This is a genomic window from Ruegeria sp. CH6 (assembly GCF_056537005.1).
This window is the reverse complement of the sequence record NZ_JBQFQS010000003.1, coordinates 1-110,855: the sequence shown is the minus strand read 5'-3', so window position 1 is coordinate 110,855 and position 110,855 is coordinate 1. Positions and strand designations below refer to the sequence as shown.

The window sequence follows — 110,855 nt, the reverse complement described above, 5'->3', positions numbered from 1 at the left end:
CAAAAACCCTCAAATAAACCAGTTTGAGAGGAAACAGCGATGAAACCAGTAGTTCTGTTGATTGGCAAATTGCCCAACGTAATTGGCGATGTAGCACGGCGTTTGGATCATCTGCCGATCCAATGGCTGGGTGCTCATGATCAGGAAGAGGTCCGGCGGCAACTGGAGGCGGAACCGCGGATTGTCTGTGCCATCATGGGCGCAGGTCTTGATGACAAGATTCGCGGCGAAATGGTGGGCATCATTGCAGCACGCAGGCCTGACATTTGCATCCACCTCAAGGATCGCGCGTCAGGTCCCGAAGGCTTGGTGCCCTTCGTCGAACGCGTTGTGCAGCACGAGATTCTGGAAACTCTGGAAAACAGCTGACGCAACGCCACCTTTGACAGCCTTTCAACTCCTTTGCAGGTTGTCTGCAGGAGGATGGAATGCCACTCGAAATACTATTGGTTCTGGTGGTCGGCGGGATCGCCGGGATCACACTGTTGCTGCACGTCACAGGCAGATCGCGGTTGCGCGTCCTGACCAAGGCCAGCGCGCAAAAGGAATGGTTGCGTCACTTTCCCGATGATGACGTGATCGATGTCACCATATCGCATGACTGCCATTCAGCGCTGATCAGAACCAATGTCGGCGCCGGTCTGCTCTGGTCATTTGGCGCAGACACTGTTGCGCGGCATCTGATGGATTTCGACTGGCTTGAGCACCCAAAGGGACTGGAGGTTCAGTTCCACGAGTTTGGCGTGCCGCGCGTGGTTATCCATCTCGATGAAAGCGAACGCCGCCACTGGCGACACCTGATGGAGCCCGCATGACTGATCAAGTGACATTTCCGGACGCCGTGCAATGGGCCGTTCCCTTCTTCATTGCTGCAATCCTTGCAGAATTTCTGTGGATCTCGGTCAAGGGTCGAGGCGGGCGATATGAAACCCGTGATGCGGTGACGTCGCTGATCATGGGGGCTGGCAATATTGCGTCGGGCTTTCTGCTAGGCTTCATCGCCTACGCGTTCTTCATGTGGCTGTGGCAGATCACGCCCTTAAATCTGGGCACATCGATCCCTGTCATTATTCTGTGCTTTGTTCTGGATGACCTGCGTTACTACTGGGTCCACCGTTTGGGACATCGAGTGCGCTGGGTTTGGGCCAGCCATGTCAATCACCACAGCTCACAGCACTACAATCTCACAACCGCGCTGCGTCAGACATGGACCTATACGTTCACCTTCATGATGGTTGTTCGGGCGCCGCTGATCCTGCTTGGCTTCCACCCTGCGATGGTTTTGTTCGTCGGCGGTATCAACCTGATCTATCAGTTCTGGATACATACCGAAGCGATCGGAAAGATGCCCCGTTGGTTCGAGGCCATCATGAATACCCCCAGCCATCACCGCGCGCATCACGGCCGCAATGCGCGGTATCTGGATTGCAACTATGCCGGTGTCTTCATCATCTGGGACAAACTCTTTGGTACCTTTGTGCCCGAGCAGGACGATGACCGCGTCGATTACGGGCTGGTGCACAATATCGGTACGTTCAATCCCTTGCGTGTCGCTTTCCACGAGTGGGTGGGTATCTGGCAGGATGTAAAACAGCCTGGCCTGAGCCTGCGTCAACGGCTGGCTTATTGCTTTGCACCCCCCGGTTACAGCCACGACGGAAGCCGCGACAACTCTGAACAGATCAAAGCCAAACACCTTGCCCGCCACCCAGAAGATCGTGGAACGCCCGGATTTGAGCAATTTGACGCGAAACCGCCTAATGCTCAGGCAGAACGGGCTTGATCTTGCCCGACTGACGGCCACGGCGACTTGAAATTCGGCCCAGCTACTCCATATCGACCAGATGTGCCGCGTATGAGTAGCTTGGAGGCCAGCATGTCCCGTCTGACAACTGTTTCGACTGTTATTGGCCTTTTGGGTCTGGTGATGGCGATGGTATCTGCGCTGATAAGCAATGTACCCTCTGGCATTCTGGCGCTTAGCTTCGTCATGTTGGTCATGGGCATTCTGGGGGCTGTCATCGGCGCCGCCACTTCGCTGGGTCGTGCTTGGCAATCAGCCCGCTGACGGACCGCAAAGCATTAACCAATCTATTAATACATCTTACTTCTTAACCGCAGATTCACCTGTTTGCCCTGAGAATGAGGCCGAACCCCATTCGGCAACCCTCAGGGAACGGTATCCATGCGGGACAAGAAACTTGCAGACCTGCCAGAAGGCGCGGACAGCCCTTTGAATTCAGCGGTTACGGCCCGGGATCGCTCGGTCGTGCAGATGGCAGCTGACGCAGTCAGGCACAAGCAATGCAAGCTGGCCTATCAGCCAGTCATGCAGGCCCATCCTCCGCAGGGTGTCGCCTTTTACGAAGGGTTCATCCGCGTCCTTGACGAAACCGGCCGCGTAATCCCCGCGCGCGAATTCATGCCGCAGGTCGAGAATACGCCGATTGGACGGGAACTGGATTGCATCGCACTGGAAATGGGGCTGCGAACCCTCGTCAGAAACCCCGGAATCCGCCTGTCGATCAACATGTCGGCCCGCTCCATCGGATTTGCGCGCTGGTCCCGCGTACTGGACCGGTTCCTAAAAAAGGACGCCAGCATCGGGGAAAGGTTGATTCTGGAAATCTCGGAAAGCTCGGCGATGCAGGTACCGGAGCTGGTTGTGGATTTCATGGATCGCCTGCAGGAACGCGGTGTCGCCTTCGCGTTGGACGACTTCGGGGCCAGTAATTTCAGCTTTCGCTATTTTCGCGAGTTCCTGTTTGATGCCGCCAAAATCGATGGCCAGTTCATACGCGGGATAAGTAAAAACTCAGACAATCAGGCGCTGGTTCGCGCGCTGATCGCTGTCGCCCGTGAGTTCGAGATTTTGGTAACCGCCGAATCGGTCGAGACCAGACAAGATGCCGAGTTTCTGGTGGCTAATGGGGTCGACTGCCTGCAGGGCTTCCTCTTCGGCGCTCCTTCGATCACGCCGCCCTGGAAGACGAAAAGTGAAGCGAAGACAGGAAGTTAACAAGCACCGCACTGTCGCAACTAATTGCCGATCATAACGCTGAGACAAGCTGTCCGTTGCTGCAACTGCAGCATTACGCTATGGCAAGAGGTGCTTGAGCGGGGGATCACGAGGCGCTCTTGTATCCGGAGAGTGCCTCTCCACGACCTGCGCCGTCAGATTTCCCACAGGACCATGACGGTAAAGGATTGACTGTATGACCAACGTAGTAATCGCATCCGCCGCACGTACAGGCGTCGGTAGCTTTGGCGGTTCGTTTGCGAACACCCCTGCACATGATCTGGGCGCTGCCGTCCTTGAAGCAGTCGTGGAACGCGCTGGAATCGACAAGGGCGAAGTAAGCGAAACCATCATGGGTCAGGTCCTGACCGCTGCACAGGGCCAGAACCCGGCCCGCCAGGCGCATATCAATGCTGGCCTGCCGCAGGAAAGTGCCGCGTGGGGCATCAACCAGGTTTGCGGCTCGGGCTTGCGCGCCGTGGCACTGGGTGCTCAGCACATTCAGCTGGGTGACGCCGATATCGTTGCCGCAGGCGGACAAGAGAACATGACTCTGTCACCCCATGCCGCCGCTCTGCGCGCCGGTCACAAGATGGGTGACATGAAATACATCGACACGATGATCCGCGATGGTCTGTGGGACGCCTTCAACGGCTATCACATGGGTCAGACCGCTGAAAACGTCGCTGAGAAATGGCAGATCAGCCGCGACATGCAGGACGAGTTTGCAGTTGCGTCGCAGAACAAGGCTGAAGCCGCGCAAAAGGCCGGTAAGTTCGCTGACGAAATCACTCCTTTCACCATCAAGACCCGCAAGGGCGATATCGTGATGGACAGCGACGAATACATCCGTCACGGCGCAACCATCGAAGCCATGGGCAAACTGCGCCCGGCTTTCGCCAAAGACGGTTCGGTCACCGCGGCAAACGCTTCGGGCCTGAACGACGGCGCGGCCGCCACCTTGTTGATGTCGGCCGAGAATGCAGAAAAGCGCGGCATTGAGCCTCTGGCCCGTATCGCATCCTACGCAACCGCTGGCCTGGATCCGTCGATCATGGGCGTCGGTCCGATCTACGCCTCTCGCAAGGCGCTGGAGAAGGCAGGCTGGTCCGTAGATGATCTGGATCTGGTCGAAGCCAACGAAGCCTTTGCCGCTCAGGCCTGCGCCGTAAACAAGGACATGGGTTGGGACCCGTCGATCGTAAACGTCAACGGCGGCGCGATCGCCATCGGTCACCCGATCGGCGCATCCGGCTGCCGCGTACTAAACACCCTGCTCTTCGAAATGAAGCGCCGCGATGCCAAGAAAGGTCTCGCGACCCTCTGCATCGGTGGCGGCATGGGCGTCGCCCTCTGTGTGGAGCGCGACTAAGTGCTTTGACAACCAAATAAAAAAGGGCGCCGACCGGCGCCCTTTTTTGTTACAATCAACCACTACCTATTGGATGCGACGATATTGACACCTCGAAAGCGAAAATTCACAGCGAAACAATATTGCGCATCTGCATCTCTCAGAGTAACAGCATTACCAAGGCGACTAAATTTGGAGGATTCCTAAATGGCACGTACAGCACTCGTTACCGGCGGCTCCCGCGGCATCGGCGCAGCAATTTCCAAGGCGCTCAAGGCCGAAGGGTACAACGTTGCAGCCACCTATGCGGGGAATGACGAAGCCGCTGCGAAATTCACCGAAGAAACCGGCATCGCCACCTACAAATGGAACGTCGCCGACTACGATGAATCGAAAGCGGGCATCGAAAAGGTTGAGGCCGAAGTTGGTCCGATCGACATCGTTGTCGCCAATGCGGGCATCACCCGCGATGCGCCATTCCACAAGATGACCCCGGAACAGTGGCATCAGGTGATCGACACCAACCTGACCGGCGTATTCAACACCGTCCACCCCGTCTGGAACGGCATGCGCGAGCGCAAGTTCGGCCGCGTTATCGTCATCAGCTCGATCAATGGTCAAAAGGGTCAGTTTGCGCAGGTGAACTATGCTGCCACCAAGGCCGGTGACCTGGGCATCGTCAAATCGCTGGCGCAAGAAGGCGCACGTGCAGGCATCACTGCAAACGCGATCTGCCCTGGCTATATCGCAACCGAGATGGTGATGGCGGTTCCGGAAAAAGTACGCGAATCGATCATCGGCCAGATCCCGGCCGGTCGTCTGGGTGAGCCTGAAGAAATCGCACGTTGTGTGGCGTTCCTGGCGTCTGACGATTCTCAGTTCATCAACGGCTCGACAATTTCGGCCAACGGTGCTCAGTTCTTCGTCTGATCCGATTGGACAGCATTAGACGCCCGCCAGTTTGGCGGGCGTTCTCTTTTTGCGGTGGAGACTCGCCCACACTGCAACCCAAGCCAGAAAAACGTCGCGATTTGTGCTATCATGCTCCCATTCTTTTAAAGGAGCATTTGATATGAAATTCGTGATGTCTAATCGACGAGCCGGTAAGTTTCGCGAACAGGAAAAAATGGCTTCGCGCGATGCATTGAGCGCAGCTCTGGCCTTACCATCAAGCACAACACATATGCTGTCTGATCTGGCTCCGCCTGATGATCTGGCGCGCCGCAGCGTCGTCATGGAGGGCACAGAGGGCGAAATGCAGTCCCTCGCAGCCACCAGCACAGACGATGTCATTGTCGAGCCTCTGATCATGCACGAACGCGTCGGAGGCGCTCGCAGCCTGTTTGCAGGCACCAATGTGCCAGTCATCGACCTGTCCCATACCGCCGGATCCGGGCTTTTGTTCGAAATCGAGGTACGCGGTGGTGGCAGGGGCCTGCCTTTTGCCGGTGTCACACTTTTCCTGCGGGCCCTTGGTGGTGATGTCGCGCGCGTTGAAGGCATGACTGACGCAAGCGGTATCGCAGTTTTTGACGTCGTCCCTTCGATGCAACCGCTCGCATATATCGTCAGCCCATATGATGGTTTCTGGTCACGACAGGTCATGGTTGCAGGTCCAAAGACGACGGTGGTTTGCGACAAGCTGCCGGGCAATCGCAGAATCGACTGGTGGCATCGGGCTCTAGGGGTAAACTCATTTGAGGCCGATGCAGGGGATGGAATCGCCGTTGGCGTCATCGATACCGGGTTCGGCCCTCACCCCCATCTTACAGGTACCGATCACGGGGCTTTCATTAACAATCAGCACGATCCGGTCGCCGGGGCAGATGTCGACATTCATGGCTCGCATGTTGCCGGCAGCATTGGAGGGCGGCCCGGGGGCCAGATGGTACAGGCCGGTGTTGCGCCGGGTGTTGATCTGCACTCCGCGCGCGTATTCCCGCCCAATTCTGGGGCTTCGAACGTCGATATCGCCAACGCGATTGACCATCTGAGCAAGGCTGGAGCAGACCTGATCAACATGAGCCTCGGTTCTCCGGTAAAATCCGAACTGGTAGAGGATGCGGTTCAGGACGCAGCGGAACGAGGAACGCTGTGCCTGTGTGCAGCCGCCAATGACGGTGGACCACCGGTCAAATTCCCGGCCGCCTTGTCGGAAACCGTCGCAATCTCAGCCGCAGGGAAAATCGGGACAGCTCCGGATACCTCGACCTCGGGAAATCAACTGCCACAGGAGCCATGGAAATTCGGGCTGGATGGGTTCTTTCTGGCACGATTCTCGAATTTCGGCCCCGAGATTGATGCAATTGCTCCCGGCGTCGGCATCATCGCTACGGTTCCCGAGCGCCACGGCTTTGTCGCCCCGTATTCCGCGCTGGATGGTACTTCGATGGCGACACCTGTTGCTTGCGCGACGCTTGCCCGGGTTCTGGCAAAGGATGCCGCATATCTGTCGTTGCCCCGGAGCATTCACCGCTCGAACATGGCGCGACATATCCTGACACAAATCTGTGTTACTATCGGCCTCGCACCTGAATTTCAGGGGCACGGAATGCCGCGCGATTGATCGGATTTATATGCAGGAGCGGGAATGACGGACTATGTGATGGCCATACGCCGCGAGCGGCGCGGCTCAGAACCTGCAGACCTGACACAGCAGATCACCAATGTACCTGGGGTCGTGAATGTGACGCCGGGACCATCTGGCCGGATTGTGATTTCGGCAAGCCCCGCAGGCATTGCCGAAGTGAAGAACCGGTTTGGTGAACTCTGCCGGATCGAACCGATCATCCTGCACGACCTGTCGAAAAAAGGTCGATAGATACGAAAAAGACCGATCCCAAAAGGATCGGCCTCTCTTTTTATCCCGTAAGAACGCGCGCGCTGCGTTCAGCGGGAACCAAAGAACCAGTTCCAGATCTGCCTGATGGCTTTGCCGCGCTCGGCATGCGCGCGCAGAATTGCGCGGTGCGCAGCTGGATTTGTGGTCATCTCGATCATTGCACTTCCCCTTTTGTAAAGGTGAACTTGACTTGTCTCTAAGATGACTGTTGTTTTTAAAAGGTACAAACGAGAGTTTTCGAGAGTTCAGTTTAGAAATTCTTATCCGATATGACCGATCGCCTTCCCCCTTTGACTGCCCTGCGCGCGTTCGATGCCGCTGCCCGGCACATGTCCTTTGCCAAAGCAGCGGACGAGTTGAGCGTGACGCCCGCGGCCCTGTCCTTTCAGATCAAATCGCTTGAAGAGCATCTGGGCCAACCGCTGTTTCGCCGCCTGAACCGTGCCGTTGAACTGACAGAAGCAGGACGCTCGCTTGCTCCGGGCGCCGCTGAAGGGTTTGCAACGTTGCAATCAGCATGGGCCGCGACACGCAGATTGCAGGACAACACCACGCTGACCATCACTGCGGGACCCGCGTTGACCGCAAAATGGCTGGCGCCTCGCCTGTATGAATTTGCCCGTGCACATCCGGAAATTGACCTTCGGTTCTCTGCCACGCTGCGCAGCATGGATCTGGAGCGGGATGACGTGGATGTCGCGATCCGATTTGGGTACGGACAGGATGACGGTTTGTATTCTGTACCCGTGCGCAAGGAATGGCTGACGCCTGTAATGACGCCCGAATTGGCAGAGCAATTCACGACACCTCAGAGTTTGAAAGACGCGCCCCTGATACACGACGATTCCATCGGGTTCTTAAAACCTGCGGTCGATTGGCCCGCTTGGTTCAGGGCGGTTGGCGTGAATTTTGTGCCCGAACATGGCGCCCATTTCTCTAACGCTGATCATGCAATTGACGCGGCTGTGGCCGGGCTGGGTGTTGCCCTTGGCCGCCGACCGATGATTATCAAGGATGTGCTGGAGGGGCGCTTGGTCGCGCCATTCAAAACCGCCATCGAAACCAATGCCCGTTTTCGGTTTTTGTGCCTGCCCGGCGCTGAAGATCGCCCCCAGATCAAGGCGTTTCGTGATTGGTTTCTGGCAGAAATTGAAAAAACCGCGCATATCTCGGATGGATTCGAAATCATTCCGGTCGAGGATATCCCGCAACATGACTAAGACCCGTGCGACAGCAATTGGATTTGTGGCCGTTTTGCTGTGGTCACTGCTTGCGCTTTTTACAGTTGGCTCCGCTCCGACCCCGCCGCTGCTGCTGAATGCGATTTGCTTCAGTATTGGCGGTACACTGGGAATGATCTGGACATACGCATCGGGCGGGCTGAGCCAGTTGCGCGATATCAACTGGAAAATCTATCTCTTCGGCGCTGTAGGGCTGTTCGGATATCACGCATTATATTTTTCGGCCTTGCGCATGGCCCCTGCGGCCGAGGCGGGGCTGATTGCCTATCTCTGGCCTCTGCTGATCGTCTTGCTGTCGGGTCTGCTGCCAGGAGAGAGCTTGCGCATTGGACATCTGATCGGTGCCTGTCTTGGCTTCTCCGGCGCAGCGCTGATTATAACCGGAGGCGGAAGCGCCGGGTTCCAGCTTGATCACCTGCCAGGATACGCTCTGGCCCTGCTTTGCGCTCTGACATGGTCTGGGTATTCGGTTCTGTCGCGCCGTTTGGGCGAGACACCGACCAGTTCGGTCGCTGTGTTCTGTGTCCTGACAGCAGTCGCTTCTTGGATGCTGCATTTCGCGCTGGAAGAGACCATTTGGCCGGAAACGACCATTGCATGGGCATCGACACTGGCACTAGGGCTCGGACCCGTAGGTCTCGCCTTTTATGTCTGGGATATCGGGGTCAAGCGTGGCGACATCCAGATGCTTGGAACCAGCTCATACGCGGCACCGCTTCTGTCTACGCTTGTTCTGGTTTTGGCCGGGATCGCCATGCCGTCTTGGTCATTGGCGATCGCGGCGCTGCTTATCACTGGCGGTGCCATCATTGCGGCACGCGCCAGCTTCCATTCTTAAGTAGAAAGGCGTTCGATCTCTTCTTTTAGCCTGAGCTTCTGTTTTTTCAGCTGAGCTATGTGGAGATCGTCAATGCCGGGCGAGCGCTGGGCTTGTTCTACTTCGAGACTGAGGTGTTCGTGCTTCTTCTTCAGTTCGGTCAGATGTGCGCTCACGCTCATGGCGATCCTCCTTCTCTCGTATAAGTGTCACGTAAGAAGTTGATCACATCGTTTCCACCCTGTCACGCTGCAGACGCACAGAATCTGTTACAAATCCGACAATTTCGGCTGGTCATTGCCTATCGTGCGGCCGGCCAGGGCAATTCAGCCCCTTCGCGCAGGATTTTCATCACTTCGGGTGTGTAACTTTCACCATCGCGAATATGTCTTTCACCGACGTGCAAAACCAATGGTGCGTGAAGTTTGAAATCAGCCCGACCACCCTTGCGCGCGCGCAGTATCAACAGCTCGGCCGCCCTGCCAATCCGTGGGGCAAGAGGCAGGATTTCGACCGATCCCAGTCGCCCCGAACAAGCCGACAACATGTCCGGCAGCCGTTCGACACGCTGGATCATGTGCAGATAACCGCGCGAGGCAAGACGTCGGGCGGCTATTTCGATCCAATGGGCCAATGGTGTTTGTTCACCCAGTGCGATTTGGCGACCGCTATCGGTGGCAGGGCTGTGCGCTCCGGGGCGATAATACGGTGGATTGGCAATAACGTGATCGAACTGCCGCTGCCTGAGTTCAGACGGCAAAGCGGACAGATCTGCCTGAACAACTTCAAAATTTGCGCCGTTTTTTACAGCGTTTTTGCGCGCCAGCTCAGCGTATTCAGCCTGCAATTCAACTCCTGACAGGTGAAGTCCCGGAACGCGCACAGCAAGGCATAGCGCCGCAGCCCCTGCCCCGCAGCCCAGCTCGAGCACAGACTGGCCGGATGTTGCCGGAACAGATGCCGCCAGAAAAACCGGATCTACACCAGCCCGGTACCCGTCAACGGGCTGCCAAAGCCGAACACGGCCGCCCAGAAAATCGTTACAGGTCAGTTCGTTGTCAGCAAACCCGCTCATCTGCCCAGTGGGATCTCATTGTCACGCATCACCCGCTCGGCCCGATCAAGATCATCCGCCCGAACCATCAGCCGTCGCGGAAAAATTCCAATGCCACCTTCGAGGATGCTCATATTTACGTCCATCTGAAAGCAGTCTATATCCTCGCCCTCAAGGAGAGCGGATGCAAAGGCCAGAATGGTGGGATCGGTGCTGCGCAGAAGTTCTTTCATGGGGATGGATGTAAGGGCAAGGCGGGACGGAAGTCGAGCCTTGTATCAGGAGTGTGATGAATATCAGCACGATCTCGAAACCGCATGAGCGACTGGCGGACATTCTGGCACCGGAAATGGAGGCCGTGAATGAACTGATCCGGACGCGCATGGCGTCGGAACATGCACCACGCATCCCCGAAGTGACGGCCCATCTGGTCGAAGCCGGCGGCAAACGCCTGCGCCCGATGCTGACGCTCGCTGCAGCCCGGCTGTTTGGCTATCCGGGGGATCACCACGTGCGTCTGGCAGCCACGGTCGAATTCATTCATACAGCTACGTTGCTGCATGACGACGTTGTGGATGAAAGCGCCCAGCGTCGCGGACGCCCCACAGCGAACCTGCTTTGGGACAATAAATCCAGTGTTCTGGTAGGTGACTACCTGTTTTCCCGCAGTTTCCAACTGATGGTTGAAACAGGTTCACTGCGCGTGCTGGACATCCTTGCGAATGCATCCGCGACGATCGCAGAAGGTGAAGTCCTGCAAATGACCGCCGCCACCGATCTGCGCACGGATGAAAGCGTGTACCTGCAGGTGGTTCGCGGCAAAACCGCCGCACTGTTTTCCGCAGCCACCGAAGTTGGCGGCGTGATCGCGGGCGCAACCGAAGAACAGGTCAAAGCCCTGTTCGATTACGGCGACGCCTTGGGTATTGCATTCCAGATTGCAGACGATCTGCTGGATTATCAAGGTGATAGCAAGGCGACCGGCAAGAATGTCGGCGACGATTTCCGCGAGCGCAAGCTGACTCTGCCGGTGATCAAGGCAGTCGCTCAGGCAACGCCGGAAGAGCGCGCCTTTTGGGAGCGCACGATCGAGAAAGGCCGTCAGGAAGACACCGATCTGGATCACGCCCTGAGCCTGATGAACAAATACGGCACGCTGGATGAAACGCGCTCTGACGCATATGGCTGGGCCGCCAAGGCAAAGACCGCGCTGGATGTGCTGCCCGATCATGAAATACGCAATCTGTTGCGTGATCTGGCCGACTACGTGGTCTCGCGCCTCAACTAAGCTGCGTGGCGCGGCACCACCAGTTGGGAAAGGCCGCGCCAATTTCATAAGCTGCGAAATGGGCCGCTTTCATCGACGGATAGAGCGCAAAGCAGGTCGACCCTGATCCAGACATCCGCGCGAGCAGGACGTTGCGGGTTGCGCGCAATTCATCAAGCGTCCGTTCGATTTCAGGCGCCAACGCCTTGGCAGGCGCTTCCAGATCATTGCGTTGTTCACCCAGCCACTCCGCCCACTCTTCGGAAGTTTCAAGCGCAGGAATATATTCTGGCATTGGCGGGTTGTGCCGTAATGCGAGCGCTTTGAATATCGGTCCCGTCGGCACCTCCACACCCGGATTAACCAGCAGCGCTGCCAGTGGTGGCAGAACAATCGGGGTTATCTCTTCACCAATGCCCCGCATTCGGGAAGCCTGGCCTGCCACACAAACGGGAACGTCTGCCCCCAGGGACAACGCCACATCGGGTGAGGCATCAAACCCCTGCTCGGACAGCACCTTCAGCGTAGCCGCAGCATCCGATGAACCGCCGCCTATCCCAGCACCATGCGGAAGAACCTTGTTGAGGCTGATATGTCCTGACCATCCTGCAGCCTCGGCCGCTTGCCATACGAGATTGCGGCTATCCGTCGGAACACCCTCGGCAAACTCGCCCGCCACCTCCATCGACAGGTTGGGCGCGGTCGCAAATATCAGATCATCACCGACATCCGCAAAGGCAACCAGCGAATCCAACAAGTGATAGCCATCCGTGCGCTGGCCGGTCACATGCAGGGTCAGGTTGATCTTGGCAGGCGCGAAGGCCTTAATTGCCATTGGCGACCTTCAATGGTTCAGCACCTTCCTCGGAAAGTACCAGATCCAGGCCCACATCCAGCTTGCGACGGATACGTTCCGGATCTGCTTCGCCATCGGTATCCTCGGGATCGATGAACGACAGCGCTCGCTTCCACTGGAACTCAGCCTCACGTTCCCGGCCTACAGCCCAGTACACATCGCCCAAGTGATCATTCACGACCGGATCAACCGGCATCAACTCGACAGCGCGTTCCATATGATCAACCGCCTCATCGTAGCGGCCAAGGCGGAAAAGAACCCAGCCAAGGCTGTCAACGATATAGCCGCTGTCCGGGCGCGCTGCGACGGCGCGTTCGATCATGTCCAGCGCCTCATCCAGTTTCTCGCGGCGTTCTACCAATGAGTATCCAAGGTAGTTGAGGACCTGAGGTTGATCCGGGTTCAACTCCAGCGCCCGCCGGAAATCAGCCTCGGCATTTTCCCAGTTTTTCAGGCGCTCGTGCGAGATACCGCGGGCATAATGCAGGAACCAATTCCCACCCGAGTCGGTTTCGGTCAGCTCGATGGCTGTGTTGTAGGATTTGACCGCCGCCTCGTAATTCTCCTGCTGGCGTTCAAGGTCCGCCAGCGCGACATGGACGCTGGGCAGACCCGGTTGGCGGGCAGCCAGATTCTGCAGCACTTCGACGGCAGCATCATTTTTGCCTGAACGGCCCAGAACTTCGGCACGGCCCAGTTCAGCAGCGTGGTAATCCGTACTATCCGCCGGAACCGACCGATAAGCAGCCACGGCCAAATCATACTGTTTCAGCGCATCCAGCAACTCCGCGCTCAGCAATATTGCATCTATGTGATCGGGCCGCAGGAACGCAGCAATACGCGCATAAAGCAGGACATAATCGGGGGCAGCTTCGGTATTCAGCGCTGCACCAACCGAGAAAAAGACCTCGGCCATGCCATCCTGCGCAGAACCCACATGGGTGAACGGCAGCGTTTCCCCCGCTTTCAAACGGTTCACATAGCCATCAATGGACGGGTCGTTTCCGGCTGCGAATACTTCGTCCAGAAACTGCAACGCTTCTTCGTTGCGGTCGAGTTGGGACAACACTTCAACCCGTGCCAGCACAGCGCGACGCGAGAAACGGGATACGGCACCACCATTTGCCTGGAAAACCTCTTCGGCCCCTTCGAAGTCACCAACCGAAGCCAGTGCCATCGCCTTGTGATACAAAGCAAAGTCCCGCAACCCTTCCTGAGTTGCGACTTCGTCAAACTGCTCCATCGCCTTGGTCATTTCGCCCTGACCGATATAGGTCCAGGCAATCATCAGCCCGTCAACTAATGGCCCTACGCCCTGTGTTTCGGGGTCCCGGGCGAGAAACTCATCCAATTTTCCTTCGGACACCAGGCTGGCTGAAATGACCATTTTCGCGGCCTGGCTGGCCAGATCGCTTTCTTCCATCCTTTGCGCGATGGGCAATGCGCCCTCGACTTCGCCCAACGCAAGACGGGCAACGAGAACGCTCTCAAGCAACTGTTCATTTTGCGGATCGAATTTCAGCGCCTGCGCATAGTATTTCTCAGCGGCAGTATAATCGCTTTCGTAAACGGCCTGGCGCCCAGCCAGATAAGACCCCGAACCGGTATCTGAAAGAGCCGGCAACGCGAATGTCGAGGTAATAAGCACGGTCAGAGCCGCGCGACGAACCAGGGAAACCACCAAAATCCTGCCTTATTGTCATTGACTGACCGTAAAGCTAGGGCTTTGGCCTGAAAGAGGCAATGGCAGAGCCTTCACGACCCTGCCAGTGCCCGTGTTTTTGCCTACATGTTCGGATAGTTCGGTCCGTCACCACCCTGCGGCGTCGTCCAGGTGATGTTCTGGCTCGGATCCTTGATGTCGCAGGTTTTGCAGTGGACGCAGTTCTGGAAGTTGATGACGAATCGCGGACCGTCTTCATCTTCGACCATTTCATATACGCCAGCCGGGCAATAGCGCTGCGCCGGTTCATCGAACTTGGGCAGGTTGACCTTTACCGGAATTTCCGGGTCGGTCAGCTTCAGGTGGCAGGGCTGGCTTTCCTCGTGGTTGGTCATCGCGAAGGACACGTTGGTCAGACGGTCAAAGGACAGCGTACCATCGGGCTTCGGATAATCGATTGGTTTATGCTTGCTGGCCTCTTCGGTCGCCTCGGCATCGTTCTTGCCGTGACCCAGCGTACCCAGTAGCGAGAAGCCCAGCGTGTTGGTCCACATGTCCATGCCACCCAGCACCAGCGAAGCGGTCAGGCCGTATTTCGACCACAGCGGCTTGACGTTGCGCACCTTCTTCAGGTCGTCGCCAATGGCACCATCGCGAACATCAGCTTCATAGGCGGTCAGTTCATCGCCCGAACGCTCGGCCTTGATGGCGTCATAGGCAGCCTCGGCAGCGGCCTTGCCCGACAGCATCGCGTTGTGGTTGCCCTTGATGCGCGGCACGTTGACCATGCCTGCGGAACAGCCTAGCAGCGCCACGCCCGGAGCTACCAGTTTCGGCATCGACTGATATCCACCTTCGGTGATCGCGCGGGCGCCGTAGGCGACGCGCTTGCCGCCTTTCAGCAGCTCGGCCACCATCGGGTGGTGCTTGAAGCGCTGGAATTCCATGTAGGGGTACAGGTGCGGGTTCTTGTAGTTCAGGTGAACCACGAAACCGACATAGACCTGATTGTTTTCAAGGTGATAGATGAACGATCCGCCACCTGCGTTGCTGCCCAGGGGCCAGCCCATGGTGTGCGTGACCGAACCTTCCTTGTGCTTGGCCGGGTCGATCTCCCAGATCTCTTTCATACCGACGCCGTATTTCTGCGGTTCTTTGCCAGCAGACAGGTCGTATTTGGCGATGACTTCTTTCGAAAGCGAACCGCGGACACCTTCCGACAGGAAGACATATTTGCCGTGCAGCTCCATGCCCGGCTCGGTGTTTGGGCCGTAGGACCCATCGGGTTCCAGGCCAAAAACGCCAGCAACAACGCCTTTGACTTCGCCATTGTCGCCGTAAACCAGCTCGGAACAGGCCATGCCTGGGAAGATTTCAACACCCAGCTCTTCGGCCTGTTCAGCCATCCAGCGGCAGACATTGCCCATCGACACGATGTAGTTGCCGTGGTTGTTCATCAGCGGCGGCATTGGGAAGTTGGGGATGCGGATCTTGCCCGCCTCACCCAGCATGTAGAAATTGTCTTCGTGCACAGGCACGTTCAGCGGTGCACCTTTCTCTTTCCAATCCGGAATCAGTGCGTCCAGACCGCAAGGATCAAGAACCGCACCGGACAGGATATGCGCGCCTACTTCGGAACCCTTTTCAAGCACCACGACGTTCAGGTCAGCGTCCAGCTGTTTCAGACGGATGGCGGCCGACAGACCCGCAGGGCCTGCACCCACGATCACCACGTCATATTCCATCGCTTCGCGTTCAATTTCGGCCATCGCGGGCTCCTTAGCTAACTTTTCCGAATTGGCGCTCTCATTGCATGGTTCGCGCAATTTTGTTTCACGGCTGATTACCCGTTGTGAAAGACCTTGGTCAATCAAAACACGGCGTAACATCGCTGCAATGCGGCAGTTCACCCCTCTGGAGCGTCACCCATGAGGTATCTGGGACCGCTACCATGCGATTTTGCCCGGTCATCGGGGTTGTAGAGGGCACATTTCGGCAAACTCAGGCACCCACACCCGATACACCCGTCCAGATTATCCCGCAGTCGGATCAGGGTATCGATTCGCTGGTCCAGATGAGAACGCAGGCCCTTGCTGATTTCCTTCCAATCCTTGGGGGTCGGCGTACGGTTCCCCGGCAGACCGGACAATACCTCTCGGATTTCAGGCAGGGTCAGTCCGAATTGCTGGGCGATCATGACAAAACTCAGCCGCCGGATATCTGCCCTCTGATAACGTCGTTGTCCGCCCGGGTTTCGCCAGGGCGAGATCAAACCCTGTGCTTCGTAGTACCGGATCGCAGAAACTGCCAATCCGGTTCTGCGTGCTAATGCGCCTATCGACAACCCATCTGATACGGCCATCTGAATCTCCAAATAATACCTTGACCTAAAGTTAGGTTTAGAAATTACGGTGAGTCGGGACAAGCCAAATCTGAAAAGGAGATCCCATGATGGCGACTTTGGAACATACCAACTTCACTGTTCGCGACCCCAAAGCCTCGGCTGAATGGATGCACAAGGTGTTTGACTGGAAAACCCGCTGGGAAGGCCCCGCAATCGCTGGTGGGTACACCGTGCATGTGGGCAGCGCCCATACTTACCTTGCGCTCTACGCACCCGGTAATCCAAAGCCGTCGGACGAAAGCAGCTATGACATCGTCGGCGGGCTGAACCATGTCGGTGTTCTGGTCGAAGATATAGACGCCACCGAGGCAAAGGTACGCGAGGCGGGCTTTGAGCCCCACAATCACGCCGACTACGAGCCAGGGAAAAGGTTCTACTTCGAAGATGATAACGGCATCGAATTTGAAGTTATCAGCTACGACTAGGCCGTATTCCGCGCGTTGGTGAGCATAGCCCTCTTGCAATCCCCGCCCTGATTGGTTCAGGTAATGGCTAACCCCATCTGTCGCCCCGACGCTTTAGTGCGGCGGGGCGACTCAATTTCTGCGTGGACGACAAGAGAATGGAAAAAATTCCAATGACGCCTGCGGGCAACGCCGCGCTCGAGGCGGAACTGAAAAACCTCAAATCCGTCGAGCGCCCGGCGATCATCGAAGCCATCGCTTCGGCGCGTGAGCTTGGCGATCTGAAAGAAAATGCCGAGTATCACTCGGCCCGGGAAAAGCAGGGCTTTATCGAAGGCCGCATCAAAGAGCTGGAAGGCATTTTGTCTCTGGCCGATGTCATCGACCCCAAAAAACTGGCAGGCGCCATCAAATTCGGTGCCAAGGTCACTCTGGTGGACGAAGACACCGATGAAGAAAAAACCTGGCAGATCGTTGGTGAGTACGAAGCCAACATCGAAAACGGTCTGCTGAATATCAAATCCCCCATCGCCCGTGCCCTGATCGGCAAGGACGAAGGTGACAGTGTAGAGGTTCGCACTCCCGGTGGTGTGCGGTCCTATGAGATTCTGAGTATCCAGTACTCCTGACCGGAGCGTGTAACATGTCGGGGTCAACACCTGACCAGGAAACCGAGCGTCCGACGTCGCTGGGCATCTATGATCGCCCGGGGCGTCCTTCGGTGACAATTATCGAGATCGTAGCCATCGCGCTGAGCGTGGTATGGCTGATCGTGGCGGTGGTCTTTCTGGTCATGCCCGGTCCGAATCAAACCGGTGGGTTTGTGGTGACCCTACTGGCAGTGTTCATGCCTGTCGCGATGATCTGGGTTGCGGCCACCGCGATGCGCGCCAGTCGGATCATGCGCGAAGAAAGTGCCCGGCTACAAACCGCGATCGATGCCATTCGCAACGCCTATGTCATACAGCAGCAACGAGCAGCCAGCACCTATGAGCCAACCGTCAGCAAGAAGCTGGATGAAATAGCTGAGACCGCCAAAAACACCGAAACCGCACTGGCAACCTTTTCGTCCCAGCGTACCGAGCCGGCAAAGATTACTCCGCCGACAAACGGAACTGGTGATCAGGCCTCGCTGGAGCTCGGGACTTCGGCCGAAGACATTGCGCCGCCCCTGACCACGGATATCTTCATTCGCGCGCTGAACTTCCCGGAAACTGCGGAAGACACCGTTGGGTTCGATGCATTGCGACTGGCCCTGAAGGACCGAAAGACCGCGCAACTGGTACAGGCGTCGCAGGATGTTCTGACATTGCTGAGCCAAGAAGGCATCTACATGGATGACCTGCGGCCCGACATGGCCCGCCCCGAGGTTTGGCGTCAGTTTGCCCAAGGCGCGCGCGGGCGCGCCGTTGCAGCGCTCGGCGGCATCCGGGATCGCTCCTCGCTGGCGTTGACGTCGGCCCGGATGAAGCAGGATCCGATATTCCGGGATGCCGCCCATCATTTTCTGCGTCGCTTCGACAATATGATCGTGGAGTTCGAACCCGCAGCCAGCGATGCCGACCTGACCGCGCTGGGAGAGACCCGAACCGCGCGGGCGTTCATGCTGCTGGGCCGCGTCGCCGGAACCTTCGACTAGTCTTTCGGGACGGGCCAGCTCATCCGTGTTGAAATGCTAAAGCCGAACAGGTGACGAAAAGGTCCGGTTTCTTCTTCACCGACGACTCTGAAACCCTCGCGCGCATACAGTTCGCGTGCACGAGGGTTGGTGTCTATAACGTCCAGCTGGACTGCGGTCATTCCGGTTCGCAGCGCCTCCGCCTTGATGGCAGATAGCAGCTTCGTCCCGACCCCTTGCCCGCGTGCTTCGGCAGCCACAAAAATTCCATCCATCTGAAATACACCGGGCTGCGTTTTGCGTTCGAGCACACTCAGGATCAGACCGCGCCACGTGCCGCCAAGCCAACCATAGACCTGGGCTAGATCTGTAATCGAGCCTTCAGTCAGCCCGCCGGATGATGTTTTGAACCCGGCCAGTCCCAGCATCTGCCCATCCTTATCCCGCGCAACCAGTGCATAGTCGGGGTTCAGGACGCGCTCGAAGAACGCGATCCCGCGTTCTTCGGGACCCATGACCTTGTTGAGCTTGCCCGAAAACGCCTGCCAGAACAGGTGCGCTGCCAGACCACGCTCAGCTTCACTGAAACCGCGCGAGACCGAAACTGTCACAACCCAAAGCTTCCATAGGGAATGAACCGCACCGGATCACCCGGTTTGATATGGCGCTCACCATCTTCGATCTCGACCAGCCCTTCGGCCCAGCTGAGGCCGCTGATACGCCCTGAACCTTCTGAATGGAACACTTCGACGCGACCGTCCCTAACCCGGGCTCTCTGGTATTCGCGGCGACCCGGTTTCTTTCGTTTCTCGAAACCTGCAGGCAGATCAAACCCCTGAGGTTCAGACCAGCCTGCCCCCGCCATGAGGCAAAGCGCAGGGCGTGCAAAAATCAGGCTACATACCAATGCTGCCACGGGGTTGCCCGGCAATCCGAATACGGGCGTTTCATTCCACATGCCCAATGCCAGCGGGCGTCCAGGTTTCAGTGCTATGCGCCATTCCTGCATTGCACCGGCCTCGCGCAGCAGGGCTGAAACGTGATCTTCATCGCCCGCCGAGGCGCCACCGCTGCTCAGGATCACATCCACCTTATGCGCTGCCTCATCCAGACAGGTACGCAGGGCCTCGCGGCTATCAGAGACACGCCCCAGATCGACCGGCACAAATCCCATCCGTTCGATCAGCGACAACAGCATGGGTCGGTTGGCATCATAAATCTGCCCCGGACCTGCGGCAGCGCCCGGCTCAACCAATTCATCCCCGGTCGACAAGACGGCCACACGCAATTGCTGACGAACAGGCACTTCAGACACTCCGACCGCCGACAGAAGCGCCAGATCCGCTGGAGTCAAGCTGCGGCCTGCAGGCAGGGCCAGCTCTCCTGCCGCCACATCCTCGCCCGCACGACGCGTATTGGCACCCTGCTTCAAGGGGCCACGAAATGCGATATGGCCGTCCTGAACCGTGACATCTTCCTCAAGTATGACCGTATCGACACCATCGGGTAACGCAGCGCCTGTAAGAACCCTGAGCGCGGAACCTTCGGGAACCTGACCATCAAATGGGATACCTGCGGCCGCTCGTCCTTCCGTCAAAGGCAGAACATAGGTTCCGTCCGAAACTTCCAAAGCAAATCCATAGCCATCAACAGCGGTGTTGCGCTGCGGCGGGTTGGATCGTTGTGCGATCATGTCTTCCGCAAGAATACGGCCAGACACCTGCATCAGCGGCAGAGTCTCTACACCCGTCAAAGGCCTCAGCCTGTCGCGCAGCAACGCCAGCGCATCATCAACCGGCGTCCAATTCACCCCTGCGGGCAGAGCGAAGCAATCGTTCTGCAAAGGCGGCGGCGCAATGTCGGGTTTGTTTTGCGAACTGGTCAATTTAAACGTTCCTTTTGTTCGCCGACACTCAGGTCTCTGATCCGCTGGACATGTCTAGGATACTTTGATCCTTTGACTTTGATATTTGGGGGATTGGCCTCACAATCCAACCTCCTGCAGCACAAAGTCAGCGATCGCTTGCGTATCGTTCAGATCAAAAACCGGACGATCCAGAGTAAGTTCCGTGTCACTGGCGACTGCGCGAATGGTCTCGTCATTGGCCGCGATCAGGGGATTTCGGGGTTCTTTTCGAAAAGCCTCGATCTTGGGGTGTCGCTCGCGTTTATAGCCCTCGATCAAAATCAGATCGACAGGCAACAGGCGGCCAAGCAATTCCTCCAGCGATGGTTCCGGAGCACCGCGAAGTTCCTGCATCAGCGCCACGCGCTTGCCTGAGGCTAACAGCACCTCATTAGCGCCAGCCTTCCGGTGGCGATAGCTGTCGCGCCCCGGCTGATCGATATCAAAGGCGTGATGGGCGTGCTTTATGGTAGAAACGGAGAAGCCACGCCCGGTGATTTCTGCCACCAGCCGCTCCATCAATCCGGTTTTGCCCGCGTCTTTCCAACCGGTGACTCCGTATATCCTCATGCGCGCTCCAGCATGTCTTGCGCCAGTTGCAAATCATCGGGCGTGTTAACGTTAAAAAACGGATCGAATGGGTCAGCTGAAAACAGCGCCTCACGCCCGTCATGCTTGTCGGTCCATAGAACCACCTTGCGCAAACCGTTATTCAAAGCCGCCCGCAGGTCGTCGCGCAGGTCCACCGGCCAAAGCCCAAAGGTGGGGTGCCGATTGACCCGCTTGCCGCCGCCGGATTTCAGCGCCTCCTCTCCGGTGCGTGGTGTCGTTGCCATGACCAGAGGATGTTTCTGATCCTCAGCTGAATTCATCAGCCGCATAACCAGATCGTGCGGGAAAAACGGCGTGTCGGCGGCAGCGGTCACGATGCTGTCCGCGCCCTGTTCCGCAGCCCAATCCAGTCCGGCGAGAACACCGGCCAGTGGTCCGGCAAACCCCTCGATCGTGTCTGCAATCACCGGTAAATCAAAATCGGCAAAGCGCGCTGGATCACCATTGGCATTCAGCGCAAGCCTGTCCACCTGCGGAGCGAGACGCTTGATCACATGGCTCAATAGGCTCCGCCCGCCAAGTTGCAGCAAACCCTTGTCTCCGCCTCCCATTCGGGTGGCGAGACCACCAGCGAGGATAACCCCCAAAGGTCGCTTCATTCTCTAACCTCGTTTTACGCCCAATGCCGCTGCCACCCTACAGTTCCTTCAGCCTAGCTGAAATGCCGATGGATAAAGTTGATGCAGGACAAACAGCCACATGATCAGCGTTCCGACCGCCAGAAACGAAGTTGCCGAGACTATATGTGCCGCTAGCTGAGGTTCCTGATCATAGTGTTTTGCCAACAGAAAGATATTCTTTGCGGTCGGCACCGCCGCCGAGACCGTCGCCGCAATGGTCCAAAGCGGATCAAGCCCCACAAGATGCGCGGCAATCAGTACAAGACCGGGGGCGACAATCAGTTTCGTCAGTGTCAGAAACAGGATCAGAGGGCCGGTCTGCAGGATCGTACGGACGCTGGTCGTATACCCGATTGCAAACAGTGCAACTGCGGCCAGTGCCTGACTCAGTAGTGCGAGGTAATCTGAAACAGCGTCTGCGAAACCGATCCCGGTGAAGGAATAGATGACACCGGCCAGCGTCGCGGCGATGATCGGGTTTTTCAGGATATTCAGGATAATCGTCGGCACAGGCGTTTTTGTCGCCGCCGATTGCCTCGAGCTGCTTTCCAGAATGGTGGTCAGCAACAACAGCAGCATCGCCACCACCAGATTTGCCAGCACGGCAGGCAACGCCCCGCTTGCGCCAAAGATCGCATGCAGCACAGGCAGAGCGACAAGCGCGGTGTTGGAGGCAACGGCCGCGAATGCCGCAACTGTGGCGGAACCGACTTGCTTACCCAGTACCAGCCGGAAGCCGATGAACAGCACCACAAAAAGCGCCAGAAGAGTTCCCCCATAGGCAAGGTAGAAGCCGTAGTTGAGGAGGTTTTCAAATTTTTCCTGTCCGATCAGATAGAACATGATCGCTGGGATCAGAACATAGACCGCAAACTGCACCAGCGACTCAGAGGTGTCCTTGGCCAACAGGTTGGTCCAGGAAAAGACGTACCCGGTAAGGATGACCGCAAAAACCGGTGCGATGAGATTAATGAGTTCCATGCAAACCCCAATCTAAAATATGGCCGGCGCTTTGGCCCGGGAAACGGGCCGCACATTGCGACACCCTAGGATATATCTTCAGGATTTTGCAGTGTTTTTTGGATCAAGACGATCCGAGTATACTCAGTCGGGGGCCGGTAAGTCTGTAGCGCTCTTCCGGCGATGCTTCTTGTCTTCTACCGCCACGGTTGCCGGGTCGGCGTCTCGGACCAGTCGGTCTTCGCCAGACAGGCAGACAAACCGCTGACCACGCATGCGACCGATCAGGGTCAGGCCAACTTCGCGCGCGATTTCGACGCCCCATGCGGTAAAGCCGGATCGTGAGGCCAGAACGGGGATGCCCATCATCGCCGTCTTGATCACCATCTCCGAGGTCAGCCGTCCCGTCGTATAGAGTATCTTGTCTTCGGCCGCTTCCCCTTCGGACAGCATCCAGCCCGCAATCTTGTCCACGGCATTGTGGCGTCCGACATCTTCCATATAGACCAGTGGACGATCCTCGCGACACAGGACAGTGCCATGGATCGCCCCCGCTTCTAGATAGAGAGAAGGGGTGCGATTGATCTTGGCCGCCAGATCATAAAGCCATGACGTCCGGACCTGGACCTGTGGCAGGCGCACATCCTCGAGCCCTTCCATCATGTCACCGAATACCGTGCCCACGGCGCATCCACTGGTGCGGGTCTTTTTCTTCAGCTTGTCCTCGTACGAGGTTTCACGCGCGGTACGCACAATGACAGTTTCCAGATCGTCGTCATAATCGACGCGCGTGATCTCGTCATCGGCCAGCAGCATCCCTTGATTGCGCAGAAAGCCCAGCGCCAGGTACTCAGGGTAGTCTCCGATCGTCATTGCCGTCACGATTTCCTGTGAATTCAAGAAGATCGTCAGCGGGCGCTCCTCGACCACGGAAATGTTGCTGACATCACCATTCTGATCCACGCCTTCAACTGCGCGTGTCAGGCGCGCGGCACTTGGGTCTGGCGCGATGATGTATTCCGACAGATCTGTTTCGACGGCCAATTGCAACCCTTTCACAAGCCAGCTACTGCTTTGTCCAACACCATAGGATTTAGCCATGGCATTCACCACATCCAAGTCATACTTCTGGAAGGGTTTTCGGGATGGAACCCCGTTCATTTTCGTAGCGATCCCATTTGGCACCCTGTTTGGCGTCTTCGCGACCGAAGCAGGACTGAATATCGTGCAGACGATGGCCTTTACCGCGACGGTGTTTGCCGGGGCGGCGCAGTTTGCAGCGCTGCAATTGCTGCAGGAAAACACGCCAACGGCGATCATCCTGGTTTCGGCTTTGGCGGTCAATCTGCGGATGGCGATGTATTCAGCCTCGCTGACCCCCTATCTGGGGGCCGCTCCGATGTGGCAGCGCGCTATCGCGGCCTATCTGACGGTCGATCAATCCTATGCCTGCTCGATCGTGCAGTTCGAGAAAGAACCCGATCTGACGATCCCGCAGCGCATGGCCTATTTCTTTGGTTCAGTGGCACCGATCACGCCGCTCTGGATACTGGCCACTTACATGGGTGCCGTGCTTGGCACGCGTATACCCGAAAGCTGGGCGCTGGATTTTGCGCTGCCAATTACGTTTCTGGCGATGATTGGCCCAATGATGCGAACGCTGCCCCATGTGGTCGCCGCAATGGTCGCAATACTAGTTTCGCTGCTGACGGTGGCCATCCCTTACAATCTTGGCCTGCTGATCGCGGGGTGTGCCGGAATGATGGCTGGTGCGCAGGCTGAACTGATGATGGAACGCAGAAAGGCCAACGCATGAACCAGGTCGATCCAGTAACCATGTGGACCATCATCGTAGGGCTGGCTGTCGGCAGCTATACCCTGCGCTTTGTCTTCATCGGATTTGTCGGGGATCGCCCGATGCCACCATGGCTGCTGCGCCATCTGCGCTACACGGCGGTTGCGATCCTGCCTGCATTGATTGCGCCACTGGTTGTCTGGCCATCCGCAACTGCGGGGCAGCCTGATGCACCACGCATGGCTGCAGCGGCAGTTGCCCTGACCGTTGGTCTTGTCACCAAGAATGTGCTGGCGGCCATCTTTACCGGGGCCGCCACACTTTATGGTCTGCTGTATTTACTGGGATAAACCCGCTGCCTGCTGATTGAGGCGCGCATTGTTTGCTGCAAGACCTTTCTGAAGGTCCGCATCGTCATATTCCCGGTATTCCGTGGTCACGACGCCCGGGATTTGCCCGAATTGCTCGGCCAATTTGACCGGGAAAAAGGTCACATCGATCTGCTCGAACCCGGGAACCTGCTGTAGAATCCGAGAGGTGGAATTGGCGCAATAGGCCCCCGCCACCGGTCCGGATTGCTTGGCAAGCTGATAGGCAACCTCGGCCTGCTGTGGGCTGACCTCGATCGTCTGAACGAGGGCATAGTGCGTCTCGCGTGCATGCGAGCTGCGATAGGCCCGTTCAACAGCCGGGGTAATTCCGTACAGGACGTCATCCTTGACCGGCACAATATCTGCCCGGAAAGAACCCGCCGGATCAAAAATCACCCGTTCGCTGGCGCCGATCATCAAGGATGTATGCGCGCCAGACCCTGTACGGGTGTTGATCATGGTATAGAGCGTGAGTGTGGATGGACCCGGATCTTGATAGGATCGCGCAACAATCTCAGCCTTATCGGCTTGCGGACGCTTGGATACGGCGCAGCCAGCCACGGTCACTGCCAGAAGGCAGGCAATCAAAATCCTGATCACGAATGCACTCGCCCAGATTTACGCAGCGAACACTGCCAGGAACAGGCACAGAAGGACGATCGCCACAACGCACCATGTGGTGAATTTGATGAAACCGTCAAAGGTTTTGGATTGAACGGTGATGTCCATCTCGCCGTGCTTGTATTCAGCCATGTCTCTAGAATCCCAATTCGCGTGTTTACCGGTTGAATAATAGAAAACTCAGGGCCTGTCACCACGTCATTCCCGCGCAGGGGTGGGCAAAGCAAAGACTGAGCAGTTTGGGTAACCAAACCCCCAGCGCCATGGCAGGCCAGTGCAGGGACCCCCGCCAAATCGGACCGCCATGTACATGCCTTCTGCAGTAATGGAATGTGCCGAACGGACCTGATCCGGTGTCATGTCATAACGGATCGCGTATTCTTCGGCATGGGCATTCCCGTGCTCTTTGACACAGGACCGCAGTGTCTGATCTGCGGATAGTCTGGCATCAAAGCTATCTTCTGCGCGCAACGCACCGCCAGCGTTGTGATAGGCCCGATCGTGAATGACGCAACAGTCTTCCCAAGGGGGGCGCTCTTCGTAAAGTCTTGCGAATTCCGGAAAGGTGTCCGCGACCAGTCGCCAGCTTGCCGACATACCGCCCGAGCATCCGTCGGTTTCGAACTCTGTCAGTTCAGCATCGCCGCGTTGTTCGATCAATGCGCGGTGGCCCGGCATTTCCACACCGCGCATCAGTTCCTGCGCCTGAACGGGAACTGCCAGACAAGCCAGAACAAGCGACAGCTCAGGGGCTTTCATCGCGCATCGCCTCAGTATCCACCGAAAGACCAAAGGTTGTTGCAAGCCACAGCAGCAACCGCTCACCCGGCCCCATTTCGGCGCGAACCCGCAGCACCTCGTTGGCCATTGCAGGCCGGTCGGTGATCAGACCATCCACACCCATCGAAGCCATTGCAGACATCTGCAACGGGTCATTCACGGTCCAGACGTAGATATCCTTGCCGGCATCATGAACCGACCGGATAAGGCCCGGAGTGACCATCGCAGCGTTGACGGCGACAAAATCCCCTTCCAGGCCGGACAGGTCTCCGATGGCTGTCGCGGCCAAAACACCGGAACGCCAATCGGGGCGCAGAGATTTCATCTTTTGGACAGCTGGGTATTTCAGCGACATTGTCGCAATGTCATCCTGCATTCCCAGTTCTTCAACGATCTGAATCACACGGTTTTCCAGATCGACATCATGGCCGTAATACTTCAGCTCGATTATGACCTTGGACTTTCCCTTCGCCGCGCTCAGAACATCCCGCAGAGTCGGGGTGCGTTCTGCGGCATACTCCGGACCAAACCAACTGCCGATATCGATTTCAGCCACATCCTCCATCGTGGCATCCCAGACCTTCAGATTCACGCCGGCAAGCTTCATGAAGTCACTGTCATGGGCGACGATGACCACGTCGTCTGCGGTCTCCTGAACGTCAATCTCGACCCAATCCGCGCCATCCTCGATGGCCTTCAGGACCGAGGCCATGGTGTTTTCCGGGCGCAGCGCAGCAGCACCGCGATGACCGATCACTTCTGCATGATCAGGGGCCTGAACCCGCTCGAGCAGACCCTGCCCCATCCATAATCCAAACAGCAACGCCGCAATTGCAGCGCCAACCGTTACAAACACGGGTGTGCGTATGTTTGTGGGTTCGGGATGCGGGGTTTCACCGGTTTTGGTTTCAAAGAACCCGTCCAACAACACCGCCAACGCGCCCAGTGCACTCGCTGCCAAAACCAGCCCGGCCAGAGACCACAGGCCAGCCACCAGCAAACTCAGAGTCAAAGCAAATCTCAGATTTACCCCATCCTGCAGCGGCACCAACGCGAATAATATGCCAGCCACAGCCGCAATCAGTGCCGCGATGACGAGACGCAGAGCCAGCCACAGCACAAGCTCAATCTTCAGGCGGCCACGCTTGCCTTCCATCCGTTCAGCGCTCTGATCGAACGCGGCAGAGGGTGCACAATCTTCAAAAAGAACCAGATGCAAGGACAAAGCCCAGGCCGAGAGCTTGCGGATCAGGACCCATGCCAGTGCCAGCACGACAATCCCGATCAGAACAACGGCAACCCTAAAGGCAGGCGGGTGAAAGGTCAGATAATAGTTGATGTCATACTCGGTCAGCGTCCACCACGCGATTATTCCGGCGACCGCCACGAATGGCACGGCCAGCAACAGAACCCGCAATATGAAGCGCACTGCAAAGCCAAACAGCGCAGGTAGACGTGACAGGATCAAACGGATGGCGGCACTGCCCGCGCGCCATGGATCGCGTTCGCCCATGCGCAGTGAGCCTGCCATGACAGAAAACACGAAGACCTCTGCCAGCAGGAACAGGCTCAAAACCACGATCGCAGCGATAAATCCTGCGGGTGAAAGCATGAACATCGCGATGTCCTGATCCGTCAGCGCTGTTTGATTGGACAGCGAAACGGCCAGATTTACAGCGATGGCAACACCCGGCGCGATCAGGGCCACCAAGAGCAACCGCACGGCAATATAGATCGGCACAAAGACCCGCCGCCGGGCCCAGGCACCGGCATAGGCATTTGTAACGGCAGAGAAATATGTCACACGGCGCCCTCCTGAGTATCGCACTCATTCAAGGCTGCGAAAGCGTGAATTGCAAGTCAGGTTGTCAGGATTCTTCCAGATCTGCCGCCAGTCGGAAACCGATACGGTTGGCAGGCTTATCTTCAACGGACTTGGGCAAGGCACGCAGCATCACGTTCAGCTGGCTGACATGTTGCACCAGTTGCGTACGTGCGCCGGCGCCATCTGAGCCATAGAAGGTGATGATATCGGGATCGAAATACCCCATCCCTTCGATCCGCATCACGCCCGCATCGCCTCCGGTAAAGCCCATGGCAACTTCGTGATCGCCATCCAGCGTCTTTTCAAAGTTCTGAATGTACAGGATCAGTCGCTCATATGCCCATTGGGCGGGGCTTTTGGTTGCAACGGGCTTTTGCAGGGGCTCGGGCAGAGCTTTGGTGCCGGATTCGGCATTCGGGTTGGCATGCACTTCATAGCAGCGTGGCAACGCTGCTGCCTCGGCAGCCTCGGCCGATGTTTCGATCTTGTCCTGCATACGCATCTACCCTTTGCGCTGGTATTCCCATGCCCCGTCCGCGCGACGCGACCGGCTCACAGACCCAATGTGGTAGAGATGGTTAAGGTGTGCAACCGCTTCGACCAGTGCGAGGCCATATTCACCTTCGCGAATTGGTCGCTTGAACAAGGGAGCAAAGCAATCGGCGGCGGCCTTTGGCGTATCCAGATCGTCAATCAAACGCGCCAGCGCGCCATGGTGGTTTTCGATCAGTTGCCGCATCCGTACAGGCAATCCGGTAAACGGCAGCTTGTGACCGCCCAACACCAGTTGATCCGGATGCGCCAGCGATTGCAGACGCTCACAAGCCTCAAGCCAGTCCGAGACCGGATCAGCCATGGGTTCTGTCGCATAGACGCCCAGATTGGGGCTGATCGAACTGATGATCTGATCACCTGTCAGCACCAGATTGTCGTCCCGACTCCAGAACGTGGCGTGTTCGGGGGCATGGCCATTGCCCATATGCACATCCCAGTCGCGCCCGCCCATATGGATCACGTCGCCCTGCTTGATCCGGGTAAAGCCCAGCGGCATCGGATAAACAGTGTCCGAGAAATTGAACGGCCGCTCGGCCATACGCTTTTCAAGAACCTCCGCAGCCATACCTGCGCTGCGATAGAAATCTAGCGTTTCCTGAGGCCAGTTCTCCTGAACGTCCAGTGTCAGCATCCGGGCGAACAGCCAGGCTGTACGGCTGGTTATCAGTTCGGCACCGTGTTCTGACTGAAACCAACCCGCATTCCCGACATGGTCGGGGTGGTGATGTGTTACCACGATGCGTTTGACCGGTTTCCCAGACAGGGGGCCGGACATCAGTTGCTCCCAGATGCCACGCGTCTTTTTTGATGACATGCCGGTGTCGATGACAGTCCAGCTGTCACCGTCATCCAGCGCATAGACGTTGACGTGATCCAGTGCCATCGGCAACGGAAGACGCATCCAAAGAACGCCATCAGCGACTTCAATGGCCTCACCCGGTGCCGGTGGTTCGGACCAGGGGTATCGGATCGCCGGAGGCTGCACGCCGTCCATCACGCGGCCAACTCATCGGCGCTGAGTGCAAAGAGGTCTTCGGCACCGTTCTGCGCCTGCGCCAGCAAACCTGCATGTTCAGGAAGCAGAGCGTTGATGTAATAGCGCGCCAGCTTCGCCCGCGGACCGTCCGGATCAGCCAGCGCTGCGGACAGGTGGTAGTGCCCGCCCAGCACCCGCGCGAAAGCATTGAGATAGGCAACCGCCCCGGCGAAGCGGTTATTGAGGTCATCCTGCGACACCAGCCATTCGGTGGCTTCGCGCAGGGATTCGGTTGCTTCCCAGACCGGACCAGCCAGTTCGGGCACGGTCGCTCGGGCTTTTTCAGCCTGATCCTCGATCTCGTCCAGAAGGCGCGAGGCTGCCTCACCACCATCCATCATCTTGCGGGCAACAAGATCCATTGCCTGAATGCCATTGGTACCTTCGTAGATCGCAGTCACGCGGACATCGCGGTAGTACTGCGCGGCTCCGGTTTCTTCGATAAAGCCCATGCCACCATGCACCTGCACACCTGTTTCGGCGACCCGCATCCCGGTCTGGGTACCAAAGGCCTTGCCGATCGGCGTCAGCAGCGCGGCGCGTGCCGCCCATTCTGCATCACCGGTCGCCTGCGCCATATCGATGGCTTGGGCATTGGCCAGCATGATCGCCCGCGCTGCAAAGACATCAGCGCGCATTTCGGTCAACATACGACGCACATCCGCATGATCGATGATTGTGCCGGAAGGTGTCTTGCCCTGTTTCCGCTCCAACGCATAGGCCAGTGCATGCTGGTACGCGCCTTCGGCGGAACCGACGCCTTGCCCGCCAACACCCAGACGCGCATTGTTCATCATGGTAAACATGGCCGCCATACCGCCATGTTCCTTGCCGACCAACCAACCGGTCGCTCCGTCATATTGCATCACGCAGGTCGGAGAGCCGTGCAAACCCATTTTGTGCTCGAGCGAGACAACCTTGAGATCGTTCGCGACGCCGGGCTTGCCGTTTTCATCCGGAATGTACTTAGGCACCAGGAACAGGGAAATGCCCTTGGTGCCCGGAACGCCATCGGGCAGCCGTGCCAGCACCAGATGACAGATGTTTTCGCAGAAGTCGTTGTCACCCCACGAGATATAGATCTTCTGCCCGGACACAGCGTAAGTACCGTCACCATTTGGCACAGCCTTTGAGGACAACGCCCCGACATCCGATCCGGCCTGCGGTTCAGTCAGGTTCATCGTTCCCGACCATTCACCTGACATCAGCTTGGGCAGATACAGCTTTTTCAGCTCATCGCTCGCGTGATGTTCCAGCGCCTCGATCTGTCCCTGGCTCATTAACGGAGCCAGCTGCAGCGACAGGCAAGCCGCGCTCATCATTTCGTTCACGGCGGTGGTCACGGTCATCGGCAGCCCCATGCCGCCATATTCGGGATCGCCACTCATCCCGATCCATCCGCCTTCGGCGATCGCTTTCCAGCCATCAGCGTAACCAGTTGACGTACGCAAAACACCGTTTTCCAGCCGGGCTGGTTCCAGATCGCCGGGACGCTGAAGCGGAGCCATGACCTCTTCGCACATCTTGCCCGCCTCGGACAGGATCGCGCTGACCACGTCCACGCTGGCCTCGGAAAACTTGTCGGTGGCGGCGACCTGGTCAAACCCCACTACATTGCTGAGCAGGAACTCGTAATCGGAGATTGGAGCGCGATATGGCATGGCTTCCCTCGGAGTTTGTCTGGCGCCTTGTACACATGGGCTTGGATTCCACAAGCCACGCCGTTAATCATCTGGGCTGGGACGATTACCTACGCTTCCCTATGTTGCAAGCAACCAAAACGCGGCGTCACCATACATGATCCCTAACGGCACTGAATACTTATCCGCCGATCCATCCGGTATCGCTCAGGCTGCTGACCTGCTGCGTCAGGGCTTGCTGGTCGCCTTCCCGACCGAAACCGTCTACGGCCTAGGTGGTGACGCCCGAAACGGCGAGGCGGTCGCCTCTATCTACGCAGCTAAAGGACGGCCAAGCTTCAATCCGCTGATCGCGCATGTCGCCTCGGCCGAAGCTGCCAAGCGTTTCGTGCAGTGGTCCGATCAGGCGGAAAAACTGGCGGGTGCTTTCTGGCCCGGCCCCCTGTCACTGGTTCTGCCCTTGCGTGATGGTCATGGAGTGTCTTCGCTGGTAACGGCGGGTCTGGACACTTTGGCTGTCCGCGTTCCCGCACATCCGACGGCACGCGCGCTTCTCGAGGCGGTTGACGGTCCTGTCGCGGCACCCTCGGCCAACCCGTCCGGCCGGATCAGCCCCACCACCGCGGAGCATGTTCGCGAAGGTCTGGATGGACGTATTGCGGCCATTCTGGATGACGGTCCTTGTGGTGTCGGCCTTGAGTCCACCATCGTCGGCCTTGCGGGCGAGCCTGCTCTGCTGCGGCCCGGAGGTGTGGCGCTTGAAGACATCGAAGCCGTTCTTGGCACCGAATTGCACCACCACAAGTCCGGAGATTTGCTTACGGCACCCGGGCAGCTGCAATCCCACTATGCGCCGGATGCATCCGTGCGCCTGAATGCGCAGTCGCGTCAGGGGGACGAGGTTTTGTTAGGTTTCGGGACAGTAGAGTGCGACGAAAACTTGTCCGCTGAAGGAAATCTGATTGAGGCGGCAGCCAATCTGTTTGCGGCATTACATAAGCTCGACGGCTCAGGTCGCCCGATAGCTGTCACCCCGATTCCCGAAAATGGGCTGGGTGCTGCAATCAATGACCGTCTGCGGCGTGCAGCGGCCCCGCGCGACAGCTGATCAGGCGCGGCCAGCGCTGGCTGAAAGAGTCAGAGGATCGACACCAAGCGAGGCAAGCGCCGCCGACCATTTCTCGTCGTCAGGGACATCAAAGACCAGCTTTGGCGTGGCTTCAGTCGTGAGCCAGCCATTCATGGCAATCTCATCTTCGAGCTGATCCGGCCCCCAGCCAGAATAGCCAAGCATCAGCATCGAATTCAGCGGGCCACGCCCTGCGGCCACATCTTCCAGAACATCCAGTGTGGCCGTCATGCTGAAGTCATCCGTAATCTGCATCGAATGCAGGTTGGCTTCGTAGTCCGAGCTGTGCAGTACAAAACCACGGGACATTTCGACCGGCCCGCCAAAATGCACCAGACGCTCACCAACAACCGGAATCTGACATGGAATATTGAGCTGTCCAAGCAGGGTCTTGACCCGCAGATCAGAGGGTTTGTTGATGATCAGACCCATCGCCCCATCATCGCCATGACTACACATATAGACCACCGAATGATCAAAGCGCGGATCGCCCATGCCGGGCATCGCAATCAACAGTTTTCCGGTAAGTTCCATACGTAGAAATCTCTTGGCACTGACTGGTTCAACAATGGCCCCGTGCAATGGGCATTGGCAAGGGACCAACGGCGAATTCCCCCGATTTCATCGTGGTGACCGGAACGTGACTTGGCAATCCGGGCCGTAACACGCATGTATGTAGCATGAAGTCATTTCGCAAACCCATCGCGGCCGCTTTGTCCGCAAGTCTCTGTTTTGCCGCTCCCGCCATGGCGCAGGGCGTCGACAACCTTGTTCAGCTCGAGATTCTGGATGGCGGGAAGACCTCCAAGGGCACCTATCTGGGCGCGCTTCGGCTGGACCTGAAAGATGGCTGGAAAACCTATTGGCGCGCACCCGGTGATGCGGGGATTCCACCGCAGTTTGACTGGAGCGGATCGGCCAATATCGAGGATATCTCGATCACCTGGCCCGCACCTCATGTCTTTGACCAGAATGGGTTGCGCTCGATCGGCTACGAAGACCAGCTGGTTCTGCCGATTGAGATCACGCCGAGGAATGCAAAGAAACCCGTGCGACTGCGCGGCGAGATGGATTTGGGCGTCTGCAAGGATGTCTGTGTGCCCGGGCGTCTGGATTTCGACCACACCGTAGATGCGAATGCCGGGCGTAATCCAGCGATTGCCGCTGCACTGGCACAACGCCCATATTCGGCCCGCGAAGCAGGTGTCGCCAAAGCCGCGTGCCATCTCACGCCAACAGCAGACGGTATGCAGATCGAAGCGCATATCACCATGCCCTCAAGCGGCGGTGAGGAAATCGCTGTCATTGAACCGGGCAATCCAACGCTTTGGGCGTCACCGCCCGAAACATCACGGAACGGAAATACTCTGGTTGCAAGATCCGAGGTGATCAGCGCGTCGGGCGGTCCGTTTGCATTGGACCGGTCCGAAGTTCGTATTACTGTGCTGGGTGCAAAACACTCGGTCGATATTCAGGGATGCAGCGCGGGCTGATTGAATGACACCATCGCCAAAAATCGGCGCTCTTGCCGTTGTCCTGCATCAGGAACAGGTGTTGCTTGTCCAGCGCAGTAAGCAACCTGACGCTGGATTGTGGGGATTTCCCGGCGGGCACGTGGAATGGGGCGAAACCGTTCTGCAAGCCGCCGAGCGTGAACTGCTTGAGGAAACGGGGATCACGGCAGAACCCCTGCACTATCTCGACAACCTCGACCTTTTGAAACGGGATGATGAGGGGCAGGTCAGCGTGCACTACCTGCTTGTCGGGGTCGCCTGCCAATATATCTCGGGCGAACCCGAGGCGGGTGACGATGCAAATGCCGCAAGTTGGTTTCCAATTGATCAGATCCGTCAGGGCAAACTACCGATGAGCGATCGCGTTCCCGACCTGCTCGAGCAGGCATTGAAGGCTGATCAGGCCTTTGCCCGCCCCGACAGCCGCGCATAAAGCAACCCGGATGCGATTGCGCTGATGGTTAGGATCAGAACAGCGCCGGTCAGGAAAACGCCCAACCCCATGCGCAGGACGGCAACCCCATCTTCGGCGGGATAGAAGCCTGAAAGCATGTTGAGGGGCGCGCCAGTAACGGCAGGCCAGATCATCGATACGCCAAACCACGCCAGCAAAATCGCACCGGTCATCGCAACTGCACCGCGCACAACATGGTCCGGCGCCCGAACGGCACGTCGCATCGCGGTCATTGGTCGGGACATATCCTGCAGGATCGCCAGCAACGCAGGCACCAAAAGCAGCACCAGCAACATTCCGAAACCCAGGCCGTAAACCAGCGTGATGACTGTTGGCTTCAGGAACTGAGCCTGCTGAGATCCCTCATACAGCAATGGCGTGAGGCCCAGAACCGTGGTCAGGGTTGTCAGCATTACGGGTCGCAATCGGTCGGCGGTGCCCTCGACAATCGAAGGCACAAGGCCACGGTCTTTTTGATAGCCGTCAATTGTGGTCACCAGAACGATAGAATCGTTGATGATGATCCCGGTCATCCCAAGCAAGCCCACGACCGTGAACATGCTCAGCGGTACATCCCAGATGTAATGTCCCCAAATCGCGCCGACCAAACCAAACGGAATGATCGCCATCACCACTAACGGTCGTGTCCAGCTGGCAAAAACCCAGGCCAAGACAAGATAGATGCCGGTCAGGCAAAGGATCAGCCCCGAGCGTGCCTCGGACAGGAATTCATCCTCCTGCTCACTCAGACCGGCCATACGCCATTCAACCTGACGCTCAGCAGCAATGTTGGGCAGGATCTCTTCGCGCATGGCACGGCCAATTTCGGCAGCCTGAGTCGGGTCATCCTCGGAAATGTCGCCATTCACCGAAATCACTCTCAGACCGTTTTCGCGTCGCACGGTCGAGAATCCGGATTTGCGTTCAACCGAAACGATGTCCGCCAGAGGTACATAAACGCCATCCGGGGTGCGCATCAGGGTTCGCTCAAGAAAATCAGCGGTCAGCTCACCCTCGGGCAGTTCCACCCGGATTTCGGCACTGCGCGGACCATCCGGGAATGTTGCTGCCTCGATCCCGTTCAGGCGGTCACGCAGGACGCGACCCAGCGTTTCAATCCGGAAGCCCAGCGCCTCGCCCTGAGCCGTCAGATCAAGGATGTACTCTTCTTTGTCATAGGCAAGGTTGTCCTCAAGCGCCGACACCTCAGGGTATTTGGAGAGCTCGGTCTGCAAATCCTCAGAGGCTGATTTAAGCGTGTTCACATCAGCGCCGTAGAACTGAACGTCAATGGCATCGCCACCGGGCCCCGATCGCCAGCCTCGGAAGCTGAGCAATTCAACCTTGGGATGGCGCGGAACAAAATCCTGCAGCTCACCTACAAACTCAAAGCTGGAATAGGGCCTCAGATCGGCATCGATCAATTCAATTGAAATGCCGCCCAACAGGTCTTCGTCTTTGCCTTCGGCAGCAGACAAGCCAAATCCGGCGCTGCCGCCAACCTCGGCGAGAACATAGTCAATCGGATTTCGTCCGTGACGCTCTTCGTAAATCTGCCCAAGCTCGTCGGTGGCTTGCTGCAGCATCCGCATCATTTCCAGCGTATCAGCACGTGTCGCACCTTCCGCCATGATGAAGTTGCCGGTCACCGAACCGCGTTCGGGTGCATTGAAGAAGCGCCAGTTCACATCGCCTCGGATGAACAGCGCAATCTGACTGGCGAGTATCGCGATCATCAGTGCGACAACCACATATCGCGCCCAGACCACCCAGGCTACCAAGGGACGGAACAGGTGATCCCGCACCCAGCGGAAGCCCCTGTTCACGATCCGGTTTGGCCAGTCATACCAATGTTCCTTGGCCGAATGCGCGATGGCGTGTGCCATGTGGTTGGGTAGAATCAGGAAACACTCGATCAGCGAGGCAATAAGAACCGCGATCACCGTGAAGGGTATGTCCCGGATCAACTCTCCAAACCGCCCTCCCACCAGAGTCAGGCCAAAAAAGGCGATTACTGTGGTCACGGTTGCCGCAAAGACCGGCATCGCCATGCGGCGAGCGGCACGTTCGGCTGCGACCATCGGGGCCTCACCCAATCGGCGGGCACGGAAATCAGCGTGTTCTCCCACCACGATGGCATCATCAACCACGATACCCAGCGTGATGATCAGACCAAAGAGCGAGACCATATTGATCGACAACCCGCCGATATACATGAATGCGATGGCTGCCGACATCGCAACGGGAATACCCGCAGCCACCCAGAACGCAATGCGCGCATTGAGAAACAGGAACAGCAGACAGACCACGAGGCCAAGCCCCACCAGCCCGTTGTCGACCAGAATATCCAGACGATCAGTGATGGCCTGCGCCCGCGTGCGGATCAGTTCGGCCGTGATACCTTCTGGCAGGCTAGCCTGCATTTCGGCCACCACGTCCTCGACGGTATGCTGAATGCCAATCGCATCCCCAAGATTGGAGCGGTCCACGCGAATGGACATGGCCGGGTTGTCCCCGACGTAATAGCTGCGATTACGAGTTACGCCTTCGACACGGATCTCGGCCACGTCGCCGACCACAAGCTTGGAGCCATCCTCGAAGGTCCGCAGCGCAATCGCTTCGATTTCCTCAGGCGTGCGCTTTTCAACTCCGGTCCGAATGCGGGCATTCGCTCCTGTGACATCACCTGCCGGGTTCGTTGTGACTTCGGCCGCGACCGCCGAGGCGATCTCGGACATCGTGATATCGTTGGCGATCAGTTGGGCTGTAGGCACCTCGACCACGATGCGAGGCGCAGCCACACCGCGGATCGTGGTGCGCGTGACCCCTGCTGCGAACAGTCGATTGATCAGTTCATCGGTGAACTTTGCCAGTTGTTCAGCTTCTATCGGGCCAGTAATCACCACATCGGTAACCCGGTCCCGCCACGCACCACGCCGGATTGAAGGTTCCTCGGAATCCTCGGGCAGATTGGTCACGCTATCAACGGCTGTGCGCACTTCTTCCACAGCACGCGACATGTCCCAGTTGGGCTCAAACTCCAACCGAATCCGAGCCGACCCTTCGCGAGAGGTGGCTTCGGTGCTTGCCACGCCCTCAACGGCCAGCAGCGCAGGCTCGAGGATTTGAACAATTCCGTTGTCGACGTCTTCCGGTCCTGCACCATCCCAGACGACGTTAACGTCAACGCGTTCCAGAATGACATCAGGAAAGAACTGCGCCCGCATATTGGGGATTGCCGCAGCACCCAGTACCAGCATCACCAGTAACAGCAGGTTCGCGACGGTCCTGTGACGTGTAAAATAGCTGAGAATGCCGCCCGCCGCGCCGGGAATCTCGCGGACCATACCCGTCAGCCCCCGGCCCGGTTTTCAAGGCGACGCAGAAGCGTGGCAGGAATCTTCGCCTCGTTCAGCTGCCCCAATACCTGGGCTTTCACATCTTTCGGCATCCGGTCACTTGCCTCGACCTGCGCGACAAAGCGGGCGCGTTGTTCATCGGTCAGTTCAACCATATCCGGTTCGGCTTCGACGCTTGCTTCGACCCGCAGGGGGCGCACTCGGACCCCGGTTCCCAACAGGGGTGTACGCCCGACCACTACCTCGCGACCTTCGAGACCCGGGCCGCGCAGCAATACCTCGTCCCCCTGACGGCGCACCAGTTGCACGGGCAGAGTTTCCAGCCGGTCATCCACGCCCAGCACCAGAACCGATCCATTTGCATCCAGAACCGAAGACGGCAGTCGGACAACACGCTCAAGCGGCTGTTCTTCGACCGAGACCGTGACAAAATCACCGGGTTTGAACCCGGGCGCATCATCAAGGCGTGCATAGATCAACCGCCCTGTCTGACCTTCGCCGGCCGAGCCACTGTCACGGCTGATGCGCCCGCTGGCCGTCAGATCCGTGCCGGTAACCTCAAGCGATACGGTGACCGGAGCATCGATCAGATCGCCCTCGGGATCCAGCAGGCGAACATATTGTGCTGTTGAGACACGAAAGGCGACTTCAAGCGCGTTCGGGTCGACAAGTTCCGCCAGCTTCTCATTCGCCGCGACCAATCGGCCTTCAACCAGCGTGACACCGGTAAGGGTTCCGTCAAAGCGTGCGCGAATTGTCATGTCATCCAAATCACGTTCGGCAGCCTCAAGCGCGATACGAGCCCGGGCCAGAAGAGTTGTCGCCTGGTCCACCCGGGATTCGGCTTGTGCCAGCGCAATCCTGCGCGCAAGCACCGCCTGCTGGGCGGAAGTCGCGGCCAGTTCTGCCTCTTCCACGCTGGCCGTGGCACCAACCCCCCGGGATTCCAAATCACGCTGCCGCTGCAGCGCCCGATCGCGTAGGTCTGCCTGTGCTTCGGCAGCTTTCAGTTCGTCCTGCGCCAGCAACAATGAGCGTTCCGCGTCCCGCTCTTCAAACTGTGCGTCCAGCAAATCGGATTTGGCCCGATCCAACGCCGACTGGGCGTCTGCAGGATCAAGCTCTACCAGTAGTTCACCGGCGGTTACGGTCCCGCCATCTTCGAAATCTTCGGCCAGTGACATCACCCGCCCGCCCAGCGCAGCCCGCAATTCCAGTCGGCGGCGGCTTTGCACCTGACCAAATGCCTCTAGCTGCGGGGTCACGGTATCAAGTTCAGCAGTCTGCACGGTCACGGCAAATATCCGTTCGCGGGCCTGCGGCGGCTGATTGTCCCGTGTCAGAACTTCCTGCACCGCGCCTGTGATCAATTGAACGGCAACAAACAGCAGTGCCAGCGTCAGAGACGCCAGAAAAACGCCAACCAGGCTCTGCCGCAAAAATCGCATTGATCACTCACTCCGGTTGCATCGGGCTGCCATCCGCAAAAGGTAGCCGGACGTAGAAAAATGCCAAGCCACAAAGCGGTTATGAGACGTTAAACGTACGACCAGTCTACTTCCGTCGCAGATGTTCGTCCAATCTGGGCATTATTTCCACGAAATTGCAGGGGCGGTGCCGATAATCGAACTGTTTTTCCAGAATTCCGTCCCAAGCGTCTTTGCATGCCCCCGGGCTGCCAGGCAGGGCGAACAGGTAAGTGCCACCCGCAACGCCACCCGTCGCACGCGACTGAACAGCCGATGTGCCAATCTTTTCCATTGAAATAATTGTGAAAACCGTACCGAACGCCTCGATTTCCTTTTCGTAGACATCGCGATGGGCCTCGACTGTCACATCGCGCCCTGTCAGCCCGGTCCCCCCGGTTGATAGCACGACGTCGATTTCCGGATCGGCCACCCAGGCGCGCAACTGATCTGCGATCTCCCCACGCTCATCCCGCAGGATTTTGCGATCGGCGACCGTGTGACCAGCGCGTTCAACACGATCAACCAGTGTTTGGCCCGAGCGGTCTTCCTCGAGCGAGCGGCTATCCGAAACTGTCAGAACAGCGATCCGGACCGGGATGAAGTCCATGGTTTCATCGATGCGTGACATACTGTGTCAGGCCCTTTCCATGATGGCGAGCCGGATAGCCAATGCGGTGAAAATACCGCCACTGACCCAGCCCAGAATACGAGACGCTCGTGGATTGTTGATCAGGACCTTTCCTGCGCCACCTGCGAAAACCCCGACCAGGCCGTTTATGACAAAGCCTCCGATTGAGATGATCAATCCGAAGATCAAAAACTGCAGCAGAACAGACCCGGCCGCCGGATTCACGAATTGCGGGATAAATGCGAGAACGAACAGGATGACCTTGGGATTGGTGAGATTGACCAGAAATCCGTCGCGAAACGCAAATCGGGTAGGTCTGGCAGAACCATCCGCAGATATCGCACCATGACGAACTGCACCCCAAGCCAGATACAGCAGGTATGCGACCCCAAGCCACCGGATGGCGTCAAACATCCAAGGTAAGGCCGCGACTGCAGCCCCCAATCCCAGACCAGCCAGAAAGACGTGAATCATCGAGCCCAATGATATCCCAGCGCTAGCAGCAATTGCGGGCTTTGCGCCAGATCGCAGCCCCTGACCGAAACAGAACATCATATCCGCCCCGGGTGTCAGGTTCAGGGCGATGGCTGCCGGAACGAAAGCCAGCAACGTTACTGTTTCAATCATGCGTCGACCTCGAACCAATTCACGCGCGGACCAAGATTGGCGATATTGGTTTGCCCAATCGAACCGCGATATCCCCAGCTGTCATGGATATGACCACACAGCGTCAGCGCCGGTTGAATCCGCTCAACAGCATCCCGAATGGCGGATGAACCGACCGATACACCTTGTGATGTCTTGTCCCCGTATCCTTTGGGCGGCGAATGTACGATGAGGATGTCAGCACTGTCGCACCGCATCAGCAACTCGGCCGCGGCCGCTTCGGACAGATCGCAGGACCAGTCACCAAAGGGGGTGACAGGTACACCATAGCCCAACCCGAACAGGTGCACGCCATCCAAGGTCATCCCAGACCCGTGCAAAACATGAACACCATCAGGGACTGCATCAGCCAGCTCTTCGGCACTTTCGGCATTGCCCGGCACCAGAACCATGGGGGCCGCGATGCCCGAGAGCATTGCCATGGCCTCATCCAGACCGTGTCGCATATTGCAATAGTCACCTGCGCCAATCACCAGATCGGCCTCGGAACTGGCCGCAACCAGCTCTGCTGCCCGATTCCGGGCCAGGTGCAGATCGGAAAAGGCCAGAACTTTCATCACCCGTTCTCCAGCCGTGCCTTGAGCTCCAGCAGATCAGCCCAAGCCTGCCGCTTCATTTGCGGCTGACGCAACAAATAGGCGGGGTGGAACATTGGAATGACGGGCAGGTTCAGTGCCTGATCCCACTTGCCACGCAACCGCGTGATACCCCGTTTGCCCAGCACCGCCTGACAACTGATATTGCCCATCACCACCAACACTTCGGGTTTCGCCAGCGCGATATGGCGTTCGAGAAACGGCTTCATCATGCCAATTTCTTCTGGCTTGGGATCCCGGTTCTGTGGTGGGCGCCATGGCAGAACATTGGTGATATAAACGCTTTCGGCGCGGTTCAGCTCGATGGCCGCCAGCATCCGGTCCAGCAACTGCCCGGCCCGACCGACAAAGGGCTTGCCTTCGCGATCTTCGTCCCGGCCCGGCGCTTCGCCAACAATCATCACGCGAGCCCCAGGTGTGCCATCTGCAAAAACCAGTTGCCGCGCGCCGCGCTTCAGATCGCAAAGATCAAACGCTTCCATTGTCGCGCGCAGTTCGGGCAGTGATCCTGCCGCTCGCGCTGCCTTTTCGGCCACGGCAGTCGGATCGACTTGCTTTGGTTTCTCCGGCGTTTTCTGAACCGCAGCAGGCTTTTTCGCTTTGGGTGCAGTATCCGGCAGCGCATATCTGTCAACCGGGGTGTCACCGATCGCATCAGTCACGCCCAGTTCAGCCTGCCATTCCAGCAAGGCACGCGCCGTATGATAGTCCAAAGCCGATTCCATGCTTCTCAATCTAACCACCTTTTGACCGAGGGAAAGCGAATAGACCTTGCCATGGCGCTCAGTCGCACCGACGATGCGGATATTCATGCTGTTTGCCTTACGATTCCTTCTGATTGGATTGCTGTTTGCCGTCTTTAGCGGCGAACCTGCCTCAGCGACTTTTCACGACCAGCATAACCAATGCCGCGCCGGTCAGTTCCAATGTGGCAGCAACTGCTGTTCGGTCGGACAAAGGTGCAGCTTTGACGGGCACTGCATCCGGGCTGGCGGCACCTATTGCGGCGGTGGACGATCCTGCGGACCGTTCGAGCGTTGCGTTGCTGGCGGCACCCGATGTGCGCCTGCTGGGGCGAATAAATGCGCCTCCAGCCTTGATTGTCCAAGTGGTTCACGTTGCAACGGACGCGGAGAATGCGAGCGGATCACGCCCAACTTTGATCCCAGCCCCCGCCCTAAGCCGATCAATCAATGCGACGATGGGTTGGTCTGTGCACCGGGTTCCGTTTGTTTACCGGGGGGCGGATGCAGTCGCCCCGGCTGGTACTTGTGTGAAGAAACCGGTTCCCAATGCCGTCAGGGGTTCAAATGTTCTGCCGGTCGGGGATGTGTACCACTCAAGGCCATCGACTGCGGAAACGGCAAGTGGTGCAAACCCGGCGAGCAATGCCTGCCCGAAGGCGGTTGCGAGAAACTGCCCGAAGGAACGGAACCTTAGGTTGCCTCGGGCCGCGCAGCTTTCTATAAGCGGCCCGATTGTCAGACAGGAGCCCGCCAATGCGTTTCGCCCATCGTCACCTTCTTGGCATCGAGCATCTGTCGCAATCCGATATCACTGCCATTCTGGATCTGGCCGAGAAATATGTCGACCTGAACCGCCAGTCGACCAAGCATTCGGACGTTCTGGCAGGGCTGACCCAGATCAACATGTTCTTTGAAAACTCGACCCGGACACAGGCCAGCTTTGAACTTGCCGGCAAACGTCTGGGTGCGGATGTGATGAACATGGCGATGCAGGCCAGCTCGATAAAAAAGGGTGAGACCCTAATTGACACCGCGATGACGCTGAACGCGATGCATCCCGATCTGCTGGTGGTACGCCATCCACATTCTGGCGCGGTTGATCTGCTGGCACAGAAAGTGAACTGCGCCGTGCTGAACGCGGGCGACGGTCGGCACGAGCACCCGACCCAGGCCTTGTTGGACGCGCTGACCATCCGCCGTGCCAAGGGTCGCCTCCACCGCCTGAACATTGCAATCTGCGGGGACGTGGCCCACAGCCGCGTGGCCCGGTCGAACCTGATCCTACTGGGCAAGATGGAAAACCGCATTCGCCTGATCGGCCCTCCGACGCTGGTGCCCGCTCAGTTCTCGGAATTCGGCGCCGAAATCTACGACGACATGCGCGAAGGTCTGAAAGACGTCGACGTCGTGATGATGCTGCGCCTTCAGAAAGAACGAATGGATGGCGGCTTTATTCCATCCGAGCGGGAATACTATCACCGTTACGGTCTGGACGCCGCCAAACTTGCGCTGGCGAAACCGGATGCGATCGTGATGCACCCCGGTCCGATGAACCGCGGCGTCGAAATCGACGGTACGCTGGCCGATGACATCAACCGCTCGGTGATTCAGGAACAGGTCGAAATGGGCGTAGCTGTCCGCATGGCCGCGATGGAGTTACTTGCCCGCAACCTGAGCGAGGCCGCATGAACAAACTGATCGTCGCCCCACATGAACATGGTGTCCTGCGTCTGTTTTCGCTGAACATGCGGCCGGAAGAGGCGAAGTTCCTGCGTGAACCGGGCGCTGTTGATCAAGTGCTTGGTGTTCAGGGTCTTGATCCCAAGCAGATCGATGTCTTTCCCGTCTCCGATCTCGAAGAACTGGGCCTGTTTGGCTACCTGAACGAAGGGTGCGGCGTTTCAGAGGATCAACTGGATCGCAATGCACTGGATGCCGTCGAAGGTTGGGTTCTTGTCCTGCGCAGCGCTGCCTTTGCGGGAAAGGGCGTTACGCTGAAACCTGATCCCCGGGTTCGTCTTATCGGCCTTTACACCGAAGAGGCCACCAACTGGACAGGTGGACCGATTGAGACCGAAAGCGCGAAACCATTTTCAGCACCTCAAGACGCAGCGCAGGATGACAGGCCACGTCGCATTGGATCAGCTGCGCTGGCCCTTCTTATCCTTCTGATTATAGGAGGCGTTCTGTGGCTGATTCTGTGATCCGTTTCGCCCCTGACAAACAGGCCTATATTCGCACAAATGCATGGCTGGCTGCTTTTGCCATGGCTGGTGCGATGCTTGTTCTGTGGCTGATCGGAAACCCATATGTCTGGACCGGCGCGCCCGCTGGACTTGCCGCTATCGGTATACGTGCCTGGTATCTGGCCTCAGAAGAAATGACCGCCGCCTGGGAAATGACCGAAACAACTCTGACCGGCCCCGGGCCCCGCACAGTGCCGCTGAACCAGATCACCGCCGTCAACACGATGGGCAGTTTCGTCCAGATCGTCACCAAGGGCGGTGACAAGCATCTGATCAAGTACCAGGCCGACCCCGCTGCCACCAAAGCCGCCATCGAAAGGGCGTTGCCATGAGCAATATTATTTTCACCAATGCCCGCCTTATCGACCCCGAAACCGGAACAGATGGCACTGGCTGGCTGCACGTGACTGATGGGCAAATAGTGGCGCGTGGCGAAGGAAGTGCCCCTTCGACCGACGCTCAGGTCATCGACTGCAACGGAAAATGTCTGGCCCCTGGCATCGTCGATATCGGCGTCAAAGTTTGTGAGCCGGGTGAACGGCACAAGGAAAGCTATAAATCCGCAGGTCTTGCCGCTGCGGCCGGAGGCGTGACCACCATTGTCACCCGTCCCGATACCAGCCCGGCCATCGACACCCCAGAAACGCTGGAATTCATCACACGCCGGGCACAGGCTGACACACCCGTCAACATGCTGCCGATGGCCGCCCTGACTAAGGGACGTGAAGGGCGCGAAATGACCGAGATCGGATTCCTGCTGGATGCAGGTGCCGTTGCCTTTACCGATTGCGATCACGTCATCGCAGACACCAAGGTGTTTTCTCGCGCACTGACCTATGCCCGGTCTTGCGGCGCACTGGTTATCGCGCATCCGCAGGAGCCGGGGCTTAGCTCCGGCGCTGCAGCGACCAGCGGCAAGTTTGCCGCGCTGCGTGGGTTGCCCGCCGTTTCCCCCATGGCTGAACGCATGGGTCTTGATCGCGATATCGCTTTGCTAGAGATGACCGGCGCGGCTTATCACGCTGATCAGATCACCACCGCCCGCGCCCTGCCCGCCTTGGAACGGGCCAAACGCAACGGGCTGGACATCACCGCCGGAACCTCGATCCACCACCTGACACTGAATGAGCTGGACGTGGCCGACTATCGCACCTTCTTCAAGGTCAAGCCGCCGCTGCGATCTGAGGACGATCGGCAAGCCGTGATCGAAGCGGTGCGAACCGGCCTGATCGACACGATCAGTTCGATGCACACGCCGCAGGATGAAGAAAGCAAACGCCTGCCGTTTGAAGAGGCCGCCTCGGGTGCGGTCGCCCTCGAAACGCTGCTGCCTGCTGCGTTGCGCCTCTATCATGCAGGCCAGCTGGACCTTCCCACTCTGTTTCGCGCCATGACACTGAATCCCGCGAAACGGCTGGGTCTGGACTGTGGCCGGTTGTCCGAAGGGGCACCTGCTGATCTGGTTCTGTTTGACCCGGATGTACCCTTTGTGCTGGACCGCTTTACGCTCAAATCAAAATCGCAAAATACTCCGTTTGACGGCCAGCGCATGCAGGGTAAGGTCACCGCGACTTTTGTCGCTGGAAAAGAAGTTTACCGGAGATCCTAATGCCCTTTTTCGACAGTACCACGACCCAACTAATTCTTTGGGCCGCACTTGGGTATCTGATGGGTTCGATCCCGTTTGGCATGATCGTTGCTCGGGTGATGGGGCTGGGGAACCTGCGCAATATCGGGTCTGGCAATATCGGTGCCACCAATGTTCTGAGAACCGGGAACAAGGCCGCCGCTGCGCTGACTTTACTGTTTGACGCGGCCAAAGGGGCAGTGGTTGTTCTGCTGGCCCGCGTTCTGGCTGGTGAGGACGCCGCGCAAATCGCGGCGCTTGCCGCGTTTCTGGGCCATTGCTTCCCGGTTTGGCTGGGCTTCAAGGGTGGCAAAGGCGTCGCGACCTTTCTGGGTCTTTGGCTGGCACTGGACTGGCGAGTTGGGGTTGCCTGCTGCCTGACTTGGCTTGTGGCGGCTGCAATCTGGCGAATATCCTCGGTCGGCGCGCTGGCCGCAGCGGCGTTGTCGACAACCTGGATCATGGTACTGACCGACGGTTCGACCTTTATCCTCGGGATCATTCTCACCCTATTGGTCTACTGGCGCCACAGCACCAACATCGCCCGCATCAAGGCCGGTACCGAACCTAAAATCGGAAAGTCGTGAACGCATCTGATGCGTTCCTGAATGCGTTCTTCGCCCTGCCATCCGGTACGTTCACCGGACAGGCAGGAGCACGCAGATATGTCGTGACACGACAGGCCATGTCAGGCGGAAAATCCCACAAGCTGGTTGCACATGAACTGGGCGGGACCGACTACATCAGCCTGAATCTCTATCTCACACAGAACAGCGGTGCATTGCTGCGACCTTGCGAAATGTCCGCAGACAAGGTTTCAAACTTTGTATTGATGCTTGTTCCCGATCAGCCCTGACTCAGCATTTCTGAACACTTGTTATTCACCTCTGCACAATCACGATTGATTGCTTTGAACGTGATCACGGCGCTGCCCAATTGGGTTTTGTGACGGCCAATTACCGACCGCACAGGACAAAAAACTCAGGGTTGCCGCGCCATATTTTCAGATGGTTCAACGCAGCCCAATTCACGAAAGGTGAAGTTATGAACAAGATCAAATCCGTACTGGGTGGCGTTGCGCTGTCCGTAGCAATCGCAAGCTCGGCACTGGCCGCAGGCGTCGAAATCAATGCATCCTCAACCGGCCTAGCCATGCAGGGTTATGACCCGGTCGCCTATTTCACCGAAGGCGAAGCAACCAAGGGCAGCTACAAGATCACCACGCTGCATGACGACGCGATGTACCGCTTTGCCTCCGAAGAGAACAAAGCCGCTTTCGAAGCCAACCCTGCGGCCTACCTGCCCGCATATGGTGGCTACTGCGCATTCGGTGCCGCAATGGGCTTCAAGTTTGATGGTGACCCGAACCACTGGAAAATCGTCGATAACAAGCTGTACCTGAACCTGTCGCAGGACATTCAGGAACGCTGGGAAGGCGACATCCCGGGCTTCATCGAAAAAGCAAGCGCCAACTGGACAGACATTGCCGACAAGGACCCGGCAGAACTGCAGCAATAATCCGCTGATAAAAAACTGCATTTCGGCGGCGGATGTATCCGCCGCCGTTCTTCATTTGGATACTGAATTTCCCGAACCTATCTGCTGATCATAAACGCCCGGAAACACGGGTGCGCGCACTTCAACACGGCAAATGCGCAAATAATCGGGTTGGAATAGGTGAAACATCGGTGATCCGGCCTCAGGGCCGGGACGTAATGATCAGTACAGGTTCGTGATTGGCGATGCCCTCACGAGCTCAATTTCCGAATGGAAGGATAAAAAGATGACAGGAAAATTGGCAATCGTCACCACTGTCGCGACTTTGGCGGCAGGAACGGCCATGGCTCAATCCTCAGGTGATTTCACCGGGTTTTATGGTGGTGCTCAGTTTGGTTATGCCGACATTGACACCAGCCTTTCAGGCGTCGACGGTGACGGCGCCATCGGTGGTATCATCCTCGGTTATGACTACGACATGGGTGACTGGGTCTTCGGTGGCGGCTTTGACTATGACTGGAGCGACGTAGACCTGTCTGGCGCAGCCAAGGTAGAAGACGTGTGGCGCCTGAAGGTGCGCGCCGGTTACAAGGTCAACCCACAGGGGCTGCTCTATGGAACCACCGGCTATGCCGAAGCAAGCACCAACACGCTGGGAAGCGATGACGGCTGGTTCATCGGTGCAGGTTACGAACAGATCGTGGCACCGAATGTCAGCATCGGTGGTGAAGTGCTCTACCACCAGTTCGACAACTTCAATTCACGCGGCATCGATGTCGATGCAACGACGATTCAGGTCCGGGCAGCGTACCGCTTCTGAATCCATTCACTTGAATGCAGAGACCCGGCTAACAAAGCCGGGTCTTTTTTTGTTCAAAGCTCCAGGATCGTGCTGCCGGTAGTCTGCCGCGCCTCAAGCGCGCGATGCGCGTCAGCGACCTGATCCAGCGGAAACCGCTGATCGATGTGAATTTTAACTTCACCACCCTCGACCTTGCCGAACAGACGGCGTGCCATTGCCTGACAAACCGCATGATCCGAGATATGCGTGAACAAGGTTGGTCGGGTGATTTTGAGAGATCCCTTCTGCCCCAGTATGCCGATATTGAACGGCGGAACCGGGCCGGATGCGTTGCCGAAAGAAATCATCATTCCCAGTGGTTTGAGCGAATCCAGCGATCCTTCGAACGTATCCGCACCAACTGAATCCATAACGGCGTCTACGCCTTTGCCATTGGTGATTTCAGCCACCCGTTCAGCAAAGTTCTCGGTCCGGTAGTTGATGCAATGTGCGGCCCCATTGAACTGCGCCAACCGGCATTTGTCATCCGTTCCGGCGGTTCCGATCAGAGTGATCCCTTCGGACTTGGCCCACTGACACGCGATCAGCCCCACCCCCCCGGCAGCCGCGTGAAACAGGACGGTATCGCCTCGTTTCAACGGCGTGGTGCGGTGAAAGAGATATTCAACAGTCATCCCTTTGAGCATCATGGCGGCCGCCGCATCGAACGAGATGCCTTCGGGCAAAGGACAGACCTGAGATGCAGGCATCACCCGGGCTTCGCAATATGCCCCGGACGGGGTGGCAGCATAGGCGGCACGCTGGCCGGGTTCCAGATGAGTTACGCCTTCGCCAACTTCTTCAATTATACCAGCGGCTTCCATGCCCAATGCATGCGGCAGTTCCAGCGGATAAAGGCCCGTTCGCTGATACACATCGATAAAGTTCAGACCGCAGGCATGATGACGAATGCGCACTTCGCCAGGTCCCGGACTGCCCAGTTGCCTGTCTTCAATCTTCAGAACCTCGGGTCCGCCGGTTTCGTGAATGACTACGGTTCGTGCCGTTTGCTGCATGCTGACCTCCTGTTGCCTGCTGCAAGGCTAGCACGCCTGCACATCAGAGCAATCCGTGTGATCGCGAGGCAGTGATCCGGTTTCGGCAAAAATATGCTATACTGGGTCAAGGCGTTGCCGGCTGATCCGGCCACGGGCAACCTTATGCCGGATACATTCCGCGGCGCGAACCCGCCAAGGAAGGGGATGAAGATGGCAAAAACAATCGGTAACCCGATCAGTTGGGCCGCCCAAAATCTTGGAGCGACCAGCGATCATATTGCGGAAAGCGTAACCCGGATCGGCAGTTCGGACACCCGGCATCTGCCAACCGTGCAAACTCTGACATTACAGGATCTGCGCGACAGCCTGAGGGCGGGATATCATGATTTCCTCGAAACACGCGCAGACGCGATCTTTGTGGTGTTGATCTACCCCATCGCGGGATTGCTCATGTTCGGGATCGGGCTGAACATGAATATGGTGCCTTTGCTGGCCCCGCTGATTGCAGGTTTCGCCCTGATCGGCCCGGTGGCAGCGGTTGGATTGTATGAAATCAGCCGCAAACGCGAACAAGGGGGGGCCGTGCACTGGCTGGATGCCTTTGGCGTTTTCCGATCACCTTCTTTCGGAGCCATTCTGGCGCTTGGATTTTATCTGGTCATGCTGCTGCTGGTTTGGCTCATGGTGGCGCAAGCTGTCTATGTGCTGACGCTTGGTCCCGAACCACCAACATCCATCAGCACTTTTGCCGCCGAAGTTTTCACCACAGGCGCAGGTTGGAGCATGATCATTTTCGGCACAGCAATCGGGTTCCTGTTCGCGCTGGTCGCATTAGCCGTTAGCGTCGTCAGCTTTCCACTGCTGCTGGACAAAAAAGTGGGACTGCCGGTGGCGGTGGTTACATCAGTCCGCGTGCTGCGGCACAATCCAGGCGTCATCCTGACCTGGGGCTTCATCGTCGCCGCATTGTTGGTGATCGGTGCCATACCGATGTTATTAGGCTTGATCGTCGTCATGCCCGTTTTGGGCCACGCAACATGGCACTTATACCGCAGGGCTGTGTCCTGACCGAAAGGTTACGCGCGGGGCGGGCCCGCGCGTTGAAATTCAGTCAGCCACTTTCAAGACGATCTTGCCGATATGGCCCGAGCTTTCCATGCGTGCATGGGCGGCTGCCGCGTCTGCCAGATCAAATTCGCTGTCCATGACCGGTGCAACTTTTCCAGCCTCCAGCAGTGGCCAAACAGCCTCGCGCAAATCCTGAGCGATCTTTGCCTTTGCCAGATCGCTTTGCGGGCGCAGTGTGCTGCCGGTCAGAGTCAATCGTTTCACCATCATCAGCGCAAAGTTCAACTCGACGATGGGGCCTTGCAGAAAGGCAATCTGAACAAGTCGCCCATCCTCGGCCAGGGCCTTAACGTTGCGCGGGATGTAGTCGCCGCCAACCATGTCCAGAATCAGGTTTGCACCTCCCTCGGCGCGCATGGCCGCGACGAAATCCTCATCCCGGTAGTTGATCGCTTTCTCGGCCCCAAGATTGACACAGGCTTCGCATTTCTCGGCCGATCCGGCCGTGGCAAACACCCGAGCACCAAAGGCGTTGGCCAATTGAATGGCTGTCGTGCCGATTCCGCTGGAGCCACCATGGACCAGAAAACGCTCTCCTGCCTTCAAACCACCACGCGTGAAGACATTGGACCAGACTGTAAAGAATGTCTCAGGCAGGCAGGCCGCTTCCTTCAGACCCATGCCTGTGGGGACTGGCAGACAATGCGCGGCAGGTGTTGCAACATATTCAGCGTATCCGCCACCAGGCAGCAACGCACAGACCTGATCGCCAACAGCAATCCCTTCGACCCCTGTGCCTATGGCCGCGATTTCGCCCGAAGCTTCAAGCCCTGGCAAATCGCTGGCACCCGGAGGCGGATCATATGCCCCGGCCCGTTGCAATGCGTCCGGACGGTTCACACCGGCATAGGCGACCTTGATGATCACCTGACCTTCGCCCGGTTCCGGCATCGGACGCTCGGTCAGCTGCAGAACATTGGGGCCGCCCGGCGAAGTGATTTCAACGGCGCGCATCATCTGAGTCATGGGCAATTCTCCTTTGCCCCTTGCCTAGCAGCCAGACATGCAGACGCCTAGCGACAAGTTGCAGTCCCACTGTTATTTCCGGAACGATACCGAACCCGGTAGATCGGTGCGCATTTTGACAGGTGCCTTCACCTGGCCTGCCAGCCAGTTTGGGACGGCGAGGAACGGCTTGAACAACGGGTTCTCATTCACCTGCGCCTTGAGCTTTTCGAACTGCATCACACCCTCGATGCGACGATCCAGAAACTCCCATGTGGCCTGATAGCCGGGCGTCTCGTCCCCCAGCCAGAACAACAACGTCGAGGAATAGACCCCCGACAAGGTGGCCCGTTTGGTGTACCAGTTCACGTCATCTGATGTATCGCCCAACGCGTCCCAGATAAGATCACATGTGCCCCAGATCGCCTTGGCGCCATCGGCGGCATAAACAGGCAGTGCAAAAAGCGTCACACCACGGCGCACCGCCTCTTTGTCCTCAACCGCCTGCAGGCGGAACCGGACCGCAGCCGCGATTTTCTCGCGAAACTTCAGGCCGCTCAGGTCTTCGGTCTTCAGCCGTTCCAGCATGGCCGCGTCGCCACGCGCGTGAAACGCCAGCGCCAGATCAACCGCCCCGCGCGGACAGATGGCGCGCGCCAGCCCATCGTCGATATCACTGTCTTCTATCGCCGCGCGAAAGCTTGTCTCAGACCAGCCATCAAAGGGGACGTGGTCAAGAATTGCGTTCAACAGCTGCTCTTTTGCGTCTTCGTAGGTCACGGTCATGGCGGTTCTCCGGTGTTCGGGCCCAGTACTAGACAAGTTAGGTGCGCTTTGCTATATGGCCAACTCCTGCAATTTCCTTGCAACTCGAATCTAGAAAGGTGGTGACAACCACATGCAGGTTAGTGTTCGCGACAACAATGTCGATCAGGCGCTTCGTGCCCTGAAGAAAAAGCTGCAGCGCGAAGGCGTGTTCCGTGAAATGAAGCTCAAGCAACATTTCGAGAAGCCGTCCGAGAAAAAAGCGCGCGAGAAAGCTGAAGCGATCCGCCGTGCCCGTAAACTGGCACGCAAGAAAGCCCAGCGCGAAGGTCTGCTCTAAGACTTTCCTCGTCCAGCTTTGGATGACACTATTTGACGACCCCCGAGGCATCGCCCGGGGGTTTGTCGTTTCCGGGGTCGGATACATTTCGCCGACTCGGCTCGTGCGCCAAGCGACAACCAGCCATTTGCCCCTCAGCAACATTTTGCCCGGCATCTTACAGCGCAGCGAATCTCGCGCTGGTAGCACCGCCTCGCCAAAACTCGCCTTCTGGAAATCCCTGTCTATGAACCCGGCACCGGGCCTTTGTAACTGGCGGCGTCTGCAAAGACACAACACCAAACGGAGGCAAAAATGTCGACTGCAAGTAGTATCGAACGAGAAATGCTGGCGCTGATCAATCAGGAGCGCACATCCCGCGGACTGGAGCCGCTGCAACTGGAAACACGCCTGAATGAATCATCTGAGGATCACAGCGAATGGATGCTGGCCACGGACACGTTCAGCCACACTGGTTCGGGTGGTTCCACCGCAACCCAGCGGATGGAAATGGCTGGCTTCGATTTTTCAGGCAGCTGGAGATCGGGCGAGAACATCGCGTGGCAATCCGAGCGTGGTGCACCCGGCATCAGTGATGATGTCCAACAGCTTCACCAAAACCTGATGAACAGCCCCGGTCACCGGGCCAATATCCTGAACCCGGATTTCAAATACATCGGTATCGGCGTTGAAACCGGCGACATGCAAGGGTTTGACGCTGTAATGGTTACCCAGAACTTTGCCACAACCGATGCAGCGGTCATGCTGGACAATGGTGGCACCACCCCACCTGCCCCTACACCGCCAGTTGAAGAAACCCCGCAGCCAGAAGAACCGGTGGCCGAAGTACCTCAGCCCGAAGAACCCGTAACCGAAACGCCGGATACTGATGTCACTGAGACCGAAGAGCCGGAAACCGAAACTCCGGGAACCGACGTGACTGAAACCGAGGAACCGGAAGTCGAAACGCCGGATACCGACGTAACCGAAACTGAGGAACCGGAAGCCGAAACGCCGGATACCGACGTTACTGAAACTGAGGAACCGGAAGCTGAAACGCCGGACACCGACGTAACCGAAACTGAGGAACCGGAAGCTGAAACACCGGATACCGATGTGACCGAAACTGAGGAACCTGAAACCGAAACCCCGGGAACAGACGTCACGGAAACCGAAGAGCCGGAGACCGAAACGCCGGTGACTGAGACACCCGAGCCAGAACAGCCCGAATATGCATGCTTTGATGTTCAGGCCTTCCTTGCCGAGATCGAAGCATTCGTCCAATCCCTGAGAGCTCAACTGGACCAATTCGACTGGAACGAAACCGAGCTGGCGGATTCAGAGCCCGAAACGGACGATTTCGAACTGGTCATGGCTGGTGAGAACAATCCTGCGTCCGAGTTGGAGACCACAAATTCGGATGTGGCAGAAGACGCCTGCGGGGACGTCTTTGTGTTCAACTACTATGATGTTGATTTCATGATGGACGCCGCCTAACGGCTGTCCGGTGCGGGGCAGGAATTTCCCGGCCTCGCACCATTCCTTCTTTCGAGCCGTCAGTAAACCTTGGGAACATAGAGTTCATCAGGAAGTATGCGGCGCTCGTACTCGGGATTGTAACGACGATCCGGGAGCGTGACCTTTTCCTGCGGTACGTCGTCATACGGAATTCTGGTCAGCAGGTGCTCGATACAGTTCAGGCGTTCGCGCTTCTTGTCATTGCCCTCAACGATGTACCACGGTGCTTCTGGAATGTTGGTGCGGAAGAACATGTCTTCTTTGGCCTTGGTGTAGGATTCCCAGCGGATACGGGATTCCAGATCCATGGGGGAGAGTTTCCACTGTTTCATCGGATCATGAATACGCATGAGGAATCGCAACTGCTGTTCTTCATCCGTGATCGAAAACCAGTATTTCAGCAGAATGATGCCCGAACGGACGAGCATACGTTCGAATTCAGGAACGTCCTGAAAAAACTGCTCGACCTGATCTTCGGTTGCAAAGCCCATAACGCGTTCGACACCCGCCCGGTTGTACCATGACCGGTCGAACAGCACGATTTCTCCGGCGGCAGGCAAATGCGGAACATAGCGCTGGAAATACCACTGGCTTTGCTCGCGGCGGCTGGGTGCGGGCAACGCGACTACGCGCGCAACCCTCGGGTTCAGGCGTTGCGTGATCCGCTTGATCACACCCCCTTTGCCCGCGCTGTCACGGCCTTCGAATAAAATACATACCTTGGCACCGGTGTGCTGAACCCAATCCTGAACCTTGATCAGTTCAGCCTGCAGACGCAGCAGATTGCGGAAATACACCTTGCGGTTCAGCATTTCGGGATGCTGGTCGCGATAGATCTTGCGGACTTCCATCGAGAGCATCGGCTCGCTGAACTCGATCTCAAAATCTTCGTCCAGCGTATCTTCCAGCTCAGCTTCCAGCCAGTCTTTGGGCTCGTAGTTGTTTTCGTAAGCCAAGGTCTGCTCCTTATCTTTCATCGGGTTCGGACCGTAACGGGCGTGTGTAAACAGCGGATGTCATAAAAACGGTCATGCGCGTTCCGAGACATGAATGTGAACCTGTCGGGGTCGGGATACAAGCGTCTGGATTGACGCAATGACAAGCAGTTGACGTCATGCGCAAATCTGAGTCCAAGTTGGTCCACAACCCGGAGGTACCTTTGGCGCTCTTTCTTGCTCTTCTCCCAACGATCTGGCCCTGGCTCATTCTGGTGCTTGGTCAGATTTTCGCACTGTCTGGCTGGCGTCTTCTGAGTTTGGTGATGCTGCTGCTGTTTGGCTTTGTGACTACTACGTTAGGTCTGATCACACTTCCGGGTTTGCTGATTGCCACCCTTGGATTGATAGGAGCCTCCTATTTGCCCCGCCTGAAGGGTTTGGCAGCTTTACTCGGACATCTTGCGCTGATCGTCTGGAGCCTCGCTCTGGGCGCTCACCTGATGCCGGGTTTCAATAATCTTCTGGTTCTGGATCAGGTGAATGCCGGACCGGACAGTGGGCCATTTACGATGTACCTGAACCTGGACAAACCCATCGTGTTATTTGCTGTCCTGTTGGCCTGCCCCATGATCATCAATGGGGCGATACCCACCCGCCGGGTGCCAATGATTGTCGGTATGTTACTCCTTCCGGCGCTGTTCCTTTTGGGTGCCACGTCAGGGGCAGTCCGGCCTGAACTCGGTCTGCCTGCCTGGTGGATGATCTTTGCCTTCTCAAATCTGTTTCTGACCTGCCTGACAGAAGAGGCCTTCTTTCGCGGTTATCTGCAGTCCGTTTTGACAACAAAAACCGGTCCTGCCATCGGGATCACCCTTGCGAGCATCCTGTTCGGGTTGGTTCATTTCGGTGGTGGGCCAGCGCTGGTTTTCTTTGCCTCAATCCTAGGGCTCGCCTGTGGTTTGGGCTATTATGCGACCGGCAGACTGTGGGTACCGACGCTGATGCATTTCGGGTTCAACTTTGCACATCTGGCCCTGTTCACATATCCCGGTCCGGCCTGAGGATAACCTAGACGGGCAATGCGGTCGTTTTGAACACCGTGCGCAGGGCAAAAGAACTTTGCATCTGTGCTACGCCCGGTAAGCGCGACAGATACTGACGGTGAATGCGCGCAAAATCCTCGGTGTTTTCGGCAACGACCTTGAGGATGTAGTCAGCCGTCCCTGCCATAAGATGGCATTCCAGAACGTCGGGAATGCGCCGAACCGCCTTTTCAAAAGCCTCAAGCAACTCTTCAGCCTGCCCTTGCAACGTAATCTCAACGAAAACGGTCGTCGGTACGCCCATTTTGCGCGCATCAAGCAGCGCAACGTAGTCGCGGATAAAACCCTCAGCCTCCAGACGTTGAACGCGACGATGACACGCCGAAGGTGACAGATTCACCTGCTCGGACAGTTCCGAGTTCGACATTCTGCCTTTGCGCTGCAGTGCAGCTAAGATCTTTTTGTCGGTTGTATCAAGGCTCATTCACGCACATCCGTCGCAAGAAACTGGTATTTCTTCGAATATTCTCCCATACCTTTACTTGTCAATGCATCGAGTTTCACAAAAATTGCACCCGAATTTGCACATAATTTAAGCAGTTTATGAACGGAGAGCCCTAATGAAAATCGGTTGCCCCAAGGAAATCAAACCCCAGGAATTCCGCGTCGGCATGACCCCGAACGCCGCTCAGGAAGCGGTTGCCCGAGGACATGAAGTAATCATCGAAACCGGAGCCGGCATGGGTTCGGGCTTTGACAATGACGCCTATATCGCTGCCGGTGCCCGCATCGTTGACACTGCGGCAGAGGTCTTTGCCACAGCCGACATGATCGTGAAGGTCAAGGAACCGCAGGCCGGTGAGCGCAAGATGCTGCGCGAAGGTCAGCTGCTGTTCACCTACCTGCACCTGGCACCGGATCCGGATCAAACGCACGATCTGTTGGAATCTGGCTGTACTGCCATCGCTTATGAAACCGTGACGGACGCGAATGGCGGCCTGCCCCTGCTGGCCCCGATGTCCGAGGTTGCGGGGCGTCTGGCACCTCAGGTCGGATCGTGGACTTTGCAGAAAGCCAATGGCGGTCGCGGTGTTCTGATGGGCGGCGTTCCCGGTGTCAGCCCGGCCAAGGTGGTTGTGATCGGTGGCGGCGTCGTGGGTACTCATGCCGCGCAGGTTGCTGCCGGAATGGGCGCAGATGTCACTGTTCTGGACCGCTCGCTGCCGCGTCTTCGCTATCTGGATGATGTATTCGGTGGCCGGTTCAAGAACCAGTACTCGACTGCTGGTGCCACCGCAGAGCTGATTCAGGAAGCCGACATGGTGATCGGCGCTGTTCTGATCCCGGGTGCAGCGGCGCCCAAGTTGGTCACCCGCGCACAGCTTTCAACCATGAAGCCCGGCGCAGTTCTGGTAGACGTCGCCATCGACCAGGGCGGCTGTTTTGAAACGTCCAAAGCGACCACCCATGCGGATCCGATCTATGAGGTGGATGGCATCATGCACTACTGCGTCGCCAACATGCCGGGCGCAGTTGCACGGACATCCACCATCGCGCTGGGTAACGCGACGATGCCGTTCATGCTGGCGCTGGCCGATAAGGGCTGGAAGCAGGCATGTCAGGATGATCCGCATCTTTTGGCCGGCCTCAATGTACACGCAGGTCAGCTGACCTATTATGCCGTCGGCAAGGCGTTGGGCATCGACGTCGTATCACCCAATGTCGTGATCAAAAACTGATCGTGGCGACCGATTGATTGTCTAAAGAAACAGCGCCGCGCAATTGCGCGGCGCTTTGCCCAACGGGAAGTGGGCATTTGTAATGCCCAATTGACGGGCGGGAGGGCTCAGCCCTTTTTCTGGATTTCCACCGAATGCGGATAAGGAATCGAAACACCTTTGGCATCAAAGGCTTCTTTCACCGCTTTGGTCGTCTCAAATTTGACGTCCCAAAAATCCGGCGCGTTACACCACAGACGTGCAGTCAGATCGACAGAACTGTCCCCCAGGTTGGTCACCCGCACCCATGGTTCCGGATCGCTCAGGATGCGGCTATCGGCTTTGGCGACATCAAGAATGATGTTCATCGCTTCATCGGCATTGTCACCGTAGTCGATCCCAAACACCAGATCGACGCGGCGCGTATCATGTGCGGAGAAGTTTGTGATGATCGATCCCCAGGCCTGACCATTGGGAACAATGATCTGCACGTTGTCCGGAGTCACAAGCTCGGTCGTGAACAGGTTCAGATCCTTGACGGTGCCCGAGGTACCCCCGATGTCAACATATTGGCCCAGCTTGTAGGGCCGGAACACGACCAGCATAACACCCGCAGCCAGATCGCTGAGTGTGCCCTGCAGCGCCAGACCGATGGCAAGCGAAGCTGCACCAAGAATAGCGACGATACTGGTGGCCTGAATTCCGAAGATCCCCAGAACGGCGACCAGCACTATGGCAAGGATCACCCACTTCACCATGCTCGCGGCGAAATTCCCCAATGTGGGGTCAATCTGCGGAGTTTTGTTTATACGACGCCGTACCATTCCAGCAATCGCTCCGGCCACAATCCAACCCAGGATTATGACGATCAGCGCTTTGACCGCATTCATGATCAGCGGGGCAAACGCGCCCATCTGTGTTACGACCTCGTCCACGCGCATCTCCTTTCAAGTAACAACAAACCCGCGTCTTTTGCGCGGGATCATGCAAATACTGTGCGAAAATAGCATTTTGGTCTAGGTGCGAGTTGTTCCGGTTTTCCCCGTTGTTCCTCAACACACATCCGCTGACCAACCACGCACATGACAGATACTGGCAAGATCGCGATCCCATGCCTAGCTTCTGAGAGCAGCCCGAAAAGGAGCGTCTCATGCTGGATACCACATCACATCCCATTACCGGCCGCTGGCCCGCCAAGCACCCGGACAGGATTCAACTCTATTCATTTCCAACTCCGAACGGGGTCAAAGCCTCGATCATGCTGGAAGAAACCGGCCTGCCCTATGAACCTCATCTGGTCACTCTTTCGGATTCGGACGTTAAAAGCCCCGAGTTCCTGTCGCTGAACCCGAACAATAAAATCCCGGCCATCATTGACCCTCATGGCCCGGACGGAGAACCGCTTAGCCTTTTCGAAAGTGGTGCGATCCTAATTTATCTTGCGGAAAAAAGCGGCAAGTTTCTGGGACAGACCAAAGCTGACAAGTACCGCGTGATTCAATGGGTCATGTTCCAGATGGGCGGCGTCGGACCGATGTTCGGTCAATTGGGCTATTTCCACAAATTCGCAGGCAGCGAGATTGAAGACCCCCGCCCTCGCGAGCGTTACGTGAACGAGGCAAAACGACTGCTGAATGTTCTGAACCAGCAGCTTGAAGGTCTGGACTGGATTGCCGGTGAGTATTCGATTGCCGATATCGCCATCGCGCCATGGCTGCGCGGGCTCGAATTCTACGGCGCACACGACCTTGTCGGCTGGGAAGACCATTCCAACGTTGTGGCCTATCTTGACCGTTTCCTGGAACGGCCAGCGGTGCAAAAAGGTCTGGTCACACCTGCGCGGGACTGATTGCGTCAGCGATTTTTTCAGCAATCATGATAGTGGGCGCATTGGTGTTACCACCGATCAAGGTCGGCATAACTGATGCGTCCACCACTCGCAGCCCATCAACCCCATGTACCCGGCCTTCAAGATCAACGACGGCCATGTCATCGACACCCATCTTGCAGGTTCCCACGGGGTGATAAATCGTGTCCGCCCGGTTGCGAATATCTGCCTCAAGCGCCTGATCGCTGCCGTCATGCGCATATAACCGTTTGGCGCGCCACGGCTCCAGCGGCGACGCCTCAAGGATCGATTCCATGATCCGCGCACCCCGTTTCAACAGATCCAGATCGCGATCGTCGCTGAGGTACGCCGGATCGATACGCGGTGGTGCGCTAGCGCGATCTGCAGTCAACCCGACACTGCCCCGGCTGTACGGACGCAGAACACAGACATGGCAAGAAAACCCGTGGTGAAGGTGAATCTTGCGCATGTGATCGTCAACAATCCCAACGACAAAGTGCAGCTGAAGATCCGGCCTGGGAACCGACGGGTCGGACTTGAAGAACGCACCACCTTCGGCAAATGGAGTTGCGAACAGGCCCTCTCCGCTACGGCGCCAGTCTAAGCCCGCTTTGGCCAGGTTCCATAATCCACCCGGTGTCAGGCCGATCACATCCTTACGTTTTGATCGATAACTCAGGACATAGTCCAGATGGTCCTGAAGATTCTGACCAACGCCCGGCAAATCATGCAGAACCGGAATACCATGCTGGGCCAATTCGGATTCAGGCCCGATCCCCGACAGCATCAGCAGTTGTGGGGAACCAAATGCGCCCCCGGAAACGATGACTTCCTGACGGGCACGGATTTCGACGATCTTCTTTTTGTGGCGCACCTTTACGCCAGTCGCCCGCTTCTGATCAAAGAGGATTTTCTGGGCCTCAGCACCGGTCAGGATCATCAGGTTCTGCCGAAGTTTCACATCGCGCAGATAAGCAGCAGCGGCTGAACATCGTTCGCCCTTGTGCGACCCGTCGTGAAACTGTGTCACCTGATACAGGCCTGCCCCTTCTTGCTCTGGCCCGTTGAAATCATCCGTTTCGCGGATTTGCTGCTGGCCACAGGCTTCAACAAAGGCATGAGAGATGGCGCGAGGCTCGGATTGATCGGCAACCTGCAGGGGACCATCTGCCCCATGCAGGTCATCGGCACCACGCGCATTGCCCTCTGACCTTCGGAAATAGGGCAACACGCTTTGCCAATCCCACCCCTCGCAACCAAGATCGGCCCATTCGTCGTAGTCGCTGGGATGGCCACGCACATAGAGCATCGCGTTGATTGCCGATGATCCGCCTAGCGCCTTGCCCCGTGGCTGAAATCCTTTGCGCCCGTTCAATTGCGGTTGTGGCACCGTGTGAAAGGCCCAATTGTTCAGCTTGGGCCGCCCCGAGATCATCGCCGCAACAAGGGCCGGAGCCCGGATCAAAAGATCCTCTCCGGCTCCGCCAGCTTCGATCAGGCAAACGCTTGTATCCGGGTGTTCACTAAGACGGGCCGCCATGACACAGCCTGCAGAACCACCACCTACAATGACATAGTCGAATTCCATGGCCGCCTCTCCCGCTGCTGACTGAAACAACGGTAGAAAGCACGCAGAAATCCGGCAATCAGAACGTAACGTGAGTTACTTTGGCAACTTCCCGGTCAGGACATAGCGCAGCACTTCAACCACCTGCGAAGGCTGTTCGGCCACAGCAAGAGCGGCAGCATCAACCTCTTTCAGTGCGTGCTGGTGGTCGGGACCGTGCAGAACGATCAGTGATTTTCCCAACGCCGCCGCGTATCCCGCATCAAAGGCCGCGTTCCACTGTTTGTATTTCTCACCAAACCGCACGACGACCACATCCGCATCTGAAATCCCCTTTCGGGTACGGATCGCATTGACCATCGCGCCCTTGTGGTCGTGCCAATACTTGTTCGGCTCGGCACCCAGAATGGCTACACCGCAATCGTCGCTGGCATCGTGATCGGTCACGGGGCTGTTGAAGGTAATGTCCAAACCCTGTGCACCGTCGATAATCTGTTCGCGCCAGTCGGTGTGGATTTCACCCGAGAGGTATACGTTCAGGCCCATAGCAAACTCCGAATTTGTTTCAGAGCATGCATAGGACACAATGGGCGCTGGCCCAATGCGGAAAGTGTCGGTTCGGGCTTAAATCTTGCGCGCCACCAAAAACCGTCTTGCATCGCGTACCGGGAAACTGTCGCATTCGACGATTTCGAACCCGGCCCTTTCAACGGCTGCATCCAGCTCGGCTTCGGACAGAAACCGCACAAACGGCGCTTTGCCCAGCAACTGCATGACCGGCAAAGCCAACCGTACAGCTTGAAACCGCAGGTTTATGCCGCGTTGTGGTGGGCAGAAAGTTTTTGAGATGAACAAACCACCCGGCTTCATCACCTCATGAACAGAGGCCAGAGCCGCATTCAGGTCTTCGACCAAATGCAACACGTTGAATGCCAGCACCACGTCGTAGGACCAGGAGGGAGGGCGGCTTGCATCAGCCTGAACAAAGGCCACGTTTTCGATCTGCTGCTCTGTCGCGCTCTTCTGACCGACCGCCAGCATGCAGGGGGAAACATCGCTGGCGGTAATCGTATCGGCATAGGGGGACAGGCGCAGCGCGGTCATTCCCGTGCCACATCCCAGCTCCAACACGTCGTCAGTTTTCTTGAGATAGGAAGCTGTCCGTTCGAGCGTATGCTCATAGGAATCCATATCCTTTATTGGAGTTTGGGCATATTTTTCAGCCACTCCGTCCCAGAATTTCGCGGCGGTCGTCATGAGGGGGTCTCCTTTGCAGGCAAACTACTCATGCAAATACCGAATAAAAATTGCCGAAATTTGCAGATTACTTATACATATTTGTATGAAACAACTCGGCGACTTTGACTGGAATCACATCCGCGCCTTTCTGGCGACGGCCGAGACCGGGTCGTTTTCTGCAGCTGCCCGTAATTTGGGGCAGACGCAACCAACGCTCAGCCGACAGATCGCGGCGCTCGAGCAAGATCTGGGTGTGATGCTGTTTGAACGTGTAGGGCGCGCATTAGAGATCACACAGGCCGGAATGGAATTGCTGGAGCATACCCGGTTGATGGGTGATGCAGCGAACCAAATTGCACTGACCGCTTCGGGACAGGCACAATCCATCGACGGGCTGGTCCGCATCACCGCCAGCGATGTGATGTCTGCCTATTTCCTGCCAGACCTGTTGCGCGAAGTCCGGGCGCAGGCTCCGCGCCTGAGAATCGACGTGATCGCCTCGAATGACATTCAGGACCTGATGCGCCGTGAGGCAGATATCGCGATCCGTCATGTACGACCGGAACAGCCCGAACTGATCGCTAAACTGGTGCAGGAAGCCTCGGGTCATTTCTATGCCACGACCGAGTATCTGAACCACGCGGGGCGCCCTAAATCCAAGCGCGCCCTGTCAAAGCATGAATTCATCAGCTTCGGCAATACGGATCAGATGATCGCCTATCTGAAGCCACTGGGCATTCACCTGAGCGATGAGAACTTTAGGTTGGGATCACAGAACGGAATCGTGGCCTGGGAATACGCCAAGCAGGGTTTTGGCATCGCACCCATGTCTGAGGTTGTTGGCGACGCAACACCCGGTGTCGAACGAGTGATGCCCGGAATGGAACCCATCAAATTCCCGATCTGGCTGACCACCCATCGCGAATTACATACCAGCCGCCGCATCCGGTTGGTTTTTGATCTGTTGGCCGACTACCTGTCCAAATAAAAAACGCGCCCGAAGGCGCGTTTAATAAAAGATATGCAGTGGCTTTATCCGCGCAGGACACCGCCAGTTGCCTTGGTGACCTTGGCGATGATCTTCTCAGCCACCGCTTCGATGTCTTTTTCCTTCAGCGTCACATCTGTCGGCTGCAAACGCACGGTGATCGCCAGAGATTTCTTGCCCTCACCCAGGCTACCGCCAATGAACTCATCAAAGACGCGGACGTCTTCGATCAACGCCTTGTCGGCACCAGCAGCGGCATTGACCAGCGTCAGCGCCTCGACGCCTTCATCGACAACAAAGGCAAAGTCCCGCTCGACCGCTTGCAGGTCGCGCAATTCCAGCGCGGCACGGGTCGCACCGGACTTACGGGGCAGAGGCACCTCATCCGGCCAGATGGTGAAGGCCATTGCCGGGCCTTTGATGTCCATTGCCTGCAGGATGCGCGGGTGCAACTCGCCGAACACGCCGAGAACCTTCTTCGGACCCAAACAGATTTTGCCGTGACGGCCCGGATGCCACCAGGCATCGCCATCACGCAGGATCTGAACCTTCGCGGGCGCACCGATAGCGGCCAGCACAGCCTCGGCATCCGCTTTGGCGTCGAACACATCGACAGGGCGTGACGCCCCGTGCACATCCTTGGGACCATTGCGACCAACCAGCAGACCGGTGATCTGGGTTTTCTGGTCGCCGGGCTCACCATCATGGAAGACAGGGCCGACCTCGAACAACGCCACGTCCGCATATCCACGCGCCTGATTGCGGGCCGCGGCCTGCAGCAGACCGGGCAGCAGATCGGGGCGCATATGGCTCATCTCGGACGAGATCGGGTTTTCCAGCTGCGTGGCTTCATCCCCGCCACCGAACAGAGCGGCAGAGGCCTGATCAATGAAGGTATAGGAAACGCACTCATTGTACCCCAGCGCCGCACAGGTTCGCCGCGCCATCGACTGACGGCGTTGAGTCGGTGTCATCACCGGTTTAGGGATGCCATTGGTCACACGCGGCAAGGGCTTGCCCTGCAACTTGGTCAGCGACGCAATCCGCGCAACCTCTTCCACCAGATCGGCCTCACCCATGATATCGGGGCGCCAGCTGGGAACGTGGGCCATCTCACCTTCCAGGCGGAAGCCCAGACGGGTCAGGGTTTGACGTTGCTCGGCCTCGGGAATGTCCATGCCAACCAGCGACTGCACGCGCTCAGCATCCAGCTTGTAGGCCCGTGCGTGGTTCGGTGCTTTGCCCGCTTCGACCACCTTGGACACTTCGCCGCCGCAGATATCCAGGATCATCTGTGTGGCGTGTTCCAGCCCTTCCAGCGTGTACTCAGGATCCACGCCACGCTCAAAGCGATAGCGCGCGTCCGAGTTGATCTTCAACGCACGACCGGTCAACGCGATCTGCACGTGATCCCAGAACGCGCTTTCGAGGAAGACGTTTACGGTCTCTTCGTTACAGCCGGTTTCCTCACCGCCCATGATACCAGCGATGGATTCGGGACCTTTGTCATCCGAAATCACCATCATGCCGGGCTGCAGGGTGTATTCCTTCTCATCCAACGCAACCAGCTTTTCGCCACCCTTGGCACGGTGAACCTGCAGGTTGCCCTGTACTTTGTCAGCATCAAACACGTGCAACGGACGGTTCTGATCGAAGGTCATGTAGTTGGTGATATCGACCAGAGCCGAGATCGGGCGCAGGCCGATTGCCTTTAGCTGATCCTGCAGCCATTGCGGGCTGGGGCCGTTCTTGACGCCCTTGATCAGGCGACCGGTGAAATGCGGGCAGCCGTCCAACGTGTCTTCATCAATGGTCACCTTGATCGGGCTTTCATAATCACCCGGCACAGGCACATAGTCGCGCTGCTTCAGCGTGCCGATACCGCGCGCTGCAAGGTCGCGGGCAATCCCTTCGACACCCAGTGCATCGGGGCGGTTCGGAGTAATCGCGATCTCAATCATCGGATCGACCTTCGAGGGGTCGTTCTCGGCCAGCCAGTCGACGAACTTGTCGCCCACCTCGCCCGAGGGCAGCTCGATGATGCCGTCATGCTCGTCCGACAGCTCCAGTTCGCGCTCGGACGCCATCATGCCAAAGCTTTCGACGCCGCGGATCTTGCCGACGCTGATGGTCAGGTCCAGACCAGGGATGTACATGCCCGGTTTGCAGACGACGACGGTGATCCCTTCGCGCGCATTTGGGGCACCGCAGATGATCTGCAGCTCACCCTCATCGGTATCAACCTTGCAGACGCGCAGTTTGTCAGCATCCGGATGCTTCTCGGCATGCTTCACATAGCCAAGGGTAAAATCCTTCAGCCGGTCCGCCGGGTTCACGATCTCTTCGACCTCAAGTCCGAGATCGGTCAGCGTCTCGGCAATCTCATCTACCGACGCATCTGTGTCGAGGTGGTCTTTCAGCCAGGACAGAGTGAATTTCATTGCACGGGGCCTTTTTTGGCAAACATCCAGTCGGCACAGGCAATGGCAAAGATTGGACCAAGGTGCAAGCGCTGCGCGTCACGGATAGGTGGGGGTGCGGCCCAAAAGCTCATCCAACTGCCAGCCGATCCAGCCATGCGGGATAAAATGCCCGCCAGGATGGGTGTCCAGCGTAACCTGACCTTGCGCGCAATCGGTCCATTCCACACGGCTGAGCGTCAGAAACGGCCTCACGCTCCAATCCCCGCGCGGGGTCGCACCATTGCAGTTATACTTTTCCCGCCACAGCGCCACCGGATAGGTCGTGTCGCCACCCGGACCAAAGGGGAAATCCATCACCGTATCATCCGTCCCATGCACATGGCGCACCTGAGCCGGCGCTTGCGGGCAATCCTCGGTCTGGCGGATCGATCCTGCGATGGCGAGCAATGCCGCCGTATCGTTGCCCGACTGACAGACATAGCGCCATGCCATCGCGCCACCGAAAGAATAGCCCGAGACGTAAATACGCTGTGGATCAATTGGATACCGTTGCGCAACGTCCTCCAGCACGCGATTGGCAAACTCTACATCCCCGGTTTCGGGTGACCAAAAGTTCCAGCTTTTGCCCAATCCGTTCGGGGCCACCAGTAGCACACCCCGCAGCTTCGTCGCACCTGCAATGCGTTCATGGTTCACGACAACACTACCCTGCCGCGCCCAGCCGTGGAAATGCAGCAACACCGGCAGAGGTGTTTCGCCGTCCCAGCCGTCAGGTTCCAACACATGGTATGAGCGGTCACCGACCTCACAGGCGGTATCGCCATGGCAATCGGATTTCCAAGGCCCCATCGCAAGGGCCGGAGCAGAGAAGAGCAGAAGCAGGTAGAGCAAACGATAAATCATTGGCCGGAGCCTAGCTGCCTAACACCACCTGTCACGTCACAACCTCGTGGGGGAGTGTAACAAGCAGCGCCGTCACTAGACGGAGGGATGTCCAGGGCGCGGCTTATCGATTTTGCTCAGCCCCTGCCTTGCGCAGGCAAAACCGATGGTTAGCTCACTTGAAGCGGCCGATTAGCTTTTTAGTCTTCTGCAATTGATTTTGCTGGTCGCGCCAGATTTCATCACGTTTTTTCCAAACGCTGTGATGCGCTGCGCCAAAAACACTGACCGGGCCACACACGATCACCCAATAGGTAAACAACACCCAATTAGGCGCAAGTATGGCCACTGCGATAAAGCCTAAGGCAGCTAAAATCGCAATAACGTAACCTTGCCAGCGCGGCATGCTTTCAGCGCGAGTAAGGCACCAGTTGTAGCACCAAGCCACTACCGCGCTGAGCTGATACACTTAACGGCTCAAACCACCATGCAGGTTCGGCATATCCAGCGCCGCAAAACCATAGTGGCGCAGCCAGCGCAGGTCGCTATCAAAGAAGGCTCGCAGATCAGGGATACCGTATTTCAGCATCGCCAGACGGTCGATGCCGATGCCAAAGGCAAAGCCCTGATAGACCTCGGGGTCGATGCCACCGGCGGCGATCACCTTGGGGTGGACCATGCCCGAACCCAGAATCTCCATCCAGTCGTCGCCTTCGCCGATCTTTAGCTGACCGTTGTCCCAAGAACAGCGGATATCGACCTCGGCCGACGGTTCGGTGAAGGGGAAGTGCGAGGCGCGGAAGCGCAGTTCGACGTCGTCAACCTCGAAGAACGCCTTCACGAATTCTTCCAGAACCCATTTCAGGTTCGCCATCGAGATGTCCTTGTCGATGGCCAGCCCCTCGACCTGATGGAACATCGGCGTGTGGGTCTGGTCATAGTCGGCGCGATACACGCCGCCCGGGCAGATCACGCGAATCGGCGCGCCCTGCAGTTCCATCGAACGAATCTGGACGGGCGAGGTATGGGTGCGCAGCACGTGCGGCGGGCGATTGTCGCCCTCGGCGCGGTGCATATAGAACGTGTCCATCTCGGCCCGTGCGGGGTGGTGGCCGGGGATATTCAGGGCGTCGAAGTTATGCCAGTCGGTTTCGATCCGCGGCCCTTCGGCGACCGAGAAACCCAGTTCGGCAAAGATCGCGGTCAGTTCCTCGGTCGCCTGGCTGACCGGGTGGATCGAGCCCTGACGACGTGCCCGGGTCGGTAGTGTAACGTCGAGCCACTCGGTGCGCAGACGCTCATCCAGCGCGGCATCGGCCAGCGCGGCTTTTTTGGCAGAAAGCGCCGAGTTAATCTCATCCTTCAGGGCATTCAGCGCGGGGCCTGCAACCTGACGCTCTTCGGGCGTCATTTTGCCCAGCTCGCGCATCTTCAGCGCGACCTCGCCCTTTTTACCGACAGCCGCGACACGGATCGTCTCGAGCGCGTTTTCGTCGCCTGCTTCGGCGATCTGACCCAGATACTTTGCCTTAAGATCGTCCATGACGGTCCCCTGAATGCTGTTGAGGCTCTGCTATCACAGCAGTCCGCGAAAGCAAGAGGGTGGAGCCGCGCAATCAGATTGGGTGTAACACTGCCGCCTGAGGGCCGCACTGCACCGGACGGGTGGTGGTTCCATAGCCGAAGGATCGATCCCACAGTTCGGGGAACAGAGCAAAGAGTTCCTGCGCTGCGGCCTGTTCCAGCCCGGAGATCGCCTGCTGCCCCGGATAAAAGCTTTCAGAAATCAGTCCGGACGTTGAAACCAGCTGATGGCGATCAAAGAAGAGGTGCACGTAACGTACAATATCGCAGGGAGCGCGAGTCACGGTTGTTCCGTTGATCAACGATTTGGCGGGAACGAGAATCTCGTCCTCTCCGAACAACAATTGCGCCTGCCAACCAGTGATCAGCAGCCGATGTTGAGGCGATACATAGATATCCCTTGTGGCACCCAGCACGCCTGTGCGGATGCGGACCGGCGCGAAACTCCCCACACCTCTGACGGTGCGCCCGCCGACCCAACGAACAGGGCAAACCCCATCGTCAACGGTTGTCACCAAATCGCCGGGAACCAAAGTTTCAACCCGGCGTGGCCCTTCGGGTGTATCCACGAGACTACCCACAGTGAAACAGGGCGCACCGCTGTCACCTGGGGACAAAGGTGCATGTACCAGAGTATCCGGATCAGGTTGATTAAACTGCAGTGTCGTAGTCGTCTGATTAGGTCCGAAAAGCACCGGCAAATTGACCGATGTTTCGCCTGCCGCCAGACCGTTGACCGCCACGATGTTCTGAGTGCCCCCACCGATGTCATAGAAATCGATGACTTCGCTGGTTGAGGTATTGGTTAGAGCATAAGCTTCGTAATTGTTTGCTCCACCACCGTTCGGGTCGGTCAGTAGAATCGGAAAATCATCCGCAGAGATGACATAAACCAGTTCGTTATTGTCCGGATCAACGGTCACTTGAACCAAGGGATGATCCAGTGGAATTTCGATTCCTACCTGCCCATTGGCCTGATAAAAGGAAACCGTAAAATCCGCTGGGTTTTCAGCAGGATTCAGTGAAACCTCGAGAAATTCGGAAACACCCGAACTGGCGGCATAAGCGTTCGAATAGTGAAGTTCGCTGATACGGGCCATGTAATCGCTACACCAAAGGAAACTGGCCCAGATTTATGTCGGAAACAGGGGTTCGTTTCAAGAAACCCCGCAAGAAACTGGCAAACGAGTACTTAAATACAACTGGTCGGGTTAACCGCGATCACGCAATTGATCCGACCAACACCATTAGCCAGATCAGTAGCTGAAATCAGGGTATATCCGCCTCAGATCCTGCTGCCAGTCACCATTGTAGTGATCCAGCAGTTCATCGGCAGGGACCTTGCCGGACTCGATGCTTTCCTTCAACGCGTTCAGGAAATGGGTTTCGTCCGGGACAAGTCCGCCTGCTCCGGGACGTGCGCGTGCCTTGAGGCCTGCGTCAGCGATCGACACGACCTCACGTGCAAGATCATGCATACTGATGCTGCCAACTTTCGCCTGCAACCCATCCTTGGCAGCTTCGACGCGCAACGCCTCTCGCGTTTCGGAATCCCATCCTTTGACCAGATCCCATGCCGCATCCAGCGCGCCCTGATCGTAGGTTAGGCCAACCCAGAATGCGGGCAAAGCACATAGCCGACGCCACGGGCCACCATCGGCACCGCGCATTTCCATGAACTTCTTGATCCGCGCCTCGGGGAAAGCCGTTGTCAGGTGGTCTGCCCAATCACTAAGGGTCGGCGTCTCACCCGGCAGCGCGGGCAACTTGCCCTGCAGGAAGTCGCGGAAGGACTGGCCAAGCGCGTCAATATATTTGCCGTCGCGGTATACAAAGTACATCGGCACATCCAGGGCGTATTCGACCCAACGCTCGAACCCGAAGCCTTCCTCGAAAACAAAAGGCAACATTCCGGTACGTGCATCGTCCAGATGCCGCCAGATATAGCTGCGCCAGCTTTTCTGACCGTTGGGCTTGCCTTCGAAGAACGGAGAGTTTGCAAACAGAGCGGTCGCCACAGGCTGCAAGGCCAGCGCAACGCGCAGCTTTTGCACCATATCGGCCTCGGATCCGAAGTCGATATTGACCTGCACGGTGCAGGTCCGGCGCATCATTGCGCGGCCCATGGTGCCGACCTTTTCCATGTAGTCATTCATCAGCACATACCGACCTTTGGGCATCAGCGGCATGTCCTCATGCTTCCAGATCGGCGCAGCTCCAAGGCCGATGAAACCGACCCCGATCTTGTCAGCGATATCCTTCACATCGCGCAGATGCGCGTTCACCTCGTCACAGGTTTCGTGAATCGTCTCAAGCGGGGCACCGGACAGTTCCAGCTGACCACCCGGTTCAAGCGAGACATTGGCCCCGTCCTTTTGCAGACCGATCAGCTTGCCGCCTTCTTCCAGCGGCTCCCATCCATGCAGATCACGCAGGCCCTGAAGCACCGCCAGAATCGACCGTTCACCTTCATAGGGCAACGGCTTCAGCGTATCCTTACAATAGCCGAACTTCTCATGCTCGGTGCCAATGCGCCACTCTTCCTTGGGCTTGCAGCCCGATGCCAGATATTCGGCCAGTTGCTCGTGGCGTTCGATCGGACCGCCGCCTGACTGAGGGATGGACATGAACCGTGCTCCGATCCTGATGTGTCTTGACTTAACGGCCAGTGGTGGGGGGAAACGATGCCGGTGTCAATGCAGCCGCGCATGCGGCGGGCGCATTGGACGTCGTTCCCAGATCACGACCGGATGAACCGATCCACCCTTGAGTTCCGACAACATTTGCTCGGTTTTCAGCCCCGGAAGGCTTGAGAACACATCGAACAGGGCTTCGGCGCCTTCGGCATTCACAGGAATGTGAACCGTCGGCTGGCCCGGCTGATCCAACACCCAATGCGCCGGGTTCGATGTCGGGTCCAGCGCCAAACGCTCAATCTCACCGGTTGCGATGATGCCGCCATCCAGCGGACCCATGTAAGTGATTTGCCCTTCGTCAACCGTGACCACACCCGGCCCACCTGCGCCCATGCGAAAGCGCGCCCGTTGGATACCGATCACTGCCAGAGCTGCCGAGACCGCAACCAGAAGCCAGCCCAACCAGCCCAGCAAACCGCCCGGTCCGTTGATCCAGCTGACACCGAGGATCAGGACAAACCCCGCCGCCAGAACCTCGCGCCAGCGCCAAAGAGCCATCTTGGCTTCGGGTCGGATGAAACTCATGCCGTGTCCTCGGGGTTTTTGAACAGAATCAGGGAATAATGGCCTGCTGGCCGGAACCCTATTGCAATATAGGCACGCGCGGCTGCATCGCTAGCGGCGAAGAGCACTGCGCGTGTTGCACCTTTGGTTCGGGCCTCACACAGATGCAATGCCAATGCCAGTCGCGCGTATCCTCGTCCGCGCAGTTGGGGCGGCGTGTAGACTCCGCCGACCTGAACAACCCCCGGCAAACGCGCATTGAACCCGGTCATTCCGACAGGCTGACCGTTCATCAACAAAACCCGATGAGAGTTGCGGTGAATGTAGGCTGCAATGTCAATTTTTGCCTGCCCTCTTGCACGTTCATCGCCGAAACCCATTGCTTCGACCAAATAGCTTTGTCGCCAACCTTCGGTGATGGACGTGTCAACCTCCCCAAGTGGCACCAACTCAGCCCCAGCAGCGTTGGGCACAACCATTTGCTTCAGATCCAGCGAGAAGCCCGGTTCATCGCTATTGAGCGTTGCCGGTCTGTCGTTCCAGCCTGCAAGACGCATAATCCGGCAGGCTTGCGTTGCCTCCCCCGCCAATCCGAACAGCTTGCGCCCACGGATAAAGCGAATCGCCTCGCTCAGTTCTTCATCCGAGCATTCAGGACATTGCGGCAGGACCATTCCTTCATTGGTGACAGCAAACACCGCTCGTGGGTCGTCACCCAAAATCCAAATATCCAAAGCCCGCCGGTCCGAACCGCGCAGACCGTAATCCCGCAAATTGGCCAAAGGAAACATTGAGGTCTGGATGTGCCGGGACAGAAACTCGTCAATTCGTGGCACATCCCTTTCCTGTGCCGACCGCCAGGTCACGACCAATCCCCCAACGCCTGCTGCCACATGGTCAACGCAGCAACCGCAGCAGTGTCCGCGCGCAGAATGCGCGGGCCCAGACTGACCACATGAGCGTAAGGGAGCGATGCTAGTCGTTTACGCTCATTCTCAGAAAACCCACCCTCGGGGCCAATCAAGATGGCCCAGGGTTGCCCCGTCTTGTTTTCGGCCAAACGCAGGGCAGAACCAACTTCGGCCTCGTCGCAGAACATCAGTTGACGGTCTTGCGGCCAGTTGTCGAGCATCCGGTCGAGCCGCTGCAATTCCGTAACTTCGGGCACAAAGGTCCCGCCACATTGCTCAGCGGCTTCAACCGCGTGGGCCTGCAGCCGGTCCTGACGAATACGTTCTGAGTTTGTGAACTCCGTCTGGACCGGTACGATCCTTGCCGCGCCCATCTCGACCGATTTTTCGACGATGAAATCCGTGCGTGCCTTTTTGATCGGCGCAAAAAGCAACCACAGATCAGGCGGCAATTGCAGGGGTTTTGACTGCTCGGTACAGGACAGTTCTCCGCCGCGTTTTCCGGCCTGAACGACCTCGGCCAGCCATTCACCATCCTGCCCGTTGAACAGGGCGACATGGGCGCCAACAGCCAGACGCATGACACCGAACAGGTAATGGGCCTGCTCGCGCGTCAAATGAACCGATTGCCCCTGCCCCAGCGGGTGCTCTACATACAGCCTGATCTTCGCACTCATGGGACCTTACATATGCAAGGCAATGCCCCAACACCAGATGGTCAGGTCGCCGATGCCGTCACCGGTAACTGGGTCGACACACATGCCCCGGCCTTTGCCCGACCCTATCTGCGTCTGTCGCGCGCTGACCGGCCGATCGGGACATGGCTTTTGCTGATTCCCTGCTGGTGGGGACTTGCACTTGCCATACTCAGCGACGGCAATGCGCGATGGGAAGATTTGTGGATCGCGATCGGCTGCGCCCTTGGAGCGTTTCTGATGCGCGGGGCCGGTTGCACGTGGAACGACATCACCGATCGCGACTATGATGGTCAGGTCGAACGCACCCGTTCGCGCCCGATCCCGTCCGGACAAGTCAGCGTTCGGCAGGCGGCTTTCTGGATGGTTCTTCAGTGCCTGCTGGCCCTGGCGATTCTGCTGACCTTTAACCGGGCCGCTATCGCCATGGGGGTTTTGTCTCTCCTGCCTGTTACGATTTACCCGTTCGCAAAGCGATTCACTTGGTGGCCGCAGGTCTTTCTGGGTCTGGCCTTCAACTGGGGCGCCTTGCTGGCATGGGCTGCACATACGGGCACGATAGGCTGGCCCGCCATCCTCCTGTACCTGTCCGGCATCGCTTGGACCCTCTTCTATGACACCATCTACGCGCATCAGGATGCCGAAGATGACGAGCTTGTGGGCATCAAATCCACCGCCCGATTGTTCGGAACCGATACCTCCAAATGGCTGAAGTATTTTCTGGTCGCGACCGTGTCTTTGATGGGTCTTGCCATCATCGATGCTGCCGTACCCGGGGCGTCGGTGCTCGCGATCCTTGTTGCCATCGCCGGGCCATGGGCGATGGGCTGGCATATGGCCTGGCAATTGAGGGGTCTGGACATCGAGGACAACGCCAAGCTCTTGCAGTTGTTCCGTTCAAATCGCGATACCGGCCTCATTCCGCTGATCTTCCTTTGCGTCGCCCTGTTGCTCTGATTGCACCTCGGCTCCGGGGTCTGTAAGAGTCCGTGCGACCGGTTGAGGAGTTTCATACCCGCCCATGCGTCTGCCGTACTTTTTCGTCGTCGCCCTGATCTTTCTCGTGTCCGCAGGGTTGTCCCTGCTGGCTGCCAGCTCAGCGGTGACAAAGATCGAAGAAACCTCGGAATTTGCCGTAAGAAAGGCGCTGAACCTCAAGGGCCATGACTGGGCAGAAGTGGAATCCGATGGCCTGCGCGTCGTCCTGACAGGCACTGCGCCGGACGAAGCGACTCGGTTCAACGCGCTGACCGCCGCAGGCACCGAGGTCGATACATCGCGCGTGATTGACGAGATGCAGGTGGCGCCAACCGCTGATCTGGCACCGCCCCGGTTCTCGGCCGAAATTCTGCGCAATGACAGCGGTATCTCGGTAATCGGGCTGATCCCAGAAAGCGAAGACCGAGAAGCACTGATGGACAATCTGCAGCGTCTTGACGGTGATGCGGTTGTGTCAGACCTGATGGAAACTGCCGACTACCCCAAACCCCGTGGCTGGGATGATGCGCTGGACTATGCGGTGCAGGCCCTTGCCCGATTGCCACGTGCCAAAATCTCTGCCAGCCCCGGACTGGTCAAAATCACGGCGATTGCGGACAGCCAGCAGGAAAAGGAAAAGCTTGAACAGGACCTGACCCGAGCGGCCCCTCCCAGTTTGCGCATCGGTCTTTCGATCTCGGCCCCGCGCCCGGTTATCACACCGTTTACGCTGCGCTACCTGATTGACGAAACCGGCGGCACATTCGACGCCTGTTCCGCTCAGGACGAAGATGCCCGGGATGCCATTGTGGCTGCAGCCGAGAAGGCTGGTATGACCGGACCATATTCCTGCACCATCGGTTTGGGTGTTCCTTCTCCCAACTGGGATGTGGCGGCAGGTCAGAGCATTCAGGCACTGGCCGACATCGGGCAAGGCTCTGTGACCATGTCTGACGCGGACATCACCCTGATTGCAGCGCAGGGTACAGATCCCGCGCTGTTTGATCGGGTTGTGGGCGAGCTGGAGAATGCCTTGCCCGAAGTCTTTGCACTGCACGCCGTCCTGCCTGAGCCAGAAACAGTCGAACAGACAGGCCCTGTCGAGTTCTCAACCACGCGCAGCCCTGAGGGGCTGGTACAGATGCGAGGCCGCATCGGTGACGAAACCACACGGGATATGGTCGATAGCTACGCTCGCGCGGCGTTTGGGTCTGAACAGGTTCATACCGCCACCCGCATCGTGTCAGACCTGCCTGCAGATTGGTCGGTCCGGGTATTGGCGGGACTTGAGGCCTTGGCTCAGTTGCACAATGGGGCTTTGATCGTGACCCCGGATTCCGTTTCCGTATCAGGCGTCAGCCATGACAAAGACGCCAAAGCCCGCATTGCCGGAATGCTCTCTGACAAGCTGGGTGATGCACAGGACTTCGATCTCGCCATCACCTATCAGGAACCTCCGGAGCCGGAAGATGCCCTGCCTGACCCCGAATTGTGCGAAACGCAGATCGCAGATGTTCAGGGCGGCAGCAAGATCGCCTTCGAACCCGGTTCAGCCACCGTGGCAGCGGATTCGCGCGATACGCTCAACCAAATCGCTGAGATTCTGCGTGAATGCGGACCTATCCGGATGGAAATTCAGGGTCACACTGACAGTCAGGGCCGTGAAGAAATGAACCAGCAGCTGAGTCAGGCGCGTGCCCAATCCATCCTGAATGAGCTGCGCGGCCGCCGGGTGCCGACATCCAGCTATTCAGCAGTCGGCTATGGTGAAACGCAGCCCATCGCGGACAACGACACCGAAGAGGGGCGCGAAGAAAACCGCCGCATCGAATTCCGCCTGATCCGCCCCGAACCCGTATCCAATACCGAAACAGGATTGGAAGCGATGGAAGTGACGAGCGAGCCTGGCGAAGCGGAACAGCCTGACGAGCAAACAGAAGACAACGCATCTGACGCGGATGCAGAGGACCAGTAAGTTGAACAGAACCGAATTCATCATCGCCACTGCCATCATCCTGTTTGCGGCCTTTTGCATGGGCTGGTTCGCCAACTGGCTGGCGCACCGACTGTCCCGCGTCCGTCAAAGCGACGTGGCCGATCTGGATCGCATGAGTCAGGAATTGCACGAGGCCGAGGAAACCCGGGATCAGGCAATTACTTATCTGCAGCAGCGCGAAGCTGAGCTGACCAATCAGCTGACCCAGACCGAAGCTGAACTTGCCGCGGCAATGGATGGCCTGCGCGCGGCCCGGCAAGAGGCCGAAGAGCTTCGCGGTCGGATCAACAACGCAGATTAACTCGGGCCTGACGGTCCCGTCTCTAAGTTTTCAGTCAGAGGCTTCGTACTGACTCGTGGCCTGGATCGGCATCTTTTAGCCGGTTCAAATCGACACACTTCAGTTTTTCCAACAAATTCAATATCATGAATTGGTACGATTTTGCCTACGCGTACCAGTGTTCACTATCCAGCAAAATTGGAGTGTACCATGAATTTCAAATCAACTTTAAAGACCGCGACTATCGTAACTGCCTATTTCGCAACCACAACATTCGCTTCGAGTGATGTCATCCCATCCGAAAACGATACCTTCACCAATTGGGGTGAGGAATCGGGCTGGACCATTTTTGTGGATGAAACACGCGGGTCATGCTTGATCGAACGGATGGACGAAAATCAGAACGTTGTGCAAATGGGTCTGACAAAGGACCACGAGATGGGATATCTCGGTGTGTTCACAAAGAATGACATTGGCCTCAAAGGTAAGAAAGAAGAGATCATTCTGTCACTAGACGGAAATCTGTATTCAGCCGAGGCGCATAAGAAAACCAAGCATCTGGCCGAAGGATATACCGGCGGTTACATCCTGGCGAACAATCCGCAATTCGTCGACGATGTGATGAAGAAATACGATATGACCGTGTTCCCTGAAAAAGAGTTCGCGTTCACCGTGAATTTGGACGGCACGCTCAAAGCCATCGAAGCTGCCCGTAAATGCAATCAGGAACAGACCAGCTGATTTTCTGAAAACCATACCAGCATCCGTCCAAGGGTGCTGGTGCCACAGGCTTACCAGCGGCTCAGCGCGTCTTCGTCTTCGTCCTTGGCAGCAACCCAATCCGCCCCGGAAGCAGAGATTTCCTTTTTCCAGAACGGCGCGCGGGACTTGAGGTAATCCATCAGATACTCCGCCGCTTCGAACGCATCCTTACGGTGCGGTGCAGCGGTCGCGACCATCATGATACGATCACCCGGTGCCAAACGCCCGTGGCGATGGATGATCAGAACATCCCCCAATGACCAGCGCGACTTGGCCTCTTCTGCGATTTTGGTAATCGCTCGTTCAGTCATGCCCGGGTAGTGTTCGATTTCCATGGCATCGAGATCGCCCCGAGCCAGATCACGAACAACGCCGGTAAACGTCACGATCGCACCATTCGCAGTGTCGCTGGCGGCAAAGGTATTTGCCTCTGCACCAAGATCGAACTCTTCCTGCTGAACTGCGATGCGCACCGGCTTAGCCTCCGGTCATCGGCGGAAAGAACGCAACTTCCCGCACACCCTGAAGAGGCGCGTCAAAGTCGGACAACTCCTGATCCAGTGCAACACGCAGTGCCGACAGATCCGCGAACGCAGCCGCATACCGATCTTCACGCGCACTGAGCTCGGCCACGAGGTCATTGACTGTTGCGGCCTCGGTCTCGACCTTCTCTTTCGGGAGGCCGATCCGTTCACGCACCCAGGCGAAATACAGTACATCCATCCCTTAACTCTCCTTCAGATGAGGCATGGCTTTACGTAGGTAGTCATAGCCTGTGATCAATGTCAGCGTCGCCGCAATCCACAACAGCCACAATCCGATCCGCCCGGCCCAGAACATGCCTTCCAGCTTCCATGCCAGCCCGTTCACATCTTCGGTCTGCCCGCTGAGGATCTGGTCAATCAACTCAGCATCCATACCGAATGTGGACATCACAAAGTAATGCTCGAAAATACCCTGCGAAAACAGCACGGCGATTGCCACCATCTGTGCCGTGGTCTTCCACTTTGCCAGCTTGGTAACCTTAAGCGTTCCTGCAACATCACCCAGATATTCGCGCAATCCGGACACGAACACTTCGCGAAACAGGATAACCGTGGCGGGCAGCACCAGCCATGGCGTCCAGTGTTCGGTTGAATACCCCACAAGGATCATCAAAGCGATCACAACCATCGCCTTATCGGCAATCGGGTCCATCATCGCCCCGATCTTGGTTTCCTGCTTCCAGGCACGTGCCAGATAGCCATCGAACCAATCGGTAATAGCGGCTGTCATGAACAGGATCAGAGCAAACCAATCCGCATAGGGACGGGTGAAGTACAAAAACATCACGGCCAGTCCGGGGGCAGCAAGCAACCGCAGGACGGTCAGAATGTTGGGCAAGTTCCATTTCATGAGGCCGACCCTACATTGCTGTTTCAGGACAGAAAAGACAGAGTGATCAAAAACTGCTCGGATCACAGTCGGTTGACCCCGTTCGGGTCAAAGCGTCGCAAGGCTGAACAGTCAACCCGATACTTCTTGGCCTCGGCTACATTTCCGGCCAGATTGCCGACCAGACCGGTCCGAGGCAGGCCGTTACCATCTTCAGGCAGTCGGGACGTCGGACAACATGACAGCACATATACAAACCGATCCCCGATCGAACCTGATTGGCAGCGCCTGGATGATCGCTGCCATGGCGCTTTTCGCACTTGAGGACGCGCTGATCAAAAGCGCCTCTTCTTCAATCCCAATCTGGCAGGTGCTGGTCCTTTTCGGCGCTGGTGGCGCGGTGATCTTTGCGGCTGTCGCCATGATACGAGGCACCCGGCTGTTCCAACCTGATGTGCTGTCCCGCCCGATGAAGGTGCGGGTGATCTTTGAAATACTCGGGCGGCTTTTCTACGTACTGGCCATCGCTCTGACGCCTCTGTCTTCGGCCACGGTGATCTTGCAGGCCACTCCTCTGGTCGTTGTCGCCGGGGCTGCGATGTTTTTTGGAGAAACCGTTGGCTGGCGACGATGGAGCGCAATTCTGATCGGCCTGATCGGCGTGGTGATCATCATCAAACCAACCGGAGACAGTTTCTCTGCCCTGTCGATCCTTGCCGTGTTGGGAATGCTGGGATTTGCCGGGCGCGATCTGGCCAGCCGCGCGGCCCCTGCCACTCTGGGAACCGAGGTTTTGGGGTTTTATGGATTCCTCTGCATCATCGTCGCCGGATTGGCCTATCGCTTCTGGGAAGGTGCCCCGATAGAGCCGCTGACCACACATGTCAGCCTGCACATGTCGGGCGCGATCCTTATGGGGGTCATGGCTTATGCCTCGCTGATGAAAGCCATGCGCACGGGTGAAGTTTCGTCAGTCACGCCATTCCGCTATTCGCGGTTGTTGTTCGGAATTGGACTTGGCGTGGTGATGTTCGGCGAGCGACTGGACCAGACAATGTGGATCGGCAGCGCACTGATCGTGGCCTCGGGGATGTACATCCTCTGGCGTGGGCGAAAAACCTAACCCTTGTCATGGAAGTAATCATAAACCTTTTGCGCCAAACCCGCTGAGATACCCTCGACCGCTTTCAAATCCGCCAAATTGGCCCGGCTGACCGCTTTGGCACTGCCGAAATGCGCCAGCAAGGCGCGTTTACGCGCAGCACCGACACCCGGGATTTCATCCAAAGGCGTCGCCCCCACGGCCTTGGCCCGCTTGGCGCGGTGTGTCCCAATTGCAAACCGGTGCGCTTCGTCCCGCAAACGCTGAATGAAGTACAGAACAGGGTCATTTCGCTTCAGGGCAAAGGGGCGTTGACCGATACGGTGGAACTCTTCCTTGCCATGGTCCCGGTCGACACCTTTAGCGACACCTACCATCGGGATGTCTTCGACGCCGTGGGCCTGCATGATCTCGTGCACGGCGCTCACCTGCCCGGCTCCGCCATCGATCAACAGAAGATCGGGCCACATCCCTTTTTCCCGATCCGGGTCTTCTTTCTGAAGACGGGTAAAGCGCCGGGTCAGAACCTCTTTCATCATGCCGAAATCATCGCCCGGGGTCAGGTCATCGCCGCGTATGTTGAATTTACGGTAGGCGTTCTTCATGAAGCCTTCCGGCCCCGCGACGATCATCCCGCCTACGGCGTTGGTGCCTTGAATGTGCGAGTTATCGTAGACCTCAATCCGATCCGGCGGGCTGTCCAAATCAAACGCCTCGGCCACACCGCGCAACAACTTGGCCTGCGTGGCGCTTTCAGACATGCGACGCGCCAGAGATTCCCGCGCGTTACGCAAGGCACCCGCGACCAGCTCCTGCTTTTCACCGCGCTGAGGCACAAGGATCTCGACCTTGCGCCCCGCCTTTTCAGTCAACACCTCTTGCATCAGATCAGCGTTTTCAATCGCATCCGATAGGATCAGTTGCCGGGGCGGTTCCTTGTTGTCGTAGAACTGACCAAGGAACGCCTCCATCACCTCGGCCGCCGACACATCCGGCCCGACGCGCGGATAGAAATCCTTGTTGCCCCAGTTCTGGTTTGCCCGGATGAAAAACACCTGCACACAGGCCTGCCCGCTGTCCATATAGAGGCCGATCACATCCGCCTCGGCCACACCGCGCGGGTTGATGCCCTGAGAGGTCTGCACCTGCGTCAACGCGCGGATACGGTCGCGCAATCCGGCGGCGCGTTCGAACTCCATCGCCTCGGACGCGGCCATCATCTGTTCGGCCAGTTCTTCCTGCACCTTGGTTGAACGACCGGACAGGAAGCGTTCGGCATCCTTGACGCTTTCGCGGTAGTCTGCCTCGGAAATCAGATCAACACAAGGTCCCGAACAGCGTTTGATCTGATAGAGCAGGCACGGCCGCGTCCGACTGTCGAACATGGAATCCGAACAATTGCGCAGCAGGAATGCCTTTTGCAGCTGGTTCAAAGTACGGTTTACGGCCCCGGCACTGGCAAACGGTCCGAAATAAGCGCCCTTCTCTTTCTTCGCTCCGCGATGTTTCTTTATTTGCGGAAAGGCATGATCCTTGGCGACCAGAATATTGGGAAAGCTCTTATCGTCCCGCAGCAACACGTTGTACTTGGGCTTGAGCTGCTTGATCAGGTTCTGCTCGAGCAGCAGCGCCTCAGTCTCGGTCCGCGTCGTCAGGAACATCATTGAGGCGGTTGCCGCGATCATCCGTTCGATCCGGCCTGAATGCCCCGGACGCGCATAGTTGGAAACCCTCGCCTTGAGGTTTTGCGCCTTGCCGACATACAGCACACGACTATCCGCGTCGAGCATACGGTATACGCCCGGCGAACTGTCCAGCGTCTTGAGATAACGCTGAATGCAGGCATAGCCGGTGGGTTGGGAGTCCGAGGTCGTTTCGCTGTGAGAAGTCATGGCTCTCAGATATGATTCTCTGACTATGGCTGCAATCTTGTGTGTCTCAGATCAAGAGAAAACAAATCCACTACTTCTGTGGATAACTGTGCAGATAACTTTCCAGGCGCAACAAAATCCCCTTAAATCTTTGACTTTTCCTTGAGTTGCACAAAAAATAGGCATCAAATTAACCCATTGTTTTCAAACAAAAGTTTTTTGAATACGTAGCAAGTGCATGAAAAATAAGACATTTTTGTAACGCGCGGGTAACAGGAATGAGAGCGGTGCAAAACTTGCAGCAGAATTACCTATTCCACACCCAACACATCTGGTGTCTGCCAACCCAAATGCTGACCGCCATCGACGCACAAAAGCTGCCCCGTGACGGCATGTGCATCCAAAAAATAGCCCAGCGCAGCCGTGATATCCGAGGGGTTCGACCCACGTTCAAGGATTGTGTTTTGACGCTGTGCCTTGAAATGATCTTCGCTCTGCCGATGACCCTGCACCGTAGGGCCTGGGCCAATGGCATTCACACGGATCGCAGGTGTCAGTGCTTGTGCCGCGGTGCGTGTTAGAGCCCACAATCCCATTTTCGCGATCGTGTAGGACATGAACTCTGGGGTCAGCTTGCGCACCCTCATATCGACCATGTTGACGATCAGCCCTGTGGCCTGTGGCTCGCCGTTCTCATCAATCCTGGGCTCCAGCCCCTGTTCTGCCATAGCCTGGGTCAGAACGAACGGCGCCCGCAGATTGCTGTCCAGATGGCGGTCCCAGCTTTGTCGAGTCGCCGTTTGGATGTTGTCATACTCAAAGATCGACGCATTGTTCACCAGACAGGTAATCGGTCCACCTAACGCCTCGGCCGCACGCGGCAACAGCGCAGTGACCTGAGCTTCGTCCAGCAGATCAACTTTCAGAGCGACTGACTGACGCCCCATCTCCTGAACCTCTGACACCGTGTCCAATGCTGGTTGCTCCGAGGAGGCATAGTGAACCGCAACATCAAATCCGCGCTGTGCAAGATACAAAGCCATGGCCCGGCCCAGACGAATACCGGCGCCGGTCACGAGTGCTCGGGTCATGGATCACCTCCCAATATCAGGTCACGCCAACAGGCTGATAACGTATACGGCGTAGAGCAGTGTCAGGATCAATCCCCAGACGCGCGTAATGTCCTGTTTGAAAAACACGAACGGAACCAACAGCAGGGATGCGCCCAGCATGACCCACAGATCAAAGTGCAGGAATTCAGGATCAACAGGGATACGACCGAACAGGGTCGCGATGCCCACGATGGCCAGCAGGTTGAACATGTTCGATCCGATGACGTTGCCAAGCGCCACGTCAGCCTGACGCCGCAATGCCGCCATCACCGTTGTCGCCAATTCCGGCAATGACGTACCGACCGCCACCAGCGTCAGACCGATAACCGTTTCACTGACGCCATAGGTCAGCGCAATCTCCGTTGCGTTTTCGACCAGAAGATGCGCCCCCATCGGGAGCCCGATGAGTCCCAGGATCAGATAGACCGACACTTTCCAATAGGGCATGTCCGGATCGGCCTCTTCCAGACCTTCCAGTTCTTCATCGTCAGCACAGGCTTCACCGCAAGCCTTGCGATGCGCGTGCGCCTCGCGAAAGGCGTTCATCAGAACCAGCCCAAGACCCGCCAACAAGATTGCACCGCTGGCGAGGTTGAAGACGCCGCAGAACGCCAAGCCAATAAACAGAACCGAAGCCAGCAGCATGAAAACATAGTTCTTGCGGCTGTCGCACTCGCTAGTGTGCAGCGTCGCCAGCAAGGCAGGCAGACCCAGAACCAATAAGATATTTGCGGTGTTTGATCCGACGACGTTACCCAAGGCGATACCAGGCGCATTCTCCTTTATCGCGCTAATCGCAATCAGCAATTCCGGAGCTGACGTACCAAAGGCCACAATGGTCAGGCTGACGATGAGCGCCGGGACACCCAGACGCAGGCTCAGGTTGACCGCACCGCGCACCAGCGCATCGCCCGCAAGCAGAAGGATCAGCAGCCCAAGGCCAGAAAGCAGCCACGCCGTCATGTCCGGCCTCCTTTTTCGCAGGCACAGGGGCCTTTGCCGATCTTAAACCGTCCACAACGCGGACATTTTGCCGAGTTCAGTCGTTTTTGCCCCGGAAAGCGCAGCTTGCCGAACATCGCCAGTACACCCATGGCGATGAGGAACAGAGTGACCGCCTTGATAATCACGTCACAAACCGAAACGCGCGTATGCCGCCCGCTCCTCGATCCCTGCAACGGCATCCTGTGCCAGTTCGGCACCAAAACGTGACCAGATCGGCTTGCGTACTCCGTAGCGGCGGAATTTCACCTTGTCACCGAAGCGCTCCTGCAGTTTCGGCTTTAGATGCGCGACACCCTCGATCAGTCCCAGTTCCTGAGCCCGGCGTGCCAGCCATACCTCACCGTTGAACAGATCGGCACTTTGATCCAGCTTGTCGCCGCGCCGCTCTTTGACGTAGGCAATGAAATTCTCGTGTATGTCGCCAAGCAGCACTTTCAGCCGTGCAACATCTTCCTTTTTCTCTGGCGAGAAAGGGTCGAGCATGGATTTGGACTGACCTGCGGTATGCACCCGGCGTTCAAACCCCTGCCGCGCCAAAAAGACATGCGCGCCAAATCCGGATGAAATCACACCAATTGATCCGAGGACCGAACTGTCATCGGCCCAGATCTCATCCGCGGACGCGGCAAGCCAGTACCCGCCAGATGCAGCCACGTCTTCGACAAAGGCGATGACGGGTACATCAAACTCTTTCGCCAGCCGCCTGATCCGGGCACCGATCAGCGAGCTTTGAACAGGCGAGCCCCCGGGCGAGTTGATTTCAAGCGCCACGGCAACCGGCTTACCCTTGCGGAAAGCTTTTTCCAGAACGGGGGCCAGCGTCGTGTCATTCAACGACGCACGACCGGCCATTCCGATGGCACCGGACAAACGGACCACGGCCACGAATGGCTGCTTTTTGAGAAACGGCAGGCTGAGTTTCATGGATGCCGATGTAGAGCCCCCTAAACCCGTAAACAAGGGACTGAAGGCGCCATAAACGCGACGTGAACTAAATTCACACAGCCGGTGGGCAAAAATGCAACGCCTCTGGCGCTGGCCTAGCTGCGAATGCGCCAGCCTGTTTTGAAGATCCAGCCGATAATGGCCAGGCAAATCCCGGTAAAAGCAAGGATCGCCAGCAGGCTGAGGCCGATCGGCACATCCGCCAGGCCGTAGAAGGACCACCTGAAGCCTGAAATCAGGTACACCACCGGGTTGAACAGAGTGATGGTCTGCCAGATCGGTGGCAGCATTGAGATCGAATAGAACGTTCCGCCGAGAAAGATCAAAGGTGTCACCACCAGCTGAGGCACCAGCGACATCTGTTCAAAATTGCTGGCCCAGATGCCGATGATGAAACCCAACAGGGAAAAGCTGAGACAGGACAGGATCAGGAATGCTGCCATGGCGAACGGGTGTTCTATTCGAATATCCACGAAGAACGTCGCCGTAACCAGAATCACCAATCCGACGAACAGGGATTTCGTGGCCGCCGCACCGACATATCCGATCACGATTTCAATGAAATTGACGGGCGCGGAAAGCAACTCGTAGATCGTTCCCAGGAATTTCGGGAAATAGATGCCGAATGATGCGTTCGAAATCGCAAGCATCACGACCGACAGCATGATCAGGCCAGGCACGATAAAGGCCCCGTAAGAAACCCCCTCAACTTCCTGAATGCGACTGCCAATGGCGGTGCCAAAGACCACAAAATAGAGTGATGTGGACAGAACGGGCGAGATGAAGCTCTGTGCCAGTGTGCGGAAGAACCGGGCCATTTCGAACCGGTAGATGGCGGCGATTGCAGACCAGTTCATGCGGGCTCTCCCGACACCAGATTGACGAAAATTTCCTCAAGGCTTGATTGCCGGGTCTGAACGTCACGCAATACCAGTCCGGCCTGCGCCACATCGTTCAACAATGTGGTGATGCCCGTACGTTCGGCATTGGTGTCATAGGTATAGACCAGCATATCCCCCTGACCGTTCAGCGACAGGTTATGGGCAGACAGGCAATCGGGAATCGCCGAGATGGGTTCATTCAACATGACCTCGATCTGCTTTTTGCCCATCTGAGCCATCAGCTTGTCTTTTTCCTGCACCAGCAGCAGCTCGCCCTTGTCGATGACACCAACACGGTCGGCAATCGCCTCGGCCTCTTCGATATAGTGCGTGGTCAGAATAATGGTCACACCGCTGGCCTTCAGTTCGGCGACGATATCCCACATGTCCTTGCGCAGTTCGACGTCAACGCCTGCGGTGGGTTCATCCAGAAACAGCACGCGTGGCTCATGCGACAGTGCTTTGGCGATCAGCACCCGGCGCTTCATCCCGCCCGACAGCTCTTTGATCGCGTTCTTGCGCTTGTCCCACAAAGACAGTTTGCGCAGGATTTCCTCGATCCGCGCGCTGTCATTGCCATATCCGAACAGACCGCGAGAGAACCGAACCGTATTCCAGACCTTCTCAAAAGGCTCCAGTGCAATTTCTTGAGGCACCAGCCCGATCATACGACGGGCCGCGCGAAACTCGGTCTGGATATCGTGGCCACCAACAGTAACCGAACCCGAGGTTGGCGTGGTGATGCCGCAGATGGTTGAAATCAGGGTTGTTTTGCCCGCGCCATTCGGCCCGAGCAGAGCCAGGATTTCACCCTCTTCGATATCCAGCGTTACGCCTTTCAGCGCTTCGAAACCATCGGCATAGGATTTGCGAAGGTTCTTGATAGACAGAATTGTCGACATGCGTTTCCTCGTTCTGGCGGGGACCCTATCGCGCCGGAACGGGACAGAACAGGCCAAAATCGCACATTGCCCTGCGCGCGTACGCAGGGATCAGTCGCGGCCAGTCAAGCGCCCCAACCACCCTTTCTTGCCTTCTTCATCAGAGGTCTCTTCACCCTCGGTTGGTTCTGCAGGTCCCTCGAAATGCTCCTGCAGCTTGGTGAAAAACTGATCTGCCATCTTCTTGGCAAACCCGTCGATCAGGCGGCTGCCCAACTGTGCCAGCTTGCCGCCAACCTTGGCATCAACATCATAGGCCAAAACCGTGCCACCGCTTTCGCTGGGGCTGAGCGTCACATTGGCGCTGCCTTTGGCAAAACCCGCAGCTCCCCCTTTGCCTTCACCGACAATGGTCAGGCGCTCTCCTTCGACCATGTCCGACATGGTCACTGTGCCTTTGAACGTCGCCTTCACCGGCCCGACCTTCTGCACGACCGTGGCCTCATAGCCATCCGCAGGATTGCCTGATATTTCCTGCGTGCCGGCAACACAGGCTTTCAACACTTCGGGGTCCAGCAGGGCTGCATAGACATCAGCGGGCGGTGCCTGAATTTCTCGGGTGTCGCTCATCTGCATTTGAAGGCCCCTTCTATTAATCCGGTGACAGAACACTCAAGACCTATCGCTGAACCATGTCATCAAGCAACCGAATTGAATTCACCGATAGACTTGAACTCACAATATGGTAGCCCTTCAGCAGGCAAAGGATTTATGCCTGACAAGGATTACCATGACCAACGCTCCTCAGAGTAATGCGACAGCTGGTATCACCTTCATCGTGGCGGGGATGGTGGCCATTTCGGTCAATGACATGCTGATCAAACAGCTTTCCTCAGGGTATCCCCTGCATCAGATGGTCTTTCTTCGATCCTCCATCGGTATCCTGCTGTCCTTTGCGCTTTTGCAATATGAAGGCGGCGTCAGCCTGTTGAAGACGCGCCATCCCTGGCTGCATATCGTCCGATGTCTGATGGTTGTGGTTTCGAACATGACGTTCTTCGTCGCCCTGGCGGCGGCACCGCTGGCCGAAGTCACGGCATTGTTCTTCGCTGCCCCTTTGTTCATCACAGTCCTGTCGATCCCATTTCTGGGCGAAAAGGTTGGCCCCATGCGGATCACCGCCGTTGTAGCCGGTTTTGCCGGGGTGGTGATCATGCAACGCCCGTGGGAAGGCGGAGAGGCTGAAACCGCAAACAGGATCGTTCTGATGCTGCCGGTACTGTCGGCCCTGACCTATGCCGCCAATCAGATCCTGACGCGTAAACTGGGTGCCACAACCAAAGCCTCGGCGTTGGCCATCTACATTCAGGGCATGTTCATTCTGGTGTCTCTTGCGTTCTTCGTGGTCGCCGGTGATGGCCGCTTTGCCGCCGGGGCCAGCGACCCAAGCCTGAACTTTCTGCTTCGCGCATGGACCTGGCCCGCTGACGGGGACTGGATTTACATGATTGCCCTTGGCCTGAATTCCGGCGTGGTCGGTTACTGTCTTGCACAAGCCTACCGGATGGCAGACGCGGCCACAGTTGCACCGTTTGAATACACTGGCCTTCCCATGGCCATCTTATGGGGATGGTTGATCTGGGGCGAACTGCCCGACCCCATTGTATGGCTGGGCATCCTGCTGATCATGGGATCCGGACTGTTCGTCTTTTTCCGCGAAAAGCAAAAGGCACGTCAGGTCGCGCGCGCCGAGGTCAAGGGCCGGTACTGACCGGCTCTCCACCTTCGGCAAGCCTCTGCATCTCGGAAATCCGTTTCTGAACCAGTTCCAGATGCAGGCGGGCATCATACTGTCCCTGCCGATAGGCTGCGGGCAGGCGCAGCCCGGCCAGCCGCTCATCCAGTTCGTTCAAATGGGTTTGCATATCACGCAGCTCTTCCGGGCTTGGATGATTGCCCAGCTCTTCCTCAATCTGTCGGATTTCCGGGTAGTGCTGCCAGACACGCCAACGCATGATGTAGGCATACGCCAGTGGCAAAAGCCGAAACAGCGGAACGACGATAAAGAAGAATGGCAGAAAGAGCAGAAGCACACGGTTAATTTGTGCGGCGACCCAGTAGGGTAGCCAATTGTGCCAGGTTGACGGGCCGTCCAGGATCAGCTGACGGGCCGTATTGTTCACCGTCAGACCCGTACCCTCAATACTCGGAAACTCACCCGAGTTGGTTATGATCCCCTGCTGATGGTAAAGCTCGATCGCCGCCATAGTCAGACGATTGACCAAGGCCGGGTGCAAATCAGGGCGCACAACCAGCCGCGCCTCAAGCGCGATCAGTTCAACCGGCCTAGGCGGATGTACGGGCTCAAGCGACATGCCCCCGGTTGGCACTGTTACCACCGTAGCATGTGACAGCCGGCGCGAGATTGCTTGGACATGATCCAGTTCCAACACACGCAGATCCGGCTCGTGATAGGCATCCTGCAAATAGGGTGCCTCAATCGGCGCGACATAAACCGCGATATCCAGTTGCCCGTTCAACAAGGCACTCACGGCCTCCCCATAGGGAATGGATAGATGCGTGTTGTCGGACAACGACAATCCGACCGCGCGTTCGAATTCTCGGAATGTGGCTGCAGTGCCTGATCCTTCAGCTCCGCTGTTGATCCGCAGACCCCGCCAGAGAGCCGGGTTTCCGGGGATCACAGCGTCATTGCGCACCAGAAAGATAACGGGCTCATAGAACATCGCGCCCAGCGCCTCGGCACTGTTTTTGTCCACCTGAATACCGCCCTGCAGGAAAGCGGCATCAACCTGCCCCTCTTCCAGAAGCTGCGCATTTTCAACCGAACCGGCAGTCTTGATAATCTCGACCTGAATGCCATCCCGCGCCAGAATATCGGCATAATCTTCCGCTTCTTCGACATAGGCCCCACCAGCCGGGCCAGAAGCCAGCCGCACGGTACCCGGCGGGTGCAGTTGCACCACAATAGCCGTCAGGATCGCCAACACCATGGCGACACAAATCATAATCCAGAGGCGCATCATCCCCTCGCTCGTCCATCCCGCCTGTGACGCTAAGGCCCGGGCGCGGTTGTGACAAGCGGTCTATCGGTTGCGTTTCGGTAATTCCTCGTTCGCGGTCCAGTCCCATGTGCCTTCGTCCCGCTCGGCCACAGCTTGCCGCCAGCCGACCTCTTCGGACCGTTTCTTGAAATTGATCCCTTCCGGCGAATGCCTTGTGATGCCGTCAAAAATCGTGGCGAGCCGCTGGGTTTGCAGCATTCCTGTCTGCTCGATTGCCTGATTGATGACCATCTTCTGCATTGCCAGCTGATTGATCGGAACCGTCGCCATCCGGGCTGCCATTTCCTCGACCACATCATCCAATTGGTCAGCGGGCACAGCCTTCAGCACCAGCCCCATATCTGCAGCTTCGCGACCGGTGATCTTGTCACCTGTAAAAAGCATCCGTTTGGCCTTTTCCGCGCCCAACCGATAAACCCACATGGCGGTGGTCGGACATCCCCAGACCCTTGCTGGCATGTATCCGATCTGCGCGTCCTCGGACATGATGGTCAGATCGGCGCAAAGTGCGATATCAGACCCCCCTGCTACGGCAAATCCGTGCACCTTGCAGATCACCGGCTTCATCGCCCGCCAAAGCGACATGAAATGCTGCGTGTTTCGCCACATAAAGCTGTAATCCTTGATCGGATCCCACGGCATGGGCTGCGTTACCTCACCCGAGCCGTTGCCTTCAGCATAAAAGGTCAGGTCATATCCGGCACAAAAGGCCGTGCCATTGCCTGACAGGACCATCACATGGATATCCGTGTCGGAGTCGGCGCGCGCCACAGCTTCGGCAAGTTGAACCGGCAACTCGTCATTGATCGCATTCATCACTTCGGGCCGATTGAGCGCGATCCGCGCAATGCGTCCGTCCTTTTCGTATGACACTACCGACATCTGATCCTCCTCTGGTCAGGCCCAGCAAACCACCCGCGCGTGTACGCACCTAGCAATTCCGGGAACGACGTCACGTCGCAGGCGGTTGCTCTTGCTTTCCCACCGCTGCGCCGGAACCTTTGCCGAAAGGGAGAAATTGAATGCTGAACGGAATTCGCGTCGTCGAGATCGAAGGGCTGGGTCCGGGCCCATTCGCCGCCATGTTGTTGGCTGATCTGGGCGCCGATGTCATCACCATCCACCGCAAAGGCGGCGCTGTCACTCCTGGCATGCCAGAACGCTCCTTGCTTGATCGAGGCAAGCGCTCAATCGCGCTCGACCTGAAGGACACCGGTGATCTGGAAACTGCTAAAGCGCTGATCGCTTCGGCAGATGCACTGATCGAGGGCTTTCGCCCCGGGGTGATGGAAAAACTGGGCCTTGGACCTGATGTCTGCCTCAGCACCAATCCTAAGCTGGTCTATGGCCGCATGACAGGTTGGGGGCAGGACAGCGCTTTGTCTGACACCTCGGGACATGACCTCAACTATATCGCAATGTCCGGGGCGCTCTGGTACGCATCTGCACCCGGCCAAGCACCTCAGACCCCAGCGACACTGGTCGGGGATATTGGCGGAGGCGCCATGTATCTTGTCACCGGCATTCTGGCGGGCCTGCTGAACGCGCAGAAAACCGGTCAGGGAACGGTTGTCGACGCCGCGATTTATGACGGCTCAGCCCATATGATGAATCTGTTGATGAGCTTGCGCCAGACCGGCAATCTGTCTGAGGCCCGAGGGCAGAGCCTACTGGATGGACCACATTGGAGCCGCGCCTATAGCTGCGCTGATGGTGGCTTCGTGACTGTCCAGTGCCTTGAGCCGAAGTTTTATGAACAGTTTCTGCAGTTAATGGGATTGAGCGACGACGCAGAGTTTCAACAACAATATGATCCCAAACTCTGGCCCTCGCTAACCGATCGACTTGCTACGCTTTTTGCAAGCCAACCACGCAACTATTGGGCGGATCTGTTCCAGGGCACCGATGCCTGCGTCGCCCCGGTTCTCAGCCCGATGGAGGCGCGCGATCATCAGATGAACGCCGCACGCGATACTTGGCAGGAAGTAGATGGAACGCTGCAAGCGGCAGCAGCGCCTCGGTTTTCAACGGCCAATTGGACCGCAAAACCCAGCCCGGCACGAGGTGAACACAGCGAAGATATCTTGGCTGAACTCAGTCCCAGGCAAAAACCTCAGGCCCGCTGAGAAACCAATTGAACCGGACAGGTTGCGCGCCGCTCAGCGGCTGCGCACCGTGTCGATCATCAGTTGAACATTTTCCGGATCTGCGTCCGGAGTGATGCCGTGCCCAAGGTTGAAAATGTGCGGACCTTTGGAAAAAGCCTCGACAATATGTCGGGTCTCGTCGACCAGCGCCTGTCCGCCTGTCACCATGTGTTTCGAGGCCAGATTGCCCTGAACACAACCGTCGACCTGAACATGAGCAGCGCCCCATTCCGGCGAGACTGAGTTGTCCAGTGCCACACAATCAACCCCTGTCGCTTTTGCAAAGCCGACATAGCCATCACCGGCCTCACGCGGGAATCCGATCACCGGGATACCGGGATGACGTGCCTTGATGGCCTGCGTGATGATCCGGCATGGGTCAACTGCATATTTGCGGAAGTCGTCACCCTTCAGCGATCCGGCCCAGCTGTCGAAAATTTTGACCACTTCGGCACCGGCTTCGATCTGCATCGACAGGTACTCAATCGTCGCAGCGGTGATGCGATCCAGCAATGCTTCGAACAATGCTGTGTTTTCTTCGCGCAACGCATGTGCCGGCCCCTGATCTGGGGTTCCGCGTCCGGCGATCATGTAGGTCGCAACAGTCCAGGGCGCCCCGGCAAATCCGATCAGCGTTGTCTCAGACGGCAGTTCCCGGGACAGAATGCGCACTGTCTCGTAAACAGGGGACAGGGTTTCGTCAATCACATCCACCGGTTTCAGGGCATCAAAATCCGACTGCTGCGTGATTGTGGACAGGCGCGGGCCTTCACCCGTGACAAACCACAAATCCGCGCCCAGCGCCTGTGGCACCAGCAGAATGTCCGCGAACAGGATCGCCGCATCAAACCCATAGCGACGAATGGGCTGCAGCGTTACTTCTGCGGCCAGCTCGGGATTATAGCAGAGCGAAAGAAAATCCCCTGCCTGTGCGCGGGTTGCACGATATTCCGGCAGATACCGCCCGGCCTGACGCATCATCCAGATCGGAGGTACATCCTGCACCTCACCCGCCAATGCACGCAGCAGTTTCTTTGTCTCGGCCATGTTCGTCCCCAATCGTCCGGTTTGGCGCAACGGGTCAGCCTTCGGCGGCAATTTGTCAAGCTCTGCCCCCATTGTCAGGGCAATGTGACGCGACTAAAGCTGAGCGCATGACACTGAACCTGCCCACACCCGCATCGCCCTTGAGGATTGGTACACGAGGATCCCCTCTGGCTTTGGCGCAAGCCTATGAAACCCGGCAACGTCTGTCAGATGCCTTTGATCTACCGCAGGACGCGTTTGAGATCGTGGTGATCAAGACAACCGGCGACAATCGCGCCATGATCGATGCGGACCGCCCGTTGAAAGAGATCGGGAACAAGGGGCTGTTCACCAAGGAAATCGAAGAGGCAATGCTGAGCAGCGATATCGATATCGCTGTACATTCGACCAAGGACATGCCGGTTGAACAACCCGAGGGGTTGGTTCTGGACACGTTCCTGCCGCGCGAAGACGTTCGTGATGCGTTTATCTCGCCCAAACTGAACGCGATTCAGGATTTGCCCGAAGGAGCCGTCGTTGGCACTTCTTCCCTTCGCCGTCGGGCTCAGTTGTTGCACCGCAGACCTGACCTGCAGGTTGTTGAATTTCGGGGCAACGTGCAGACACGGCTGAAAAAGCTGGCTGACGGCGTTGCAGAGTGCACGTTTCTGGCCATGGCGGGCATACGCCGCCTGCAGATGGACGAGGTTCCCGCAACAGCAATATCGCCCGATGACATGCTGCCTGCAATTGCACAGGGCGCCATCGGCATTGAAAGGCGCAGCACAGACAACCGCGCGGCGGAAATGCTCGAAGCGATTCATCACACGGAAACAGCGCAACGACTGGCGGCAGAGCGCGCCTTACTCGCCGCACTGGACGGATCCTGCGAGACACCAATTGCCGGTCTAGCAGAGATTGAGAACGGACGCCTGCGTCTGCGTGGCGAAGTGCTGCGACCCAACGGTGCGGACGCCATTGCCGCAGACCAGATCAGCGCAATTGAGGATGGTCCGGAAATGGCTCGCGAGATGGCTCAGAATCTGTTGCAGCAAGCCGGTGAAGGTTTTTTTGACTGGCGTTAAATAAAAAAATTTATTTAATGTGAACTGCTTCACTGTCGTGCGTCTCGCAATGGTGCATTAAGGTTTCATCAGATCGGAAACAGAGACAGTCTCGAATATATCGAAAAGTTTAGGTTGTTTTGTTTTAGATGGTATTCGAGGGGGCGAGGCTGAACTCCCATCCGATCTAGGCGAGCCGCTGCTTATATTAGAAGCAGCGGCTCGTTTCATTTAGCCGTCTTGTTCAGACCTTCACGCCTTAACGCGAAACCTTTTTCAGATGTCGCGCGTGGCTGAACATTACATGCTCTGACGGAACATCAGTCCGGAAATCAGCAACCCGTCCCGGCAGCTTTCTGTAAAGACCTGTAAGGCCGGGCTCAACACCTTCAGCCAGATCGCGGCATTCGCTGCAAAGTTCTTCGATGAAAACCTGAGGCTGACGATCCCTGATTGCGGCAACCAGATTCTGGTGTGCGCTCTCCAATTCGGAAAACACCGGACTTTGTGCCAGTTCTTGATCGCCTATCAAGACAAACACAGGTTCTGGTTTGCTTTTTCCCTTGAGGTCAACAAAACCTGCCTCAAGCATCGCCAAATCCTGACCGGCAGCATGAAACACCGCGCTTGAGACGAGGATATCATAGTCAACGTGGCGACAATTCTGTTCGACCCGAGCGGCTACATTCACGACATCCCCGATCACGGTGTAATTGAATCGCCGTCGAGAGCCGATATTCCCCACACAGGCCTGACCCGTCGCCAATCCGGTGGCCAGCGCGATTGGCGGTCGGCCCTGCATCACGTCTGATGTATTGAATTTGACCAAGGCCCGCCGCATCAGCAACGCGGCCTGCGCAGCCCTCAGGGGATGACCCTCGACCTGCAAGGGCGCATTCCAGAACGCCATCACCGCGTCACCGATAAACTTATCGATCGTTCCGCGCTCGGTGAGAATCTGATCGCCCAGTTCGGAAAACAGGTCATTCAACACCGTCACCAAATCGGTTGCTGACGTTGATTCCGCCAGCGTGGTAAATCCCCGGATGTCCGAAAACATCACCGTTATTTCCTGCGTCGTGCCGCCCAGCTCCAGCTGATGGCCATGCGCATCCATCTCGTCCAGAATTTCCGGCGCAACATAATGCGAGAATATTCGGCGGATAATACGTTTCTCGCGCTCGGTCGAAATGAACAAATAGCCTGCCAGCAAACCGAAATTCGCCATCCCGCCCAGCAATGGAAAAGTCACATCAAAAAGAACCAGCTGGTTCCGAAAGGCCATCCAGCTGATGCCCAACACGATTGCGGCTGAAAACCCACCTGCTAGGAAAGAAGCAACCGCACCAAATCTGGACATGACCAGAATGACCACCAGCCCCAGGATGATGAACGCCAGAAGCTCTAGCGCTGCAGTGACATCCGACCTGCTCAGCATCTCTTCAGTCAGAACCTGTTCGATGATCTGGGCATGTATGGAAACGCCGGGTACAGATTGCCCCAGCGCGGTTTGGCGCATATCGAACAATCCCGCGGCAGAGGTACCAACCAGAATTATTCGGCCTTCGATCTCTGCTCGCAGCGCAGGATCATCGGACCGTTGCATCACATCGTTTGCCGAAAGATACAAATCCGGTACGTCGCGTCTGTATCTGACCCAAACCTCTCCGTTTTCCGTTGTTGGCAATCGGAAACCGCCAATCTCGACGGCCAGCATGATCCCGGCTTCGTCAGGTGCGCCCTCTGCAATAATGATGGCTTCACCCATGGCCACCCTCAGGGCTTCGGCCCAGAGGCTTGGCAACACACCATCCGGACTGCCCCACAAGGCCGGAACCCGCCGCACTACGCCGGTACCACCCAATGGTGAAACATTTACTCCACCGATACCGGCCGCATCGCGGCCCAAAGGTGGTGCGGGCGGGGTCCAATGCGGCACCGCAACCAGGCCTGATGCGGGCATTTCGCCGATTTCGATGATCCCTGCCTTGGGTACAATTTCTCGGTTTGCCTGAGCTGACCGTGCAGCAACCCCCAGAATGACGGGCCAGTTGGCTATTTCGGCACCAAACAGTTCATCATTGTCGAGCTGAGCTGCGTCCTCTCCTAGGTTCAGCAAACCCGATAAGGCAGGATCATTCACCAAGCGTGAGGGAGAGTACCGGTCAGGTTCGACAAACAGCATGTCAAAAGCGATGGCAGCAGCACCATAATCTCCCAACCGCGCGACCATTTCAGCCATCAATGTTCGGGGCCAGGGCCACTGCCCCCACTCGGCCAGAGATTCCTCATCAATATCTAAAACCCGGACCGGAAGATCCGGATTGTACTCCCTTGGCGACAACCTCTGCAGTACGTCAAAGTAAATCAGGCGCGACATTCGGACCGGATATGGATCGACGACCCGAATGAAACATCCAAGCAGGATCAACCCCAGACCGACCAGTGCAAATGCCAGTCGACGGCTATTTTTCTCCTTTCTTCTGCCAGCCAAATGGATCTCCAGTCATCTGGTTGCAGGGATTGCGTTCGGCACCTGCGCTAGCCCTGGCTTCCGTCGCTCTGGTCCCCGGACCCGTCGCCCGAGCCTTGGCCAGAATCCGTATTCGCGCCCGGGTCCGACTGACCGGCTGGCTCCGGGTCGGATAAGTGCGGATCTGACATGTCATCAGGTTGCGCTGGTGCCGGAGGTTCGGGGCTTGATGGTGCCGCAGCAGTCGCTGTGGCGGGCGCAACCCTCTCTGCTTCTCGCTGCGGCGGGCTTGGCTGCTGTTCGGAATGCTCGGTTTGCACAGATACCTGCTGAGGCGCCCTGTCACCCGAGCACCCTTCGGCCGCCACCTGAAATGGACGCAGCAGTCTTTCTTGGGATTGAATGAACGGGAATCCCTGTTGAAGCGCCTTGTCGTATTCCGCCCGATCTATCGGTCGGCCGATATTTCCCCTCTGGCTGGTCGCAAAGAGACTGCACTGGCGACCGGTCGAGCGGCACCCACCCCGCAGGCTACACATTCTCACAGTACCTTCCAGAACAAGCATGGCGCTCTGGCGATCCGAATCGATCCACATATCAAAGGTTGTACCACGCACCGCCATCGTTGCTGTGGGCGTCCTGATTGAATAAGCACGCTTTCTGCTTTTGCCTGAAATGAAACGGAAACTGCCACCCAGGGCCTGAACTGCAAAGCTCTTGGCCTTGTTCTTTCCGCGCAACATCGTGACATCGAGAACCATATGCGCATTCGGGCCGATCGCAATCTTGGTTTCGTCCACAAAAATGAGCTGAACGACCCCTTTGTTGTCGGTTGCAATGGTATCACCCGAAGCAACTTCCATACCCTCGCGTATACGGATGGTCTCGCCTGCGCGTGTAATTTCCGCGCCAGGCTTGATGCTGAGAACCTTGCCAATAGAAGAAAAAACCTGCGTCGGCAGCAACAAGACAACACATAACACAGGCAAAACTCTTAACCAGATCAATCCCGAGCCCCCTTCACAACAGGTTCCTTTCAGGCGCGATGCACCTTCTGCCCGGTCTTGTCCTCAATTCGTATATTTATTTGATCATTTGAAATCTAATTTTGAACAAATATGCATTAAAACGCATACAATATACAAGAATTCTATTCAAAGCCGCATATTTACCTGATTGAAGACGCATCCGATTCACTCAGTCATCAACTGGAATGCTGAGGTTCTAGCATACAGTTCTGCATGCTCAGGCGCACTACGAGGAAACCTTTCAATTCAATGGCCTGCTTTGACTGACACACGTGTTTTCAGAAAAATCCCGGCCGCCTCGAAAATCGCCTTGTATCTTGGTGACAGGCGAGGATATACCGGCCAGCGGAGACGTGGCCGAGTGGTCGAAGGCGCTCCCCTGCTAAGGGAGTAGGCGGGAAACCGTCTCGAGGGTTCGAATCCCTTCGTCTCCGCCACCCACACTTTTCGTTCGATTTTCTTGGGTGGCGCAAACCGCCTTAAATCTAAGAAAACCTGAAACAAGTTACTCAATCTAGGTTTTTCTAGGTTTCATTCGGTTGCCGTTGTACGCTTTCATTGTGTGGTACATAAGGTGGTATGTCGAGTGGCGGCGCTGGGCGGGAAGCTAACCAAAAAGCTAGTTGAGAACCTTGGACCTGGGCGTCATGGCGACGGTGCTGGGCTTTATCTCGTTGTTGACCCTTCCGGTGCACGACGCTGGATTGTGCGTGTCACGGTCAAAGGGCAGAAGAATGCCAAGGGCGCACCGCTGCGCACTGACTTTGGTTTGGGTGGGGCTGATGTGGTTACGCTCAACCAAGCCCGTGAGCGGGCTTTGGAATATCGACGCATGGCGAAATCGGGGCTTAACCCGCGATACAACACCAAACGCGAAGTGCCAACTTTCGAAGAACTCAGCCGCCAAGTACATATTGACCGCCTACCTACTTGGAAGAATGCGAAACACGGGCAACAGTGGCTGAACACTTTGCGCGATTATGCTTTCCCCAAGATTGGGCGGATGCCAGTTGATGCTATTCGCCAGCCCGAAGTGTTGATGTGCCTTTCCCCAATTTGGACGGCTAAACACGAAACAGCCAAGAGGCTCGCCCAGCGCATCAAGGCGGTTTTGGATGTCGCAAAGGCTTCAGGCTTTCGTGAGGGAGAGAACCCCGTCACAGCGGTGAAGGAAGCGGGCGTGTTGCCCAAGGTGAAAGCCAAGGTGCACCACCACGACGCGATGCCGTGGCAGGATGTGCCAGCCTTCTACGCAGAGTTAGACAAGCGTGCGGCCACTGCTGCCAAAGCGTTGCAGTTCACAATTCTAACCGCCTGTCGCACCTCCGAAGTGCTTGATATGACATGGGACGAAATCGATTGGGACTCGCGGCATTGGACCATTCCCAAAGAGCGCATGAAGGGCGGCAAGCCGCACCGTGTTCCTTTGACAGGTGAAATGTTGCGGATTTTGGAGCCGATGAAGGCAATGGCTTCGAAATACGTGTTTGAAGGTCAGAAACGGCACCATCCGTTATCAAATATGTCGATGCTTATGCTTTTGCGACGCATGGGTCGTGGCAATTTTACGGTGCATGGGTTTCGCAGCACGTTTCGTGATTGGGCCGCTGAAATTTCTGATGCACCGCGTGAAGTCGCTGAAGCAGCGCTAGCGCACCAAATCGGGACTGAAGTAGAGCGAGCAGATGCGAGGTCAGATTTGTTGGAGCGTAGGAGAGACTTGCTTGGCCAGTGGTCCGTTTTTCTAGCAAGCTAAAATACTGATTTGAGAGGATAGACTGTGATTTCGCCCATCGGATTTAGACCCGTACTAGATATACACGCTTTGGCCTGGCAAATGGCGCTAGGCTTGGCCAGTGAAGCTTTCGATACTGACCGGCGAAATTTAAGCAGCGATGAAGGCAGTCCCGAACATTTGGCGGAGTGGCAGGCTATGCTTTCAAACTACAATAGGCGTAAGGAAATACTCCAAAAAACGATGGTGGATAGGTTTTTGATTGAGCTTCCAAGAATATTTGTTGCGTCAATTGAGGGATTAATTCTTGAGGTCAGTAAAACGGTCGTTCTTCCTAACGCTGATGAATACTTGGACGACGATGATTTCCTAGCCAATAGGGACGCGAAGTATAGTTGCGTTGATACCGAATACTGGATGATTGACTATCAAAAACTTGAAGGAGAACGTGACAGAATTCGTGAGCTTGTAGAGCCGATGTTGGAATACGAGACCGTTCGATATGAAGAAAATCAGCGAATATTTAAATATGTTAAGCGATTTGATGGTTGGTCGCTTTGCATTCACGAGGCTGACTTCCCCAAGACTGGAAATGTATTGAGGGACTTGTTGAAACAAAACCCTGACTACGATGAGAATAACAAAAATGCTACTAAGAAAATTCTCGCCCTAACAAACTCTGGAAAGTTGACTAAGGCTGAAGTTAAAAACCACTTTCCAAACCTGTCGGCTAGGAAATTTGAGTTCTACTGGAAATTAGCCGCAGAATCTAACCCTGAGCTGTCAAAGCCGGGAAGGAAATCATAACAGCGTATCGAAACGTTTTCTAATCATGATGTCTATTTCGTGAATGTAACGAGCGTAATTTAAGTCCATCGAAACTGTTCCTAAGAGAGGAAATAGCGATGGCTAACATTTTTGACGAAGATAGAATTTTCTTCCCGGAGGACCCGGAGCTGCGTGTTCTGGGCACTGTGGAGAAGCTTGCCCAATGGCGGCACCGCAATCGTGGGCCAGCCTTTATCCGCATCGGGCGGCGTATTGGGTATCACGGAACCGACCTAAACGCCTACCTTTCCTCCCAGCGCGGAATCCCCGATGGGGAAGCCGCTTAATGAAAAACCCCAACTCCGCACGCGGGGTCAGGGCCTTTCCAGTGACATCAACTGCCACCCTAGCAAGTTCAGTAGATGCCATGACGGGCCACGACCCTGCAACACAAATCGAACGGCGGTTCCGCTGGTGCGAGCAAAGTAACTCCGTTCAATCTCTCAAAATCCGAAAAGGAAAAATCGAGCATGGCTAATCACTGGCACAGCAATCGGACGCAAATTTACTGGACCTGTGAGGCTCTGGTTCAGGGGCGCACAATCAACCACATGGATGAAATCGGCGAGGTGCAGGGATGGCGACTTGGCGCAATCATCCACAATCTGCGGCGCAATTATCACTGGCCAATTCAGACGGACTACAGGGGGCCGGAACGCATTGCGCACTATCGTTTGCCAGCACGTTGTGATTGGCGTGCACTGGACTTTCCGAGGTCCGCAAAAGCACTGCGTAAGGAACTCAAGTGCTCGGTGAGCGTTGCTGCAGATTTCGGAGAACCAGACGCAGACACTCCGGATGCCGGCTGAACATGGGGCGGAGCAAGCAAAAGTCGGAGGGGCAGTATGTGCCTCTCCCCTACGCTCAGTTGCGCAGCGATGCCTGGCGCAGTCTATCGGGCGCAGCAGTGCGCCTCTGGTTAGAGCTTCACACACGCTACAACGGCGGTAACAACGGCGCCCTGACGCTATCCTATGCCGAGGCCGGAGAGTTGCTGGGGATGGGCAAGGCAACCGTTCAGCGGGCCTACAAAGAGCTGGTGCAGCACGGATTCTTGGTACTGGAAAAGGAAGGCAACTGGTATCACCGCAAAGCCCACGAATGGCGGCTCACAACGAAGCCAATGCAGCGGACAAAAGGGCGTGAAATCGCATCGAATGACTGGCGGCATTTCCGAGGTAAGAAACGTCGGGTGGCTTAAATTATCAGTTCCGTTATTCCCGCGATGAGGCCCGCCTGCATACTTCGCTTAACAGCAGTTTTGCGGGCCTCTTCACTGAGAACACTACCGTCCAAAAGCACCCGCACATTTCGGGCCAACGACACGATTCCGGCAAATGCGATTGTGTCCAGGATTTCCGGCTCTGCGTCCGTGGCGAGTTTCTCCGTTGCGCTGTCGAAGTCGCGAGAAAGTTGCTCGTTAGAAATGCCAGTGGATGTAAAACCATATTCCTCGGCAACCTCAGACGTGGTCATTGCTGGGGTGTCTTCGTATTTTTCAAAATGAGCTTCAACATAGGCTCCATATGAGGTCGCCTTAAGTTGGAATTCTCGGATTTCTCCTGTTTCCACGTTAATGACTTGAACATCAGCACCTGGGTGATTAGTGGCCTCAAACAACTCGACACGAAACTCATCGCCGTCGCTGTTTTCCGCTCGAGCAAATTGCAACTCGTGAGCGATGCCTTTCACGTTGTTTTTGAAACCTTGCAATTCAGCGGGTGAAAATGCCTGTACATGTTCTGCAATCTCTTCATTTGTCATTTCAGACAAATCATTGGATGAACGTCTAATGGCATCCATCATGTCTTGCTCGGCAAGAGTGAATTCGTGTGGGCCGTCTGAAAGAAGGTTGAAGATAAGCGCTGAACTAAGGCCAACGACTAGCGGTTCAGTGAGCGTAGATTTGTGTTTGGCGAAACCGCGAATAAAACTCAATTCGGTGAATGCGTTCCTGTACCAACGGCGCTGCATAATTGGCCACACTTGGGAAGTCAGAAGTACTTCAGAGGCTTTTTCGACAAGGGGGGCGAACGCGTCTTCATTCAGCGCTGACGCCTCTTTCGGCGTGAGAGCTAGTCCTCCCTTTTCTGCTTGGCGAAGCCCGATAGCTAAAGCACTACACGCATCAACCAGCTGCTTTTCAGGTTCGGACAAGTCTTCCAGTTTTCGTGTTTGACCCAATAGGTACTTATTGGCCAGCGGTTTTACGGCAAAGGGTGCGGCAACTGCACCTGCGACGGCTGCTCCGCCAACAACAAGCGTTCCCATTGCAACAGAGCCACCAATCCAAGCCAAAGCACTAGATGTAAACGCTGCACCACCCAGGCTGCCTATCGCGGTTCCGGTTGATGCTGTACCCACCAAAGCCGCAACAGAGAAAAAAGAAACGGGAACCGCAGCGCCTGCTAGTTTGCTAGAAGCAACAGATACCGCTTTGCTGGTCCACCCGCTCTCGTTCACTACGCAGTCAGAAAGCTGTTCACATGCATACGCTGCGCGGCCAAACCAATTGGCTTCATCCAGCGGTTTCTGAGAGTCTAGGTATTCTTCGAATTGAACTTTCGACCAATCAGCAAGGGCGTAGGAGTTTTCTTGAACTTTAGAAAGGGCGTTTGATGAGACATCCCAAGCTTTGTCCGTAAGCCATTTAAACCTATAGTTTGACACCATTTTTGGTTCTTTCTCAAACGTGCTGGGGTTAACGTGGTCAGGTACCGTGAAAGATACAACCCCATTAGATTTTTTTTGCGGTTCTAGTTTGAAACTACAGAGCGTCCTGACGGTTCGATTTTGAAACCCAACACGTAGGTATCGCCCCAATCTGAAACCCGTCCAAACAAAATCGGAAACTTCCTTGGGTTTCGCTTCGGAACACTAATACTAACCACTCTCATTACCGCAAAGCCGGATGAAAATCTTCAAATTTTAATACCGAAAATATCGGTTACACCCCAGCTCATGCATGTCTTTGGATTTTCATTGTCGTGGTCGCAGAATTCCAAGTCACGGACATCTTCCGGTTCCACATCGGGGAGCGCTACGCTGAATTCTGTAGACTTGCGTGGTTCTATCCAGAGGAAAGTGTCGGTTGAAAATTTGCGTTCTTTTCCGTCGGCGTCATACGTATAGAAGGTTAAGACAACCCATGTAGTTACATGGCTTGTTTTCTTGTTCTCCAGTGAACCTTCTAACTTGACTGCACCTCGTTCAAAAGAAGGACCAGCGCGACCTGTAGCAAAGTCGCTCTCGTAAAGCCGTTTCTGAAAGCGTGCACTACATGCGTTGCGAGTGGTTTCGGCGGTTACCAATTCACTTGCAGAGTATGCGACGCAAGATTCTACGCCTTTGAGAGTTCCGTCGCGAAGCGCTTCATTCGCAGTCTGCTTCACGGACTGGAAATCATAAATTAGGTATGCAGCACCACAGATTGCTACCAATATCGCGAAATTTTTCATTTGCTACCTTCGTTTGTGAACTAATGAACGGGCCTTGTCATCCTATCGACCTAAAATAGCTTGGCCGATAAGTAACCAATCGGCGTGGAGCTTGTAAGCCTCCGCTGTGTTAATTGGCGGAATATGTTAAGCTTTTGTCGAAATTTCCCAAATGATTTCGGTAAAATTTGAGGCTTGAAATGGGCGGGATTGGTAGCGGGCGCCACTGGCGCTGGAACGAGAAAGCCACAACGGATTCCATGCGGAGCTTGGACATCCGACGCTGGGCGAGAGAGGGCTTGCTGGTTCCCGGCCAAGCTTTCGGTTGGCAATGGAGCCGTGACGGTGAACAGGTCGCCGGCATCAACGTGGACGTTAAGGCTGATACAGTCCTGTTGCGTTATCGGTCTAGGCGCGCTGGAGAAGAGTGGCAGGACATGAACTACTCCGTTCGCCTTCTATCTCAGCCCTGTCATTTGGGTGGAGTTCGGCAGTGGTTTGAGTGTCCCGCACGTGGCTGTGAAAAACGCGTGGCGATTTTATATGGTGGGCAGATTTTTGCATGTCGCCACTGCCACCAGTTGGTTTATCCATCTCAAAGGAAAGAAGACTGGCAGCGTTTGATTGCTAAGATTGAGCGAGTTAAGGCCAAGTTGGGCTGGCTCGATGAGCACGCGGCGTTTCTCAGAATGAAACCAAAGGGCATGCATCAAAGGACTTTCCATCTTCACACGAAAGAACTTGACCTATTGGAATTAGAGGCGTCTCGAGCTTTCGATTTTGCATTTAAGAGATTGAAAATAAAAGATGTTCCCTCTATCGAGCTTGATTGAAAATCACGGGCTCAGGAATATCACCTGGCCATCGTTAGCAAATAGAGGCGGCGGGCAAGACTTAGATGTTGGATTGGATATTAAATCTGTACTCGATCTTTTCAACAAATCAGCGGGTTGCCCTTTTTTTAGGGTTGGCACTAGTTCTGATCACCTACCTTACGTCCGGTGCATCCCACGCAGGTTTTGTAGCAATCGGTTCAGCTCTGGTCGTGTTGTCCGGTTTCGCGATAAACATAGACAAAACTTGGGGCGCCGGAATCATTGTTGTGGTGTACCTTGGGTATTGGGTGCAACCTAATTGGGAGTGGGCCAGCAATTTGTTATTCGCTTTGTTAAATGGTATGGAATGCGGGATTGAGGATATGGAGAAGAGCGGGCAACTTAGCCATCAATCTAACATGAAAGAATGTAGCTCTATGCTCGACCCAACCAACGGGAATGACTAAGTTTAACATAGTAAGTGCCCACCAACTTGGCGAAACAAGTACCTCCCCCCCCCCTTGAGTCTCTGGGTGGTGCGAAATGTGGTACATGCAGAAGGTCGCCTGATAAATTTATTATTTTTCAAATTATTATGATGAATGTTAGGCGGCCTTCGTCTCCGCCATCAATCTTTTTATTCTGACTTGTTTTATCCCGCTTAGGGGCTGGTGTGGCGCGAATGGGTTGCCACTTTACCGCTTTGCGGTTGAAACCCGTTTTACCTCGCCTTCTCGATTGACTGAATGCTCCTGCATCAAGACGTCGAGAAACAGCTTGGACACGCGCGTGGGTGCTGGTTGCTTGCGAGTCGCCGCTGCAAATCGGGTCCGATACCGAATTTCGTCTGGCAGCACTCTCTTCATGACCCCGCCATCGACGAATTCCTGCGCTAGGTGATCTGGCAGAAAGCCGAGGTATCGGCCGGACAGTATCAGTATGGCCAGCGCTTGTTCGCTCTGTACTTTAGCCGCCCGGCGAAAGCCCAACTGCTGACCAACAATCAGGTTGGGCGAATTCACGCTCAGACCAGCATAGTTGAACCGGCGCAGGTCGCCCTTTCCAAATTCGGTATCCGAAGCGTCAAACAGAGGATGTTCCTTACCGCAATACAGGAACATGTTCTCACCATAAAGCGGCGCGTACTGAAGACTGGCGGATGGTCGGTGCAGTGCGATAATCCCGACATCCAGATGCCCGCTAATGACCATGGTTTCGATGACGTTGGGCGGTTCCAGCGACAGTTCGATCTGCACGGCTGGGGCCGCTTCGTTGAACTTGTGGATGGCCCGCGCCAGGTGAGATTCCGGGTTTGAGGCGCATTGATCAAACAGTGCAACGCGTATCGTTCCCGCCATTTGTTGTTTGATTTCGTTAACTTCGGTCCTGAAGTGAGAAACGGATATCAGTAGGTCCTCAGCCGCGCGCAGTACCTTTCCACCATCTTCGGTCAGTGAGAACCCCGAAGGCCCGCGATTGCACAACTTCAGATCGAGCCGCAATTCCAGATCAGAGATGTGTTTCGAGATCGTGGATTTGCCGATATTCAGCTCGATTTCAGCAGCTGACAATCCACCGCTTTCCACAACTGTCTTGAAAATCCGCAACAACCGAATGTCGGTATCTCCGATCCGTGTCGCAAGCGATTTGTGCTTCATTCTCAAAGTTCGCTATCTATGAAACCTATCGCGCAAAGTTTAACAACCAAGAAACACTCGACACAAGTTAGTTTCATGCCGCCGAGGCAGAATCGGACTGGTTTAATCTCTCCCCAGGCCAGCGCGCACCTCGAAAACCAGACATATGGGAGGACATCCATGTCATTCATCAATAAGCTTGGCACATTCACCGCTGCAGTATCCATGGCAGCGCTGATGGTTGCTGGCGCAGCTGACGCGAAGAACTTCAAGATCGCGGTCGGCGACAGTGCGGGCAGCCCGCAGGAAGCAACCGGCAAGTTCTTTGTCGAAGCACTGGAAGAAAAGTCGGGCGGCGCCCACACCGCCACGCTGTTCCTGAACGGTCAGCTGGGTTCGGAACAGGACACCGTGAATGAAGCGGCCATTGGTACGCTGGACATGTCGCTGCTGGCGATCAACAACGTCACGCCGTTCTCGCCTTCGGTTGGCGTCTTCACGCTGCCTTACGTGATCCTGTCGCTGGAAGATGCCGAAACCCTGACCCAGGGTCCGATCGGCCAGGAGCTGACCGAAAACACGCTGCGTGACGCAGGTGTTCGCATCATCGCGTGGACCTACACCGGCTTCCGTCGCCTGACCAACTCGAAAAAGCCGGTCACATCCGTTGCTGACCTGCAGGATCTGGTCATCCGCGTTCCCAAGAACGAAATCATGATCGAGACCTACAAGTCCTGGGGCATCAACCCGACTCCGATGGCCTGGTCGGAAACCTTCACCGGTCTGCAGACCAAAGTTGTTGACGGTCAGGACAACCCCTACATGACCATCAACGCGATGAAGTTCTACGAAGTACAGGACCACGTCACCAACCTGCGCTACATCTTCTCGATCGAACCTCTGATCATCTCTGAGGCTGTATTCCAGAGCCTGAGCGAAGAAGACCAGCAGATCATTCTGGAAGCAGGTCAGGAAGCGACCCTGAAATCGGCTCAGTTCCTGCGCGACTCGGAAGCAGCGATCAAAGAAGAGCTGGTCGCCAAGGGCATGGAAATCGTCGATCCCGAAAATGACGAAGCCGAGTTCATCGAACTGGCAACCACTGCCGTATGGCCTCAGTTCTACGAGTCGATCGGTGGTGTTGAGAAACTGAACGCAGTTCTCGAAGCCATCGGCCGCGACCCGGTCCAGCAATAATCGCCGCAGAGCGAGACAGGGAAGAGCGCCACGGCGCTCTTCTCATTTCAGGGAGGAGTGAAACCACATGTTCTGGAAATTTCTGGACAATATAGAAAGCGTCATCTGCCGGATACTGCTGTCCGGTTTCGTCTGTCTGCTGTTCGTGCAGATCGTCGCACGCGAAGTCTTCGGCTTTTCGGTCAGCTGGATTGAGGAACTCTCAGTCTATATGTTCGTCTGGTTCGTCTATTTCGGCGCCAGCTACGCTGCTCTGAAGGGCGCTCATAACCGGGTGACTTTCCAGTTCAAATTCCTGCCTGACGGTTGGATCAAGTATATCGAAGCCTTTGCCGATCTCTTCTGGCTCTTCTTCAATGTCTACTTCCTGTATCTGGCGACGGACTTCGTCTTCAACAAGATGAACAAGTTCTGGAAGTCCCAGACCCTGGGCGTTGAGATGAAGTACATATACATGGTGCTGCCCATCGCCTTTGCGCTGATGACCGTCCGCATCATTCAGGTGAACTATCGCCGCCTGATCAAGGGTGAAGACATCCATGATCCTGATCAAATCGACCTCGACGAAATCAAAGCTGCCACCGAAGCAGCCAAGCACGACTGAGGCAGGGAGGAAAAACCATGGAATCCGAAATCGTCACAATCCTGTTTGGATCGTTTCTTCTACTGCTACTCATCGGCGCACCGATCACGGTTGCTCTGGGCGTGGCATCGCTGTTCTCGTTCCTGTATCTGGGCGATAACCCAATCAAATTCGTGCAGATCGCCTTTACCTCGGTGGGTGCTTTCCCGCTTATGGCGCTTCCTGCGTTCATTCTGGCCGGGGCCCTTATGGAGGCCGCCGGTATCTCAAAACGCCTGATCAACGTCGCTGAAAGTCTGGCCGGCCCATTCACCGGTGGTATCTCGGCGGCGACGGTCATGGCCTGTCTGTTCTTCGGCGCCATTTCGGGCTCGGGCCCGGCAACAACCGCGGCCGTCGGGATGCTGATGATCCCGGCGATGATCGACCGCGGCTATGAGCGCGGCTATGCCTCTGCCATTACCGCTTCTTCCGGCGGCCTCGGGATCATTATTCCTCCCTCCATCCCGATGGTGATCTTCGGCATTGCCGCGCTCGGTATGGCACCGCCTGTTGAAGCAGTCGAGAAGTTCGGGACCTTCCAGTCGGTTTCGATCTCGAAGCTGTTCATCGCGGGTTTCGTTCCGGCCTTCCTGATCGCCACCAGCTTGCTGATCCTGAACTATTTCATGTCCAAAAAACGCGGCTACAAAGGTGTTGCCGAAGGCTGGTCGATCCGCCACGTGGGCTGTGAAATGTACCGCGGGTTCTGGTCGCTGATGGCGCCGCTGGTAATCCTGGGTGGTATCTACACCGGCTTCTTCACTCCGACCGAGGCCGCAATTGTCGCAATCTTCTATACGCTGTTCATCGGCGTCGTGATTTACCGCGAACTGACCTGGCAATCTCTGTTCCAGTCGCTTGAAGCGACCACATGGCTGACCGGTCGCGTCCTGCTGATCCTGTTCACTGCAACGGTCTTCGGGCGTCTGCTAGTGGAAAACCAGATCCCGGCGATCATCGCGGACTCGATGCTCAGCTTCACTGACAACCTCTATGTCATCTGGGCGCTGATCATCTTCTTCCTGCTGTTCGTTGGCATGTTCATGGAAACACTGGCGACCATCCTGATCCTGGTTCCGGTAATGTTGCCGGTGGCCTATTCGGTAGGTATCGACCCGATCCACTTTGGCGTGGTGATGGTCTGTACGCTGGGTATTGGCTTCCAGACACCGCCGCTGGGTGAAAACCTGTTCATCGCGTCGGGTATCTCAAACATCACGATCGAACAGATCTCGCTTCGTGCGCTGCCCTTTGCGGCCGCCAACACGATCGCGATCTTCATCATCGCCTTCTTCCCAGAACTGTCGCTGTGGCTTCCACGGCTGCTTGGCTACTAACCCGGAAAGGATGACGACATGAAACAAATGGTAACCAACATTCTGTTTGCCACTGACTTGTCAGAAAACTCGGGTCACGCCCTGCGACATGCGGCCAGTATTGCGCAGGCAACCGGAGCCGAGATCCATGTCCTTCACGTCAACGAGCCGCTGTCGGATGACGCCAAGATCACGATGGAAATATTCATCCTGAATGAAGAGACCCGCAAAACTGCAGCTACGCGCCGTCACGAGATGGTGCGCAAGGTGCTGGCCGAGCGACAAGCCAAGTTCTGGGCACAGTTCGAAGGCGAAGATGCCAAGATCCGTGAACAGGTGACCTCGATCGAGGTCACCGACGGACATCCGGCCGAAGTCATCCTGCGCCGCTCGGTCGAACTGGGCTGTGACCTTGTCGTGCTGGGCGCACATGATCACGGCTTCTCTCACACATTTCTCGGCACCGTCGCCAAACGCGTTTTGCGACGGTCCAAGATTCCAACGCTGATCGTCCCACATCCGGACGAGACGTAACCAACCCACTCAAAAGGAAATATACCATGAGCAAAACCCTGACCGCGCAGGACCTGGCCGACACGTTCGACGCGTTCAACCGTCACGATATTGACGGTGTGATGACCCATTTTGCGGACGACTGCGTGTTCTACACCGTTGCCGGTGATGAAAAATATGGCAACAAGGTTGAAGGTGCAGAAGCCATCGCAGCTGCGTTCTCTGGCGTCTGGGCCGGAATGAAGGACGCGCACTGGGATCACCACAGCCACTTCGTTCACGGTGACCGTGCAGTATCGGAATGGACCTTCTCAGGCACCGATGCCAATGGAATGCGGATCGAGGCCGAAGGCGCCGATCTGTTCACCGTTCGTGACGGAAAAATCATTGTAAAGCAGGCGCTTCGCAAAACGCGCCCGATGTTCAAAGCCTGATCCGCCGCCCTGCGCGCAGCCCCGGAGAAAAACAAGAATGGTGGACAACAGCATCCCGCGTCACTGGCCGAAGACCAGTTATGATCCGAAATACGACCCCATCACTGATGCCGGTCCAGGTCATAACCGCGACCACGCGCCAACATACTGGATTGGAACCGCAGGTGAACCGCCTGCGGATGATGGCCCTGTATCGGGCGATATGGAGGCGGATGTTGTCGTCATCGGCTCGGGCTATACTGGCCTGTCCACCGCCATTCACCTTGCCAAAGAACACGGAATTCAGGCCGTCGTTCTGGAGGCAAACACCGTGGCCTGGGGCTGCTCGACCCGCAATGGCGGGCAGGCCCAGATCTCATCCGGGCGTCTGAAGCGGTCTCAGTGGATCCAGCGCTGGGGCGTCGAGACAGCAAAAGGAATGCATCGCGAAGTTTCCGAAGCATTCGAGTTGTTCAACGATCTGATCGCCAGCGATGACATCAACTGCGATCCGCAGCCGGGCGGACATTACTACATCGCACATCGCGCCAAGGTCATGCCGGGGCTCGAAAAGGAAAGTGCGCTGCTCAACGACACGTTCGGCTATGCCTCTCGCATCATTGGACGCGACGAGCTGCACGCCGAACATGTCCGCGACATGGAGGCTCATGGCGCGATGTGGGAGCCGGATGGCACCTGCATCCACGCTGGAAAGCTGGCGTTTGGCTATGTCAACATGGCCCGCCGTCTGGGCGTCAAAATCCATACTGGCAGCCCGGTCATGGGATGGGAAACCAAAAACGGTGTGCACCATCTGCGCACGCCTGGCGGTATCGTGAAGGCAAAGACAGTTGCGCTGGCGACGGCTGGCTACACGCCTCCGGGCCTGAGCAACAAGACCAAGCACAGGCTGATGCCGATCCTGTCCAATTCGCTGGTGACGCGCCCGCTGACTCAGTCCGAACTGGACGAATGCGGTATTCAGACAAAATCCCCGCTGACCGATACGCGGACATTGCGGCATTACTATCGTTTGCTGCCGGACAACCGGATGCAGATTGGCAGCCGATCGGCGGTAACCGGTCGGGACGCCGAAAACGACAAGCACCTTGAGCTTCTCAAGAAAGGCCTTGCGCGCAAGTTTCCAGCTCTGGAAGACATCAATCTGGACTACTCCTGGTGGGGCTGGGTTGATGTCAGCCACGACATGATGCCGCGTATTTTCCAGCCCAATCCGGATGAGCGCGTCTTTTACGCGATGGGCTATGGCGGCAATGGTGTTATGTACTCGGCACAAGCCGGGCGCCGTATGGCGCAGCAAATCGCGGGTGTGAAGGATGAGGTGTTCAATCTGCCCATTTTCACATCCCCACTACCCAGCCACGGCCTGCTGACACCCTTCCGCCGGTTGGGTCAGCGCTTTGCCTACGTTTGGTATTACCTCAAGGATGAAGTGGTCTAAGAACCACACCGACACTCACTCATAAGGAACGAACTCATGAAGATGACGACAGAAGAGGCCTTTGTTAAGGTATTGCAGATGCATGGTATTGAGCATGCGTTTGGTATTATTGGTTCTGCGATGATGC

119 protein-coding genes and 1 tRNA gene are annotated in these 110,855 nt (G+C 56.8%); 57 read left to right on the top strand and 63 right to left on the bottom strand.

All coding sequences use genetic code 11. The features are described 5' to 3' along the window. The first annotated feature begins 39 nt into the window (after positions 1-39). The 11 genes from ACR0CW_RS09100 to yddG all read left to right on the top strand — a co-directional run bounded on the left by ACR0CW_RS09100 (position 40) and on the right by yddG (position 9,291). Positions 40-369: a hypothetical protein gene (locus ACR0CW_RS09100; RefSeq protein ID WP_480787546.1), complete on the top strand. Its 330-nt coding sequence runs from the start codon at positions 40-42 to the stop codon at positions 367-369. 59 nt (positions 370-428) lie between these two features. After that, positions 429-815, top strand: coding sequence for a hypothetical protein (locus ACR0CW_RS09095; RefSeq protein WP_155149800.1), 387 nt, complete (start codon positions 429-431; stop codon positions 813-815). Beyond that, the gene (locus ACR0CW_RS09090; RefSeq protein ID WP_480787545.1) at positions 812-1,783 is read left to right on the top strand and encodes a sterol desaturase family protein; all 972 of its coding nucleotides are present in this window, start codon (positions 812-814) and stop codon (positions 1,781-1,783) included. The genes ACR0CW_RS09095 and ACR0CW_RS09090 overlap by 4 nt, the downstream gene beginning before the upstream one ends. A 93-nt stretch (positions 1,784-1,876) precedes the next feature. Next, entirely contained in the window at positions 1,877-2,068 is a 192-nt protein-coding gene (locus tag ACR0CW_RS09085) for a hypothetical protein (protein ID WP_170332421.1), read from the top strand. Between the two features lie 117 nt (positions 2,069-2,185). Next, positions 2,186-3,019, top strand: coding sequence for an EAL domain-containing protein (locus tag ACR0CW_RS09080; RefSeq protein ID WP_480787544.1), 834 nt, complete (start codon positions 2,186-2,188; stop codon positions 3,017-3,019). A 196-nt stretch (positions 3,020-3,215) separates the two neighbouring features. Further along, positions 3,216-4,391, top strand: a complete 1,176-nt coding sequence (locus tag ACR0CW_RS09075; protein ID WP_155149792.1) for an acetyl-CoA C-acetyltransferase — start codon at positions 3,216-3,218, stop codon at positions 4,389-4,391. 186 nt (positions 4,392-4,577) lie between these two features. Continuing rightward, entirely contained in the window at positions 4,578-5,300 is a 723-nt protein-coding gene (gene phbB / locus ACR0CW_RS09070; RefSeq protein WP_155149791.1) for an acetoacetyl-CoA reductase, read from the top strand. 142 nt (positions 5,301-5,442) lie between these two features. Next, positions 5,443-6,936: a S8 family peptidase gene (locus tag ACR0CW_RS09065; protein WP_480787543.1), complete on the top strand. Its 1,494-nt coding sequence runs from the start codon at positions 5,443-5,445 to the stop codon at positions 6,934-6,936. A 24-nt stretch (positions 6,937-6,960) separates the two neighbouring features. Further along, the gene (locus ACR0CW_RS09060; RefSeq protein ID WP_155149787.1) at positions 6,961-7,191 is read left to right on the top strand and encodes a hypothetical protein; all 231 of its coding nucleotides are present in this window, start codon (positions 6,961-6,963) and stop codon (positions 7,189-7,191) included. A 290-nt stretch (positions 7,192-7,481) separates the two neighbouring features. Then, the gene (locus ACR0CW_RS09055) at positions 7,482-8,432 is read left to right on the top strand and encodes a transcriptional regulator GcvA (RefSeq protein WP_480787542.1); all 951 of its coding nucleotides are present in this window, start codon (positions 7,482-7,484) and stop codon (positions 8,430-8,432) included. Next, positions 8,425-9,291, top strand: coding sequence for an aromatic amino acid exporter YddG (yddG, locus tag ACR0CW_RS09050; RefSeq protein WP_480787541.1), 867 nt, complete (start codon positions 8,425-8,427; stop codon positions 9,289-9,291). The genes ACR0CW_RS09055 and yddG overlap by 8 nt, the downstream gene beginning before the upstream one ends. On the opposite strand, the gene ACR0CW_RS09045 is transcribed toward yddG, so the two are convergent. The 3 genes from ACR0CW_RS09045 to ACR0CW_RS09035 form a co-directional block, all read right to left on the bottom strand. Next, complete coding sequence (locus tag ACR0CW_RS09045) at positions 9,288-9,452, bottom strand: YdcH family protein (RefSeq protein ID WP_155149761.1); 165 nt, start codon at positions 9,450-9,452, stop codon at positions 9,288-9,290. The two genes, yddG and ACR0CW_RS09045, sit on opposite strands and share 4 nt — an antisense overlap. Positions 9,453-9,571: 119 nt before the next feature. Next, on the bottom strand, positions 9,572-10,345 hold the full coding sequence (locus ACR0CW_RS09040; protein WP_480787540.1) for a tRNA1(Val) (adenine(37)-N6)-methyltransferase: 774 nt from the start codon (positions 10,343-10,345) through the stop codon (positions 9,572-9,574). Further along, positions 10,342-10,557 carry a putative signal transducing protein gene (locus ACR0CW_RS09035; RefSeq protein ID WP_155149757.1) on the bottom strand — a complete coding sequence of 72 codons (216 nt, stop codon included), beginning with the start codon at positions 10,555-10,557 and terminating at the stop codon, positions 10,342-10,344. The genes ACR0CW_RS09040 and ACR0CW_RS09035 overlap by 4 nt, the downstream gene beginning before the upstream one ends. 56 nt (positions 10,558-10,613) lie before the next feature. Between ACR0CW_RS09035 and ACR0CW_RS09030 the strand changes: the two genes are divergently transcribed. Continuing rightward, positions 10,614-11,612, top strand: a complete 999-nt coding sequence (locus ACR0CW_RS09030; RefSeq protein ID WP_480787539.1) for a polyprenyl synthetase family protein — start codon at positions 10,614-10,616, stop codon at positions 11,610-11,612. Here the strand turns inward: ACR0CW_RS09030 and ACR0CW_RS09025 are convergent. From ACR0CW_RS09025 to soxR, 4 genes are all read right to left on the bottom strand, one after another. Beyond that, a complete protein-coding gene (locus ACR0CW_RS09025) occupies positions 11,605-12,426 on the bottom strand; it encodes a 4-(cytidine 5'-diphospho)-2-C-methyl-D-erythritol kinase (protein ID WP_480787538.1) in 822 nt (273 codons plus the stop codon). The genes ACR0CW_RS09030 and ACR0CW_RS09025 overlap by 8 nt on opposite strands. Beyond that, entirely contained in the window at positions 12,416-14,131 is a 1,716-nt protein-coding gene (locus ACR0CW_RS09020) for a tetratricopeptide repeat protein (RefSeq protein ID WP_480787537.1), read from the bottom strand. Before ACR0CW_RS09020 ends, ACR0CW_RS09025 begins: the two co-directional genes overlap by 11 nt. 101 nt (positions 14,132-14,232) lie before the next feature. Then, positions 14,233-15,879, bottom strand: a complete 1,647-nt coding sequence (locus ACR0CW_RS09015) for an electron transfer flavoprotein-ubiquinone oxidoreductase (protein ID WP_480787536.1) — start codon at positions 15,877-15,879, stop codon at positions 14,233-14,235. 137 nt (positions 15,880-16,016) lie between these two features. Beyond that, a complete protein-coding gene (soxR, locus tag ACR0CW_RS09010; protein WP_155149747.1) occupies positions 16,017-16,472 on the bottom strand; it encodes a redox-sensitive transcriptional activator SoxR in 456 nt (151 codons plus the stop codon). A gap of 86 nt (positions 16,473-16,558) precedes the next feature. Between soxR and ACR0CW_RS09005 the strand changes: the two genes are divergently transcribed. The 3 genes from ACR0CW_RS09005 (at position 16,559) to ACR0CW_RS08995 (ending at position 18,557) form a co-directional block, all read left to right on the top strand. Continuing rightward, positions 16,559-16,939: a VOC family protein gene (locus ACR0CW_RS09005; protein WP_480787535.1), complete on the top strand. Its 381-nt coding sequence runs from the start codon at positions 16,559-16,561 to the stop codon at positions 16,937-16,939. A 137-nt stretch (positions 16,940-17,076) separates the two neighbouring features. Continuing rightward, on the top strand, positions 17,077-17,547 hold the full coding sequence (gene greA / locus ACR0CW_RS09000) for a transcription elongation factor GreA (RefSeq protein ID WP_155149743.1): 471 nt from the start codon (positions 17,077-17,079) through the stop codon (positions 17,545-17,547). A gap of 14 nt (positions 17,548-17,561) precedes the next feature. Further along, positions 17,562-18,557, top strand: coding sequence for a hypothetical protein (locus tag ACR0CW_RS08995; RefSeq protein WP_480787534.1), 996 nt, complete (start codon positions 17,562-17,564; stop codon positions 18,555-18,557). Here the strand turns inward: ACR0CW_RS08995 and ACR0CW_RS08990 are convergent. The 6 genes from ACR0CW_RS08990 to ACR0CW_RS08965 all read right to left on the bottom strand — a co-directional run bounded on the left by ACR0CW_RS08990 (position 18,554) and on the right by ACR0CW_RS08965 (position 23,735). Beyond that, positions 18,554-19,147: a GNAT family N-acetyltransferase gene (locus ACR0CW_RS08990; protein WP_480787533.1), complete on the bottom strand. Its 594-nt coding sequence runs from the start codon at positions 19,145-19,147 to the stop codon at positions 18,554-18,556. The two genes, ACR0CW_RS08995 and ACR0CW_RS08990, sit on opposite strands and share 4 nt — an antisense overlap. Beyond that, entirely contained in the window at positions 19,144-20,421 is a 1,278-nt protein-coding gene (locus tag ACR0CW_RS08985; RefSeq protein WP_480787532.1) for a molybdenum cofactor synthesis domain-containing protein, read from the bottom strand. Before ACR0CW_RS08985 ends, ACR0CW_RS08990 begins: the two co-directional genes overlap by 4 nt. Positions 20,422-20,520: 99 nt before the next feature. Beyond that, positions 20,521-21,012: a molybdopterin-guanine dinucleotide biosynthesis protein B gene (gene mobB / locus ACR0CW_RS08980; protein ID WP_480787531.1), complete on the bottom strand. Its 492-nt coding sequence runs from the start codon at positions 21,010-21,012 to the stop codon at positions 20,521-20,523. Beyond that, complete coding sequence (gene mobA, locus ACR0CW_RS08975) at positions 21,009-21,653, bottom strand: molybdenum cofactor guanylyltransferase MobA (protein ID WP_480787530.1); 645 nt, start codon at positions 21,651-21,653, stop codon at positions 21,009-21,011. The genes mobB and mobA overlap by 4 nt, the downstream gene beginning before the upstream one ends. Before the next feature lie 48 nt (positions 21,654-21,701). Beyond that, a complete protein-coding gene (locus ACR0CW_RS08970) occupies positions 21,702-22,655 on the bottom strand; it encodes an AEC family transporter (protein WP_170332452.1) in 954 nt (317 codons plus the stop codon). 123 nt (positions 22,656-22,778) lie between these two features. Further along, entirely contained in the window at positions 22,779-23,735 is a 957-nt protein-coding gene (locus ACR0CW_RS08965) for a formate dehydrogenase accessory sulfurtransferase FdhD (RefSeq protein ID WP_480787529.1), read from the bottom strand. Between ACR0CW_RS08965 and ACR0CW_RS08960 the strand changes: the two genes are divergently transcribed. Both ACR0CW_RS08960 and ACR0CW_RS08955 read left to right on the top strand, forming a co-directional pair. Continuing rightward, positions 23,734-24,450: an AzlC family ABC transporter permease gene (locus tag ACR0CW_RS08960; protein WP_480787528.1), complete on the top strand. Its 717-nt coding sequence runs from the start codon at positions 23,734-23,736 to the stop codon at positions 24,448-24,450. The genes ACR0CW_RS08965 and ACR0CW_RS08960 overlap by 2 nt on opposite strands. Then, complete coding sequence (locus ACR0CW_RS08955; RefSeq protein ID WP_155149728.1) at positions 24,447-24,779, top strand: AzlD domain-containing protein; 333 nt, start codon at positions 24,447-24,449, stop codon at positions 24,777-24,779. Before ACR0CW_RS08960 ends, ACR0CW_RS08955 begins: the two co-directional genes overlap by 4 nt. On the opposite strand, the gene ACR0CW_RS08950 is transcribed toward ACR0CW_RS08955, so the two are convergent. The 7 genes from ACR0CW_RS08950 to ACR0CW_RS08920 all read right to left on the bottom strand — a co-directional run bounded on the left by ACR0CW_RS08950 (position 24,768) and on the right by ACR0CW_RS08920 (position 31,278). Then, positions 24,768-25,400 (bottom strand): hypothetical protein, encoded by a 633-nt coding sequence (locus tag ACR0CW_RS08950; protein ID WP_480787527.1) that lies wholly within the window; start codon positions 25,398-25,400, stop codon positions 24,768-24,770. The genes ACR0CW_RS08955 and ACR0CW_RS08950 overlap by 12 nt on opposite strands. A gap of 18 nt (positions 25,401-25,418) precedes the next feature. After that, entirely contained in the window at positions 25,419-25,553 is a 135-nt protein-coding gene (locus ACR0CW_RS08945) for an aa3-type cytochrome c oxidase subunit IV (protein WP_480787526.1), read from the bottom strand. Positions 25,554-25,619: 66 nt separating this feature from the next. Next, positions 25,620-26,180 carry a hypothetical protein gene (locus ACR0CW_RS08940; protein WP_480787525.1) on the bottom strand — a complete coding sequence of 187 codons (561 nt, stop codon included), beginning with the start codon at positions 26,178-26,180 and terminating at the stop codon, positions 25,620-25,622. Then, positions 26,167-28,005: a glycerophosphodiester phosphodiesterase family protein gene (locus ACR0CW_RS08935; protein WP_480787524.1), complete on the bottom strand. Its 1,839-nt coding sequence runs from the start codon at positions 28,003-28,005 to the stop codon at positions 26,167-26,169. The genes ACR0CW_RS08940 and ACR0CW_RS08935 overlap by 14 nt, the downstream gene beginning before the upstream one ends. Before the next feature lie 64 nt (positions 28,006-28,069). Further along, positions 28,070-28,522, bottom strand: coding sequence for a DUF6173 family protein (locus tag ACR0CW_RS08930; RefSeq protein WP_480787523.1), 453 nt, complete (start codon positions 28,520-28,522; stop codon positions 28,070-28,072). 6 nt (positions 28,523-28,528) lie between these two features. Then, a complete protein-coding gene (locus ACR0CW_RS08925) occupies positions 28,529-29,575 on the bottom strand; it encodes an MBL fold metallo-hydrolase (protein WP_480787522.1) in 1,047 nt (348 codons plus the stop codon). Next, positions 29,575-31,278: an acyl-CoA dehydrogenase gene (locus tag ACR0CW_RS08920; protein WP_480787521.1), complete on the bottom strand. Its 1,704-nt coding sequence runs from the start codon at positions 31,276-31,278 to the stop codon at positions 29,575-29,577. The genes ACR0CW_RS08925 and ACR0CW_RS08920 overlap by 1 nt, the downstream gene beginning before the upstream one ends. A gap of 136 nt (positions 31,279-31,414) precedes the next feature. On the opposite strand from ACR0CW_RS08920, the gene ACR0CW_RS08915 reads away from it, so the two are divergent. Then, a complete protein-coding gene (locus ACR0CW_RS08915; protein ID WP_480787520.1) occupies positions 31,415-32,365 on the top strand; it encodes an L-threonylcarbamoyladenylate synthase in 951 nt (316 codons plus the stop codon). On the opposite strand, the gene ACR0CW_RS08910 is transcribed toward ACR0CW_RS08915, so the two are convergent. Next, positions 32,366-32,920, bottom strand: coding sequence for a YqgE/AlgH family protein (locus ACR0CW_RS08910; RefSeq protein WP_155149715.1), 555 nt, complete (start codon positions 32,918-32,920; stop codon positions 32,366-32,368). It lies immediately after the preceding gene. 146 nt (positions 32,921-33,066) lie between these two features. Here ACR0CW_RS08910 and ACR0CW_RS08905 point away from each other — a divergent pair, with 146 nt between their 5' ends. Both ACR0CW_RS08905 and ACR0CW_RS08900 read left to right on the top strand, forming a co-directional pair. Further along, positions 33,067-33,879: a protein-disulfide reductase DsbD domain-containing protein gene (locus tag ACR0CW_RS08905; protein WP_480741536.1), complete on the top strand. Its 813-nt coding sequence runs from the start codon at positions 33,067-33,069 to the stop codon at positions 33,877-33,879. Between the two features lie 4 nt (positions 33,880-33,883). Then, on the top strand, positions 33,884-34,333 hold the full coding sequence (locus ACR0CW_RS08900; RefSeq protein WP_480787519.1) for an NUDIX hydrolase: 450 nt from the start codon (positions 33,884-33,886) through the stop codon (positions 34,331-34,333). Here the strand turns inward: ACR0CW_RS08900 and ACR0CW_RS08895 are convergent. From ACR0CW_RS08895 to ACR0CW_RS08870, 6 genes are all read right to left on the bottom strand, one after another. Next, complete coding sequence (locus tag ACR0CW_RS08895) at positions 34,300-37,701, bottom strand: efflux RND transporter permease subunit (protein WP_480787518.1); 3,402 nt, start codon at positions 37,699-37,701, stop codon at positions 34,300-34,302. The two genes, ACR0CW_RS08900 and ACR0CW_RS08895, sit on opposite strands and share 34 nt — an antisense overlap. Before the next feature lie 5 nt (positions 37,702-37,706). Then, complete coding sequence (locus ACR0CW_RS08890; RefSeq protein ID WP_480741540.1) at positions 37,707-39,161, bottom strand: efflux RND transporter periplasmic adaptor subunit; 1,455 nt, start codon at positions 39,159-39,161, stop codon at positions 37,707-37,709. Between the two features lie 106 nt (positions 39,162-39,267). Further along, a complete protein-coding gene (moaB, locus tag ACR0CW_RS08885; RefSeq protein ID WP_480787517.1) occupies positions 39,268-39,810 on the bottom strand; it encodes a molybdenum cofactor biosynthesis protein B in 543 nt (180 codons plus the stop codon). Positions 39,811-39,816: 6 nt separating this feature from the next. Further along, positions 39,817-40,437, bottom strand: coding sequence for a LysE family translocator (locus ACR0CW_RS08880; RefSeq protein WP_480787516.1), 621 nt, complete (start codon positions 40,435-40,437; stop codon positions 39,817-39,819). Continuing rightward, positions 40,434-41,033, bottom strand: a complete 600-nt coding sequence (locus ACR0CW_RS08875) for a metallophosphoesterase family protein (RefSeq protein WP_480787515.1) — start codon at positions 41,031-41,033, stop codon at positions 40,434-40,436. The genes ACR0CW_RS08880 and ACR0CW_RS08875 overlap by 4 nt, the downstream gene beginning before the upstream one ends. Then, the gene (locus ACR0CW_RS08870; protein ID WP_170332485.1) at positions 41,033-41,797 is read right to left on the bottom strand and encodes a uracil-DNA glycosylase; all 765 of its coding nucleotides are present in this window, start codon (positions 41,795-41,797) and stop codon (positions 41,033-41,035) included. The genes ACR0CW_RS08875 and ACR0CW_RS08870 overlap by 1 nt, the downstream gene beginning before the upstream one ends. 774 nt (positions 41,798-42,571) lie before the next feature. Between ACR0CW_RS08870 and ACR0CW_RS08865 the strand changes: the two genes are divergently transcribed. The 8 genes from ACR0CW_RS08865 to ACR0CW_RS08830 all read left to right on the top strand — a co-directional run bounded on the left by ACR0CW_RS08865 (position 42,572) and on the right by ACR0CW_RS08830 (position 48,008). Then, the gene (locus ACR0CW_RS08865) at positions 42,572-43,507 is read left to right on the top strand and encodes an aspartate carbamoyltransferase catalytic subunit (RefSeq protein WP_170332487.1); all 936 of its coding nucleotides are present in this window, start codon (positions 42,572-42,574) and stop codon (positions 43,505-43,507) included. Beyond that, on the top strand, positions 43,504-44,022 hold the full coding sequence (locus tag ACR0CW_RS08860) for a hypothetical protein (protein WP_480787514.1): 519 nt from the start codon (positions 43,504-43,506) through the stop codon (positions 44,020-44,022). Before ACR0CW_RS08865 ends, ACR0CW_RS08860 begins: the two co-directional genes overlap by 4 nt. Further along, the gene (locus tag ACR0CW_RS08855) at positions 44,007-44,396 is read left to right on the top strand and encodes a hypothetical protein (protein ID WP_480787513.1); all 390 of its coding nucleotides are present in this window, start codon (positions 44,007-44,009) and stop codon (positions 44,394-44,396) included. The genes ACR0CW_RS08860 and ACR0CW_RS08855 overlap by 16 nt, the downstream gene beginning before the upstream one ends. Continuing rightward, the gene (gene pyrC / locus ACR0CW_RS08850) at positions 44,393-45,673 is read left to right on the top strand and encodes a dihydroorotase (RefSeq protein WP_480787512.1); all 1,281 of its coding nucleotides are present in this window, start codon (positions 44,393-44,395) and stop codon (positions 45,671-45,673) included. The genes ACR0CW_RS08855 and pyrC overlap by 4 nt, the downstream gene beginning before the upstream one ends. Continuing rightward, complete coding sequence (plsY, locus tag ACR0CW_RS08845; protein ID WP_155142077.1) at positions 45,673-46,278, top strand: glycerol-3-phosphate 1-O-acyltransferase PlsY; 606 nt, start codon at positions 45,673-45,675, stop codon at positions 46,276-46,278. The genes pyrC and plsY overlap by 1 nt, the downstream gene beginning before the upstream one ends. Continuing rightward, entirely contained in the window at positions 46,275-46,547 is a 273-nt protein-coding gene (locus ACR0CW_RS08840; protein ID WP_480787511.1) for a hypothetical protein, read from the top strand. The genes plsY and ACR0CW_RS08840 overlap by 4 nt, the downstream gene beginning before the upstream one ends. Before the next feature lie 188 nt (positions 46,548-46,735). After that, positions 46,736-47,209, top strand: a complete 474-nt coding sequence (locus tag ACR0CW_RS08835; protein WP_155142079.1) for a YHS domain-containing (seleno)protein — start codon at positions 46,736-46,738, stop codon at positions 47,207-47,209. Positions 47,210-47,474: 265 nt separating this feature from the next. Beyond that, a complete protein-coding gene (locus ACR0CW_RS08830) occupies positions 47,475-48,008 on the top strand; it encodes an outer membrane protein (RefSeq protein ID WP_480787510.1) in 534 nt (177 codons plus the stop codon). A 53-nt stretch (positions 48,009-48,061) separates the two neighbouring features. On the opposite strand, the gene ACR0CW_RS08825 is transcribed toward ACR0CW_RS08830, so the two are convergent. Continuing rightward, the gene (locus tag ACR0CW_RS08825; RefSeq protein ID WP_170332497.1) at positions 48,062-49,045 is read right to left on the bottom strand and encodes a quinone oxidoreductase family protein; all 984 of its coding nucleotides are present in this window, start codon (positions 49,043-49,045) and stop codon (positions 48,062-48,064) included. A 192-nt stretch (positions 49,046-49,237) separates the two neighbouring features. On the opposite strand from ACR0CW_RS08825, the gene ACR0CW_RS08820 reads away from it, so the two are divergent. Continuing rightward, on the top strand, positions 49,238-50,095 hold the full coding sequence (locus tag ACR0CW_RS08820) for a DUF2189 domain-containing protein (RefSeq protein WP_480787509.1): 858 nt from the start codon (positions 49,238-49,240) through the stop codon (positions 50,093-50,095). 39 nt (positions 50,096-50,134) lie between these two features. Here ACR0CW_RS08820 and ACR0CW_RS08815 read toward each other — a convergent pair whose 3' ends face one another. Both ACR0CW_RS08815 and ACR0CW_RS08810 read right to left on the bottom strand, forming a co-directional pair. After that, positions 50,135-51,121: an NAD(P)H-quinone oxidoreductase gene (locus ACR0CW_RS08815; protein ID WP_480787508.1), complete on the bottom strand. Its 987-nt coding sequence runs from the start codon at positions 51,119-51,121 to the stop codon at positions 50,135-50,137. 72 nt (positions 51,122-51,193) lie between these two features. Next, a complete protein-coding gene (locus ACR0CW_RS08810; RefSeq protein WP_480741562.1) occupies positions 51,194-51,886 on the bottom strand; it encodes a COQ9 family protein in 693 nt (230 codons plus the stop codon). 112 nt (positions 51,887-51,998) lie between these two features. On the opposite strand from ACR0CW_RS08810, the gene rpsU reads away from it, so the two are divergent. Together rpsU and ACR0CW_RS08800 are read left to right on the top strand one after the other, a co-directional pair. Further along, positions 51,999-52,205 (top strand): 30S ribosomal protein S21, encoded by a 207-nt coding sequence (rpsU, locus tag ACR0CW_RS08805; RefSeq protein WP_005614280.1) that lies wholly within the window; start codon positions 51,999-52,001, stop codon positions 52,203-52,205. A 294-nt stretch (positions 52,206-52,499) separates the two neighbouring features. Then, a complete protein-coding gene (locus ACR0CW_RS08800) occupies positions 52,500-53,681 on the top strand; it encodes a CAP domain-containing protein (RefSeq protein ID WP_480787507.1) in 1,182 nt (393 codons plus the stop codon). 59 nt (positions 53,682-53,740) lie between these two features. Here the strand turns inward: ACR0CW_RS08800 and ppk2 are convergent, their stop codons facing one another. After that, on the bottom strand, positions 53,741-54,679 hold the full coding sequence (gene ppk2 / locus ACR0CW_RS08795; RefSeq protein ID WP_155142089.1) for a polyphosphate kinase 2: 939 nt from the start codon (positions 54,677-54,679) through the stop codon (positions 53,741-53,743). A gap of 137 nt (positions 54,680-54,816) precedes the next feature. Here ppk2 and ACR0CW_RS08790 point away from each other — a divergent pair, with 137 nt between their 5' ends. Beyond that, positions 54,817-55,701, top strand: coding sequence for a CPBP family intramembrane glutamic endopeptidase (locus ACR0CW_RS08790; RefSeq protein ID WP_480787506.1), 885 nt, complete (start codon positions 54,817-54,819; stop codon positions 55,699-55,701). Positions 55,702-55,708: 7 nt separating this feature from the next. On the opposite strand, the gene ACR0CW_RS08785 is transcribed toward ACR0CW_RS08790, so the two are convergent. After that, a complete protein-coding gene (locus ACR0CW_RS08785; protein WP_155142093.1) occupies positions 55,709-56,167 on the bottom strand; it encodes an Lrp/AsnC family transcriptional regulator in 459 nt (152 codons plus the stop codon). Positions 56,168-56,303: 136 nt separating this feature from the next. Between ACR0CW_RS08785 and ald the strand changes: the two genes are divergently transcribed. Beyond that, a complete protein-coding gene (gene ald, locus ACR0CW_RS08780) occupies positions 56,304-57,422 on the top strand; it encodes an alanine dehydrogenase (protein WP_480787505.1) in 1,119 nt (372 codons plus the stop codon). A gap of 107 nt (positions 57,423-57,529) precedes the next feature. On the opposite strand, the gene ACR0CW_RS08775 is transcribed toward ald, so the two are convergent. Next, positions 57,530-58,342 carry a mechanosensitive ion channel domain-containing protein gene (locus ACR0CW_RS08775; protein ID WP_155142097.1) on the bottom strand — a complete coding sequence of 271 codons (813 nt, stop codon included), beginning with the start codon at positions 58,340-58,342 and terminating at the stop codon, positions 57,530-57,532. Positions 58,343-58,551: 209 nt separating this feature from the next. Between ACR0CW_RS08775 and ACR0CW_RS08770 the strand changes: the two genes are divergently transcribed. Further along, a complete protein-coding gene (locus tag ACR0CW_RS08770; protein ID WP_480787504.1) occupies positions 58,552-59,250 on the top strand; it encodes a glutathione S-transferase family protein in 699 nt (232 codons plus the stop codon). On the opposite strand, the gene ACR0CW_RS08765 is transcribed toward ACR0CW_RS08770, so the two are convergent. The 3 genes from ACR0CW_RS08765 to ACR0CW_RS08755 all read right to left on the bottom strand — a co-directional run bounded on the left by ACR0CW_RS08765 (position 59,231) and on the right by ACR0CW_RS08755 (position 62,074). Continuing rightward, positions 59,231-60,838, bottom strand: a complete 1,608-nt coding sequence (locus tag ACR0CW_RS08765) for a GMC family oxidoreductase (RefSeq protein ID WP_480787503.1) — start codon at positions 60,836-60,838, stop codon at positions 59,231-59,233. The two genes, ACR0CW_RS08770 and ACR0CW_RS08765, sit on opposite strands and share 20 nt — an antisense overlap. A gap of 75 nt (positions 60,839-60,913) precedes the next feature. Continuing rightward, positions 60,914-61,363, bottom strand: coding sequence for a YtoQ family protein (locus ACR0CW_RS08760; RefSeq protein ID WP_155142102.1), 450 nt, complete (start codon positions 61,361-61,363; stop codon positions 60,914-60,916). A gap of 78 nt (positions 61,364-61,441) precedes the next feature. Then, on the bottom strand, positions 61,442-62,074 hold the full coding sequence (locus ACR0CW_RS08755) for a class I SAM-dependent methyltransferase (RefSeq protein WP_480787502.1): 633 nt from the start codon (positions 62,072-62,074) through the stop codon (positions 61,442-61,444). An 85-nt stretch (positions 62,075-62,159) separates the two neighbouring features. Between ACR0CW_RS08755 and ACR0CW_RS08750 the strand changes: the two genes are divergently transcribed. Continuing rightward, on the top strand, positions 62,160-63,044 hold the full coding sequence (locus ACR0CW_RS08750; protein ID WP_480787501.1) for a LysR family transcriptional regulator: 885 nt from the start codon (positions 62,160-62,162) through the stop codon (positions 63,042-63,044). Between the two features lie 44 nt (positions 63,045-63,088). On the opposite strand, the gene pheT is transcribed toward ACR0CW_RS08750, so the two are convergent. The 9 genes from pheT to ACR0CW_RS08705 all read right to left on the bottom strand — a co-directional run bounded on the left by pheT (position 63,089) and on the right by ACR0CW_RS08705 (position 72,721). Further along, positions 63,089-65,485 carry a phenylalanine--tRNA ligase subunit beta gene (pheT, locus tag ACR0CW_RS08745; RefSeq protein ID WP_480787500.1) on the bottom strand — a complete coding sequence of 799 codons (2,397 nt, stop codon included), beginning with the start codon at positions 65,483-65,485 and terminating at the stop codon, positions 63,089-63,091. 78 nt (positions 65,486-65,563) lie between these two features. Continuing rightward, positions 65,564-66,370: a CE1 family esterase gene (locus tag ACR0CW_RS08740; RefSeq protein WP_480787499.1), complete on the bottom strand. Its 807-nt coding sequence runs from the start codon at positions 66,368-66,370 to the stop codon at positions 65,564-65,566. Positions 66,371-66,524: 154 nt separating this feature from the next. Next, positions 66,525-66,818 (bottom strand): hypothetical protein, encoded by a 294-nt coding sequence (locus ACR0CW_RS08735; RefSeq protein ID WP_480787498.1) that lies wholly within the window; start codon positions 66,816-66,818, stop codon positions 66,525-66,527. Beyond that, a complete protein-coding gene (gene pheS, locus ACR0CW_RS08730; protein WP_480787497.1) occupies positions 66,819-67,892 on the bottom strand; it encodes a phenylalanine--tRNA ligase subunit alpha in 1,074 nt (357 codons plus the stop codon). It abuts the gene before it with no gap. Positions 67,893-67,965: 73 nt separating this feature from the next. Beyond that, complete coding sequence (locus tag ACR0CW_RS08725; RefSeq protein WP_480787496.1) at positions 67,966-69,033, bottom strand: Hint domain-containing protein; 1,068 nt, start codon at positions 69,031-69,033, stop codon at positions 67,966-67,968. A gap of 156 nt (positions 69,034-69,189) precedes the next feature. Further along, positions 69,190-70,560 (bottom strand): glutamate--cysteine ligase, encoded by a 1,371-nt coding sequence (locus ACR0CW_RS08720; protein ID WP_480787495.1) that lies wholly within the window; start codon positions 70,558-70,560, stop codon positions 69,190-69,192. Positions 70,561-70,626: 66 nt separating this feature from the next. Beyond that, positions 70,627-71,154, bottom strand: coding sequence for a hypothetical protein (locus ACR0CW_RS08715; RefSeq protein WP_170332532.1), 528 nt, complete (start codon positions 71,152-71,154; stop codon positions 70,627-70,629). Continuing rightward, on the bottom strand, positions 71,151-71,999 hold the full coding sequence (locus ACR0CW_RS08710) for a GNAT family N-acetyltransferase (protein WP_480787494.1): 849 nt from the start codon (positions 71,997-71,999) through the stop codon (positions 71,151-71,153). Before ACR0CW_RS08710 ends, ACR0CW_RS08715 begins: the two co-directional genes overlap by 4 nt. Further along, the gene (locus tag ACR0CW_RS08705) at positions 71,996-72,721 is read right to left on the bottom strand and encodes a 16S rRNA (uracil(1498)-N(3))-methyltransferase (RefSeq protein WP_480787493.1); all 726 of its coding nucleotides are present in this window, start codon (positions 72,719-72,721) and stop codon (positions 71,996-71,998) included. Before ACR0CW_RS08705 ends, ACR0CW_RS08710 begins: the two co-directional genes overlap by 4 nt. Positions 72,722-72,733: 12 nt before the next feature. On the opposite strand from ACR0CW_RS08705, the gene ubiA reads away from it, so the two are divergent. From ubiA to ACR0CW_RS08685, 4 genes are all read left to right on the top strand, one after another. Then, positions 72,734-73,696: a 4-hydroxybenzoate octaprenyltransferase gene (ubiA, locus tag ACR0CW_RS08700; protein WP_480787492.1), complete on the top strand. Its 963-nt coding sequence runs from the start codon at positions 72,734-72,736 to the stop codon at positions 73,694-73,696. Between the two features lie 64 nt (positions 73,697-73,760). Further along, positions 73,761-75,692, top strand: coding sequence for an OmpA family protein (locus ACR0CW_RS08695; RefSeq protein WP_480787491.1), 1,932 nt, complete (start codon positions 73,761-73,763; stop codon positions 75,690-75,692). 1 nt (position 75,693) lies between these two features. Further along, the gene (locus ACR0CW_RS08690; protein ID WP_050603973.1) at positions 75,694-76,014 is read left to right on the top strand and encodes a hypothetical protein; all 321 of its coding nucleotides are present in this window, start codon (positions 75,694-75,696) and stop codon (positions 76,012-76,014) included. Between the two features lie 189 nt (positions 76,015-76,203). Continuing rightward, complete coding sequence (locus tag ACR0CW_RS08685; protein ID WP_480741596.1) at positions 76,204-76,734, top strand: hypothetical protein; 531 nt, start codon at positions 76,204-76,206, stop codon at positions 76,732-76,734. A gap of 50 nt (positions 76,735-76,784) precedes the next feature. Here ACR0CW_RS08685 and ACR0CW_RS08680 read toward each other — a convergent pair whose 3' ends face one another. The 3 genes from ACR0CW_RS08680 to pgsA are packed head-to-tail and all read right to left on the bottom strand — an operon-like array spanning position 76,785 to position 78,150. After that, positions 76,785-77,228 carry a molybdenum cofactor biosynthesis protein MoaE gene (locus ACR0CW_RS08680; RefSeq protein WP_480787490.1) on the bottom strand — a complete coding sequence of 148 codons (444 nt, stop codon included), beginning with the start codon at positions 77,226-77,228 and terminating at the stop codon, positions 76,785-76,787. Positions 77,229-77,232: 4 nt separating this feature from the next. Beyond that, a complete protein-coding gene (gene moaD, locus ACR0CW_RS08675; RefSeq protein ID WP_155142126.1) occupies positions 77,233-77,478 on the bottom strand; it encodes a molybdopterin converting factor subunit 1 in 246 nt (81 codons plus the stop codon). Positions 77,479-77,481: 3 nt separating this feature from the next. After that, positions 77,482-78,150: a CDP-diacylglycerol--glycerol-3-phosphate 3-phosphatidyltransferase gene (gene pgsA, locus ACR0CW_RS08670; protein ID WP_155142128.1), complete on the bottom strand. Its 669-nt coding sequence runs from the start codon at positions 78,148-78,150 to the stop codon at positions 77,482-77,484. A gap of 217 nt (positions 78,151-78,367) precedes the next feature. Between pgsA and ACR0CW_RS08665 the strand changes: the two genes are divergently transcribed. Then, positions 78,368-79,252, top strand: a complete 885-nt coding sequence (locus ACR0CW_RS08665; protein WP_480787489.1) for a DMT family transporter — start codon at positions 78,368-78,370, stop codon at positions 79,250-79,252. Here the strand turns inward: ACR0CW_RS08665 and uvrC are convergent. The 7 genes from uvrC to ACR0CW_RS08630 all read right to left on the bottom strand — a co-directional run bounded on the left by uvrC (position 79,249) and on the right by ACR0CW_RS08630 (position 86,562). After that, entirely contained in the window at positions 79,249-81,123 is a 1,875-nt protein-coding gene (gene uvrC / locus ACR0CW_RS08660; protein WP_480787488.1) for an excinuclease ABC subunit UvrC, read from the bottom strand. The genes ACR0CW_RS08665 and uvrC overlap by 4 nt on opposite strands. 290 nt (positions 81,124-81,413) lie before the next feature. Further along, positions 81,414-82,193, bottom strand: a complete 780-nt coding sequence (locus tag ACR0CW_RS08655) for an SDR family oxidoreductase (protein ID WP_480787487.1) — start codon at positions 82,191-82,193, stop codon at positions 81,414-81,416. A gap of 21 nt (positions 82,194-82,214) precedes the next feature. After that, positions 82,215-83,177, bottom strand: coding sequence for a calcium/sodium antiporter (locus tag ACR0CW_RS08650; RefSeq protein WP_480741608.1), 963 nt, complete (start codon positions 83,175-83,177; stop codon positions 82,215-82,217). 168 nt (positions 83,178-83,345) lie between these two features. Beyond that, on the bottom strand, positions 83,346-84,143 hold the full coding sequence (locus ACR0CW_RS08645; RefSeq protein ID WP_155142140.1) for a S49 family peptidase: 798 nt from the start codon (positions 84,141-84,143) through the stop codon (positions 83,346-83,348). 116 nt (positions 84,144-84,259) lie between these two features. Continuing rightward, positions 84,260-85,021, bottom strand: a complete 762-nt coding sequence (locus ACR0CW_RS08640) for an ABC transporter permease (RefSeq protein ID WP_155142142.1) — start codon at positions 85,019-85,021, stop codon at positions 84,260-84,262. Next, entirely contained in the window at positions 85,018-85,947 is a 930-nt protein-coding gene (locus tag ACR0CW_RS08635; RefSeq protein WP_480787486.1) for an ABC transporter ATP-binding protein, read from the bottom strand. Before ACR0CW_RS08635 ends, ACR0CW_RS08640 begins: the two co-directional genes overlap by 4 nt. Before the next feature lie 90 nt (positions 85,948-86,037). After that, positions 86,038-86,562, bottom strand: a complete 525-nt coding sequence (locus tag ACR0CW_RS08630) for an SRPBCC family protein (RefSeq protein ID WP_480787485.1) — start codon at positions 86,560-86,562, stop codon at positions 86,038-86,040. Positions 86,563-86,716: 154 nt separating this feature from the next. On the opposite strand from ACR0CW_RS08630, the gene ACR0CW_RS08625 reads away from it, so the two are divergent. After that, positions 86,717-87,697 (top strand): DMT family transporter, encoded by a 981-nt coding sequence (locus ACR0CW_RS08625; RefSeq protein ID WP_480787484.1) that lies wholly within the window; start codon positions 86,717-86,719, stop codon positions 87,695-87,697. Here ACR0CW_RS08625 and ACR0CW_RS08620 read toward each other — a convergent pair. After that, on the bottom strand, positions 87,681-88,970 hold the full coding sequence (locus ACR0CW_RS08620) for a TAXI family TRAP transporter solute-binding subunit (RefSeq protein WP_480787483.1): 1,290 nt from the start codon (positions 88,968-88,970) through the stop codon (positions 87,681-87,683). The genes ACR0CW_RS08625 and ACR0CW_RS08620 overlap by 17 nt on opposite strands. Before the next feature lie 63 nt (positions 88,971-89,033). Continuing rightward, the gene (locus ACR0CW_RS08615; RefSeq protein WP_480787482.1) at positions 89,034-89,894 is read right to left on the bottom strand and encodes a crotonase/enoyl-CoA hydratase family protein; all 861 of its coding nucleotides are present in this window, start codon (positions 89,892-89,894) and stop codon (positions 89,034-89,036) included. Between the two features lie 140 nt (positions 89,895-90,034). Here ACR0CW_RS08615 and ACR0CW_RS08610 point away from each other — a divergent pair, with 140 nt between their 5' ends. Next, positions 90,035-91,138 (top strand): CaiB/BaiF CoA transferase family protein, encoded by a 1,104-nt coding sequence (locus tag ACR0CW_RS08610; RefSeq protein ID WP_480787481.1) that lies wholly within the window; start codon positions 90,035-90,037, stop codon positions 91,136-91,138. A 33-nt stretch (positions 91,139-91,171) separates the two neighbouring features. Here ACR0CW_RS08610 and hemE read toward each other — a convergent pair whose 3' ends face one another. After that, positions 91,172-92,206, bottom strand: coding sequence for a uroporphyrinogen decarboxylase (gene hemE / locus ACR0CW_RS08605; protein ID WP_480787480.1), 1,035 nt, complete (start codon positions 92,204-92,206; stop codon positions 91,172-91,174). 107 nt (positions 92,207-92,313) lie between these two features. Between hemE and hemC the strand changes: the two genes are divergently transcribed. Then, on the top strand, positions 92,314-93,270 hold the full coding sequence (gene hemC, locus ACR0CW_RS08600; protein ID WP_480787479.1) for a hydroxymethylbilane synthase: 957 nt from the start codon (positions 92,314-92,316) through the stop codon (positions 93,268-93,270). Between the two features lie 238 nt (positions 93,271-93,508). Here the strand turns inward: hemC and ACR0CW_RS08595 are convergent, their stop codons facing one another. Beyond that, positions 93,509-95,743: a CHASE2 domain-containing protein gene (locus tag ACR0CW_RS08595; RefSeq protein ID WP_480787478.1), complete on the bottom strand. Its 2,235-nt coding sequence runs from the start codon at positions 95,741-95,743 to the stop codon at positions 93,509-93,511. A 47-nt stretch (positions 95,744-95,790) separates the two neighbouring features. Further along, on the bottom strand, positions 95,791-96,729 hold the full coding sequence (locus tag ACR0CW_RS08590) for a FecR family protein (RefSeq protein ID WP_480787477.1): 939 nt from the start codon (positions 96,727-96,729) through the stop codon (positions 95,791-95,793). Positions 96,730-97,097: 368 nt separating this feature from the next. Here ACR0CW_RS08590 and ACR0CW_RS08585 point away from each other — a divergent pair. From ACR0CW_RS08585 to ACR0CW_RS08560, 6 genes are all read left to right on the top strand, one after another. After that, positions 97,098-97,187 (top strand) — tRNA-Ser (locus ACR0CW_RS08585). A gap of 149 nt (positions 97,188-97,336) precedes the next feature. Beyond that, a complete protein-coding gene (locus ACR0CW_RS08580) occupies positions 97,337-98,506 on the top strand; it encodes a tyrosine-type recombinase/integrase (RefSeq protein ID WP_480787476.1) in 1,170 nt (389 codons plus the stop codon). A 24-nt stretch (positions 98,507-98,530) separates the two neighbouring features. Next, the gene (locus ACR0CW_RS08575; protein ID WP_480787475.1) at positions 98,531-99,292 is read left to right on the top strand and encodes a hypothetical protein; all 762 of its coding nucleotides are present in this window, start codon (positions 98,531-98,533) and stop codon (positions 99,290-99,292) included. A 98-nt stretch (positions 99,293-99,390) separates the two neighbouring features. Then, positions 99,391-99,600, top strand: coding sequence for a MerR family transcriptional regulator (locus ACR0CW_RS08570; RefSeq protein WP_480787474.1), 210 nt, complete (start codon positions 99,391-99,393; stop codon positions 99,598-99,600). A gap of 183 nt (positions 99,601-99,783) precedes the next feature. After that, positions 99,784-100,122, top strand: a complete 339-nt coding sequence (locus tag ACR0CW_RS08565; protein ID WP_480787473.1) for a hypothetical protein — start codon at positions 99,784-99,786, stop codon at positions 100,120-100,122. A 38-nt stretch (positions 100,123-100,160) separates the two neighbouring features. Then, positions 100,161-100,514 (top strand): helix-turn-helix domain-containing protein, encoded by a 354-nt coding sequence (locus ACR0CW_RS08560; protein WP_480787472.1) that lies wholly within the window; start codon positions 100,161-100,163, stop codon positions 100,512-100,514. Here the strand turns inward: ACR0CW_RS08560 and ACR0CW_RS08555 are convergent. Both ACR0CW_RS08555 and ACR0CW_RS08550 read right to left on the bottom strand, forming a co-directional pair. Further along, on the bottom strand, positions 100,511-101,986 hold the full coding sequence (locus ACR0CW_RS08555) for a hypothetical protein (protein WP_480787471.1): 1,476 nt from the start codon (positions 101,984-101,986) through the stop codon (positions 100,511-100,513). The two genes, ACR0CW_RS08560 and ACR0CW_RS08555, sit on opposite strands and share 4 nt — an antisense overlap. A 248-nt stretch (positions 101,987-102,234) precedes the next feature. Further along, a complete protein-coding gene (locus ACR0CW_RS08550; protein ID WP_480787470.1) occupies positions 102,235-102,771 on the bottom strand; it encodes a hypothetical protein in 537 nt (178 codons plus the stop codon). Positions 102,772-102,950: 179 nt separating this feature from the next. Between ACR0CW_RS08550 and ACR0CW_RS08545 the strand changes: the two genes are divergently transcribed. Beyond that, positions 102,951-103,583: a hypothetical protein gene (locus tag ACR0CW_RS08545; RefSeq protein WP_480787469.1), complete on the top strand. Its 633-nt coding sequence runs from the start codon at positions 102,951-102,953 to the stop codon at positions 103,581-103,583. A 65-nt stretch (positions 103,584-103,648) separates the two neighbouring features. Further along, a complete protein-coding gene (locus ACR0CW_RS08540) occupies positions 103,649-104,032 on the top strand; it encodes a hypothetical protein (protein WP_480787468.1) in 384 nt (127 codons plus the stop codon). A gap of 228 nt (positions 104,033-104,260) precedes the next feature. Here the strand turns inward: ACR0CW_RS08540 and ACR0CW_RS08535 are convergent, their stop codons facing one another. Next, positions 104,261-105,223, bottom strand: coding sequence for a LysR family transcriptional regulator (locus tag ACR0CW_RS08535; protein WP_480787467.1), 963 nt, complete (start codon positions 105,221-105,223; stop codon positions 104,261-104,263). Positions 105,224-105,382: 159 nt separating this feature from the next. Between ACR0CW_RS08535 and ACR0CW_RS08530 the strand changes: the two genes are divergently transcribed. The 6 genes from ACR0CW_RS08530 to ACR0CW_RS08505 all read left to right on the top strand — a co-directional run bounded on the left by ACR0CW_RS08530 (position 105,383) and on the right by ACR0CW_RS08505 (position 110,728). Continuing rightward, complete coding sequence (locus tag ACR0CW_RS08530; protein ID WP_155142163.1) at positions 105,383-106,399, top strand: TRAP transporter substrate-binding protein; 1,017 nt, start codon at positions 105,383-105,385, stop codon at positions 106,397-106,399. Between the two features lie 67 nt (positions 106,400-106,466). Then, a complete protein-coding gene (locus ACR0CW_RS08525; protein WP_155142165.1) occupies positions 106,467-107,003 on the top strand; it encodes a TRAP transporter small permease in 537 nt (178 codons plus the stop codon). 17 nt (positions 107,004-107,020) lie between these two features. Next, positions 107,021-108,361 (top strand): TRAP transporter large permease, encoded by a 1,341-nt coding sequence (locus ACR0CW_RS08520; RefSeq protein ID WP_155142166.1) that lies wholly within the window; start codon positions 107,021-107,023, stop codon positions 108,359-108,361. An 18-nt stretch (positions 108,362-108,379) separates the two neighbouring features. Further along, on the top strand, positions 108,380-108,874 hold the full coding sequence (locus ACR0CW_RS08515) for a universal stress protein (protein WP_155142168.1): 495 nt from the start codon (positions 108,380-108,382) through the stop codon (positions 108,872-108,874). 26 nt (positions 108,875-108,900) lie between these two features. After that, entirely contained in the window at positions 108,901-109,287 is a 387-nt protein-coding gene (locus ACR0CW_RS08510) for a nuclear transport factor 2 family protein (protein WP_155142170.1), read from the top strand. 37 nt (positions 109,288-109,324) lie between these two features. Further along, positions 109,325-110,728: an NAD(P)/FAD-dependent oxidoreductase gene (locus ACR0CW_RS08505; protein WP_480787466.1), complete on the top strand. Its 1,404-nt coding sequence runs from the start codon at positions 109,325-109,327 to the stop codon at positions 110,726-110,728. The last annotated feature ends 127 nt before the right edge of the window (positions 110,729-110,855 follow it).

Coding starts and splice junctions, on each gene's coding strand:
- ACR0CW_RS09100 (WP_480787546.1), top strand. CDS start 40: ATGAAACCAGTAGTTCTGTTGATTGGCAAATTGCCCAACGTAATTGGC.
- ACR0CW_RS09095 (WP_155149800.1), top strand. CDS start 429: ATGCCACTCGAAATACTATTGGTTCTGGTGGTCGGCGGGATCGCCGGG.
- ACR0CW_RS09090 (WP_480787545.1), top strand. CDS start 812: ATGACTGATCAAGTGACATTTCCGGACGCCGTGCAATGGGCCGTTCCC.
- ACR0CW_RS09085 (WP_170332421.1), top strand. CDS start 1,877: ATGTCCCGTCTGACAACTGTTTCGACTGTTATTGGCCTTTTGGGTCTG.
- ACR0CW_RS09080 (WP_480787544.1), top strand. CDS start 2,186: ATGCGGGACAAGAAACTTGCAGACCTGCCAGAAGGCGCGGACAGCCCT.
- ACR0CW_RS09075 (WP_155149792.1), top strand. CDS start 3,216: ATGACCAACGTAGTAATCGCATCCGCCGCACGTACAGGCGTCGGTAGC.
- phbB (WP_155149791.1), top strand. CDS start 4,578: ATGGCACGTACAGCACTCGTTACCGGCGGCTCCCGCGGCATCGGCGCA.
- ACR0CW_RS09065 (WP_480787543.1), top strand. CDS start 5,443: ATGAAATTCGTGATGTCTAATCGACGAGCCGGTAAGTTTCGCGAACAG.
- ACR0CW_RS09060 (WP_155149787.1), top strand. CDS start 6,961: ATGACGGACTATGTGATGGCCATACGCCGCGAGCGGCGCGGCTCAGAA.
- ACR0CW_RS09055 (WP_480787542.1), top strand. CDS start 7,482: ATGACCGATCGCCTTCCCCCTTTGACTGCCCTGCGCGCGTTCGATGCC.
- yddG (WP_480787541.1), top strand. CDS start 8,425: ATGACTAAGACCCGTGCGACAGCAATTGGATTTGTGGCCGTTTTGCTG.
- ACR0CW_RS09045 (WP_155149761.1), bottom strand. CDS start 9,452: ATGAGCGTGAGCGCACATCTGACCGAACTGAAGAAGAAGCACGAACAC.
- ACR0CW_RS09040 (WP_480787540.1), bottom strand. CDS start 10,345: ATGAGCGGGTTTGCTGACAACGAACTGACCTGTAACGATTTTCTGGGC.
- ACR0CW_RS09035 (WP_155149757.1), bottom strand. CDS start 10,557: ATGAAAGAACTTCTGCGCAGCACCGATCCCACCATTCTGGCCTTTGCA.
- ACR0CW_RS09030 (WP_480787539.1), top strand. CDS start 10,614: ATGAATATCAGCACGATCTCGAAACCGCATGAGCGACTGGCGGACATT.
- ACR0CW_RS09025 (WP_480787538.1), bottom strand. CDS start 12,426: ATGGCAATTAAGGCCTTCGCGCCTGCCAAGATCAACCTGACCCTGCAT.
- ACR0CW_RS09015 (WP_480787536.1), bottom strand. CDS start 15,879: ATGGCCGAAATTGAACGCGAAGCGATGGAATATGACGTGGTGATCGTG.
- soxR (WP_155149747.1), bottom strand. CDS start 16,472: ATGGCCGTATCAGATGGGTTGTCGATAGGCGCATTAGCACGCAGAACC.
- ACR0CW_RS09005 (WP_480787535.1), top strand. CDS start 16,559: ATGATGGCGACTTTGGAACATACCAACTTCACTGTTCGCGACCCCAAA.
- greA (WP_155149743.1), top strand. CDS start 17,077: ATGGAAAAAATTCCAATGACGCCTGCGGGCAACGCCGCGCTCGAGGCG.
- ACR0CW_RS08995 (WP_480787534.1), top strand. CDS start 17,562: ATGTCGGGGTCAACACCTGACCAGGAAACCGAGCGTCCGACGTCGCTG.
- mobB (WP_480787531.1), bottom strand. CDS start 21,012: ATGAGGATATACGGAGTCACCGGTTGGAAAGACGCGGGCAAAACCGGA.
- mobA (WP_480787530.1), bottom strand. CDS start 21,653: ATGAAGCGACCTTTGGGGGTTATCCTCGCTGGTGGTCTCGCCACCCGA.
- ACR0CW_RS08970 (WP_170332452.1), bottom strand. CDS start 22,655: ATGGAACTCATTAATCTCATCGCACCGGTTTTTGCGGTCATCCTTACC.
- ACR0CW_RS08960 (WP_480787528.1), top strand. CDS start 23,734: ATGGCATTCACCACATCCAAGTCATACTTCTGGAAGGGTTTTCGGGAT.
- ACR0CW_RS08965 (WP_480787529.1), bottom strand. CDS start 23,735: ATGGCTAAATCCTATGGTGTTGGACAAAGCAGTAGCTGGCTTGTGAAA.
- ACR0CW_RS08955 (WP_155149728.1), top strand. CDS start 24,447: ATGAACCAGGTCGATCCAGTAACCATGTGGACCATCATCGTAGGGCTG.
- ACR0CW_RS08945 (WP_480787526.1), bottom strand. CDS start 25,553: ATGGCTGAATACAAGCACGGCGAGATGGACATCACCGTTCAATCCAAA.
- ACR0CW_RS08940 (WP_480787525.1), bottom strand. CDS start 26,180: ATGAAAGCCCCTGAGCTGTCGCTTGTTCTGGCTTGTCTGGCAGTTCCC.
- ACR0CW_RS08930 (WP_480787523.1), bottom strand. CDS start 28,522: ATGCAGGACAAGATCGAAACATCGGCCGAGGCTGCCGAGGCAGCAGCG.
- ACR0CW_RS08925 (WP_480787522.1), bottom strand. CDS start 29,575: ATGGACGGCGTGCAGCCTCCGGCGATCCGATACCCCTGGTCCGAACCA.
- ACR0CW_RS08920 (WP_480787521.1), bottom strand. CDS start 31,278: ATGCCATATCGCGCTCCAATCTCCGATTACGAGTTCCTGCTCAGCAAT.
- ACR0CW_RS08915 (WP_480787520.1), top strand. CDS start 31,415: ATGATCCCTAACGGCACTGAATACTTATCCGCCGATCCATCCGGTATC.
- ACR0CW_RS08910 (WP_155149715.1), bottom strand. CDS start 32,920: ATGGAACTTACCGGAAAACTGTTGATTGCGATGCCCGGCATGGGCGAT.
- ACR0CW_RS08905 (WP_480741536.1), top strand. CDS start 33,067: ATGAAGTCATTTCGCAAACCCATCGCGGCCGCTTTGTCCGCAAGTCTC.
- ACR0CW_RS08900 (WP_480787519.1), top strand. CDS start 33,884: ATGACACCATCGCCAAAAATCGGCGCTCTTGCCGTTGTCCTGCATCAG.
- ACR0CW_RS08895 (WP_480787518.1), bottom strand. CDS start 37,701: ATGGTCCGCGAGATTCCCGGCGCGGCGGGCGGCATTCTCAGCTATTTT.
- ACR0CW_RS08890 (WP_480741540.1), bottom strand. CDS start 39,161: ATGCGATTTTTGCGGCAGAGCCTGGTTGGCGTTTTTCTGGCGTCTCTG.
- moaB (WP_480787517.1), bottom strand. CDS start 39,810: ATGTCACGCATCGATGAAACCATGGACTTCATCCCGGTCCGGATCGCT.
- ACR0CW_RS08880 (WP_480787516.1), bottom strand. CDS start 40,437: ATGATTGAAACAGTAACGTTGCTGGCTTTCGTTCCGGCAGCCATCGCC.
- ACR0CW_RS08875 (WP_480787515.1), bottom strand. CDS start 41,033: ATGAAAGTTCTGGCCTTTTCCGATCTGCACCTGGCCCGGAATCGGGCA.
- ACR0CW_RS08870 (WP_170332485.1), bottom strand. CDS start 41,797: ATGGAATCGGCTTTGGACTATCATACGGCGCGTGCCTTGCTGGAATGG.
- ACR0CW_RS08865 (WP_170332487.1), top strand. CDS start 42,572: ATGCGTTTCGCCCATCGTCACCTTCTTGGCATCGAGCATCTGTCGCAA.
- ACR0CW_RS08860 (WP_480787514.1), top strand. CDS start 43,504: ATGAACAAACTGATCGTCGCCCCACATGAACATGGTGTCCTGCGTCTG.
- pyrC (WP_480787512.1), top strand. CDS start 44,393: ATGAGCAATATTATTTTCACCAATGCCCGCCTTATCGACCCCGAAACC.
- plsY (WP_155142077.1), top strand. CDS start 45,673: ATGCCCTTTTTCGACAGTACCACGACCCAACTAATTCTTTGGGCCGCA.
- ACR0CW_RS08835 (WP_155142079.1), top strand. CDS start 46,736: ATGAACAAGATCAAATCCGTACTGGGTGGCGTTGCGCTGTCCGTAGCA.
- ACR0CW_RS08830 (WP_480787510.1), top strand. CDS start 47,475: ATGACAGGAAAATTGGCAATCGTCACCACTGTCGCGACTTTGGCGGCA.
- ACR0CW_RS08825 (WP_170332497.1), bottom strand. CDS start 49,045: ATGCAGCAAACGGCACGAACCGTAGTCATTCACGAAACCGGCGGACCC.
- ACR0CW_RS08820 (WP_480787509.1), top strand. CDS start 49,238: ATGGCAAAAACAATCGGTAACCCGATCAGTTGGGCCGCCCAAAATCTT.
- ACR0CW_RS08815 (WP_480787508.1), bottom strand. CDS start 51,121: ATGACTCAGATGATGCGCGCCGTTGAAATCACTTCGCCGGGCGGCCCC.
- ACR0CW_RS08810 (WP_480741562.1), bottom strand. CDS start 51,886: ATGACCGTGACCTACGAAGACGCAAAAGAGCAGCTGTTGAACGCAATT.
- rpsU (WP_005614280.1), top strand. CDS start 51,999: ATGCAGGTTAGTGTTCGCGACAACAATGTCGATCAGGCGCTTCGTGCC.
- ACR0CW_RS08800 (WP_480787507.1), top strand. CDS start 52,500: ATGTCGACTGCAAGTAGTATCGAACGAGAAATGCTGGCGCTGATCAAT.
- ppk2 (WP_155142089.1), bottom strand. CDS start 54,679: ATGAAAGATAAGGAGCAGACCTTGGCTTACGAAAACAACTACGAGCCC.
- ACR0CW_RS08790 (WP_480787506.1), top strand. CDS start 54,817: ATGCGCAAATCTGAGTCCAAGTTGGTCCACAACCCGGAGGTACCTTTG.
- ACR0CW_RS08785 (WP_155142093.1), bottom strand. CDS start 56,167: ATGAGCCTTGATACAACCGACAAAAAGATCTTAGCTGCACTGCAGCGC.
- ald (WP_480787505.1), top strand. CDS start 56,304: ATGAAAATCGGTTGCCCCAAGGAAATCAAACCCCAGGAATTCCGCGTC.
- ACR0CW_RS08775 (WP_155142097.1), bottom strand. CDS start 58,342: ATGCGCGTGGACGAGGTCGTAACACAGATGGGCGCGTTTGCCCCGCTG.
- ACR0CW_RS08770 (WP_480787504.1), top strand. CDS start 58,552: ATGCTGGATACCACATCACATCCCATTACCGGCCGCTGGCCCGCCAAG.
- ACR0CW_RS08765 (WP_480787503.1), bottom strand. CDS start 60,838: ATGGAATTCGACTATGTCATTGTAGGTGGTGGTTCTGCAGGCTGTGTC.
- ACR0CW_RS08760 (WP_155142102.1), bottom strand. CDS start 61,363: ATGGGCCTGAACGTATACCTCTCGGGTGAAATCCACACCGACTGGCGC.
- ACR0CW_RS08755 (WP_480787502.1), bottom strand. CDS start 62,074: ATGACGACCGCCGCGAAATTCTGGGACGGAGTGGCTGAAAAATATGCC.
- ACR0CW_RS08750 (WP_480787501.1), top strand. CDS start 62,160: ATGAAACAACTCGGCGACTTTGACTGGAATCACATCCGCGCCTTTCTG.
- pheT (WP_480787500.1), bottom strand. CDS start 65,485: ATGAAATTCACTCTGTCCTGGCTGAAAGACCACCTCGACACAGATGCG.
- ACR0CW_RS08740 (WP_480787499.1), bottom strand. CDS start 66,370: ATGATTTATCGTTTGCTCTACCTGCTTCTGCTCTTCTCTGCTCCGGCC.
- pheS (WP_480787497.1), bottom strand. CDS start 67,892: ATGGACGATCTTAAGGCAAAGTATCTGGGTCAGATCGCCGAAGCAGGC.
- ACR0CW_RS08725 (WP_480787496.1), bottom strand. CDS start 69,033: ATGGCCCGTATCAGCGAACTTCACTATTCGAACGCTTATGCCGCCAGT.
- ACR0CW_RS08720 (WP_480787495.1), bottom strand. CDS start 70,560: ATGTCCATCCCTCAGTCAGGCGGCGGTCCGATCGAACGCCACGAGCAA.
- ACR0CW_RS08715 (WP_170332532.1), bottom strand. CDS start 71,154: ATGAGTTTCATCCGACCCGAAGCCAAGATGGCTCTTTGGCGCTGGCGC.
- ACR0CW_RS08705 (WP_480787493.1), bottom strand. CDS start 72,721: ATGAGTGCGAAGATCAGGCTGTATGTAGAGCACCCGCTGGGGCAGGGG.
- ubiA (WP_480787492.1), top strand. CDS start 72,734: ATGCAAGGCAATGCCCCAACACCAGATGGTCAGGTCGCCGATGCCGTC.
- ACR0CW_RS08695 (WP_480787491.1), top strand. CDS start 73,761: ATGCGTCTGCCGTACTTTTTCGTCGTCGCCCTGATCTTTCTCGTGTCC.
- ACR0CW_RS08685 (WP_480741596.1), top strand. CDS start 76,204: ATGAATTTCAAATCAACTTTAAAGACCGCGACTATCGTAACTGCCTAT.
- moaD (WP_155142126.1), bottom strand. CDS start 77,478: ATGGATGTACTGTATTTCGCCTGGGTGCGTGAACGGATCGGCCTCCCG.
- pgsA (WP_155142128.1), bottom strand. CDS start 78,150: ATGAAATGGAACTTGCCCAACATTCTGACCGTCCTGCGGTTGCTTGCT.
- ACR0CW_RS08665 (WP_480787489.1), top strand. CDS start 78,368: ATGACAGCACATATACAAACCGATCCCCGATCGAACCTGATTGGCAGC.
- uvrC (WP_480787488.1), bottom strand. CDS start 81,123: ATGACTTCTCACAGCGAAACGACCTCGGACTCCCAACCCACCGGCTAT.
- ACR0CW_RS08655 (WP_480787487.1), bottom strand. CDS start 82,193: ATGACCCGAGCACTCGTGACCGGCGCCGGTATTCGTCTGGGCCGGGCC.
- ACR0CW_RS08650 (WP_480741608.1), bottom strand. CDS start 83,177: ATGACGGCGTGGCTGCTTTCTGGCCTTGGGCTGCTGATCCTTCTGCTT.
- ACR0CW_RS08645 (WP_155142140.1), bottom strand. CDS start 84,143: ATGAAACTCAGCCTGCCGTTTCTCAAAAAGCAGCCATTCGTGGCCGTG.
- ACR0CW_RS08640 (WP_155142142.1), bottom strand. CDS start 85,021: ATGAACTGGTCTGCAATCGCCGCCATCTACCGGTTCGAAATGGCCCGG.
- ACR0CW_RS08635 (WP_480787486.1), bottom strand. CDS start 85,947: ATGTCGACAATTCTGTCTATCAAGAACCTTCGCAAATCCTATGCCGAT.
- ACR0CW_RS08630 (WP_480787485.1), bottom strand. CDS start 86,562: ATGCAGATGAGCGACACCCGAGAAATTCAGGCACCGCCCGCTGATGTC.
- ACR0CW_RS08625 (WP_480787484.1), top strand. CDS start 86,717: ATGACCAACGCTCCTCAGAGTAATGCGACAGCTGGTATCACCTTCATC.
- ACR0CW_RS08620 (WP_480787483.1), bottom strand. CDS start 88,970: ATGCGCCTCTGGATTATGATTTGTGTCGCCATGGTGTTGGCGATCCTG.
- ACR0CW_RS08615 (WP_480787482.1), bottom strand. CDS start 89,894: ATGTCGGTAGTGTCATACGAAAAGGACGGACGCATTGCGCGGATCGCG.
- ACR0CW_RS08610 (WP_480787481.1), top strand. CDS start 90,035: ATGCTGAACGGAATTCGCGTCGTCGAGATCGAAGGGCTGGGTCCGGGC.
- hemE (WP_480787480.1), bottom strand. CDS start 92,206: ATGGCCGAGACAAAGAAACTGCTGCGTGCATTGGCGGGTGAGGTGCAG.
- hemC (WP_480787479.1), top strand. CDS start 92,314: ATGACACTGAACCTGCCCACACCCGCATCGCCCTTGAGGATTGGTACA.
- ACR0CW_RS08570 (WP_480787474.1), top strand. CDS start 99,391: ATGGCTAACATTTTTGACGAAGATAGAATTTTCTTCCCGGAGGACCCG.
- ACR0CW_RS08565 (WP_480787473.1), top strand. CDS start 99,784: ATGGCTAATCACTGGCACAGCAATCGGACGCAAATTTACTGGACCTGT.
- ACR0CW_RS08555 (WP_480787471.1), bottom strand. CDS start 101,986: ATGGTGTCAAACTATAGGTTTAAATGGCTTACGGACAAAGCTTGGGAT.
- ACR0CW_RS08550 (WP_480787470.1), bottom strand. CDS start 102,771: ATGAAAAATTTCGCGATATTGGTAGCAATCTGTGGTGCTGCATACCTA.
- ACR0CW_RS08545 (WP_480787469.1), top strand. CDS start 102,951: ATGGGCGGGATTGGTAGCGGGCGCCACTGGCGCTGGAACGAGAAAGCC.
- ACR0CW_RS08540 (WP_480787468.1), top strand. CDS start 103,649: ATGTTGGATTGGATATTAAATCTGTACTCGATCTTTTCAACAAATCAG.
- ACR0CW_RS08535 (WP_480787467.1), bottom strand. CDS start 105,223: ATGAAGCACAAATCGCTTGCGACACGGATCGGAGATACCGACATTCGG.
- ACR0CW_RS08530 (WP_155142163.1), top strand. CDS start 105,383: ATGTCATTCATCAATAAGCTTGGCACATTCACCGCTGCAGTATCCATG.
- ACR0CW_RS08525 (WP_155142165.1), top strand. CDS start 106,467: ATGTTCTGGAAATTTCTGGACAATATAGAAAGCGTCATCTGCCGGATA.
- ACR0CW_RS08520 (WP_155142166.1), top strand. CDS start 107,021: ATGGAATCCGAAATCGTCACAATCCTGTTTGGATCGTTTCTTCTACTG.
- ACR0CW_RS08515 (WP_155142168.1), top strand. CDS start 108,380: ATGAAACAAATGGTAACCAACATTCTGTTTGCCACTGACTTGTCAGAA.
- ACR0CW_RS08510 (WP_155142170.1), top strand. CDS start 108,901: ATGAGCAAAACCCTGACCGCGCAGGACCTGGCCGACACGTTCGACGCG.
- ACR0CW_RS08505 (WP_480787466.1), top strand. CDS start 109,325: ATGGTGGACAACAGCATCCCGCGTCACTGGCCGAAGACCAGTTATGAT.